This is a genomic window from Aquimarina latercula DSM 2041 (assembly GCF_000430645.1).
GTDB lineage: Bacteria > Bacteroidota > Bacteroidia > Flavobacteriales > Flavobacteriaceae > Aquimarina > Aquimarina latercula.
The window spans coordinates 1-80,801 of sequence record NZ_AUMK01000019.1; the positions used below are offsets into that span (position 1 = coordinate 1).

65 protein-coding genes are annotated in these 80,801 nt (G+C 34.1%); 46 read left to right on the forward strand and 19 right to left on the reverse strand.

All coding sequences use genetic code 11. The features are described from left to right. The 20 genes from H526_RS0116570 to H526_RS0116665 all read left to right on the forward strand — a co-directional run. On the forward strand, window positions 1–839 hold an 839-nt coding region (locus tag H526_RS0116570), incomplete at its 5' end, for a hypothetical protein (protein WP_027391785.1). A 25-nt stretch (window positions 840–864) separates the two neighbouring features. After that, window positions 865–1,278 carry a hypothetical protein gene (locus H526_RS0116575; protein WP_027391784.1) on the forward strand — a complete coding sequence of 138 codons (414 nt, stop codon included), beginning with the start codon at window positions 865–867 and terminating at the stop codon, window positions 1,276–1,278. Window positions 1,279–1,281: 3 nt separating this feature from the next. Next, on the forward strand, window positions 1,282–2,562 hold the full coding sequence (locus H526_RS0116580; RefSeq protein WP_027391783.1) for a DUF2586 family protein: 1,281 nt from the start codon (window positions 1,282–1,284) through the stop codon (window positions 2,560–2,562). After that, a complete protein-coding gene (locus H526_RS0116585; protein ID WP_027391782.1) occupies window positions 2,562–2,987 on the forward strand; it encodes a hypothetical protein in 426 nt (141 codons plus the stop codon). Before H526_RS0116580 ends, H526_RS0116585 begins: the two co-directional genes overlap by 1 nt. After that, window positions 2,987–3,307 (forward strand): hypothetical protein, encoded by a 321-nt coding sequence (locus H526_RS29380; protein ID WP_035084256.1) that lies wholly within the window; start codon window positions 2,987–2,989, stop codon window positions 3,305–3,307. The genes H526_RS0116585 and H526_RS29380 overlap by 1 nt, the downstream gene beginning before the upstream one ends. 187 nt (window positions 3,308–3,494) lie before the next feature. Then, complete coding sequence (locus H526_RS0116595; protein ID WP_162144474.1) at window positions 3,495–4,085, forward strand: DUF6046 domain-containing protein; 591 nt, start codon at window positions 3,495–3,497, stop codon at window positions 4,083–4,085. After that, window positions 4,082–5,068, forward strand: a complete 987-nt coding sequence (locus H526_RS0116600) for a hypothetical protein (protein ID WP_027391780.1) — start codon at window positions 4,082–4,084, stop codon at window positions 5,066–5,068. The genes H526_RS0116595 and H526_RS0116600 overlap by 4 nt, the downstream gene beginning before the upstream one ends. Beyond that, window positions 5,065–5,601 (forward strand): N-acetylmuramoyl-L-alanine amidase, encoded by a 537-nt coding sequence (locus H526_RS30985; RefSeq protein WP_051335959.1) that lies wholly within the window; start codon window positions 5,065–5,067, stop codon window positions 5,599–5,601. The genes H526_RS0116600 and H526_RS30985 overlap by 4 nt, the downstream gene beginning before the upstream one ends. Continuing rightward, window positions 5,591–5,965: a hypothetical protein gene (locus tag H526_RS0116610; RefSeq protein WP_027391779.1), complete on the forward strand. Its 375-nt coding sequence runs from the start codon at window positions 5,591–5,593 to the stop codon at window positions 5,963–5,965. The genes H526_RS30985 and H526_RS0116610 overlap by 11 nt, the downstream gene beginning before the upstream one ends. Next, window positions 5,871–6,269, forward strand: coding sequence for a hypothetical protein (locus H526_RS0116615; protein ID WP_155839711.1), 399 nt, complete (start codon window positions 5,871–5,873; stop codon window positions 6,267–6,269). Before H526_RS0116610 ends, H526_RS0116615 begins: the two co-directional genes overlap by 95 nt. Window positions 6,270–6,301: 32 nt before the next feature. After that, a complete protein-coding gene (locus tag H526_RS0116620; protein WP_155839607.1) occupies window positions 6,302–6,751 on the forward strand; it encodes a hypothetical protein in 450 nt (149 codons plus the stop codon). A 1-nt stretch (window position 6,752) separates the two neighbouring features. Next, window positions 6,753–6,962, forward strand: a complete 210-nt coding sequence (locus tag H526_RS0116625; protein WP_027391776.1) for a hypothetical protein — start codon at window positions 6,753–6,755, stop codon at window positions 6,960–6,962. 5 nt (window positions 6,963–6,967) lie between these two features. Further along, window positions 6,968–7,261 carry a hypothetical protein gene (locus H526_RS30990; protein ID WP_051335958.1) on the forward strand — a complete coding sequence of 98 codons (294 nt, stop codon included), beginning with the start codon at window positions 6,968–6,970 and terminating at the stop codon, window positions 7,259–7,261. Next, window positions 7,258–7,791, forward strand: coding sequence for a phage holin family protein (locus H526_RS0116635; RefSeq protein WP_027391775.1), 534 nt, complete (start codon window positions 7,258–7,260; stop codon window positions 7,789–7,791). Before H526_RS30990 ends, H526_RS0116635 begins: the two co-directional genes overlap by 4 nt. Further along, window positions 7,772–8,071 carry a hypothetical protein gene (locus tag H526_RS29395; protein WP_035084254.1) on the forward strand — a complete coding sequence of 100 codons (300 nt, stop codon included), beginning with the start codon at window positions 7,772–7,774 and terminating at the stop codon, window positions 8,069–8,071. The genes H526_RS0116635 and H526_RS29395 overlap by 20 nt, the downstream gene beginning before the upstream one ends. Next, the gene (locus tag H526_RS0116645) at window positions 8,068–8,979 is read left to right on the forward strand and encodes a hypothetical protein (protein WP_027391774.1); all 912 of its coding nucleotides are present in this window, start codon (window positions 8,068–8,070) and stop codon (window positions 8,977–8,979) included. Before H526_RS29395 ends, H526_RS0116645 begins: the two co-directional genes overlap by 4 nt. Window positions 8,980–8,994: 15 nt before the next feature. Then, window positions 8,995–9,879: a hypothetical protein gene (locus H526_RS0116650; RefSeq protein ID WP_027391773.1), complete on the forward strand. Its 885-nt coding sequence runs from the start codon at window positions 8,995–8,997 to the stop codon at window positions 9,877–9,879. Then, complete coding sequence (locus H526_RS0116655) at window positions 9,869–10,369, forward strand: hypothetical protein (protein WP_051335957.1); 501 nt, start codon at window positions 9,869–9,871, stop codon at window positions 10,367–10,369. Before H526_RS0116650 ends, H526_RS0116655 begins: the two co-directional genes overlap by 11 nt. After that, the gene (locus H526_RS30995; RefSeq protein ID WP_051335956.1) at window positions 10,357–11,256 is read left to right on the forward strand and encodes a tail fiber protein; all 900 of its coding nucleotides are present in this window, start codon (window positions 10,357–10,359) and stop codon (window positions 11,254–11,256) included. Before H526_RS0116655 ends, H526_RS30995 begins: the two co-directional genes overlap by 13 nt. A 27-nt stretch (window positions 11,257–11,283) precedes the next feature. Continuing rightward, entirely contained in the window at window positions 11,284–12,114 is an 831-nt protein-coding gene (locus H526_RS0116665; protein WP_035084251.1) for a DNA adenine methylase, read from the forward strand. Window positions 12,115–12,173: 59 nt separating this feature from the next. Here the strand turns inward: H526_RS0116665 and H526_RS0116670 are convergent, their stop codons facing one another. Continuing rightward, window positions 12,174–12,497 carry a hypothetical protein gene (locus H526_RS0116670; protein WP_027391770.1) on the reverse strand — a complete coding sequence of 108 codons (324 nt, stop codon included), beginning with the start codon at window positions 12,495–12,497 and terminating at the stop codon, window positions 12,174–12,176. Window positions 12,498–12,769: 272 nt separating this feature from the next. Between H526_RS0116670 and H526_RS0116675 the strand changes: the two genes are divergently transcribed. The 3 genes from H526_RS0116675 to H526_RS31000 all read left to right on the forward strand — a co-directional run bounded on the left by H526_RS0116675 (window position 12,770) and on the right by H526_RS31000 (window position 18,758). Then, window positions 12,770–14,671 (forward strand): CocE/NonD family hydrolase, encoded by a 1,902-nt coding sequence (locus H526_RS0116675; RefSeq protein ID WP_027394048.1) that lies wholly within the window; start codon window positions 12,770–12,772, stop codon window positions 14,669–14,671. Window positions 14,672–14,704: 33 nt separating this feature from the next. Then, window positions 14,705–16,573: a DUF885 domain-containing protein gene (locus H526_RS0116680; protein WP_051336199.1), complete on the forward strand. Its 1,869-nt coding sequence runs from the start codon at window positions 14,705–14,707 to the stop codon at window positions 16,571–16,573. 208 nt (window positions 16,574–16,781) lie between these two features. Continuing rightward, window positions 16,782–18,758 (forward strand): tetratricopeptide repeat-containing sensor histidine kinase, encoded by a 1,977-nt coding sequence (locus H526_RS31000; protein ID WP_051336200.1) that lies wholly within the window; start codon window positions 16,782–16,784, stop codon window positions 18,756–18,758. 8 nt (window positions 18,759–18,766) lie between these two features. On the opposite strand, the gene H526_RS0116690 is transcribed toward H526_RS31000, so the two are convergent. The 8 genes from H526_RS0116690 to H526_RS0116725 all read right to left on the reverse strand — a co-directional run bounded on the left by H526_RS0116690 (window position 18,767) and on the right by H526_RS0116725 (window position 33,135). Then, window positions 18,767–20,062: an HlyD family secretion protein gene (locus H526_RS0116690; RefSeq protein WP_027394051.1), complete on the reverse strand. Its 1,296-nt coding sequence runs from the start codon at window positions 20,060–20,062 to the stop codon at window positions 18,767–18,769. 1 nt (window position 20,063) lies between these two features. Further along, window positions 20,064–22,268, reverse strand: coding sequence for a peptidase domain-containing ABC transporter (locus H526_RS0116695; RefSeq protein ID WP_027394052.1), 2,205 nt, complete (start codon window positions 22,266–22,268; stop codon window positions 20,064–20,066). A gap of 161 nt (window positions 22,269–22,429) precedes the next feature. Next, window positions 22,430–23,728 carry a DUF6734 family protein gene (locus H526_RS31005; protein ID WP_027394053.1) on the reverse strand — a complete coding sequence of 433 codons (1,299 nt, stop codon included), beginning with the start codon at window positions 23,726–23,728 and terminating at the stop codon, window positions 22,430–22,432. 64 nt (window positions 23,729–23,792) lie between these two features. Continuing rightward, window positions 23,793–23,996 (reverse strand): hypothetical protein, encoded by a 204-nt coding sequence (locus tag H526_RS0116705; RefSeq protein ID WP_027394054.1) that lies wholly within the window; start codon window positions 23,994–23,996, stop codon window positions 23,793–23,795. Between the two features lie 356 nt (window positions 23,997–24,352). Next, a complete protein-coding gene (locus tag H526_RS0116710; protein WP_035085854.1) occupies window positions 24,353–27,136 on the reverse strand; it encodes an alpha-amylase family glycosyl hydrolase in 2,784 nt (927 codons plus the stop codon). A 66-nt stretch (window positions 27,137–27,202) separates the two neighbouring features. Further along, window positions 27,203–28,294 (reverse strand): SusE domain-containing protein, encoded by a 1,092-nt coding sequence (locus H526_RS0116715; protein WP_027394056.1) that lies wholly within the window; start codon window positions 28,292–28,294, stop codon window positions 27,203–27,205. A 13-nt stretch (window positions 28,295–28,307) separates the two neighbouring features. Further along, window positions 28,308–30,155 carry a RagB/SusD family nutrient uptake outer membrane protein gene (locus H526_RS32365; protein WP_027394057.1) on the reverse strand — a complete coding sequence of 616 codons (1,848 nt, stop codon included), beginning with the start codon at window positions 30,153–30,155 and terminating at the stop codon, window positions 28,308–28,310. Between the two features lie 13 nt (window positions 30,156–30,168). Beyond that, entirely contained in the window at window positions 30,169–33,135 is a 2,967-nt protein-coding gene (locus H526_RS0116725) for a SusC/RagA family TonB-linked outer membrane protein (RefSeq protein WP_027394058.1), read from the reverse strand. A gap of 226 nt (window positions 33,136–33,361) precedes the next feature. Between H526_RS0116725 and H526_RS0116730 the strand changes: the two genes are divergently transcribed. The 7 genes from H526_RS0116730 (at window position 33,362) to H526_RS0116760 (ending at window position 43,381) form a co-directional block, all read left to right on the forward strand. Continuing rightward, complete coding sequence (locus tag H526_RS0116730) at window positions 33,362–34,384, forward strand: LacI family DNA-binding transcriptional regulator (protein WP_027394059.1); 1,023 nt, start codon at window positions 33,362–33,364, stop codon at window positions 34,382–34,384. Window positions 34,385–34,516: 132 nt separating this feature from the next. Then, window positions 34,517–35,887: an MFS transporter gene (locus tag H526_RS0116735; RefSeq protein WP_027394060.1), complete on the forward strand. Its 1,371-nt coding sequence runs from the start codon at window positions 34,517–34,519 to the stop codon at window positions 35,885–35,887. A 7-nt stretch (window positions 35,888–35,894) separates the two neighbouring features. After that, the gene (gene pgmB, locus H526_RS0116740; RefSeq protein WP_035085855.1) at window positions 35,895–36,560 is read left to right on the forward strand and encodes a beta-phosphoglucomutase; all 666 of its coding nucleotides are present in this window, start codon (window positions 35,895–35,897) and stop codon (window positions 36,558–36,560) included. A gap of 83 nt (window positions 36,561–36,643) precedes the next feature. Then, window positions 36,644–38,950, forward strand: a complete 2,307-nt coding sequence (locus H526_RS0116745) for a glycoside hydrolase family 65 protein (protein WP_027394062.1) — start codon at window positions 36,644–36,646, stop codon at window positions 38,948–38,950. Between the two features lie 109 nt (window positions 38,951–39,059). After that, entirely contained in the window at window positions 39,060–40,922 is a 1,863-nt protein-coding gene (locus tag H526_RS0116750) for a glycoside hydrolase family 13 protein (RefSeq protein WP_027394063.1), read from the forward strand. A 24-nt stretch (window positions 40,923–40,946) separates the two neighbouring features. Then, complete coding sequence (locus H526_RS0116755) at window positions 40,947–42,332, forward strand: alpha-amylase family glycosyl hydrolase (RefSeq protein WP_027394064.1); 1,386 nt, start codon at window positions 40,947–40,949, stop codon at window positions 42,330–42,332. Window positions 42,333–42,643: 311 nt separating this feature from the next. Continuing rightward, entirely contained in the window at window positions 42,644–43,381 is a 738-nt protein-coding gene (locus H526_RS0116760; RefSeq protein WP_027394065.1) for a T9SS type A sorting domain-containing protein, read from the forward strand. A 118-nt stretch (window positions 43,382–43,499) separates the two neighbouring features. On the opposite strand, the gene H526_RS31010 is transcribed toward H526_RS0116760, so the two are convergent. Beyond that, window positions 43,500–46,016, reverse strand: a complete 2,517-nt coding sequence (locus H526_RS31010; protein WP_051336202.1) for an Ig-like domain-containing protein — start codon at window positions 46,014–46,016, stop codon at window positions 43,500–43,502. A gap of 301 nt (window positions 46,017–46,317) precedes the next feature. Between H526_RS31010 and pfkA the strand changes: the two genes are divergently transcribed. The 3 genes from pfkA to H526_RS0116780 all read left to right on the forward strand — a co-directional run bounded on the left by pfkA (window position 46,318) and on the right by H526_RS0116780 (window position 49,307). Next, entirely contained in the window at window positions 46,318–47,304 is a 987-nt protein-coding gene (pfkA, locus tag H526_RS0116770; protein ID WP_027394066.1) for a 6-phosphofructokinase, read from the forward strand. Between the two features lie 42 nt (window positions 47,305–47,346). Then, entirely contained in the window at window positions 47,347–48,348 is a 1,002-nt protein-coding gene (gene gap, locus H526_RS0116775; protein WP_027394067.1) for a type I glyceraldehyde-3-phosphate dehydrogenase, read from the forward strand. Between the two features lie 86 nt (window positions 48,349–48,434). Next, window positions 48,435–49,307, forward strand: coding sequence for a BadF/BadG/BcrA/BcrD ATPase family protein (locus tag H526_RS0116780; RefSeq protein ID WP_027394068.1), 873 nt, complete (start codon window positions 48,435–48,437; stop codon window positions 49,305–49,307). A 22-nt stretch (window positions 49,308–49,329) separates the two neighbouring features. Here the strand turns inward: H526_RS0116780 and H526_RS0116785 are convergent, their stop codons facing one another. The 6 genes from H526_RS0116785 to H526_RS0116810 form a co-directional block, all read right to left on the reverse strand. Continuing rightward, on the reverse strand, window positions 49,330–49,704 hold the full coding sequence (locus H526_RS0116785) for a hypothetical protein (RefSeq protein ID WP_027394069.1): 375 nt from the start codon (window positions 49,702–49,704) through the stop codon (window positions 49,330–49,332). Between the two features lie 43 nt (window positions 49,705–49,747). After that, window positions 49,748–51,565 carry a sensor histidine kinase gene (locus H526_RS0116790; RefSeq protein ID WP_027394070.1) on the reverse strand — a complete coding sequence of 606 codons (1,818 nt, stop codon included), beginning with the start codon at window positions 51,563–51,565 and terminating at the stop codon, window positions 49,748–49,750. A 10-nt stretch (window positions 51,566–51,575) separates the two neighbouring features. Further along, window positions 51,576–52,160, reverse strand: coding sequence for a DUF4202 domain-containing protein (locus tag H526_RS0116795; RefSeq protein WP_027394071.1), 585 nt, complete (start codon window positions 52,158–52,160; stop codon window positions 51,576–51,578). Between the two features lie 56 nt (window positions 52,161–52,216). Beyond that, window positions 52,217–52,594 (reverse strand): nitrite reductase small subunit NirD, encoded by a 378-nt coding sequence (gene nirD, locus H526_RS0116800; RefSeq protein ID WP_027394072.1) that lies wholly within the window; start codon window positions 52,592–52,594, stop codon window positions 52,217–52,219. A 24-nt stretch (window positions 52,595–52,618) separates the two neighbouring features. Then, the gene (gene nirB, locus H526_RS0116805) at window positions 52,619–55,138 is read right to left on the reverse strand and encodes a nitrite reductase large subunit NirB (RefSeq protein ID WP_027394073.1); all 2,520 of its coding nucleotides are present in this window, start codon (window positions 55,136–55,138) and stop codon (window positions 52,619–52,621) included. Window positions 55,139–55,298: 160 nt separating this feature from the next. Further along, complete coding sequence (locus H526_RS0116810) at window positions 55,299–56,606, reverse strand: alginate export family protein (RefSeq protein WP_027394074.1); 1,308 nt, start codon at window positions 56,604–56,606, stop codon at window positions 55,299–55,301. Window positions 56,607–56,860: 254 nt separating this feature from the next. On the opposite strand from H526_RS0116810, the gene H526_RS0116815 reads away from it, so the two are divergent. Then, window positions 56,861–57,544, forward strand: coding sequence for a response regulator (locus tag H526_RS0116815; RefSeq protein WP_027394075.1), 684 nt, complete (start codon window positions 56,861–56,863; stop codon window positions 57,542–57,544). A 12-nt stretch (window positions 57,545–57,556) separates the two neighbouring features. On the opposite strand, the gene H526_RS0116820 is transcribed toward H526_RS0116815, so the two are convergent. Beyond that, entirely contained in the window at window positions 57,557–58,390 is an 834-nt protein-coding gene (locus H526_RS0116820) for a type IV pili methyl-accepting chemotaxis transducer N-terminal domain-containing protein (protein WP_027394076.1), read from the reverse strand. A 463-nt stretch (window positions 58,391–58,853) separates the two neighbouring features. On the opposite strand from H526_RS0116820, the gene H526_RS0116825 reads away from it, so the two are divergent. The 9 genes from H526_RS0116825 (at window position 58,854) to H526_RS0116865 (ending at window position 71,452) form a co-directional block, all read left to right on the forward strand. Next, window positions 58,854–60,254: an MFS transporter gene (locus H526_RS0116825; RefSeq protein WP_027394077.1), complete on the forward strand. Its 1,401-nt coding sequence runs from the start codon at window positions 58,854–58,856 to the stop codon at window positions 60,252–60,254. Window positions 60,255–60,578: 324 nt separating this feature from the next. After that, the gene (locus H526_RS0116830; RefSeq protein WP_027394078.1) at window positions 60,579–61,985 is read left to right on the forward strand and encodes a CmpA/NrtA family ABC transporter substrate-binding protein; all 1,407 of its coding nucleotides are present in this window, start codon (window positions 60,579–60,581) and stop codon (window positions 61,983–61,985) included. 114 nt (window positions 61,986–62,099) lie between these two features. After that, window positions 62,100–63,197 (forward strand): ABC transporter permease, encoded by a 1,098-nt coding sequence (locus H526_RS0116835; RefSeq protein WP_027394079.1) that lies wholly within the window; start codon window positions 62,100–62,102, stop codon window positions 63,195–63,197. Window positions 63,198–63,207: 10 nt separating this feature from the next. Continuing rightward, window positions 63,208–64,071, forward strand: a complete 864-nt coding sequence (locus tag H526_RS0116840) for an ABC transporter ATP-binding protein (RefSeq protein ID WP_027394080.1) — start codon at window positions 63,208–63,210, stop codon at window positions 64,069–64,071. A gap of 11 nt (window positions 64,072–64,082) precedes the next feature. Beyond that, the gene (locus tag H526_RS0116845) at window positions 64,083–64,907 is read left to right on the forward strand and encodes an ABC transporter ATP-binding protein (protein ID WP_027394081.1); all 825 of its coding nucleotides are present in this window, start codon (window positions 64,083–64,085) and stop codon (window positions 64,905–64,907) included. A 372-nt stretch (window positions 64,908–65,279) separates the two neighbouring features. Further along, on the forward strand, window positions 65,280–65,609 hold the full coding sequence (locus H526_RS0116850; protein ID WP_027394082.1) for a hypothetical protein: 330 nt from the start codon (window positions 65,280–65,282) through the stop codon (window positions 65,607–65,609). Window positions 65,610–65,701: 92 nt separating this feature from the next. Continuing rightward, window positions 65,702–66,025 carry a hypothetical protein gene (locus H526_RS0116855; RefSeq protein WP_027394083.1) on the forward strand — a complete coding sequence of 108 codons (324 nt, stop codon included), beginning with the start codon at window positions 65,702–65,704 and terminating at the stop codon, window positions 66,023–66,025. 466 nt (window positions 66,026–66,491) lie between these two features. After that, window positions 66,492–70,013 carry a nitrate reductase gene (locus H526_RS0116860; RefSeq protein ID WP_027394084.1) on the forward strand — a complete coding sequence of 1,174 codons (3,522 nt, stop codon included), beginning with the start codon at window positions 66,492–66,494 and terminating at the stop codon, window positions 70,011–70,013. Window positions 70,014–70,015: 2 nt separating this feature from the next. After that, on the forward strand, window positions 70,016–71,452 hold the full coding sequence (locus tag H526_RS0116865) for a rubredoxin (RefSeq protein WP_027394085.1): 1,437 nt from the start codon (window positions 70,016–70,018) through the stop codon (window positions 71,450–71,452). Between the two features lie 16 nt (window positions 71,453–71,468). Here the strand turns inward: H526_RS0116865 and H526_RS0116870 are convergent, their stop codons facing one another. After that, window positions 71,469–71,987, reverse strand: coding sequence for a lipocalin family protein (locus tag H526_RS0116870; protein WP_027394086.1), 519 nt, complete (start codon window positions 71,985–71,987; stop codon window positions 71,469–71,471). A gap of 332 nt (window positions 71,988–72,319) precedes the next feature. Here H526_RS0116870 and H526_RS0116880 point away from each other — a divergent pair, with 332 nt between their 5' ends. The 3 genes from H526_RS0116880 to H526_RS0116890 are packed head-to-tail and all read left to right on the forward strand — an operon-like array spanning window position 72,320 to window position 80,435. Beyond that, window positions 72,320–75,898, forward strand: coding sequence for an RHS repeat protein (locus H526_RS0116880; protein WP_027394087.1), 3,579 nt, complete (start codon window positions 72,320–72,322; stop codon window positions 75,896–75,898). 13 nt (window positions 75,899–75,911) lie between these two features. Next, the gene (locus tag H526_RS0116885) at window positions 75,912–80,072 is read left to right on the forward strand and encodes a DUF6443 domain-containing protein (protein ID WP_162144500.1); all 4,161 of its coding nucleotides are present in this window, start codon (window positions 75,912–75,914) and stop codon (window positions 80,070–80,072) included. A gap of 15 nt (window positions 80,073–80,087) precedes the next feature. Next, window positions 80,088–80,435, forward strand: coding sequence for a hypothetical protein (locus tag H526_RS0116890; RefSeq protein WP_027394089.1), 348 nt, complete (start codon window positions 80,088–80,090; stop codon window positions 80,433–80,435). A 74-nt stretch (window positions 80,436–80,509) separates the two neighbouring features. Here the strand turns inward: H526_RS0116890 and H526_RS0116895 are convergent. Next, a partial coding sequence (locus H526_RS0116895; protein ID WP_027394090.1) for an integrase core domain-containing protein occupies window positions 80,510–80,801 on the reverse strand: 292 nt, incomplete at its 5' end.

Sequence of the window (80,801 nt, forward strand, 5' to 3'; positions counted from 1 at the left end):
TTTTAAATGAAATCCCCGACGAATCAAGACACGTGGCAGCAACCCGTGGCGAAAACGAAGTAATACATCTGGTGGATGTAGGCGCGGACCCGGAAGTGATCATCAATAATACCACTTATCCGATTGGCTTTTCAGAGCAGGAAGATAAGGACATCGCAATTACCCTGGATAATTACACTACCAAGGCAACCCGTGTGACGGATCAGGAGATACAATACATTGCCTATGATAAAATTAGGCTGGTACAGGAAAAGCATGCGCTTAGGATCATGGAAACCAAACATCATAAGGCAGTACATGCCTTGGGTGCCAGTCAACAAACAACCAACACACCTATACTCGTAACCACTGGTGAGGATGATGGTACGGGTAGAAGACGTTGTACGAATAAGGACATTATCAACCATGCAGCTCAGTATAACGGGTTAAAAATTCCTTTCGCGGGGCGTAATCTGGTACTAAATGCGCAGCATTATGCAGACTTGTTGTACGAATGTGAACTATTAAAAAAATCAGACGGGCATCTTTCCTATAGTGAGACTGGGATGTTAAAAGAACGTTTACACGGCTTTAAAACCTGGTTGTACTTGGATATGCCATACTACAACCTAAGCAGCCTACAAAAAAAGCCGTTCGGTTCCGTGGTAGAAGCTGGGGATATGATGGGGACGGTGTCTTTTTATGCGCGTGATATGTTCCGTGCTTCGGGAATGACTAAGAACTATGCGGATGAGCCGACCACTCAGAACCACGCCTGGTTGTACAATGCAAAACACAATTATGTGGTATTACCAAGAAAAGAGCGCGCACACGGAGCGGTGATCTCCGCAGACGTATAAGTATCATCTTTAAAAATTAACACCTATGAAAGATAACAAAGTGAAACTAACAAAGGATTTAAAGGAACGTGCTAGAAAGGTATTCAAACAGCTAAAAGAACCTAAAATTTGGGTGAATGTCAACGGGGCGTTTTTTACCTCTGAAAACTTGGCGATGCTCAGTGTAAAAAATGACCGCACGAGCATTTTAGCATTGACCCCTGAATTTGTCTTTGAGCCTCCAAAACCTAGCGACAAAAAACTGGTCATTACCACCACCGATAATAAGAAAATTGTTTTCTCAGAACTTGTGGAAGGTGACGCTCCCAAGGAAGGTGATAACGCCAAGATTGGAAATAAAAACGCGCAAGGCACTTTTAAAGTGGACCCACAAACCTCTTTTGTTTTCGATAAAGGAGCGTTAAAAGAAATTATCCACCACGAACCTAAAGACCAATAAATTATGGCAGATTTAGACGGAGTTAAAATCCGCAAAGGCAAAATCGGCGCGAATACCATCAACAACGGGGATGGTATTTCGGGCTTGATTGTCGCCTGTGTAAAACCCGAGGGACTGGAATTTGGAGAAGTGGTTACCTTTTTTAATACCATTGATGCGGAAAGCAAAGGGATTACCCAGAGTTTTGACGATGCTAATGGAGTGAATTTGTACCGTCATATATCGGAGTTTTTCCGTATGGCGGGGGAAGGTAAAAAACTCTATTGTATGGTAGTAGCTGCTGATACGCCCATGTCACGTATTTGTGAAGATGTAGACGCGCAGTACGCTAAAAAACTATTAATTGAAGCCGATGGCGAAGTAAAACAAATTGCCGTGGCGATAAATCCCCCTAACCTGGCGATCGATCCTGATGATCCGAACCCGCCTATTGGAGTCATACACCTTAACGGCTTGCCGATAGATGTATATAACAGTATTGCGCCTGCTCAGGCATTGGCATTGTGGGCATATGATCACCATTTCCCGTGTCAAATCTTTTTAGAAGGCTACCATTTTAAAGGTCCTGCATTATCCGCAGCAGACCTGAGAGCTTTGACGGTAAAGGCGACCAAGGTCTCCCTTGTGATTGGGCAGGATTGGCAGTACGCTGAGACGCGCGTTGGAAATGCCCAACTATTTGCCGAAGTAGGAACCGCGCTAGGGACCCTATCCGCTGCGAGTATCAACCAGAACATGGGAGAAAACGAATCCTTTAACCTAACCAATGCCCCCCGTAAGATATGGTTAGTACCTGGGCTTTCTAGTCACCAGAAAAATAAGGACGTGTTTAACCAGCTGCAAACTCTGGAAGATAAAGGCTTCATTTTCGGGCTTTCCTATACAGGACTGGACGGGGTGAGATGGAACAACGACCATACCTGTACCGAGATTGTGCGGGATAGTGAGGGGAATGTAAACGAACATACCATCGCTTTTGGTCGTACCCTGGATAAAGCAAAACGTCTACTCAGAACCGCTTTACTTCCAAAGGTGAAATCCACCCACCCAGTAGACCCAACCACCGGAAAGCTTCCTGTTGGAGTGATTAAAAACTTTGAGGGAATAGGCAATACCGAATTGGGAAGAATGGTCGCAGCCAAGGAGATCACCGCAGGGGTGACCATTGTAGATCCGAATAGTGATTTGATTGTAGAAAAAACCTTAAAGGTGGACTTTAGAATCGTGCCTTACGGGTCCATTGGTGAAATATTTGGAACGATTAACCTTAAAACTAATATCTAATGGCAAACGTAATTAAGAACAACAAAGCCTATGATTCGGGAGATGTGGATGTGTTTATCGGCACCGAAGCGATTGACGTTGTCGAGATATCCTACGACTCCGAGCAAGAACACCAGTTAAACCATACCCTAAAGAATGATGCTAGTTCCTGGAGCAGGGGTAAGAAAACCCACACCGCATCCATAACGCTAATGATGCATGATGCGGTGTTATTGGAGCGTGCAGCGGACGGAGACTTACTGAAGGTAAAACCTTTTGATATCAGTATCACCTTTGCCAATGAGTACAACGAAGTGGTAAACGATACCATTACTTGCAAATTTATGAAGCAAGGACGCGAGGTAACCGGAGATATGGGACTGAACAAACAATACGATTTATTCGTATTGGGTATACAATATAATAATTCAAACACAGCAAGCTAATGGCAAAATTAACCAAAGAACAGAAAGACGCTTTTATCAAAGAATACGGAAAGCACAACCTAAAAGTTGTGGAATTACCTAAGGATGATTTACACAATGAATATATGGAAGTTGTGGTGCGTGTACCAAATCGCGCAACAGTATCTCAGTATATGAAATATATTGATGTAAACCCTAAAAAAGCACAGGAGATTATTATCAAGCAGTGTTTACTTACTGATAAGGAAGTAGTCATGAATGACGATGCATTGTTTTTAACTGCGGTTTCGTCTATTGCAGAACTCATCCCGATAAGAGAAGGAAGGATAAAAAACTTCTAGGGCAGGATTGTTCAGGACTGCACCACTCAGACCATAAAGACATCGTATTAAAAATTGATGCCTACATCAGTCATTTTTTACACATACCGCACCCCGAACACCTGGACGATATCACCTGGGCGCAAAAATGGGCGCAGGTGCGGTTTTTAGCAGATCAGGGAATACTAGGACTAAAGAAAAAAGAATTATGAGAGTCAATATAGATTTAAGTAAGCGTTACGCATCGGCATTCGGCTTGTTATCGCAGGACAATGCGCCGGGTGGTGCTACTGTACAACGTTCCGGTGGTAACTATAACCTGGAATTTTACGACCGTGGACCTGCTGATTTTGAAGATGTGACTTTTACCTATCCCGATAGGACGATAAAATTTGGCGCGATGCCTTTTGATACAGAGGTAGCGGGGATACTAGCCCCGCCACCTTTGATCAGTTTTAGCCGACAAAAACAACTCATTGAAACCCCTATTAATGATAGTGACAACATAGTGATTGAACGTTGGGGAACACGTCCTCATGACATTCGTATCAGGGGATTGTTAATCGATGTAGAAAACAGGCACTATCCTTCTTCAAAAGTGGAACAATTATACCGCCTTTTTGAATACAACGGGGTCATTGATGTGTCCGGTACGCAGTTCTTTGAAAAAAATATAGCCAGTATCTATTACAAGGATATTGAAGTAAATGGCGTTCCTGGGTTTCAGGATACCGTACAATTTACAATGCTAGCCAGAAGTATCAGCCCGGTAGGGTTCACCTTAACAAATCCGATATGAAACATTTATATAAAAATATGGAATGTCGTATTCAGATAGGCTCCGTAGCATTTGACAGAGTCCATAGTGTTGTGATTGATAGCACCATCAAAAAAATTAGTGATACGGCGGTGATCACCTTGCCCCGTGCTTTTCCACGTACACAGATCAACGGCAAAAGAACCTCTATCAAAGAGCGCAACATTACCGATTATATAAAAGTTGGTGATCCGGTAGTCATTCGGTTAGGGTATGATCAAAACCTTCAGGAAGAGTTCCGCGGATATGTAGATAAAATCGGCGCGGATCATCCCTTGCGCATTAGCTGCATGGATGCCATGTACCTATTAAAAAAGCAAAGCTTTTCAGTGGCTTTTGAAAGTATTAACCTGAAAAGTTTATTGCAATATATCGCCCCGGAATATGAGCATAATATTATCGATACGATTGATTTAGGAAAATTCACCATTGACAATAAAACCGCCTTTCAGGTTTTGGAGCAATTACGAAAAGATTATGGCTTGCATTCCTTTTTTAAAGAAGATGTTTTGCACGTGGCTTTTCCCATTAGTATGACCCCAAAGGTAACACACTCCTTTGTGATGAATAAAAATGTACGGGCGGTCTCCAATAGTTTGGAATTTGTCAAAAAAGACGATGTAAAGCTTTTACTAAAAGCGATTAGTATTAATGATGACGGGAAACGAATTTTTCAGGAATTCGGAGACAAAGGGGGCGTACAACGCACCTTACATTTTGCGAACAGAACCAAAGAGGAACTTAAAAAACTGGCGCAAAAGAATTACCAGTCTTTGAGTTTTGACGGATACCAGGGCACGCTTCCAGGATGGGGAGAGCCACGAACTAAAAGCGGGGATGCATTACAAGTAACCGACCCTGCATATAGCGAACGAAATGGAACATATTTAATTGAAGGCGTCACCATAAAATTTAATAGTAGTGACGGCTTTTTACGCGAAAATAAACTAGGTCTTACATTATGAAAACAGCAATAGTTATCGGACATACCACGCTGGCACAAGGCGCGTATAGTCCTTTTTTAAAGATACGAGAATGGGCATTTAACAAATGTATCGCGGAAGAATTGCAAGATGTAGCGGATATTTACCACTACAACCCATACAATCCAAGTTACACCTCCAGAGTACAGCAGCTTTCTAAGAAGATCAACCAAGGGAACTATTCCCTAGTGTTGGAACTTCATTTTAACGCATCCAAAAAACCACATGCCAATGGTTGTGAAGCCTTGTACTATTTTGAAAATAAAAGTGCGAAGGATTGGGCGAAATATTTTTGTGAGTTGATACACCAGGGAACAGGAATCAAAAACAGAGGAGCAAAACCATTGTATAAAAAAAGTCAACGAGGATTTGCAGCCGTGTACTACCCTGAACCTACCACCTTGATTTTAGAGCCGTTTTTCGGAACTAATAAAAAGGATTGTGAACTTTTCAATGAGGATATGTATATCCTTGCGATTCGTGAACTCATAAAATCGTATAATCATGATCGCTAAAATCAAACTATTTACAGCAGTCATCGCCGTATTGGTACTGGTAATCATCATACAAATGATATCCAGTCAAATCAGAGAGCGAAAACACCAGCGTGTCTTAGAAGAGCTTCACCAGATGCAAGTCCTGGAGATTGAAAAAGCAACCCAGCAGTATACAAAGCAGATCGATAGCATGCAAAATGTCATTGCGATCAAACAAGAACATATTAGCGCATTAGAAATTTCATTACAAAACAACTTACATACAGCAACAAAAATTAATACACAATATGAAGTCTATAAAAAACATGCTCAGCATATTAATCATGCTGATAGCCTTTACTGGATACTCTCAAAACGATACCAAAACACCAGACACCGTTAAGGTATCTTTTGAAGTTGCCAAAAAAATCAATTTGGATTTATTGGACTACGACCGATTGATCAAGGGCAAGGTAGAACAAAACCTGTCCCAATGCTTACGGATCAAACAGGAAAAGGATAGCCTTATTGAATACCTGCGTTTCAAAGAGTTTTTAGCGGATCAGGAGCGGGCATTGTACCAGGAGCAAACCACGCTTTTAAAAACACAGCTTAAAACCTCGCGAAAAAGAAACGGTAATGGCTGGATTTGGGCAGTAACAGGAATAGCAGTCGGCATTACCACGGGAGTATTAGTAACCAATTAGTTATGGGATTTGAAGAAGTCTTTGGGCAACTGATGAACGTCCACCAAAAACAAAACGAAAAGATGATCCTAACAGCTGGCATTGCCAAAAATGTGGGAGATACTTTTTGCGATGTTACAAGAGAAGGACAACCCGATTTGTTAGGAGTGCGCTACCATGCCAGTATGCAAGGTCCTGACAGTTTTTTACGGGTGATGCCCAAAGAAGGAAGCCCCGTATTATGCGGAATTATTGAAAACAATATCAGTCAGGCGGTGCTCATTACCTGTAGTGAAGTGGATAGTATACAGTTCATCAAAGAACAAACGGAATTGTTTGTCGATGAGCAAGGATTTGAGATAAAAAGACAGGGCGAAAGTCTTAAACAGGTGCTCAATGACTTTATAGACGAAGTAAATAAAATACTAGTGATCAACGGGACCTCTATTAATGTAGGAGCAACCACAATAATTAAACAACGGTTAAACAAAATTTTAAAATAGTATGGCTATTACCACCCAGCAGCTTTCCGATTTGATAGAGAAAGCTTTCAATGATGAGAGTGATGTAAGAGTAGATCCAGTACAGGCTAGAAAAAGGCAAGCGCAAAGAATCGCTAATGCTATTGAGCAGTATGTGGTGGGAAGAAATACAATGGTAACAGGAACCAGTGCCACGGGTGGAGCTGTCACCGGAACCGGAATAATTCAATAACACAGATGGAAAGAAAAGATATTATCCTGAATGAGCAAAACGATTTAAAAATTGTCAACGGCGATTTTGTGATCGGCGATAGTGACCAGCAAAATGTAAAGGCAATTGTAGGGATGCACAAAGGAGAATTTAAGGAGCATCCCTTAGTGGGTTTTGGAGCGGACACCTACCTGAAGCAAACCGCCTTGAATTCCGCACGCTTTTTACGGGACTTAAAAGTACAATTAGCAAACGACGGGTATAACAACGCCCAAATAAACATAAATGAAAACCTTAAAAACCTCGAAATTGACCTATGAAAACACTAAACTACATCCTACAAGGCTTCGGCTTTATCAACTATGCCGATTTTAAAACCAGTTCTTTTGGTTTTATGAGTGACAAAATTATTAACCTGGCTGCCATTGGAGCGGTCATTACCTCAATTACTACAGAGATATTCGGAATTACTCCGTTTTTCTCCATCGCTTATGTGGTGCTGATCATTTTTGAATGGCAAACAGGCTTGCGTGCTTCCTTAAAACGCGGTGAAAAACACGAGTCCCGAAAACTGGGAAGGATGATTCTTAAAGTAGCCACCTATACGATTCCGGTATATGTGCTGAATACCTTTCAAAAAGAAGTGGTATTTCCTTCCGTATTGGGCTATGAAATAGACCCGTTTGTATGGTTGTACTGGACGGTATTGTTAGTTATTATTTGGCAATTGTTGGTATCGCTTTTAGAAAACCTGGACGCCCTAGGATATCGCTACGCAAGCACCTTACTTAAAATCATTAACAAGCAGTTTTACAAACATTTTGATATCCATGAAGATCAACGTAATTGATAAACAAAATGTATTTGACATCACCTTGCAGGGCTACGGAACAATTACGGAAGTATTTCAGGTAGCCCTGCAAAATGGGATGGGTATTACCGATACCATACCCGCGGGCACTACCATCGAGATACCAGAGAACCAGCAAGCAACCGACCCTGAAGTATTGGAATATTACAACACCTATAAAGTACGTCCAGTAACAGAGGTAAGTCAGATAGTACAAACCATTGAACCATCAAAAGGAATTGGTTCTATGATTATTAAAGAAACTTTTATAGTAGGATGAAAACCGCAGCACACGTATTAAAAACATATTTCGAAACTGGAGACGTACCGACGCAAAACCAGTTTGAAAACTTAATCGATTCTTTTCACCATAAAGACGATGGAGCGATCATTACAAAAATATCGGTAAGCACTACCGGAACCGTGCAATTTGATTTTACCGATGGCAGCACTGTAGTAATTGAGAAATACAACCCGCCCAGTGAACGCCCCATAAGTTTTATTACCGACTTACAATCTCTTTTGGATCAAATGAACCAGAAACTCAACTTAAAGGTAGATCAGGAAGAAGGCAAAGGATTGTCGCAGGCAAATTTTACACAGGCGGAAAAAGAAAAATTAGCAAGCCTAGAGAACTACATCCCGCCAAGTGAACGCCCGATTAGCTTTATTGCTGGTTTAGTTTCCATCTTAGATCAAATGGCACAGGATATTACCTTAAAAGTAGCTAAGGAAGACGGTAAAGGATTATCAGAGGCTAATTTCACTCAGGAAGAAAAAGAGAAGTTAGCAGGATTAGAGCAACAACCACCCCAAAGCGTTGAAAGCTATGACCGCTTTAGATACATCAATACGATCGATGATGATTTTACCAACGCTGAGGAAGTACTGGATGCGCTAAGCGTTATTGTTCAGTATTACCTGGTCAGAACGCCTAACGGTTCAGTGTATTTTATCTGTAAGCTTGGGAGTCTCTCCATTGATGATCTTGATAAGTGCCGTGTAGAACTGATACGCGATATTGGAAGAATTACCAATATACCACGAGAGCGCAACTGGCAACTATCCGATGCAAAATACGAGGTATGGAATTTTCCAGCGACTGGAATAAGTGAAAACACCTTTGAACATAATGCACTATATCATTTCAATTTTTGGAGACTCAAAAACCCGTCTTTTGAATCCTAATATAAATCTTTTGCCATGCCCAGAACTATAGAAGAAATACAGCAAACCATTCTTACAAAAAAAATCGATGCCCAGAACTTACAGGATTTGGAGGTATTAACCACCAATGAAGAAAATACTATCGATGCCTTAACCAGTGATTCAAAGGTAAGTGTTTGGCGTGTATGGGTGTACATTGTTGCCTTTGTCATCTTTACCTTAGAAATGTTATGGGACATCTTCAGGAAGGAAGTAGATACCCTAATTGAAGAAAATGAACTTCACAACTTCCCCTGGTACAAAAAAAAGGCGTTAAGCTTTCAGTACGGACAGGCATTAGTACCTGAAACAGACTACTACGATAATACAGGACTTACCGTGCAGCAAATACAAAACCGTAAGATTGTAAAACACGTATCAGTGATTCGTAAAATATCAGGAGGAAAAGGATTTTTAGAGTTGAAACTTGCAAAAGAAATCAATGGAGAACTCATCCCTTTAAACGCCCCGGAAATGGAAGCATTCCAAGGATATATGTTTTTAGTGGCAGACGCAGGGACCTTTATAGAATATATTTCCTTGCCTAATGACAGTTTACGCCTTGTCTTAGATATCTATTATGATCCGCTGGTCCTCTATAGTGACGGACAACGAAAAGACGGAACCGACAACCAGCCCGTGCAGAAAGCTATCAATGACTTTTTGTACAATTTAGAATTTAACGGGGAACTCATACTCGATAGACTCTTAGAGCATTTACGCACCGTAGAAGGCGTGAAAATACCTGTGATTCGTGAAGCTTTTACAAAGTTTGGAGCATTCGACTATGAGCCTTTAGATGTGAGCTATATCGCAAGAGCCGGATATATGAGATTAGACACCGAAAACACACTAATAAATTATATTCCGCGTGAACTTTAGTTTTATATACAATATCAATTTTGCAAAACTTGTTGCCGATTTGTTGCCTATCGATTGGAGACAACCCGCCATGTTGCAATGGTTGGAAATGTTAACCGCTCCCTTGGTAGTATTACACGAGGATTTTTTAAAATACCGCAAAGCAAAAATTTATAGGTTAACGCATAACTCGCAGGTGTGTTATTTACAGGCGGTTCTTAATGATGCCTTTGATAATACGTTAAGACGTATACGCATACAAAATGGGCGATTATTACAACCTGTGTATTTCTACACACCTCCTGAAGAGAGACCCGTGTATTTTGAAACACAATATTTTTATGATCCCGTCGACATCGCATCAGACTCCACCGATTTTGTGGTGTGTATTCCCATTGACTTACAACCTAACAACAGCATTGCTTTGGAAAGTTACCTCAGTGATGCAAGGGCACTTATTAACAGCTATAAACTAGCATCAAAAACCTACAGTATAAAATGGATAAACTAAGATTATTTACAGGAGGATTCCCAGGTACTACAAAAACGTTTGATTTTTTACAATCAGCATATACTAACGCTATTGGCGCACTTACCGCGTTAGGCGGTGATTCATATATCATTAAAGGACTCCAAAGAAATGGAACAAACATCGCAGCGGGAGCGATTGTATATAATGGCGAATATTTACCCTTTGTAACGGGTCCGTTTTCTCAAACCGTTAGTATATACGAAGATGTAGAAGAAGTACCTTACAATGAGGATAGTGATAACGATGGGAATCTCGACCTAAAACCCGCCTATGTGACCAGGTATGCCAAGTGTGGGGACGATGGTATAGAAACCTTTGACTTTTCAGAACTAAAAACCTTAACACCGCTTAGCCAACAATCGACACCCATAGGTGGGATTATCATGTGGAGCGGTACCACCATTCCCCAAGGATGGCATCTTTGTGATGGTAGCAACGGAACCCCAAACCTAACCAATAAATTTATCGTAGGAGCTGGCGATAACTACACCATCGGACAACGTGGAGGAAGGGACACGGTCACATTAACCACTGATCAAATGCCCTCGCATTCCCACCAAGGGGTAACCGATAATAAAGGGGAGCACAGACATACAGGATCAACCAATACAACAGGATCGCATACTCATTCAGTGCCAAACGAAACGGGACCCGATGGAGGTAATGGAGTGCATTTTACAATTCAAGGAAATAATAGAACAAGACAACAAGGGAGAGCAGCTGGGTCACACAGTCACACCGTCAGCACAAATAATGCGGGTATGCATAATCATAATTTTGTTACATCATTTGTGGGGAATAACAAAGATCATGAGAACAGACCTCCGTATTATGCGCTTGCTTTCATACAATATCAGGGACAATAACAAAAATTAATAGGGAAAACTAAAATTATGCAAACAACAAAGCAGTACATGGCAGCACCGCTGCCATTTCAGGGACAAAAGAGAAATTTAGCTAAACAATTCAAAGCAGCATTAAACAAACGTACACCACCCAAAGTGTACGTCGATTTGTTTGGTGGTTCTGGACTATTAAGCAGAATTGCAAAAGACGTGCATCCACAAGCAACAGTGGTATACAACGATTATGACAATTATAGACAGAGAATACAGCATATACCGGCTACAAATCGCGTGCTAAATGATATTAGGAAAATGGTAGTGGACCTACCAGCAAAAACACGTATTCCTCAAATCATTAAAAACAAAATTATAGAGCGCATAGAGCAAGAAACGGGGTATCTGGATTATATTACCTTATCCACGTATTTGCTGTTCTCTATGAACTTTGTAAACTCTTTAGAAGAGTTAAAAAAGCAAACATTCTACAATAGAGTACGACACACAGAAATACCAGAAGCAAAAGACTATCTAAAAGGGTTGGAAGTAGTATTCTATGACTACCGCGAATTATTTGAACGATATAACGGTAGTGATCAGGTTGTGTTTATTGTAGACCCGCCATACTTATCAACTGATTGCGGATCCTATAAAAACTATTGGAAACTTAAAGAACATTTAGACGTTCTAAAGGTCCTAAAAGGCGGGCGGTATATCTATTTTACTTCTAATAAGAGTAATGTAGTAGAACTTTGCGAATGGATTGAAACGAATACCGGTGGTGTAAATCCATTTTATAATGCCGAGACGATCTCCAGAACCAATATTGTGAACTATCAGTCATCATACAGCGATATTATGCTGATAGACTGGGAAATTTAAAAACTATTTAAACACCATTTAAAAACACTTTAAAATGAAAGGACAAACAGTAATTAAAATCAACTCTCTAGTTTCTGAATTGAAGATTGAAGTTCATGAATGCGATCACTGTAAGAGTTTAGATCAATCCCACAAATTGAAAGAGACATTGACGAATCTTGTGGCGGAATCGCTCCTAGAAGCAATTTCAATTGTGAAAGATAAGAGCTAAGAAATTTTTTATGAAGAACATTAGCATAATATCTTTCAAAAGGAATATCATTAATAGTAGAGCTTTCAAACTGCTTTTGTGTAGCTATTAAAGCTTTTTCATAAAAATCATTTTCATAGCAATCAAAGTCAAATTCAGATTCAAGACACTCAGCAAATTTTTTAATATTCATGTAAATTTAGGTATTAATATTGAAGGCTAAAGATAGACAAATTCCCGCTCAGATTTAAGTATCTCAGCGGGGTCATTTTTTTGTAAAAAATTCGAGCTCAAAAATTTGCGTACATTAAAAGAAAAAGTTGCACATTTGGAATCGCCGATTACGAGTGAACACTACAGGCTCCTCTATTTGTTAATATTTCTGATGATTGTTAAAATCTCCTTAAAATAGAGTTTGCCAGCATTCCATTTTTTTATCTTCAGCGTTCAACTAAACTCGAGCATATGCGATCAACTAGAATACTACTATTATCTTTTCTGAGTCTTTTTATTTTTATAACATCCTGTAATAAAAAAACAGAAACTATTGATAATACAGAAACTAAAGAAGAAGTCACAACTAGTGAAGAAAAAGATACGTATGATGTAAAAGAATTTTACTCTAAAAAGGAAGTAGATATTGTAATGAGGGATGGGACCAAATTGCATACTACAATTTATTCACCAAAAGATACAAGTAAAAAGTATCCAATATTAATGCAAAGAACACCTTATAGTTCTAGACCCTATGGAGAGGATCAGTTTCGTTCTAAAATAGGTCCGAATGAATTTTTGATGAAGGAAGGTAATATTGTTGTATATCAAGATGTTCGAGGTAGATGGATGAGTGAAGGAGTATATGACAATATGAGAGCATACATTCCTAATAAAAAAGATAAACAATTTGATGAAGCAAGTGATACATACGATACTATTGAATGGTTAGTAAATAATGTTGAAAATAATAATGGTAATGTAGGTGTTTGGGGAATTTCGTACCCTGGTTTTTATGCAACATATTCCTTATTAGACTCTCATCCAGCGCTAAAGGCTGTGTCTCCTCAGGCATGTATTGGTGATTTCTTTTTTGATGATTTCCACCATAATGGAGCGTATTTATTGAGTTATTGGAGAGCAACGGCGGTATTTGGTTATGAAAAAACAGAGCCGATAAAAGAAAGTTGGTATACATTTCCAGAGCTAAAGGCCAAGGATCAATATCAGTTTTTTCTAGATGCTGGACCACTAAGTACTTTAGATCAATATTATAAAGAAGATAATGTCTTCTGGACCCAACTCAAAGAACACCCTAATTATGATGAGTTTTGGCAAAAAAGAGGAATTATTCAGCATCTTAAGGATATCAAACCTGCAGTAATGGTTGTTGGTGGTTTGTTTGATGCGGAAGATTTATACGGTCCGTTTGAGACGTATGAAAAAATAGAAAAAAACAGTGACAACTATAATATCATGGTTTTTGGCCCTTGGAGTCATGGAGATTGGGCAAGAAATAAAAAGCGTCAGGCAATAGGAAATGTGTATTTTGGAGATGATATTTCTCTTAATTTTCAACAAAACATAGAAACAAAATTCTTTAATCATTTTCTTAAAGGAGAAGGAGATAATGAAAGTGGATTAACAGAAATTCAGATTTTCGATACAGGAAAAAAGGAATGGAATACATTTGATAGTTGGCCTCCAAAAAATGCAGAAAAGAAAACAGTGTATCTATCTGGTGATGATTTAACAGAAACTTTTGGCAATGGATTTTCAGAATTTGTTAGTGATCCAAAAAAACCTGTACCGTACACAGAAGATATAAAAATGGTATTTACACCTAGAAAATATATGACAGATGATCAGCGTTTTGCAGCGAGACGACCGGATGTACTGGTATATGAAACTCCTGTGCTTACAGAAGATATGACACTTTCGGGAGAGATTTTGGCAAAGTTAAAAGTGGCAACTACAGGAACTGCTGCTGATTGGGTAGTTAAATTAATAGACGTGTATCCAGCTGATGCAGAAGATACAGAAGAAACACAGAAGTATCTTAAAATGTCTAACTATCATATGATGGTCCGAAGTGAAGTGCTTAGAGGAAGATTTAGAAATAGCTTTAGTAAGCCCGAGCCGTTTATACCAAATCAAAAAACAGATGTTAATATAAAGCTTCAGGATGTACATCATACATTTCTAAAAGGTCATAAAATTCAGATTCAGGTACAGAGTACTTGGTTTCCTTTTATAGACCTAAATCCACAGACTTTTGTACCTAATATTTTCAAAGCAAAAGCATCAGATTTTAAGAAACAAACGCATAAAGTTTTTGAGGATTCGTCAGTCGAGTTCTCCGTGTTAAAATAGACTAAACTAACTAAATTTAATACCCCTTTAGAAATGATTAAAGCAAAATTTACTTTGTTATCTTTTTGCTTCTTACTATTTATTTCTGCCTGTAAGAATACTAGTGAGGAGATTAAACCTTTAGTGTCTGCTGAAGAACAAATCGAGATACACTCCAAAAAACTTAATGATTGGTTTGAGACTCAGTTTCAAGAAGAAGTAGCTGAATCTCCTATGATGCAAACGTATTTAGGTGTAAAAACAGAAGATTATGGTAAATGGGATGATGTTTCTTCTAAAAAAGAAGTAAAAGACTTGGATAAAGCTAAAAAAAGATTGAGGTATTTAAATGATTCAATTGATATTACTAAACTAAATAAAGCTACTGCTTTGAGTTATCGATTGATGAAAGAAGATTTAAGAAATGAAATAGATGATTTTCAATATCGTTTTTATGATTATCCAATAAATCAAATGCATGGAATGCAGGCAGAAATCCCAGCTTTTTTGATCAATATGCATAAAATAGAAAATAAGAATGATGCAGATGCTTATATTTCAAGACTGGAAGGAATGGATGAGCTATTTGCGCAGCAATCAGAAAATATTAAGATCAGGGAAAAGAATGGAATTGTTCCTCCTAAGTTCGTTTTTGCTAAGGTTCTTAATGATTGCCGTAATCTAGTAACAGGTAAACCATTTGATGATTCGAACAATGAAAGCACATTATTATCTGATTTCAAATCTAAAATAGAGAAATTAGAGATTTCAGAAGAAGAAAAAGATAGTTTGGTTTTTAAAGCTGAGTTGGCTTTAAAAGGAGATGTGAAAACTGCCTATGATCAACTAATTACTTTCTTAGAAGATCAACAACAAAGAGCTACAACAGAAGATGGAGCTTGGAAATTTCCAAAAGGTAATGCGTTTTATAATAATGCTTTAAGACGAACTACTACTACCAATATGACTGCAGAACAAATTCATCAACTTGGTTTGGATGAGGTAGCTAGAATTCATAAGGAAATGAAAGATATTATGACGGAGCTTAAGTACGAAGGCACGTTACAAGACTTTTTTAAGTTCATGAAGGAAGATGAGAGGTTTTATTATAGTAATGACCAAGTTGGTAGAGAAGAATATCTTAAAAGAGCCGTGGGGTTGATTGATAACATGAAATCTAGAATGGATGAGTTATTTATCACTAAACCCAAAGCTGATATTGTAGTAAAAGCAGTAGAACCATTTAGAGAAAAAAGTGCCGGAAAAGCATTTTATCAAAGAGGAACTCCAGATGGATCACGGCCAGGAACTTATTATGCAAATCTATATGATATGGAGGCAATGCCAAAATATCAGATGGAAGCTCTTGCCTATCATGAGGGAATACCTGGACATCATATGCAAATTTCAATTGCTCAAGAATTAGAAGATGTTCCTAAGTTTAGAAAATTTGGGGGATATCAAGCTTATGTAGAAGGGTGGGGATTGTACAATGAATTTTTACCAAAGGAAATTGGACTTTACAATGATCCATATTCTAATTTTGGAAGATTAGCAATGGAGTTATGGAGAGCCTGTAGATTAGTAGTAGATACTGGTATACATGCTAAGAAATGGACCAGAGAAGAAGGAATTAAATATTATACGGATAATACTCCAAATGCCGAGAGTGATGCAATAAAAATGGTAGAAAGACATATCGTAATGCCAGGTCAAGCTACTGCTTATAAAATAGGAATGAATAAAATTCTAGAATTAAGAGAAGGTGCTAGGTCTAAATTAGGTAATGAGTTATTCGATATAAGAGAGTTTCATGATGTAGTTTTGACAAATGGAGCGGTACCGCTTACTATACTTGAAGAATTAGTGAATGAATGGATAGCATCAAAGCGTAAAACATTGGAAACTAAAGAAACGAGTTGATATTCGGTTTAATATTAATCTGGCATACGTAATTTATAGCCTTTCACTCGCTGAAAGGCTATTTTTTTGATCTAAATGGATCTAAATTATGGTTAATCTGTAAATTTAAGTAAGAATAATACTACAATATAACATTTTTTAAGATATTTTTGTGTACTTTACTGGTGTAATTGGTGTTTAATCTGATTCTAGCCCCAAAATAGATCATATGAATAAAGCAATTTTAACCTTTGTGATTTTCTGCGCAATGAACCTACTTGGTTTTACGCAAAGTCAATTTTCAGCCGTTGATTTCTCTAAAATAGAAAACGTAAAAGACTCTTTGTTATTTAACAGTGCGGTAAATGATTTACAGCATTATGTCAATGAAGATCAATTAGACCGAGCAGATGATATCGCTAACAAGCTTATTGAGCTTGGCCATGATATTAAGTATTTTAAAGGATTAGGTTTAGTATACAGGCTGAAAGGCGTTATTAATAACGAATTGAATAAGAGCATCGATTCTAACGAAAGTTTTGAAAAAGCCGTACTCAATTTTCAGAAAATTGATGATAAAAACGGCTTAGCAATGGTAAGTAATGATAGATACAATATCGAAAGAAATAAAGGTAATATAGAGCAAGCTGCTAACTACTTATTAGACGCCAAACTACATCGAGAACAATTAAATGATAGTGTAGGTCTTTCTGCCGTATACAATAATTTAGCAATCATTTATAAGGAACTTAATGATGTCCCAAATGCAGAAAAATATTACTTGAAGTCAATGAATTTGGGTAAGAAATTGAAGACCGATGGTGTAGGGTTGGTTATCAATAATTTAGCTTTATTATATACAGAAGGAGGAAAGCTTAAAGAGGCGCAGAAGCTTTTAGAAGAAGCATTAGTAATTAATAAAGCAGAAGATGATCTAAGGCATATGGCTCAATCATATAGTATTATGGCTAAAGTAGCGATGTATGGAAAGGAATATGAAAAAGCTAAAAAATTCTATGACACAACACAATGTGTTGGTACCCAAGCCAATTTCAAAATAATAGTGATAAATGCAAAACAACAATTAGGGATTATAGCACTTGAACAACAAGAATATGATAAAGCAGAGAAATATTTAGAAATAGCAAGAGAGGATTTGGTTAAATCAAATGTTACATCACTAGTTTTGAAAAACTATAAACATTCATTTAAACTAGATTCGGCTAGAGGTAATTTATTAAACGCTATAGCTTGGCAAAAAAAATATCAGGAACTTTCTGATAAGAGAATGAACGATATTACCACAAAAAAAGTAGAAAACACAAAATCTAGATACGAAGCCGAGTTAGAACAACTTAAATTGATAGATGAAAAAGAGAAGCGAGAACAAAAAACAAAAGAAGAATTGTTCAGATATAGGTTATTAGCATTTATTAGTTTGGCAGTCATTGCAGTAATCTTAGTCTTTATGGTGCTTATTATCAAAACAAGGAAAGAAAGAAAAAGATATATTAAGGAACTCAATGAATCTAATCAGGTAAAAAACAAACTGTTTTCTATTATTTCTCATGATCTTAAAAATGAAATACATGGGTTAGAAAGTAGTCTTAATTTAATGAAAGAGGATGTAATATCAACTGATGAGTTTAGAGAAATAGTACCATTATTAGCTAATAGAACACATCAAACATCCATTTTACTTAATAATTTATTGAATTGGTCAAAATCACAAATGAAAGAGCTTAATGCACAACCTACCAATTTTGATATTACAGAGGTGATTAGTAATAAGTTCACTTTTTTTAAGCCAAAAGCTGAGAAAAAGGATATTAAACTGATTAATAAATTAGATCCTACCCTCATCTTCGCTGATAAAGATATGTTCGGGATCGTGGCTCAGAATCTGATTGCTAATGCGATAAAATTTTGTAATCCTGGTGATTCTATAGCTCTAGTATCTAAGGAAAAAGAAGATTATTATGAAATTTGTTTTGAGGATACTGGTGTAGGTATAGATCCTAGTAATATTAATAAATTATTTGCAGAAGATACGTTTACTACTACAGGTACAGAAAACGAAACCGGAACAGGTCTTGGACTTAGAATATGTAAAGAATTGATTGAACTTAATCAAGGTAAGATACAAGTAGAAAGTACACCAGGAAAAGGAAGTGTTTTTTCAGTTTCTTTGCCAAAAGCCGCTTGAATTTAAGTTTACTTATCCATCAAGCTTCTAAATTGATAAAAGAACCGTTCTATAAGTCTTAAATCTTCTGTTATGATTTCTACAGAACCACGCATTTCTTGTTGGAAAGGTATTTCTTTATTATAAGTAGTGATGAGGTTTTTAGGAAGTTTTACATCGATAAGATATAATCCGTCCTTATCTGGTAACATAGATATATAATCCACAGTTCCCTGTAGCATTCCGAATTCATCATCCGGAAAATTTTCTAATTTAATATTCGCTTTTTGCCCTAATTTTATTTTTCCAGAATTCTGAGTAGGAGCTTTTATTTTAGCCACATAAGAAGAAGATTCTTGAATCGGAATTACAATAAAAACAATGTCTCCGGCAGTTACATTTTGATTTACAAAACGATAATTAGAAAATGAAACACGTCCTTCGATATCCGATTGCAGCAAATACCTTAGTTCCCAGTCTTTAATGCTTTTCTTAAGTCTATTAAAGGACTGTAGTACTTTTAGTCTAAGATTATTTTCTTCTTTTGTTTTGTTTATTTCTGTATTTACAGATGTTTTATTTGCATTACCTATTGATTCAGTAATTTGCGAAATTTGGGCATCAATTGCTTTATAATTTCTCTCTACTCCGTAGTACTCAGATTCGCTTTGTTCATATTCTTGCTGAGAAATTCTACCTTTTTCAAATAACACTTTTTGTCTATTGAAATCTCTTTTCTTATTATCTAATTCTCTTTTGGAAAACTTCTTCTGATCAATTAAATTTTGCTTTCTTAAACGAAGTTCTGATAAAGAGTTCTTATTCGCTATAGCTTCATTAGAGAAAGGATTTAATCGCTTATTAAGTAAGTAATCTAAATAACTATTTTCGAATGTAGCGAAATCAGTTAAGATATCTCCAAGAATTAATGTTGGTAGTTCATCCAAAGGGAAACTAAATGATTTATTGCTTACAGTAATTGTATCAACAATCGCTTTAAGTTTAAATACATCTTCATAATTAGCGGTGTTTCTTAAAATTGCGAGGGGAGTACCCTCAGGAACTGTATCTCCTTCTTTTACCAAAATAGCCTCTATTTTTTCACTAACATTTGCTTGTTCTTTTTGTAAAGGAGCTTCTGTAGTAATAATAGCTTGTGCAGGAATAGTATCAGGATATTTAAGCATCCACGACAGAAATAATAATAATAGAATTAATACTAATATCAACAAATTTCCCCATCGTATCATCCAATGTGGTACTCGAGTTAAAATCTCTTGGACTTCTTCACTTCTTAATTGTATGTCTTCTAAATTATCTGGCATGTTACTTTCCTAATTCTAATTGATTTTTAACCAAATTATAATAGCTTCCTTTTTCTTTGATCAATGATTCATGATTTCCAACTTCTATAATCTCTCCTTTATCAAGTACTACAATCTGGTCCGCATTTTTAACCGTACTTAACCTGTGTGCTATTACCATAACCGTTTTATCTTTGAAAAAGGTGTCTAACTTTTCCATAATTACCTTTTCATTATTAGCGTCCAGAGCAGAAGTTGCTTCGTCAAAGAATAAAAATTTAGGGTTTTTATAGACCGCTCTAGCAATAAATAATCGTTGTTTTTGACCAGTACTTAACCCAACACCTTCCATTCCTATTTTGGTGTTATAAGATAGAGGTAGAGATTCTACAAACTCCTTGATATTAGCAACATCTACTGCGTGAGCTAATTTTTTCTTATCCACATAATCTTCTCCAACAGCAATGTTGTTAGCAATTGTATCATTAAATATATACCCCTCTTGCATGACAACTCCAAATTGATCTCTCCAAGATTTCTGAGATACGTTCTGTAAATCATGAGAACCAATAAATATTTGCCCTTCATCAGGTTCATAAAACTTTAGTAGAATTTTCATAAGAGTAGTCTTTCCACTACCACTCACACCCACTACTGCTGTTATTTTATTAGCAGGAATAGAGAGTTTTAAATTTTGTAAGACAGGTTTGTCAGACCCAACATATCTAAAGCTAAGATTTTTAATTTCAAAACCAGAGTTATCAGGAATTTCTCGAATCTTTTCTTCACCGGATTTTTCTTCGTCTTCCTTATTATGAATTTCTCCAAGACGTTCTAATGAAATCTGAGCATCTTGTAATTCTCGTAAGAAATTAATCAATTGAGTAATAGGAGCATTTAATTGGCCAACAATAGATGTAATTGCTAGCATCATACCCAAAGTGATTTCTCCATCAATCACTAACACTGCAGAAAGTACAGTAATTAATATGTTTTTTAATTCGTTTATAAAAGCCGAACCAACACTTTGATATTGCTCTAAGGCAAGGTTTTCTATAGATATTTTAAAAAGCTTTGCTTGTACAAACTCCCAATTCCATCTTTTTCTTTTTTCAGCATTGTGGAGTTTAATTTCCTGCATACCATTTACCAACTCAATTACTTTACTCTGTTCTTCACTGATTTGAGAAAAACGTTTATAATCTAGTTTCTTACGTTTTTTAAAGAATATTAATATCCAAGCAAAATAAAAGGCACTACCAATTGCAAAAACTGAAAAAATGGAGAAACTATAATAAATAAGAACGATACTAAAAACGATTAAATTCACCATCGAAAACAATACGTTTAATGACGACATGGTAAGTATCTGTTCAATCCTTTTGTGATCATTAATTCTCTGTAATAAATCTCCGGTCATTTTTACATCAAAATAGGAGATGGGTAGATTCATTAATTTGATGAAGAAATCTGAGATCAGAGAGATATTTATTCTCGTGCTTAAATGCAATAAAATCCAACTTCTTAGAACATCAATTAAAGTTCTTCCGATAAACAAAGATAATTGGGCGATTAATACTAGGTAAACAAAGTTGATATCTTCGTTTTTTATACCAACATCAACAATACTTTGTGTAAGAAACGGAGTGATTAATTGTAATAAACTCCCCGCAGTTAATCCAAGAATAAGTTGAAAAATGAATTTTTTGTATTGAAAAACATATTTAGATATAAATTTAAATCCAAACTCTTCATCTTTCTCATCGATATTATCATTATAGAATTTTGGTGTAGGTTCTACTAATAAGGCAACACCTTCTTCGGTAGTTTGATCGGCATTATTACCAATCCAAGCTTTAATGAATTCTTCTTTGGTATATGTAATTAAACCATGAGCAGGGTCTGATACATAAATTGTCATACCTCCCTTTTTGGTAGTTTTTACCTTGTAAACCACTACGTAATGCACTTTATTCCAATGTACTATGCATGGTAGAGGGACTTCTAATAATTGATCTAAGGATAGTTTTACTCCTAAGGATCTAAATCCTATACTTTCTACTGCTTCGCTTAAACCGAGTAAAGAACTTCCTTCTCTTGTTGTTTCACTAAGTGATCTAAGTTTCTGAGTGTTTAGTACTTTTCCGTAATGTTTAGCTATGATTTTAATACAAGTAGGTCCACAATCTTTTGATTCGGCTTGTTTGTAAAAAGGAAATTTAGGCATTAAAAGTTTTAATTTTGAGTGATGAGTTGTTCTACAAAGAAAAGTAATTCTTTTTGATTATACTATCAAACTTGATTAGATACTAAATTGTTTACATGAATTAGTTTAACTAATTAGCAATTTGTTACCCATGAAAGATCAATTATTTTTAACTATTATTTTTATGTTGGTTGCGGAACTTTAATTTCTTCTGGTTGTAGAATTTCTAGTAATAACGTTTTTTCTAGTACAAAAGAAATCATCTTAGTTTTAAAATTCGCAATATTTTCTCCAAATTGTTTTAGGAAATCCTCATCTTCTGATAATTCATCATATAGCTCCTGTACAGAAACAGGTTCCATAAAATAGAGTAAAATACTATGCCAACCTACTAGATCTTTTTTATCCACTTTACCGTTATACGGAATGGTAAATTGTATAGTTATTGGATCTGTATTAAAATCAATGATACACTCTTTTTTTAAAACAAACTTTGTTGTTAATAGTTTTTCAATAGTTATATTTTCTACAAAATCATAAAAATCAAATATGTTTTGTAATCTAGAAGGTTTAATCTCAATGTCAAAACCTTGATCAGGAAATAATTTATGAAGTTTAGCCTTTATATTTTTATAGTACTCAGGGAAATGATACTGAAGTCTAGCTTCAATCTGTTCGCATGCAAAGATTGATTTTTTTGCAAACCCAATACAATGAATAAATTTAGAGATAAGAGGAACTGTACTTAAGTCAATGATCTCGGCAAAATTTGGTTGTACATTTTCAAATAGATATTGAACTTTTAACTTATCTTTTTCTGTAATTGCATATCCTAATTGCTGTTCGAAAATGGTATTAAAAATCCCAACATCTATTTGAGGAAAATGATGTTGGTTTTTTTCAATCAAACTTTTGGCCGTAGTATACAATTGTTTAAAATAATCATTGTTTTTTCCACCAATAAAACCAGCATTATGAGCTAAAATCTTTCCGTTTTTGTAGTAATTACTAATGAGCTCATTAGGAATAAAATCAAAATTGGCAAGCATATATTTAAATGTTTTTGCATACCCAGGAAAGTTGGTCTCAATATTTTGCGCAATGATATCATAGTGATTGATGTCGTAAGGGATTTTGTCCCAAATAAAAATATCATTATCCAAGTGTATAAAAGGTTCACTTTGTTCTGCACAGGTAACGAGTTTTCCGAAAGCCCATAGTTTTGGATGGTAATTGTTGATTTTTTCCAAACTAGTATAGATGTCAGAATAAGGTAATTCTAACATTTCGTCAAATAGTTCTTTACCTCTCTTGTCAGTAAATAGTTCATTTGACCTGTAAAATCTATTGATAGTTAGTGCGCTTAACGCGAAGCTGTAAAATGCATACTTTTGATTTGGCCAGCCACCATTAAATCGAGCATTTGCATCATCTGAATTGTGATATGTAGGTTTTGTCCAAAAGCTTTGAATTATTTTCATGATACTGTGTGTTTAAAAAAGAGGATGTTGTTAAACATCCTCTATAAATTAAGATGAATAAATCTTAGTAGTTAGGCTTACACCAAGTGTGCAGTTCAGTATCATAGTATAAGTACTGACCATTAATCCAAGACCCATGAGGAGGATACATTTTACCAGATGGACAATTTGGGTAAGACCCATATTCGTAACCACCAGTAATCTGCTTAGCTTCTTTTCTGTCTAAGATTTCACCTTTGATTTTTTTTAAAATTTCTGATTTTTTCATTTTACATGATTTTAAATTAATAATGATTTGATAGTATACTATTACTATATAATACGATGAAAAGGAGAAATGTTACTAGGGAGAAAATCACTTAAACGTTGTAGTGTTGATAAGTTGCTATAATTATCCGTTTTTTAACATAATACCAATACAGGTGTTAGTTAAAATGTTATTTTTTTATCAAAACATAATTTGATGGTATATGGTTTTAGAAGAAGGTTAATTGATTTTTAAAAAGGGGTATTTAAAAAAAGATTTTGGTAGCGATAAATAGTACTATTGAAGCTTCTAAAATGAAAAAGGAGTGTTTCCATAAAAAAACACTCCTTTTTAAAGTACAATTAAAAGTTTAGCGTTTAGCGTAAACTCAACTTGGTGGTGGCTATTCCTTTTTCATTTTGGATTTGTACTAAGTACAGTCCTCTGGCTAATTCTCCTATTTCAAAATTAGTTCCTGGTTCAAAATCGCCTTCAAATTTTTTTGCTAAAGACCCAGTAATCGTGTAGACGAAAACTTTTTGTACGGATTCATTAATACTAAATACCGTTTTAGCAGGGTTAGGGTATGCGTTAAAACTATTCCCTTTAATAAAATCCTGAGTACTTAAACTGCGTTGTTGATTCGCATATATTTTAAATTCACCAGGTTGTAATGAAATAACGGCGTTTACATCAGTCACTTCTATAGAAGATCCTGCTTCATCTAATAAATCATACCAAGTTCCAGTTTCTTGAAAAGTAGGATTGATAGAAATGGTACTAACTCCAAAATTTCCAATAATGGTTACATATCTTATCTCATCACCAGTTGCAGAATCATCTGTAAGTTGAATTTTCTTTGATGTGGCAGATGATAATGATAATGTAAAATCATCTGTTTTAAAGATGCTTTCATTTAACTTCAAATTAATAAGTTTAGCGTAGAGATCATAAACATCTGTTCTGTCTGTTACATTTAGATAATCCCAACGAATTGGTTTTGCATCTGTTCTACAATTATCACTATTACTTCCATCCTGACAACGATTGATACTAAATTCGTATCCTAGCTCTCCGAATTGCCAAATCATTTTAGGTCCTGGTATTGTAAAATAGAACGCACCTGCGAGTTCTACTCTGTCCAATCCAGTAGATAGTTCGGTTATATCATATGTTGGAGAATTAGTGTCATTTCCGAATTGAATGTTTTTATACATTAAACGTTCTTCGTCGTGACTCTCCATATAACTAATATTTGATGGAGTAGTCCAACCACGTGCTAGATAAGAAACGGATTGAAAATTAGAATCTCCATAGCCCATAGTGGCTTGATTATAGTTGAAATTACTATTTCCCCAAACAAGCATACCTTCATTAATTAAGATAGTTTCTTCAGAATTTGGAGCGAAATGTTCAAGAATAACATATGCATTGGCGTCAACAGCTTGAATCGCTGTATTCATTCTGGTAAGTATATCAATTCGGCTTTGATCAAATGACCCTCCATCACCAATAGTGTTAGTAAACCCTTTGGTGAAGTCAAATCTAAAACCATCAATATTGTATTCTGTTAACCAATATTCGTTTAATCGATCAATATAATCTTCTGTAGCTTGTGATTCGTGATCTATATCATTAAAGAATGAAAAAGTCGGATTAGAATCAGTTTCTCTAAATATTGGGTTCTCCGCGGTCGCCTGACCATTATAGCAACCATTACAATCATTCCACATTCTATAATAAGGATTTTGACCAGTAGCATGATTGTAAACAACATCTAATATAACCGCAATTCCTCTGGCATGACATTCATCTATAAATTGTTTAAATGCAGTAGGAGTTCCATAATACTTATCCAATGCCATGTGAAATGAAGGGTTGTATCCCCAACTAATGTTTCCATCAAATTCTGAAACAGGCATTAATTCGATTGCATTGATGCCTAAATCCTCTAAGTAATCAAGTCTTGCTTTTACAGCATCAAACGAATGTAAAGCATCAAAATCTCTTATTAATAATTCATAAATAACTAAATCAGTTACTTCAGGTCTTTGGAAATTTGTAGTCTGCCAAATATAATCAGCTTCTCCAGTTTTAAACCAAGATACTGCATCATTAGTTTTTCCGGTAGGATAGCTTGGCAAATCAGGAAAAGTTACGTTATCAATAAATACATCATTAAATTCAGATAATATTAAGGTAGAGTAGGGGTCTGCTACCGAAATAGAAGCGTCCACTACATATTGATATAATATATCAGCATTATCAGTTAAATTATCTAAAGTAATCCAAAACCTGTCTTGTGTACTATCTTTATTTAATAGATATGTGTTATCAAGAGTCCAATCATTATTGTTGAAATTTCCTTTTAAGTGAACATAGTTTTTTGCAGGAGCATATAATACAAAGGTAGCAGAAGTTCCATTTAGATTTAATCCATCTTTCATACCAGCAGGTACAGGAGCTTCGGTAACTACAGGGGTAGTAATAGCAGAAAAAGTTTCTGATAAAGAGTTTGTTGTTCCAGTTTCTGTAGCCACTAACTCAAAATCTACTCCTTCTGTGATTGTATAATTAGTAGTGTAATTTGTAATATTTGCTTGAGTGTTTACTGATGTTCCGTTAGCAAAAAGTTCAAAATCTGCATTTACAGTAGAAGTAGCAGTAATAGTAAGATCATTTCCATTATCAATGATGCTTACGGATTCGGTAGGAGCATCCAAAGTAAGTTGAAAGATACCTACGTTAACCACATTGTCTTGAGTTTTATTGTCACCAGTACCATCCTGAGCTTTCGCTAACATACCTATACGATCAATCCCAGTAGCACCATAAAAAGTAGTTGGTGTTAATGTAATGGAATACGTTCCATTTCCATTATCATTAAAGACCTGAGGTTGAGCACTATTTGATGAATCTGTCCAATCACCATTATTCGGAGAGTTGATGGCAGCTGTTGCAGTTGGGCTATCAAAATACCATGCCCATAAATATAAGTCTGTTGTCCCCCATGCACTAAGATCTACTCCAGATACAGTAATTGTGATTTCATCATCTTCGTTAAAAGCTGAAGGAGTAATTGTAAAAGTTGCATTTTGTTGTTGGGCATTAGACATAATGAGTCCTAGAAAGAACATAAATAATAAAGTAAACTTTTTCATGACGCTATATGTTTAAAGCAAAAAGGCTGTTAATTTAATAACAGCCTTTTCTATGTTTATATTTAACTATTGTGGTGTTAAAGTATATGTATAATTGTTAGGATTACTTAAGTCCAAAGTAACCATGTAAGTTCCAGCGGTATCCACACTAAGGTTTCCTCCATTAAATCCTAGTTGACCATCTTCTGCACCTGTACCTAGATTATCCTGTGGATCATCCCAGTTATCATTAGCTCTAAACTTGAATTCATCAACAGTTAAATCAATTACAATACTCCAAGTTTGAGAAGCAGCATCATAGGTTAGATCTGTATCACTATCCCATCCAGTTGGCGTAGCAGCTCCAATAATACCCCACACTTGTTTTCTTGATGTCCAAGTAATGTTTTCTGGATCGGTGAAATCCGCATCTATTTTATAGTACCCAGCTTCAGAAACTCTCATGTTCGATTCTCCTTCTTGTACTAAAATTCCTGAAGATCCACTTCCGTCAGCATCTCCATAATCTCCTTCAAAACTAGTATTGGTAGGTAATACTTTAAACTCCGGACTAGCATTGTTTAAGAAAATATATCCTTGAAAAGCAGTTGCTCCAAACTCAGCAGCTTCAATAGTTGGTAAAGTAGCCGCAGGTGTCCAATCGTCACCATACCCACCAGCACTTAGGAAGTTACCGATTATAAAAAACTTAGGCGCTTCTGTAGTAAACGGAGTTACAACAACAATTCTTGATTCAGAATATTGAGGTTCTCCAGCTCCAACATTCGCAGCTATTCTAACTTCTACATTAGAAGGTTCTCCAGGAGTCAAACCTAATGCCAAAGCTGCATTATTAAAAGAATCTACGGATACAGGAATTTGTAATGAACTACCGCTCCCTAGTTCTTGAGCAGATGCGAATTCATTTCCTTCAGTGTCAACTTGAATAATATAGTTTGTAGCAGAATCAAAATTGAAATCTGCATCTGTAAATGTAAACCTCTCTGCGAGCAGGTCTTTAGTTTCAAAAGTAAATACATAAGAAGTTCCAGCTTCTGGAGCAGTTAATACAGGAGCTTCGGCTAATTCAAAAATTGGTCTATCTTCTATGTTGTCATCACTTGTACATCCAATAAATAATGTACTTAGTATAGCTAATGTTAAAAATATTTTTTTCATTTTATATAATTTTTTAATAACCTGAGTTTTGATTAATGTTTGGATTTGCTACTAATTCAGTAGACGGGATTGGGAAAAGGCTTATGTGTGGAGGTAGTGGAGAACCATTGGTTGCACCATTTTTAAATGGCCATAAATAGGTTCCTCCGGTAAATTGTTCGAATCTTATTAGATCCGTTCTTCGTTGGCCTTCCCAGTATAATTCTCTTCCTCTTTCGTCGAGTAAGAAGTCTAATGTTAGATCTCCAGCATTTATATTTCCGCTAGAGTCACCATAAGCACGTTCTCTTAATTGATTAACATACCCTACAGCATCATTAGGGGTACCTCCTGTACCGCCTCTTACTACAGCTTCGGCATAGTTTAAGAAAACTTCTCCAAGTCTAAACATGTGAAAATCAGCATCTACGTGAGTGCCTGTTCCATCTGATCCTGGTGCTAAATCAACCCCAACATTTCTCCATTTTTGTATTGCATACCCATCAGAATAATTAGAAAGCGTTGCAATTTCAAGAGTTTGACCGCTAGAATAAAATTTTCCTCTTGAGTCATTCCAAAGTGGTTGAGAGGCAATCGAAACTGCCATCGCTGGTGCTGGTACTTCAGTACCATTATTTGTGATAACACCAGTCAAAAAGTCATAGTTATATACCTCGTTTGAGTCAAAGTTAGGATTAATGTTATTTTCATCAGATCCTAGGTATTCGAAATCACCGTCGGCATCAAATGCTTTTAATGTACCAGCATCTTCAGCTAATAACCTTAAATCATTATCATATTCATAGATTTCAAAAGATCCATTACTACTGCCAAATAAATCGACAAAAGCTTCTGTAGTTCGTACTCCAAACCATCCACCATCTATACCAAATGCTCTAGGTCGAATATTTCCACCAATTGGTGCATGTGTTAAGAAAGTAGTTCCTCCAAAAGATTGCGTATTAATTCCATCAAAAGCAATACTAAAAATACTTTCGCTTTGAGAACCATTGAAATTATTGTCTGCTAAGAAAAGTTTCTGATAATCATCAACTAAAGAAAAACCTGCGTTCAATATTTTATTAGTGTATTCTAAACTTTCTGTATACATTTCTACACCGGTATATACTTCTGCATTTAAATAAAGTTTTGACAATAGCATCCATACAGCAGCTTGGTCAGCTCTGGGATACGAATTTGTTCGTGGTGCTGGCATTTCATCTTCGATAGCTAATAATTCAGATACCACAAAATCAAATGCTTCTTTTCTAGAGATTTGTGGAGGAATAAAACCAACTACTGGATTATCTTCTGTGAAGAAAGCAATATTTCCAAACATATCGACTAGATGAAAATGACTTAATGCTCTTAAGAAACGGGCTTCTGCTCTAAATCCTTGAATTTCTGATCTTAGAGCAGCGGAAACTCCCCTTGAATCTAATTTCCCATCAGTCGTTTGACGTAAAAATTCGTTTACTGATGAAACCTGAAAGTTAGCTCTATCATAGAATGCTCTTACAAAAGCATTACTAGAGGTCCATTGTCCAAAATTCAGTACAGGTAAATCAGGATCTCCCCAAGCAATTACGGCTTCATCTGTTGGTAATTCTTGTAGTTGCCAAAACCCTCTTAAGTATTGACCGAAACCTGCATCAATACCAGAAATATCACTGTTACCTGGCCCTAATTGTCCACTTACTGCTAGTCCAGAGTATAATTTACCAAGAGCTTGCAAATATGCTTGATCAGAACTAAAGAATTCGTCTGTAGTTTGATTCTGATCATCATTAACTTCAACATCTAAATCATCAGTACATGATCCCATAGATAATAGGAAGGCACATATACCAATGTTTACTAAGTTTTTAAATTTTATCTTCATTGCATTAATTTTTTTAAAAGTCCAAATTAACTCCAAATTGGTATGTTCTCGGTCTAGGATATATAGTACTATCAAAACCACTACTGATTTCTGGATCTATACCGGTATAATCAGTAATAATTAAAACATTATTCACTGTTCCGTACAATTTCATATCAATATTCTTATAGTTTAAGAAATTCTTAAAAGTGTATCCTAAAGAGATGTTATCTAATTTTAGGAATGAAGCATCTTGGATATAATAATCAGAAGAAAACCTATCAACTCCACCATCAAAAAAGTTAGACTGTAATAAGTCTGTAGTAGTGTTAGAAAGTGTATTCTGGAAATTCAAAATTCTTCTTCCATTACTTCCTGCATCTACAAAATTATAGTTATAGTTCCCTACACTACCTCTCCAGAACATACTAAAGTTCCAATTCTTATAATCTAAGATGGTATTAAAACCGTAAAAGAAATCTGCTGCAGGTTTTCTGTAGATGTATTTATCTTTTTCATTGATGATATTGTCATTGTTCCTATCAACATAAGCTCCTTCTACAGGCACACCATTCGCATCATATATTTGTTCAAATACCCAATAAGAATTAGGAGCAAAACCTACGGTTTGGATGTTGATATTACTTCCAACAAAACCTGTGTTAAAGAAACCTTCGAAATTAGGATTGTCTACAGCAAATAATTCTGTAACTTCTCCTTTTTGAAAAGTTATATTACCTCCAATTTGCCACCTTAAGTTTTCCGTTTGTATAGGAGTAACATTTAAAGAAAGTTCAAGACCTTCATTTGTAAGGTTACCTAGGTTAACATCATCTTCGTTTGATAAACTACCACTAGGAAGAGCAGCTAAGAATAAAAGATCTTCAGTTTCTTTTCTATAGAGATCTACAGAACCCGATACTCTACCGTCAAAAAGTCCATAATCTAAACCTATATTGTACTGAGTAGTAGTTTCCCAAGTTAAATCTGGATTATAAGGAAGTGCTAGACCTGTAGAGATAAAGATTGGGGTTCCATCTGGTTCTTGACCAATCTGATATTGAGATTGTGGGTCACTAGTCAATATTCTAGCAAGAGATGGCGTAGCATCACCGATACTCTGTTGTGGTGTAACACCATAACTTACTCTAAACTTTAATTGAGAAATTAAATTAGAATCTTTTAAGAAATTCTCGTTGTGTGCATTCCAAGAAAATGCTCCAGATGGACTATTTGTCCATTGATTTTCAAGACCAGAAAATCTTGAAGTCGCATCTCTTCTAAAACTTCCTGTAAAAATGTATTTGTCAGCAATAGAAATCGTAGCTCTTCCGAAAAAACCTAATAATACTTCTCTTGGATTATTAAATGGGTTATCTATTTCTACAAGATCAAATCCTCTACTAAAATTGTTTCCGCTATCCAGAAATTTCTGGTAAGAATATCCTGCGGTTACATCAAAAACAGTGTTTAAGTTTTCGACATCTTTTCTGTAATTCAAATAGAAATCAAAAAGTAAGTTTTCTCTTTTTTGATCAGATCTACTAAAACTATCATTTTGTAAACCTGTTGTATTTCCCACTGATTGAGCGGAAATAATATCTTCAGTCTTAGCGCTTGCTATTTCATACCCTACATTTAAGTTAGCTCTTAACTCTGGTAAGAAATGAAATTTATAATCTACTTCTAGATTTCCAAGACTTCTAAATACCAAACCGGTTAAATCGCTTTGTTCTAATAAAGCAACGGGATTTTGTCCAGCTAATGCAATTGGATTTCCACTGCCATCTAACCATTGAAAGTAATTCCCGAAATTATTATCCTGGAAAACTGGTTGTGTTGGATCAAAGCCTAATGCAGCTCCAATACTTGTTCCATTTGAATCACGACCTGCATAGGTGTAGTCTTCAATAGCAGTTTTTATATTTGTATTAATTCTTAAATGATTATCAAAAAATTTCGTTCGGATATTAGCCGATAAGGAAGTTCTATCCAAATGATCTTTTTTAATAAGTCCTTCCTCACTAAGTAAACCAAGTGATACTCTATAATTAATCCAATCCCAACCACTGGAAAGACTAATGTTATGATTTGTAGATACAGCATTTTGAAGAATCTCATCTTGCCAATCCGTATTTTCTGTTCCTAATAAATCAATTTGTGCTTGAGATCCATTAGCAGTAACATATTCTCTAAATTGATTCCCATCAAGAGCTTCAATTTTGTCAACTATTTCGGAAAATGTAACATTTCCGTTATAATTAAATTTTAGCTTACCATCTGTGTTTAGCCCCTTTTTTGTTGTTATAATAATTACCCCATTAGAAGCTCTAAAACCATAAATTGCTGTTGCCGATGCATCTTTAAGTACGGTAAAGGATTCGATATCGTTTGGATTAATCGAATTTAGATTATTTCTTGTTCCTCCAGGTCCTGGATCTAATGGAACACCATCTACAATAATTAATGGATTGTTAGATGCGTTAAGAGATGACCCTCCTCTAATTCTAATGGTAGACCCTTCACCAGGAGCACCACCATTATCGATTACAGTAACACCTGCTGTACGTCCTTTGATCAATTGATCAGGAGAAGCATTTACACCTTGATTAAAATCATCCGCAGTAACGGTAGTAACAGAACCTGTTAAGTCCTTCTTTCTTACGGATCCATAACCAATGACCACTACTTGTTCTAGTTCTGCAGCATCTTCTTGTAATGCAACATCAATTCTACTTGTCCCAGAGTATGTAAATTCCTGTGCAATAAAGCCAACATAAGAGAACTCAATAATGTCCCCATTGTTAACCCCATTTAATACATAATTTCCATCAAAATCTGATGAAGTTCCGTTTGTTGTTCCCTTTATGATGATGTTTACACCCGGAATAGGTTGACCATTTCCAGCATCGGTAACAGTACCACTGACCGACGACTGTGCAAAAAAGCTCATTGGTATCAACCACAATAAAAACAATGCGCTTTTAGTAAATGTTTTCATAAAAATTTAAATTAGTTTTTAATTGTTTTTAGCCTTATATTTTCACTTTCTGGAGTCCAAAGTATGTAAAATCTATGTTAAATTTCAGCTACGGTGTAGCCGTAACCTTACTCAAACGTTTGCGTGTGGATAACTTTTAAAATTCTGTTAAAATTTTAAGGGTAATTGTGATCATATCGCATATTTTCGCACTAAACTTTAACTTTTAATAAAAAATTCGAGGGAAATGAAGCAAAAAGTTACGTTAAAACAAATAGCAAAAGAATTAGATGTATCTATTTCAACCGTGTCAAAAGCACTAAAAGATAGTGTAGAGATTAGTTTAGATACTCGACAAAAGGTAAAAGCCTTCGCTAAGTTGTATAATTATAAGCCTAACAACATTGCGCTTAGCCTAAAAAACAGAAAAACAAAGACAATTGGTGTTATTATTCCAGAGATAGTTCATCACTTTTTTACCACTGTCATTGGTGGTGTTGAGAAGGTTGCTAATGAAAAAGGATATAACGTAATTATCTGTTCTTCAAATAATTCTTTTGATAAAGAAGTGATAAATCTGGAGATGTTGGCTAGTGGTAGTGCTGATGGTTTCATCTTATCAGTAGCAAAAGAAACACAGCAAAAAAAAGATTACCATCATATAGAAGAAACGATGAGTCAGGGAATGCCAGTCGTTCTTTTTGATAGAATTATTGATGAATTAGTATGTGATAAAGTTATTATTGATGATGGAAAAGGAGCACAGACAGCTACAAATCATCTGTTATCGTTAGGGTGTAAAAAGATTGCAATTCTTACTACAGTTGATTATATCAGTGTAGGTAAGTTAAGAACTAATGGATATCTTAGAGCATTAAGAGCGTATGATATTACGGCTAGAGAAGATTATATCTTAAAAATTGAGGATATTGATAACTGTGAAGCCGAAATATCTAATTTTCTTCAAAATAAAGATGTGGATGCGATATTCGCAGTAAATGAACTTTTTGCTGTTACAGCGGCCAGAGTTCTTAATGATCAAGGGAAAAAAGTACCAGATGATGTTTCAATAGTTGGTTTTACGGATGGTATTTTATCAAAACATTTTATTCCTAGTTTAACAACAATTAGCCAACATGGAGAAGAGATGGGTGTTAGAGCTGCAAAACTACTTATAGATAAGCTTGAGGGAGAAGAAGATGTTCCTGAAGAATATAAAACAGTGATCATAGATACAAGCTTGATCCAAAGACAATCCACAAAAAAATAACATACTAAAATTATTTTATTTAAAATATTATAATATATTTGACGCCTATCAGAACTTATATTTTCACTTTCTACTAACATAAGTTTTGATAAGTGTACGCGCTTATCATAGTAATTATTAAAGATTTACTTAATGAACAAGCGTAAGCTAAGTTTCTGGGAAATTTGGAACATGAGTTTCGGTTTTTTGGGAATACAATTCGGATTTGCATTGCAAGGCGGATTCATGTCTAGAATTTTTCAGACGTTAGGAGCAGAAATCCATGATATTCCAATCATGTGGATTGCAGCACCATTAACCGGTTTATTAGTGCAACCCGTTATAGGATATTTAAGTGATAGAACTTGGAACCCTAGATGGGGAAGAAGAAGACCTTATTTTCTAATCGGAGCTATTTTTAGTTCTATAGCCCTATTTTTTGTACCGCACTCTCCAGCTTTGTGGGTAGCAGCTGGTTTTCTATGGATTTTAGATGCTTCTATTAATATTTCAATGGAACCTTTTAGAGCTTTAGTTGCGGATAAATTGCCAGAATCACAAAGATCTTATGGATTTGTAATTCAAACATTAATTATTGGTATAGGTACGTGGATAGCTAGTAATCTTCCTTGGATGGTTTCTCAGTTAGGTGTTAGTGATTCTGCAGCTAATGGAGTTGTTCCGATGTCAGTTAAGGTTGCTTTTGCAATTGGAGCTTTTGTTTTTCTCATAAGTATTTTATACACTGTTTTTACAACTACAGAATATCCTCCAGAGGATATGGAAGAGTTTAAAAGGGAAAAAGAAAAGAAAAATCAATTTATTCCTGATATTTTAAATAACATAGGGAGTATGCCATTAACAATGAAAAAACTCGGACTAGTTCAGTTTTTTAGTTGGTTTGCTTTTTTTACTATGTGGAGTTTAACTAATCCTGCATTAACAGAACATGTTTTTAAAACACCTGCACCAGTAGAAGCTAATTATAATATGGATTCAGAAGAATCTGTAAATGAATTTCAGATAGCTAATACTGCATTTCAAAAATCATCAAATGAAGTGGGTAAATATATGGGGGTTTATGGATTATCATCAATGGCTTTTGCTTTGATCTTGGCTTTTTATACTTCTAGAAGGAGAATTAATAGAAAGCTAGTACATCTTTTTTCATTGGTATTAGGAGGAGTAGGTTTTATATCTATGTATTTTATACCATCCCCATCTTGGTTGATCCTTTCTTTTACGCTAATAGGTTTTTCTTGGGGTAGTATTTTATCAATGCCATATGCAATGTTATCCAGTTCTGTTGATCCTAAAAAAATGGGAGTTATTATGGGAATTTTTAATATGTTTATTGTTATACCGCAGGTGATAGCCGCTTTGGGAGGAATAAATTACACATATAAACTTATAGGAGAAGAAACAATTAACGCAATGATAGTAGCAGGAATTAGTTTAATTATAGCTGGTTTTTGTAACTTGTTGATTACTAACAAAGATGCTATCACATATAACCCAAAATAAATTTAGAATGACAAAAAAAGCATTCATATTTGATCTTGATGGTGTCATAGTGGACACTGCAAAATATCATTTTCTAGCATGGCAAAATTTAGCCAATGGTCTTGATATTTCTTTTTCTGAAGAACAAAATGAACAACTAAAAGGAGTTAGCCGAGTACGATCTTTAGAAAAAATTTTAGAATGGGGTAATAAAACCATTTCAGAAGAAGAATTTACTGCCTTGATGGCTAAAAAGAACGAGGAGTATTTAAATTACATAGAAACCATGGACACTTCAGAAGTTCTTCCAGATGTGCCAAGAGTTTTAGATTATCTTTTAACCGAAGATCAAGCTGTTGCTCTTGGATCTGCTAGTAAAAATGCAAGAATCATTCTTGATAAAGTATTGCTTAGAGATAAGTTTCATGCTATCGTTGATGGAACAGATGTTTCTAAAGCGAAGCCGGATCCAGAAGTGTTTTTAATTGGTGCTCAAAAATTAGGAGTAGACCCTAAAGATTGTGTTGTTTTTGAAGACTCAGTTGCAGGCATTCAAGCTGCTAATGTTGCTAATATGGTGAGTATTGGTATTGGGGATCCAAAAGTACTTCACGAAGCAGATTATGTATTTAAAAATTTTACAGAAATAAAAGAAGAGTTCATTAACCAATTAGTTACAACCAGAAAAAATTAAGAATAATTCGGAATATCAAGCAAAATATTCTACTGGATGTTTTGCATGGTGTTTCAATCAACTAAAAATAAAAAAGAGAACCGATGAATCAGGATTATATTAAACCAGATAACTGGTCTATAATTGAAGAAGGATTTGATGTTGAACGAGTTAAATCCTCAGAGAGTCTTTTTAGTATAGGTAACGGAGCCATGGGGCAACGTGCAAATTTTGAAGAGACATATACAGGCCCTACTTTTCAGGGAAGTTATATCGCAGGAGTATATTATCCTGATAAAACCAGAGTTGGTTGGTGGAAAAATGGATATCCAGAATATTTTGCAAAAGTGTTAAATGCACCTAATTGGATTGGAATTGATGTAGAGATTAATGGAGAAAAACTAAACCTTCATAAATGTAAAACTGTATCAGATTTTCGTAGAGAACTTAATATGAAAGAAGGTTGGTATCAACGTTCTTTTAAAGCAGTTTTAGGAAATAATACGGAGATATTAGTAAAATCTACAAGGTTCTTAAGTTTGGATTTAGATGAGGTTGGTGCTATTAAATATGAAGTTACTCCTCTTAATAAAGAAGCTACAGTTCTTTTTACCCCTTATTTAGATGCTGGAATCACAAATGAAGATACCAATTGGGACGATAAATTTTGGGATACATATGAAGTATCGCATAAAGGAAACGCAGCGTACATATCTTCAAAAACAATGAAAACAGAGTTCCATGTGTGCTCTGGAATGCTTAATCAGTTGTTTTTAAATGGTAAAAAACAAGATGTTTATCCTACTGTGGAAACAAACAAAACATATGCAAGTCTTAAGTATGAAGTAAGAGTAGAAAAAGGCCAAACTACCGAATTACATAAGTTTGGTGGTTATACTGTTTCCTTAAATCATAAGCAAGAGGACATAGCATCTGCTAGTGCTGCAGTTTTAAAACAAGCTTCTGATTCTGGATTTGATGCTTTGTTGGATTTACAGAAGAAAGCTTGGTCTAAAATTTGGGAAATGGCTGATATTGTTATTGAAGGAGACGTAAAAGCTCAACAAGGAATTCGTTTCAATATTTTTCAATTAAATCAGACGTATTTAGGTAAAGATGCACGATTAAATATAGGACCTAAAGGATTCACAGGAGAAAAATATGGAGGAAGTACCTATTGGGATACAGAAGCGTATTGTATACCTTTTTATATGGCTACCAAAAATCAGAACGTAGCTAGAAGCTTATTACAATATCGATACAATCATTTAGATAAGGCGATCGAAAATGCGGAGAAACTTGGATTTACTAATGGAGCTGCATTATATCCAATGGTAACCATGAATGGAGAAGAATGTCATAACGAATGGGAAATTACTTTCGAAGAAATCCATCGAAACGGTGCGATGACATTTGCTATCTTTAACTATCTAAGATATACAGGTGATTATAGTTATATTCCAGAAATGGGATTAGAAGTAATGATAGCAATTGCACGTTTTTGGCATCAGAGAGCTACTTTTTCTACAGATAAAGAAAAATATGTGATACTAGGTGTAACTGGACCGAACGAGTATGAGAACAACATCAATAATAACTGGTATACTAATTATTTAGCAAAATGGTGTATTGAGTATTGTGTTGAAAATATTGAAAAGGTTAAGTCAGAATATGAGATTGATTATAATAGAATTATAGAAAAGACAAAACTTGGCCAAGAAGAAATAAAAGCAATGTTGGAAGTAGCGGAGAAAATGTATTTTCCATATTCCGAAAAACACCAAGTATACTTGCAACAAGATGGATTCTTAGATAAGGAACTTATTACTGTTGATAATCTGGATAAATCGCAAAGGCCTATTAATCAAAAGTGGAGTTGGGATAGAATTCTAAGATCTCCTTATATAAAGCAAGCAGATACCTTGCAAGGTTTCTATATGTTCGAAGATCAATTTACTAAAGAAGAATTGAAACGTCATTTTGATTTTTATGAGCCATTTACAGTTCACGAATCTTCACTTTCACCTTGTGTACATAGTATACAAGCTGCTACTCTTGATAGAATGGATCAGGCATATACGTTCTATTTAAGAACTTCTAGGTTAGATTTAGATGACTATAATAAAGAAGTAGAAGAAGGACTGCATATTACAAGTATGGCAGGAACTTGGATGAGTATTGTAGAAGGTTTTGGAGGGTTAAGAGTAAAGAATGATAGATTGTCATTTACACCTAAAATACCTAAAGAATGGAAAGGCTATGCATTTAATGTGAACTTTAGGAACAGTATATTAAAAGTAAATGTTTCTCAAGATGGTACTACTTTTAACTTAGAAGGAGAACATGAATTATTGATATATGTAGACGGAAAAGAATTTACAATATCTCCGAATAGTTTAATGAGCGTATAATTCATTTATATAAGTGAAATGTAAATACCCCAAAAACCAAAGTTTTTGGGGTATTTAATTCAATTCTGGTTTTACAACTAAACAAAATATACAAATCAAAATTAAATCAATGAAGAATATATTAACCATGCTTTTTGGGTTAATCGTTTCATTAACCTTTGGGCAGATAGAAAAAATAGAGCCTCCGTTTTGGTGGAGTGGTATGCATTCTAATCAATTACAATTAATGTGTTATGGTAAAGAAATATCTAAATATAATATAGAAATAGAAGGCATAACAATTAATGAAGTCACCAAAACAGAAAACCCTAATTATGTTTTTGTAACTGTTGATACTAAAGATGTACCATCTGGTGAAATAGTCATTAATTTTAAAGAGAATAATAAAATTGCTTTTTCAGAATCTTATGAATTTAAGAATAGAAGAAAAGGTTCGGCAGATCGAAAAGGGTTTGATAGCAGTGATGTAATGTATCTAATTATGCCAGATCGTTTTGCCAATGGTAATCCAGATAATGATTCTCAGAAGGATACTGCAGAAAAAGCAGATCGTTCTAATCCAGGAGGACGTCATGGGGGGGATATACAAGGAGTGATAGATCATTTAGATTATTTATATGATTTAGGAGCAACTGCACTTTGGAGTACTCCTTTATTAGAAGATAATGAACCTGTTTATTCCTATCATACGTATGCACAGAGTGATCTTTATAAAATAGATCCAAGATATGGAACTAATGAAGATTATAAAAGGTTAGCTGATGAAATGCATAAGTTGGATATGAAGTTAATTATGGATTATGTAACAAATCATTGGGGTTCAAAACATTGGATGATTCAAGATTTGCCAACGAAAGATTGGATTCATCAGTGGCCTGAGGGTTTTAGAAGAAGTAATTACAGAATGACAACTCAGTTTGATACCAATGCTTCTGCAATTGATGCAAAAGGATGTATGGATGGATGGTTTGATACTACAATGCCTGATATGAATCAAAGCAATCCATTACTTCTTAATTATATAACTCAAAATGCAATTTGGTGGATAGAATATGCAGATTTGGATGGTTTTAGGGTGGATACATATTCCTATAATGATAAAGTAGGAATTGCAAAATGGACCAAAGCGATTATGGATGAGTATCCTAAATTTAATATAGTAGGAGAAGTTTGGATGCATGATCAAGCGCAGATGGCGTATTGGCAAAAAGACAGTAAAATAGGAGCAATTGATAACTACAATTCATATTTACCTTCGGTTATGGATTTTACGCTTCATGATGCGGTAACCGTTATGTTTGATGAAGATGGTAACTCTTGGGATAAAGGGATGATTAGAGCCTATGAAAACTTTACTAATGATTTTTTATACCCTGATATTGATAATATATTATTGTTTGTTGGTAACCACGATACTAATAGAATTAATGAGATATACCAAAGTGATATTAGTAAGTATAAGATGGCTATGACCCTAATTTTTACGACAAGAGGTATTCCCCAGATTTATTATGGTGATGAAATAGGAATGTTAGGTAATAAAGATAAAAAAGGAGATGGTGATATTCGTAGAGATTTCCCTGGCGGATGGCCTGATGATACAAGAAGTGCATTTGTTTCAGAAACCACTAAAGGTAAAACAAAAGGGAGAACGCAAGATGAAGAAGCATTTCATTTATTTACAAAAAAGGTGTTAAACTGGAGAAAAACAAGCAATGCTATTCATAATGGAGAATTATTGCAATACATACCCTTTAATAATGTATATGTGTATTTCAGGTATACTGAAAAAGAAAGGGTAATGGTTATTATTAATAATAATTCTGAGAGTCAAGAGCTTGATATGAATCGCTTTAAAGAAGGGTTGAGCAGTTTCAAGACGGGGAAAGATATCATTACTGATAATATAATAGATGTTAGCGAAAATATAATTGTTGCTGCTAAAACATCAATGATCATAACATTACAATAAACTTAAAAAATAAAATTATAAATAATGAGAAAAGTAACTTTCTGTCTTGTCCTTGCAGGTATGATAATTTCCTGTGGTAAGCAAAAAAAAGAAGAAACAGTTGCAAAAGCAGAAACTGTTGTAGAAGAAGTAAGTAAAGGATTAGCTGCTGTTAGTGGCGCTATGATGGAAAATGCGGTGATATATGAAGCAAATATTCGTCAATATTCTGAAGAAGGATCTTTCAAAGCTTTTACTAAGGATATCCCTACTTTAAAAAACCTTGGTGTAAAAATACTTTGGGTTATGCCTATTTATCCAATATCTACTACCAAAAGTAAGGGATCACTAGGTAGTTATTATGCGATTTCTGATTACACCAAAGTAAATCCAGAATTTGGAACCTTAGAAGATTTTAGAGAACTTGTGAAAACAGCACATGATAATGGAATTTATGTTGTGTTAGATTGGGTAGCAAATCATACCGGATGGGATCATGTTTGGTTAAAAGAACACCCTGAATTTTATACTAAAAATGATAAAGGAGAAATTACGCATACTGTAGGTACTGATTGGACGGATGTTGCAGACCTTGATTATGATAATGAAGAGATGAGAAAAGGAATGTTAGATGCAATGAAGTATTGGGTAGAGCAAGAAGGAGTAGATGGTTTTCGTTGTGACGTAGCTGGGATGGTACCTGTTGATTTTTGGAATAACACAGTTACAGAACTTAAGAAAATTAAACCAGTATTTATGTTAGCAGAAGGCTGGGAACCAGAATTAATGGAAAAAGCATTCGATATGGGGTATGGATGGGATACGCATCACGTAATGAATCATATCGCTAAAGGAGAAAATACTGTAGAAGCTTGGGATAAAAGAATGGTACAAGTGGATTCTATGTATGCTAAAGACGATATCTTAATGAACTTTACCTCCAATCACGATGAGAATTCTTGGAATGGGACTGTGCAAGAAAGAATGGGTGATTCTAAAGAATTATTTGCTGCATTATCATATTTAGCTCCTGGAATGCCGTTAATTTATTCTGGACAAGAATATGATATGGATAAGCGTTTATTGTTTTTTGAAAAGGATACCATTATCAAAAAGAAAGGAGTGTTCTACCCATTATATGAAAAATTAGGAAAGCTTAAAAATGAAAACTCAGCATTACATGGAGGTAAAAATGCAGCTTCATACAATAGAATTAAAACTTCAGCAGATACTAAAGTGTTGGCTTTTGAAAGGGAAAAAAATGGAGATAAAGTTGTTTTCGTTGCAAATATGACAAAAAAACCGGTAACGTTTACAGCAGAATATGAGGGCAAATTTAAAGATTATCTTACGGGAGAATATATAGATAGTGTTAAAGGAAAAGAATATGAGTTAAATTCTTGGCAGTATTTGATATTGATTCAGGAATAGAGTTTTTTAAAACTTTTAATTTCAAAAGGCAACATATAGTATTATATGTTGCCTTTTACTTTTTACAAAATAGTTGCTAAAAGGTTGCTTAATTAATTTGGGGTATGAAAAGGTTGTTAAATTTTAATAGAAGGTTATAAAATGATATAATTTATCATTTCATGTTATTATTGAATTAATTAAGGGAAAATTCCCTTAATTTAATGGTGCTTCCGTAAATAAGTATGTGTCGATTTAAGTAATTTTAAAGAATAAAGATTTAGTTAAATCTATGTTCTATTAATTAAAATTCATTTTAAAACCACACAATTATGAAAACTTTTTTATTCTCTTTTTTGTTGATTTTTGGTTATTCGATTTCTAATGCCCAAATAAAAATTGGTCAAGGGGTTACTTCACCAGCTGATTGGGTAGATTATAATACCACAGGTATATATGTTGATGTCGATACAAAATCTTGTGAGTTTACAACGACCCCTCATTATTTGGTAACATTAGAATCTATTAGTAATAAAGGATTTCATTGGTATATATCGGGTGTGCCTTCTGTTTATAACGCTACTTCTACGGGTTTCAGGGTGTATTTAAGATGGACCGATGCTCCTAGTGATTTACCAACAGTTGGGTCTTTAAATTTTCCAAATCCTCTTAGAGCAAGTACTGCTGCAGATCGAGATTGGGTAATCCGTTGGACGGCAATTGAAATGCAAGATTGCAGCTCATCTAGATTAGAAAATAATGAATTGAGCAAAGTCTTTTCAGGTGCTTTCGGACCTGAGGGTGATATGTTATCTTCTGATAAGAAAGAAAATGGAATAGGTAATCATTTTGAAAATGATTTAAAAGTATTTCCAATTCCAGGTAATAAAGTAATTAAAGTACAATCAAAGGGAGAGGTAAACAAGTATGAAATTTATGATCTAAACTCCAGATTGTTGGGAACATACTATAATAATACTATTAATATTGAAAAATTTCCAAAAGGAAATTACATATTAAAGACATTTATGAAGAGTGGCGAAGTGATTACTAAGCAGTTTATAAAATAGTCCTATAATTATATATATAATTTTAGTGCTTAAATTTAAAAAACGACCTATGAGAATAGGTCGTTTTTTGTTTTTCTTTAAGTTTGAAGAGTAGAATAGTATCGTTCAGATATTATTTTTATAATTTTATTATTCGTCTCGTTATCTGTTTTTCATTGGTCTGTATATTGAATATATAGATACCAGATTCTAATACTGATAGATCAAATGTGTTTTTAGTTGTTTCTAGTACTTTTTTACCACTGTAATCAAAGACAGTAACTAGTTCTATAGGAATACTTATATATACTTTGCCTTTAGTTGGATTTGGATATATGATAAATGTATCCTCTTCAAATTCTTCTGTACTGAGTAGCTCGTCATAGGTAATACTAAATTCTACAGCAGATAGATTCCCATCGCCAGAAACACTATTGGCTATATTAGCACCAATGTTTAACGTGATAACTCCGGTTGTAGTGGAAATAACCTGAACATTATATATTGCATCAGAACCAGAAAAATTAGTAAGTGATCCATTAGTAATAGTGATATCGTTAATATCGAAATTTAATACATTCTCAGAAAATGTTATGCTAATAGGAATAGGATTAGTTGCCGTTGGAGAACTTTCGGTAGAAGTAATAATTACTGTTGGTTCGTCATTGGCACTAGTAACAGTAATCATAAATGTTTGATCCGCAGAAGTATCAACTCCTCCGTTAGCACTTCCTCCATCATCAGATAGGTTTACTGTAACAGTTGCACTTCCAAAAGCATTTGCAGCTGGAGTATAGGTTAAATTTCCAGTTGCATCTATTGTAGGTTGACTGCTGAATAACGTATTGTTATCATTAGTTACATTAAAACTAAGTGTTTGTGTATTTCCATCCCCATCGTCAATAGCAGAAGCAAATCCATTTACGGTTTGTGCACCAGAATCTTCTACAACTGTTTGATCAGGGCTAGCAAGTAAAGAAAAGCTAGGAACATCATTTACTGCATTAATAGTAATCATAAATGTTTGATCCGCAGAAGTATCAACTCCTCCGTTAGCAGTTCCTCCATCATCAGATAGGTTTACAGTAACGGTTGTACTTCCAAAAGCATTTGCAGCTGGGGTATAAGTTAGATTTCCAGTTACATCTATTGTAGGTTGACTGCTGAATAACGTATTATTATCATTAGTTACATTAAAACTAAGTGTTTGTGTATTTCCATCTCCATCATCAATACTAGAAGCAAATCCATTTACAGTTTGCGCACCAGAATCTTCTACAATTGTTTGATCTGGGCTAGCAAGTAAGGAAAAACTAGGAGCATCATTTACTGCATTAATAGTAATCATAAATGTTTGATCCGCAGAAGTATCAACTCCTCCGTTAGCAGTTCCTCCATCATCAGATAGGTTTACAGTAACGGTTGTACTTCCAAAAGCATTTGCAGCTGGAGTATAGGTTAGATTTCCAGTTACATCTATTGTAGGTTGACTGCTGAATAACGTATTATTGTCATTAGTTACATTAAAAGTAAGTGTTTGCGTATTTCCATCTCCATCATCAATACTAGAAGCAAATCCATTTACGGTTTGCGCACCAGAATCTTCTAGAATTGTTTGATCGGGACTAGTAGGGAGTGAAAAACTTGGAGCCGAATTAGAAGGAATAGTGTTTATAGTGTAGTTGTCTGATTCTGAAGCAACTCCTGTATTTCCTGCAGCATCTGTGTATCCCGTTCCGACACTAATAATATTTGTGGCATCTTGTATGTTTGGTGTAGGGGTAAATAATCCAGTATATATAGCTAGGTTGGCTGTTACCATAAAGCCTGATAAAACACCATTTTGTACTGTAACATCAGCTGATGTAAACCCTACTGGAACTTCACTAAAAGTAAAGGTTATAGTCGAGGTTTCTCCCATTGTGAGAGCAACATCTGAAAGAGAAATATTAACTGTTGGAGGTGTTAAATCTCCTAAAAAAGCACTTCCTGTAAAATTACCAATCACATCATCTGGATGTGTATAGTTTCCAAAACTCCAATTATTTACAGAATCATATATTTGAATTAAACAATCCCCTATTGTGCTATTACAAGTGGTGGGACCCGTGTAAATACCTTGATCAGAAATTAATAAAATCTGAGCGCTAGATAAGCCTGTGTTTGTTGTAACAAAAGGAAAACCATTATCACCATCTATAGCGGATAGAAAAACACCAGGAGTTGCTCTTGTTCCTGTTACTGCTACAATATCTTCTGCTGCAGCCAAATCAAATCCAGCATTGATTTCATCAACAATACCTATGGAAGCCATTTCGGTATTTCCATCTGCATCTGTAATATTGATAACTGTTCCAGCATCAATAGTGCTACCAGTATTGTTAGTCCAGATTAAATCTCCTTCATTTATGGGACTCGAAAATTGAGTTCCATCCCATTCTTCATCTATAAATGTTATCGTAGTTCCGTTGATGGCATCGTCTAATAAAATAAAAGAAAATCCATCTTCTTGATCTGCACCTCCATTATCTGTGTGAAAAGCTACAAAGGCAATATCACCTGGGGCATCTATTAAATTGTTTTGGTTTTGTGAGAAAGCTTTGAATGAAATAAGTATTACTATTGACAAAGCTAGTATAAGTGGCTTTTTTTCCATGTCAAAATGAAATTAATTTGGGTGAATTATGACTTTTTGTACCTGTAAAGATACTAAATATGAATGAGGCAAGTATGCTTATTACGGTATCTCGACTTTAATTGTTAGTTTATATAAGTTTTGTGAATACCAAAATCAGGGATAAATTATTTTGCCATAATACTTTTTTCTTAACTTATTTCATGAAAATGTGTTAAAACCATACATTTTTTGTCAGTAATTACTGAATTTATTAACCGAAAACGTTTTAGATTTTTGGTAAATTAGGTTATTGTGGTCAATAACAATAGATTTGACTTCAATGACAAAGAAAGTAAAAAATATCGCTGTACTTACTTCTGGAGGAGATGCTCCAGGAATGAATGCTGCCATAAGGGCGGTAGTTCGTGCGTGTAGTTATTATCAGGTAGATTGTTTCGGCGTTTATAAGGGGTATGAAGGCCTTATTCACAATGAAATGGAAAAACTGAACGCACGTTCGGTAAGGAATATTATAAATAAAGGAGGAACTTTTCTTAAATCAGCTCGTTCTAAAGATTTTCGTACAGAAGAAGGAAGAAAAAAAGCGTACGATAATTTGGTGAAGAATAATATTGATGCTCTTATTGTAATTGGAGGAGATGGTAGCTTTACAGGTGCGTTAAAGCTTTCTGAAGAGTTTAGCTTTCCAGTAGTGGGAATTCCTGGAACCATTGATAATGATATCAATGGAACTGATTACACTATAGGGTATGATACTGCTTTAAATACTGTGGTAGAAGCTATAGATAAAATAAGGGATACTGCGAGTTCGCATAATAGACTATTCTTGATTGAGGTAATGGGAAGAGATGCAGGAGATATTGCACTTAATGCAGGAATTGGAGCAGGTGCAGAAGAGATCTTGATTCCAGAAGAAGATATGGGAGTTGACAGACTTATAGAATCTTTGAAGAAAAGTAAAAAAACAGGTAAAACTTCTAGTATTATAGTTGTAGCAGAAGGAGATAAATCTGGAAAGAATATTTTTGAGTTAGGAGAATATGTAGAGGAAAACCTAGCAGATTATGAGGTTAGAGTTTCTGTATTAGGTCATATACAAAGAGGTGGATCACCAAGTTGTTATGACCGAGTTCTAGCAAGTAAGTTGGGAGTGGGGGCTGTAGAGACTTTATTAGAAGGGAAAAGTGAGGTAATGATAGGAATCGTTCATAAAAAAGTACAAATAGTTCCTTTAACAACCGCTTTAGGAAAAAGAACACACAAACACGATAGATTAATTAAAGTTGCTGATATTACTTCAGTATAAATATAACCACGTTTTAAATCAAAAACAACTAAATTATTAAGTATGAGTACGTTAAAAATTGGAATTAACGGTTTCGGTAGAATTGGAAGAATCGCATTTAGAATTGCTTCTAAGCGCGAGAATGTAGAAATAGTAGCTATTAACGATTTGTTAGATGTAAATCATTTAGCTTATTTATTGGAGTACGATTCTGTACACGGAAAATATGATGGTACTATTGCTGTAGAAAATGGAAACCTTGTAGTAAATGGTAAAGCTATTCGTGTTACTGCAGAAAGAAATCCTGAAGAATTAAAATGGGATGCAGCTGGAGTTGATGTGGTGATGGATTGTACAGGTATCTTTACAACATTAGATAAAGCCGGCGCTCATTTAAAGGCAGGTGCTAAAAAAGTTGTTATTTCTGCACCTTCTGCAGATGCACCAATGTTTGTTATGGGTGTAAACCATACAGAAGCTAAAGCAACAGATACAATTGTTTCTAATGCTTCTTGTACTACAAATTGTTTAGCTCCTTTAGCTAAAGTAATTAATGATAATTTTGGAATAGAAGAAGGCTTAATGACTACAGTTCATGCTGCAACTGCAACACAAGCAGTGGTTGATGCTCCTTCTAAAAAGAATTTTAGACTAGGACGTTCTTCATTGAATAATATTATACCATCTTCTACTGGAGCTGCGAAAGCCGTTGGTAAAGTTATACCAGAATTAAATGGTAAACTTACTGGTATGGCATTTAGAGTTCCTACAGCGGATGTTTCTGTTGTAGATCTTACGGTAAAAACAAAGAAATCTGTATCTTATGAAGACCTGAAAGCTGTTGTTAAAAAAGCTTCAGAAAATGAATTAAAGGGTGTTTTAGCATATACAGATGAGGATGTGGTATCTCAAGATTTTGTAGGAGAAGACCATACATCTACTTTTGATGCTGGAGCTGGAATTGCTTTAAATGACAATTTCTTTAAGTTAGTATCTTGGTACGATAATGAATATGGATATTCTTCTAAATTGGTAGACCTTTCATCTTATGTAGGTAATCTATAGGGAGTAATATAGTATATTGCCTCGATTTTAAACGTAATCGAGGTTTTTTAGCTGACTGCAACACACACAACAAACATATTTTTAAAATGATTTTATTAGCTGACGGTGGTTCCACTAAATGTGATTGGATTCTTCTTGATGAAGAAGGAGAAATTGTGTTTAAAACTCGTACAGAGGGTTTAAACCCTGCTGTATTTAGTAAATCTTTATTAGAAGAGAGACTTAAGGACAATGAACAACTTGCCTCTTATCGAAATAAGATAGATCGGGTACATTTTTATGGCGCTGGTTGTGGGACTAATAAGCCAACTCAGATGTTGGCAAAGATTTTTGAGGATTACTTTTCTAATGCAAATGATATTCTCGTTAAAGAAGATATGGTTGCAGCTGTCTATGCTGCTACTACAGAACCTGGGATTGTTTGTATTTTAGGTACCGGATCTAATAGTTGTTATTTTGATGGTGATGAAATAAAAATGACGGTAGATTCTTTGGGGTATATTTTGATGGATGAAGCCAGTGGAAATTACTTTGGAAAACGATTAATTAGAGATTACTATTATAAAAGAATGCCACCAGAAGTAGCAGGAGAATTTGAAAAACGTTTTGATCTTTCTTCTGATAGTATAAAAGAAAATTTATACAAAAAGGAAAATCCAAATACGTATTTAGCTTCTTTTGCAGAATTCATTTTTACAAGTGAGCGTAATGGATATTTTTATAAAATTATTACAGAAGGGATACAAGAATTTGTAGAAACAAGAGTATTATGTTTTCCTGAAGCTCAGAATGTTCCAGTACATTTTATTGGATCTATAGCGCACTTTAGTGAAGATATTATTAGAGCAGCAGTTTGGCCATATCATTTAACAGTAGGTAATATCGTTAGAAGACCTATCGATGGTATTATAGATTATTACAGAAATGATGTAATAAAAAAGAAACCAAATAATGTTTAGATAAAAAAATGAGAGGGAGAAATCAATGATAATGTTCTAATATTATCAAGTTTTCTCCTTTTTCTATTTTCCATAAACTGGCAACAAAAAAGTATCCATCCTTAAAGTCTTCGTAGTCACAACCTACAAAATAATCATCATCATCTTTTATGATCTTTTCGCAGATGTGTTGTTCCATTTTGTCTTCCCAGAAATTTTGATTTTCTTTTTTTTCAATCCAATTAATAATATCTCTTTCTGAGATAATACCTAGTTGAGTATTTTTATCTTTAATCAGTTCGTAAACCTCTTTCTCCTTAAGATATTTAATGAACTCTTTACTAATGATTTCTTCTTTCCAAATTTTTTTGGAATCCCAATTCATTAGATATTTCGTGTTTTCCTTACTTACTTTCACTCTTTTCGTTTGGGGGATAAATACAAAGTAAAAGTATATAATTTTATTTATTAAAATTATAATTTAGACTAATTCTTGTTCCTTTTCCTGGTGCGGAACTTATAAAAATTCTACCATCTATATAATTCATTCTTTCTTTCATAAAAAATAGGCCCATTCCACCTTCTGCATTATTCTTTGGTTTGTTAGGAATTTTAGTTAAATCAAACCCTTTTCCGTTATCGTTTATGGTAATACTTAATATGGATTCTGAACTATTAATAGATATTAGTATGTAGTCTGATTTAGCGTATTTGATAGCGTTGTTAACAGCCTCTTGCGTAACTCGATATAGATTAGTTTCAACTAAAGAATCAAAACGAAGTTCAGTATTCGATTTATCTTCTAAAATGATGTTCTTACTAGTTAGTTTTGTGAGTTCTTTTGCCATTTTTTGTAAAGCAATACTAATTCCATAGTCTTTTAATTCAGGAGGAGTAAGGTTAAATGTTGCTGTTCTAATTCCAAGAATTAAATCTTTAGATAGTTGTTTAAGGCCTTCTATTTTTTGATTTGTTTTTTCAATATTATTTGTGTTTATTGATTCTATATTAAATTTTAAAGCAGTAAGCATTTGCCCAATACTATCATGTATTTCTTTTGCAATTCGCTTTCTCTCTTCTTCTTGGGCTTCTACAATTAAACTAGCATTAGATTTTTGTAATTCCTCCTTTTGCTGATATTCTAAATCATTTAATCTTTCTATTTCTAGTTGTGCTTCTTTTCTCTTAGAGATATCAGAACAAAGAACTAATCTTTCTGCAGTTCCAGACTCTTTAAAAACATTTAATATTGAAACATCTAGCCACATTTTTTTATCTTCACCAGAAACAAATTCAAACTCTTCATTAAAAACACCTCCCTTATTCTGCGATATGAGTTGAAGCAGTCTATTGGATTGAAGTTCACTTAGTTTCATAAGTTCCGAAAGATTTTTTTGATAGAATTTTTGATCTACATTTAAAACTTTAGCAAAACGTTCTCCTAAGTTTTTTACAATTCCTTGCTCATTAACTCTAGCATATAAAAGGGTTTGATCTAATGCTTTAGTAAGTGATATAAGTTCTTGTACATTTTCATTTTGAATTTTTCTTAGCTTTTCGGCATTAGCAGCCATGTTAGTAGCGTCCTTTTGCGATATTAATAGATTTGAGATTGTTTTTTTAATACTTAAAGCTACCGGTCTAAATAGTAAGAAAAATTCAAAAATTAAAACCAAAATGATGAGGCCGAAAATTATATATTCAATTTTTTTAAGGCTTGATATTTTTTCCTGAGCATCTCTTTCATATCTATAAACAATAGCATCCATTTGTTTAAGAAAAAGAGGCTCGTTAAAAGTTACATTGTCCAGATGTGGTTTTAGTATTTGTTGGTTGACAGAGTCATTTTTAACTAAACTAAGTATCTCCGTGCTATTCTCGTAGATGGTTTCAAAATAAGGCTGTAAAACCAAAAACATTTTTTTTATCTCCGTGCTATCATTTTTTCCTTTAGGTATAGAATCATTATATCTTCTTAATCGCTCGTGAGATGTTTTCCAAAGTTGTATAGTAGCTTCTAATTCTTCAATATACCTTTTTTTAGATATGTTATCCGTCGTATAGCTAAGTAATAGAATTTCTTTAGTTAGTTTCTGACTAAGCATTCGCTGTCTACCAGAAATATTAATAATTTTAGAATCATCTATTTGAGAGTTAAGGTACCGTTGGATAAAAAACTGTCCGCCAATGGTAAATAAAGCAATCGCCCCTAATGCAATAATGTAAATCTTACTTAGGCGATTAAATGTTTGATGATCTAATGATTCCAGTTTGTTCAATATGATAAAATTATGCGATGGCTTGCTTAATCAAATCTAATCCTTTTTCTGAATATGATATTTTTAGTGCGGCTTGATGTCCTTTTTCAGACATTTTTCTCCAGGTCTTTTGCAAAATGTCTATGACTTTTTCTGAAGCATGTTTTTTATAAAAATCTGAGTAATAAAATTCTAGAAAAACAAGACATATAACATCTTCTAATATTTGAGTGTCTTGATCTTTTTTTAGTTTCTTTTTTTGAATTAAAAATGAAACTCGATCTATGACCTCTTGATTATAGCCTACTTTTTCAAGTATTTCTGAAGCCTTTTTTGCGTGGAATTTTTTAAGCTCTTCACGCCATTTTAAATACCCCACACGATCCATTGGGTAACTGTTTCTAGGGATTTCCCATCTACAGATATGTTGAGCCCTAGCTGCTAACTGAAGTGTTTCTGATGCTTCTGGAGTAAAATTATCCAGTGTTTGACTCATTCGTTGTCCATAGACTAATTCTTTTGCAATAGATATTCCATGAACGATTTCTTTATTAGGATCATTTGCATTTGATGCATCAATGATAGAGAATGCTTCGGTTATTTTTAAGGTTGGCATAAAAGTAATATTATTAGAATACTTGCTAAAGTAATGTTTTTTAGCAATAAAATTCTTTATTCTTCGAAGCCAATAAAAACGTTGTCATTTTCTACTTTTATTGGATAGATTGCAATGGGAGGTAAATCACCATTTAGATTTTCTCCAGTTTCTAAAGAAAAAGTTTTTTTATGAAGAGGACAAGCAACTTTAGGTATCCCGTTATGGTCTCCAATCATTCCTCTGCTTAAAACCATCTCGTTTTTTTCAGGTGATAAGTTTTGGCATGCATACCAGTTGTTTAATCTCTCAAAATTAAATACTGCAATTTGTAAATCTTTATATTTAATACAAGCCCCTCCATCTTTTGGAAAAGCATGAATTGACGCCGCTTTAAACCAAATTTTTACATCTTCTAATTTGATGGTTTTGTATTTGTTTAGAATTTCTTCCATTTAATTTTAATTATAAGTTGTTTATTATTTCCAAGGTTCAGGCATTTTTTGTTCTCTTAAGGGAACAAAAACAACATTATCGTCTTCTTCTTTGCTATTTACAAAGTGATTAAAGCGTTTCATTATTTCAGGGTCATTGACAGCTTGGGTCCACTCACATTTATACTTGTTGACCAAGGTTTTCATTTCGTTTTCTAAATCTTCAGCAATACCAAGTTTATCATCAATAATAACTTCTTTTAAATAATCTAATCCTCCTTCTAGACGTTCCTGCCATGCAGCGGTTCTTTGTAATGGTTTTGCTGTACGCATGTAAAACATTAAGTATCTATCTAGATATTTTATTACGGTTTCATTATCAATTTGTTCGGCAAATAATTCTGCATGTCTTGGTGTAGCTCCGCCATTTCCACCTACATATAAATTCCAGCCACCTTCTACAGCAATTAATCCGAAGTCTTTTCCACGTGCTTCCGCACATTCACGAATACATCCAGAAACTCCACCTTTAATTTTGTGCGGAGCTCTAATTCCTCTGTAACGATTCTCTAGTTCAATACCAAAACTTACACTTTCGTCCATTCCATAACGACACCAGGTTGAACCAACACAGGTTTTTACTGTTCTTAATGACTTCCCGTAGGCGTGACCACTTTCAAAACCATGGTCAATTAGATCTTTCCATATTAAAGGCAATTGGTTTACAGTAGCACCGAATAAGTCGATACGCACCCCACCAGTTACCTTAGTATATAAATCATATTTTTTAGCGATTTCTCCAAGTGCGATAAGTTTTTCTGGAGTAATTTCTCCTCCGGGTACTCTAGGAACTACAGAATATGTTCCATTTCGCTGTATATTGGCTAAGAAGCGATCATTAGAATCTTGAATAGCGTATTCTTCATTCGCGGTATCAGCATGAATAGTGGCCATTAAAGAAGCGACGAGTGGTTTGCATAATTCACAACCGTGACCACCATTTCCGTGATTATCTAATACCTCATTAAATGTAGTGTATCCTTTTACTTGGATTATTTTATATAAATCTTGTCTACTTAGATCAAAATGCTCACAAACCCCTTCTTTAACCTCTATACCTAATGATTTTAAGGTAGCATTGGTTAAGTCAGTTACCATAGGTTTGCAACCACCACAACCAGTTCCTGCTTTAGTACAACTAATTACTCCTGCAACATCTGTAGCTTCTCCATTTTCTATAGCGCTACAAATCTGTCCTTTAGTAACACTTTCGCAAGAACAAATTTGAGCTGCATCAGGTAAATCCATTACATCACCTAATAAGCCTCCTTCATCACCTCCACGACTACCTAATATTAGATCTTCTGGTTCTTCAGGAAGTTTCATTCCATTGATATAAATTTGGAATAGAGAATTATAATCAGAGGAATCACCTATTAAAATTCCACCTAAAAGCCTTTTTCCATCTTTAGAAATGTTTATTTTTTTATAAATACCATTTCGTTTATTTTCATATATAATTTCATCAATATCTTCTTTAGACAGATTAAGAGCATCTCCAAAACTTGCAACCTCAGTACCAATTAATTTTAATTGGGTAGACATATCAATGGACTCTGGCATTTCTGAATCACCACCTGTAATTTGTTGTACGGCAACTTCCGCCATATCGTATCCAGGAGCTACTAAACCATAAATCATACTATTTAGTAATGCGCACTCCCCAATAGCAAATATATTTTTATCAGAAGTTTCCATTTTTTGGTTGACAACAATTCCGCCACGAGTTCCAACTTCAAGGCCACATTCTCTAGCAACTTCATCTCGTGGTCGTATACCTGCAGAAACAACAAGCATGTCAACTTTTAATTCTGTATCATCAACATATTGTAAGCCTTCGATTGCTTTTTCACCTTGAAGAAATTGTGTTTGTTTCGAGAGGTGTACTTTTAAGCCCATGCTTTCAATTTTAGACTGAAGCATATCACTAGCACCTTTATCAAGTTGTCTCGGCATAAGACGAGGAGCAAACTCAACGACATGGGCATTAAGTCCTAAATTTTTAACTGCATTTGCAGCTTCAAGTCCTAATAGACCTCCACCAAGAACAGCAGCTTCAGTTTTTCCTTGAGCTTTTAATTTTTTGGCATATGCTTCTGTTGCTTCAAGATCTTCAATAGTTCTGTAAACAAAAACACCTTCTTTATCAATACCTTCAATTGGCGGAACGAAGGCTGAAGATCCAGTTGCTAATACTAAATAATCATAGGGATAGATATCTCCTCTATGATTCGCTACCGTTTTATCTTCTCGATTAATTTCAGTAATCATTTCCGAGGTATGAAGATCAATATTATTATCTTCATACCAATTAGCAGTAGACATGCTTAAATCTTCGGAAGTTTTACCATCGTAAAATTCGCTAAGATGGACTCTGTCATACGCTCGCCTTGGTTCTTCACCAAAAACTATAAGTTTGTAATCTGTAAATTTTTCTGATGCTGCAAACTTCTCACAGAACTTATAACTTACCATTCCGTTACCTATTACTACTACCTTCTTCATTAGTTACGTATTTATATATCAAAATTAAGTATTAATACGTATTTAAGTAATAAGAATTACGTAATTATCAGTATTGTAAATTAAGAATTTCAAAATAATACATTAAAAAACCTGCGAAACTGATTTCGCAGGTTTTGAATTATGGTATTGTTATTATATGCTATTGTTTTGGTTTTGGACTCCATTTTAAGAAGTTTGGTTTTACAACTAGCATTGCCCATCCCCAGTTTTGTAATCCGCTAGGATCAGCAACTCCTTTTAGAATTTCCATACTATCACCAGCAAACATCTGAGAGTATCCTATTTTTAAGGTAGCATATGGTAGTATTTTTTGAGTAAAAACTAAATCTAGTTCTGTACCTAAGTATGTATCATCAGTTCCAGCAATATCTTCTGCAGCAGAGAAATAGTGAAGTTTTGCTAATAAACTACTGCTTTTACCAGTTTTGATAACAGCTTTAGCATATATATCTTGTAATCCTACACTATTGGCATGATTCCCTACATAAAAGTAATCCATATATCCATTAAATTTATGATTCGTTCCAAAGATTGGGAAGAAAGAAGTGATCTCTCCATCTGTTCCTCCATTATCATCACCACTAAGCAGTTCTCCACCTATTCCGAATAAAGTTTTTCCTGGTTTATAGGTAACCTCTAGACCGGCGTTATATGCTGATAAATCAACTGTTTCTGTGAATTTTCCAGTTTGTGCATATAAGTTTAAAGCTATTTTTAATCCTTTAGCAGGTTTTGCAACTAAATGTGTACCAAAGGTTTGTCTATTTACAGTTCCATCGATTGGAGTTTGACCATCGGTATCTAAATTCTGATAAGAATTATTTACAAAAAGAAAACTCCCAGAAAATTTAGCCCAGTCTTTATGCAACCAAGCATAAGCCATTCCTTTGTAATCAAATACGGCTCTTGCATTTCCATCATTATTAGGATCGAATAAAGTATTTATTCTACTTACTCCGTTTTGATTAAAAGAAAAACCAAGATCTAGTTTTAAACCATTCTCATTTTTATACTTGATTAATGCAGCATCATGAAATCTTCCTTGCATTGCCCAATCCAATCCACCAAGTATTCTCTGATCGTCATAAACAAGAGCTTGTCTACCTAATTTAGTGGACCATCCACTACCAAACTTAAAATTAATCCAAGCTTGGGCTAGTGAGAAACTATTATTGTTATCAGCTGCAGCTATCTGGGGTGTATCTCCCCAAACACTTACATCCTGTACACTAAGATATGTAGAAAACTTGTCTGCAGTATATCCAAATTTTAATCGAGAACGTTGTTGTACAAATATAGCTGCATCTACTCCAGCTGGAGTTAAATTACCAAAACCGTGTAAATACTCTAATCGTGGTCTTATATCTGCATCAATACTTAATTCCTGTGCATTCCCCTTAAATACCAGTACTAGTAATAGTATGGTAAAGTATAACTTATTTTTCATTTCTTAAATTTGTTTGGTGTGAGTATAAGTATTTCTCACAGTTGCTATGTTCTTTTCAATTAATCCTATTAGCTGACGTATCAATTGAGTAACAAATCTAAGTATTAATACTTATTTTTAATGTTTTTATTAGATAAAAATACGTAGTTTTTCTTTCTGGATTATTAATTTATTGATTGTATTTTTGAATTATTCTTATCTTTGGATAGTAAGTAGTTTTTTTATAAAGAGTAGGTAATTAAGTATTATAAAGTATGGTAAGTATTGTATTGGTAGATGATCATTTTTTAGTTAGAGATGGAATTCGTTCACTTCTGGAGGATGAAAAGCAATATGAGGTTATTGGAGAGGCTTCTGATGGGAGAGAAGCTATTGAATTAGTGCAGTCGTTGTGCCCAGATATCGTAATATGTGATATAAGAATGCCAGAAATGTCCGGAATAGATACTGTAAAAGAACTTACGGCGCTATCTGTTTCTTCTAAAACAATCATGTTATCAATGCATGATTCCGATGAGTATATTTTACAATCTATTAATGCGGGGGCAGATGGATATCTGCTTAAGGATGCGGGTAAAGAGGAATTTTTGAAAGCACTGTCTACCGTAAGCAAAGGGAATAAATATTTTAGTGGAGATGTTTCTTCTATATTGGTCAAAAATTTACTTAAAAATAGTGATGAAAAGGTAGAAGAAAAAGCCTTAAAACCAACTATTGAAGGTAAGAAGGAGAAGAGTAACCCTTTTGACCTTACGAAAAGAGAAAATCAAATACTTAAGTTGGCAGTGTCCGGGATGACTAATAAAGATATTGCGGCTGAACTTGATATAAGTAAAAGAACTACAGAAGTTCATCGCTTTAACTTAATGAAAAAGATGGCGGTTAAAAATGTATTAGAATTAAGTAAAAAAGCCAGAGAATATGAGATGATTCCCTGACTTTTAGTTTTTTTAATTATTAGCTACATCTTCGTATAAATTAGTAATTTTATTAAAAGATTTTGTTAGCTGGTTTGTAGTAGCAAACATGTCTTGCAAAGTAAAGTCACCATTTAATAAACCATTTTTATTGGTTTGAAATTTTTCCCAATACGACATAACAACACCTAGTTCTTCCTCTATATCAGTGCTGTTGTAACTACTTATTAGTAATTCTCCAATCGTATTGTCAAATTTTTCATAAGTTTCATTCAATATTTTTTTATACTCAGGACTATCTCCTTTGAACATAGTAGTTGCAGTGTAGTATAGACATAATCGCTGTGATAGCATTCGCTGTCTTCCTGATATATTTATTGTTTTTGCTAAATCTTTGTTTTTATTCTGAAAAAATTGATTGTTGTAGTTATAACTGTTTTCTATACTAATAACTACATCGTTACAAGTTTTTAATAAATTGGTATTAGCTTTTACAATCCTTAAGGAGTTTTGAGCGTCTGGAGTACTTGCAATGATAGCTTTAAAATCGTCCCATAATGTTCTAACTTTTTTTAAGGATAACTTTGTTGAGCTGCTAGAGGCATTTTTAGTAAGTATTTGTAATTGCTTTTCAAATATAAACTTACTAGAGTTTAATTCCTTTTTTATCGATTGATCATTAATTCCTTTAGCGGTTAATAAATATGCTTTAGAAATCTTCTGTGATAGCATTCGTTGTTTTCCTGAGATATTTATAGCCTTCGCGTAACTAATAGCTCCGTATTTGTTCGATTGAGCTGTTAAATAAGTATTTGATATAAGAGTAATAAGGATTGTCAATAAAATTGTAGTGCTCTTCTTTTTCATAAGTAAGTTTTTACATTGTTATTAAATTATCATTGGGGTTAACCATTTTATAGGGGTTTATGGCGGTTTGGTTTGTAAAAAAAGTATTTACGCTGTAGAGATATATTTGCCAAAATACTTATTTTTTTTCGAGAAAACCAAATATTTAATACGTAGTCCTGGAGAATGCGTTTTATTGAATTGCTTAGGTTATGGGATAGCCATATTTATGATATTGTGAAACAGTTAAGTATTTGTTTATCAGATGTTTGTTTTTTTGGTACTATGTTAATGATGTCGTTTTAGATTTTTGATAGTCGAAACTGTTGATTCTATAATTATTAAGTTCTGAAATTATTAAATACGTAATTTTACAGATAAATACTTAATAATTTAGCTTAAGTGTTGTTTTTGATAAGTATTAGTACGTAGTTTGTTTCATGTTTTATAACATATAGAATTTAAACTTTAAAAATACATTAATATGGATGCCTTAGGGAAATCTACTACGCTAAATCTTTTAAACTTCAAGAATCTCTCAATTAGAACTTTTTGGATAACTTCAATTGCCTTTTTCTTATGCTTTTTTTCCTGGTTTGGTATTGTTCCCTTTATGCCTGATGTTGTTAGGGATTTGGGATTAACTCCTGATCAAAAATGGAATTCAATTATTGTTGCAGTCACAGGAACTGTATTTGCAAGACTTTTTATAGGTAAAATGTGTGATAAATATGGTCCTCGGATTTGTTACACTTGGTTATTGATGTTAGGTGCGATTCCTGTAATAATATTAGGATTGGTGCAAACTCCTATGCAGTTTATAATTTGTAGGCTTTTTATTGGTTTTATAGGAGCTTCTTTTGTGATAACGCAGTTTCATACTTCGATTATGTTTGCTCCTAATATAGTAGGTACAGCGAATGCAACTTCTGCTGGATGGGGTAATCTAGGTGGCGGTGCAAATCGTCTAGGGATGCCATTGATAGCCGCAGCAGTAGTAAGTTTTGGTATTGCAGAAACAGAAGCTTGGAGGTATTGTATGGTAATAGCGGGAGTTGTTTGTTTTTTAATGGGGATTGTGTATTACTTTTTTACGCAAGATACACCTAATGGAAATTATAAAGAACTAAAAGTTAAGGGAGAGTTACCACAATCAAAGAAAGATGAGGTGAGTTTTTTGTCAGCGATTAAGGATTATCGCGTTTGGATACTTTTTGTCATATATGCAGCTTGTTTCGGAATGGAACTTACGGTTTATGGAACAATGGATGATTATCTTCAAAATACATTTCAGTTAGAACGTGTTACAGCTGGAAATCTAGTATTGTCTTTTGCATTGATGAATATTTTTGCTAGAACGTTAGGAGGTTTTTTTGGAGATCGTTTTGGTAGGTTAAAAGGGTTGCGAGGTCGTGTGTTGTTTCTTGCGGTAATACTTGCGATAGAGGGAGTAATGCTTTCTTTGTTTTCTGGAATGAATGGATTGACTTTTGGAGTTGTTTTTTTGGTAGGCTTTAGTCTTTCGGTTCAGATGGCAGAAGGAGCAACCTTTTCTGTAGTTCCATTTATAAATAAAAAAGCAATTGGTTCTATCTCAGGAATTGTAGGAGCTGGTGGTAATGTAGGTGCCTTTGTTGCTGCTATGGTATTGAAATCAAAATCGGCAATTGCCGAGAAGACTGCAATTTTGGATAGTCAAGGTATGGGAGAAGAAGCTGTAAATGCTGCGCAAGCAGCTGCGTCTTCACAAGCGGTATCAGAGGGGTATTTTTTAATTGGTGTTTTTGTAGTGATAACTGCAATTATTTCATTAGCTATAAAATTCTCTACAGAAGATGAAAAAGCTGTTCAGAAAGAAATGAAAGCTATTCCTGTGCCGAACTAACTTATCTTAAATAATAATCAAGAAAGGCTTTTATCTGGGTAGAATACTACTTAGTTAAAAGCTTTTTCTAGTTATAAGTGAACAATTGCTACGTTATTGTTTGGTATAGCTTGTTGATTTTAAGTGTTTTGATAGGTTGTCTTTTGTTGGCATTGCGATTCTGTTAAAAATATGTCGTTAATTTTTTATATAAAATAATATTCCCCTTGTAATTTTTGTAAAATAAAAATACTTAGTTAAATACGTAATTTTAACATTCTTTATTAAGTATTTATACGTAGTTTTGATGTGTTCTATTAGCTGAATAACAAAAAAATACAAATTATGACAAAACTTAATTTTAAAATAGGGATTTTCTTAACCGCAATGACTCTTTTGTCTTGTGGTGGTGAAAAGAAGAAAGAAATAGCGTCTAGTACCACGGAATCTAAAGAGGAGGTGTCTAAACTAACTATAGAAAAACCTCAATTGACTTTTGGTTTTATAAAGTTAACGGATATGGCTCCTTTAGCTATAGCTAAGGAAAAAGGTTTTTTCGAAGATGAAGGATTGTTTGTTTCTGTAGAAGCACAATCAAATTGGAAAAATGTATTGGACCGTGTAATAGATGGTCAGTTGGATGGTTCTCATATGCTAGCGGGTCAACCTATAGCGGCTGGAGCAGGTTTTGGTAGACAAGCAGAATTAGTGACACCGTTTTCTATGGATTTAAATGGTAATGGTATTACGGTTTCTAATGATGTTTGGTCTAAAATGAAACCTAATGTCCCAAAAGGAGAGGATGGAAAACCAATTCATCCAATTACTGCAGAATCTCTTAAGCCTGTAATAGATTCTTATAAGAATGAAGGGAAGGCTTTTAAAATGGGAATGGTATTTCCAGTTTCTACACATAATTATGAAATAAGATATTGGTTAGCCGCTGCAGGTATTAATCCTGGGATGTATTCTAAGGATAATATTCAAGGTCAGATAGATGCAGATGTATTGCTATCTGTAACTCCGCCACCACAGATGCCTGCTACGCTCGAAGCTGGAACAATATACGGATACTGTGTAGGAGAACCTTGGAATCAACAAGCGGTTTTTAAAGGAATAGGTGTTCCGGTTACTACAAATTATGATATCTGGAAAAATAATCCAGAGAAGGTATTTGTGATGACAAAGAAATTTGTGGAGCAATACCCAAATACTGCTACAGCTGTTACTAAAGCATTGATTAGAGCAGGTAAGTGGTTAGATACTCCAGGAAATCGTCCAGAAGCTGTAAAAATATTATCAATGCCAGAATATGTTGGTGCTGATGAGGTAGTTTTAGCAAATTCTATGACAGGAACTTTTGAGTTTGAAAAAGGAGATAAAAGAGAAATGCCTGACTTTAATGTGTTTTATAGATACGATGCAACATATCCTTTTTATTCAGATGGTATATGGTTTTTAACTCAAATGAGAAGATGGGGGCAGATTCCAGAAAGTAAATCAGCAGAGTGGTATGATACTACTATTAAAGATATTTACCGTCCTGATATCTGGACTAAGGCAGCTAAACTATTAGTGGAAGAAGGTCATTTAGAAGCTTCAGAATTACCAAAAACAGATGGTTACAAGCCAGTAACCACAGATTTCATTGATGGCAACAAATATGATGCTAAAGATCCAATAGGGTACATCAATAGTTTTGGTATTGGTAATAAAGAAAATGTGGAAGGTGTTTCAAGCATTGAGAAATAAAAAGAGATTTTCTCTTTTTATTTCTCTTTCCATAACAAAATTAAATAATCTCTAATGCCTTGCTAGGTATTGTGTTATGGTGGTTAAAGAGAAATAAGTTTTAAAAGAAATAAAATGAAAGATAGGTCAATACATATTCTGAACTTTGTAGGATTAGGTTTTTTTGAGCCGGCTATACGATTAGCTACAGGAGAAGAAACAAAGAAGAATTTAATCGCATTACTTAAAAAGGTATTATTACCAATATTGTCAGTGGGGTTGTTTTTGTTGTTATGGCATTCTGGTGCTACATATCTTTATAATGTTGAAAAAGATGCTAGAATAGAAAAAGCGTTAGCAGATCAAGGAGAGTCGGCAGCATTAGAAATGCGAACTTGTATAGAATCTGGAGACATTAGCTGTCAACCAAATACATTACCGTCACCTGCTCAAGTTTGGACTGCTTACAAATCACTATTAGCAGATCATGCAGCAATATCTAAGAAAAAAAGTTCTTTTGCTGATAAAGTTGCAGCAACTAATGCTAAAAGAAAAGAACAGGGTTTAGCTGCTATCACTTACACAGGAAGACCGTCGTTTGTAGATCAGATTTTTACAAGTCTTAAAACAGTTTTTGCTGGTTTTTTATTGGCTTTGTTTATTGCAGTTCCAATAGGTATTATGTTGGGATTGAGTAAGACTTTAAGATCCTCTGTTAACTGGTTGATTCAAATATTTAAGCCTGTTTCTCCAGTTGTTTGGTTGTTGTTGGTTTTTATGATTGTAAAAACACTGACTAGAGGTTCTGATTCTGATAGTTCGTTTATTATTTCATTTATAAGTGTTGGTTTATGTTCCATGTGGGCAACATTGGTGAATACTAGTATGGGAGTTTCTTCTGTTGATAAGGATTATATCAATGTGGCTAAGGTGCTTCAATTGAGTGTTGCTCAAAAAGTATTTAAGATTATTTTACCATCATCATTTCCTTTGATTTTCACAGGTTTGCGCATAACATTGTCTGTGGCTTGGATGGTGCTTATTGCAATTGAGTTGTTAGCACAGAGTCCTGGATTAGGTTCTTTTGTGTGGGAAGAGTTCCAAAATGGCGCAAATGATTCTAATTCTAAGATTATTGTAGCCATGTTTGTTATCGGAATCATCGGGTTCTTATTAGATCGGGTAATGTTAACAATACAGAAGTTTGTCACTTTTACAGAAGAAACTGCTTAAAATATAAGGTATGGCATATATAGAATTAAGAAATGTATCCAAATCTTTTGGAACAGGAAAAGATCGTACAAAGGTGTTGTCCAATATCAATTTAGAAATTGAAGAAGGAGAGTTTGTAGCTATTGTTGGTTTTACTGGAAGCGGAAAAACGACTTTAATAAATCTTATTTCTGGCTTATTGATGCCGGATGAAGGAGAAGTCCTGTTTAAAGGAGAGCCTGTAACAGGGCCTGATCACGAGAGAGGAGTGATTTTTCAGAATTATTCATTGTTACCTTGGTTAAATGTACGTAATAATGTAGGGATGGCTGTAAAAGAGGCTTTTAAAAAAATGTCTAAAAAAGACAGGAGTAAGCGAGTTGAAGATTACGTAAAGATGGTTAATCTTTCGCCAGCAATAGGTAAACTTCCTAAAGAGCTTTCTGGAGGTATGAGACAGCGAGTTTCTGTAACTAGAGCTTTGTCTATGAGTCCAGAGGTAATATTGATGGATGAACCTTTAAGTGCATTAGATGCATTAACCAGAGGGAATTTACAGCAAGAGATTCTTAAAATTTGGAATAAAGATAAAAAGACTGCTTTGTTGATTACAAACGATGTCGACGAGGGAATTTTAATGGCAGATCGAATTATTCCCCTAAAACCTGGCCCAAAGGCTACACTTGGTCCAGAATATAAAATAAACCTGGAGAGACCAAGGGATAAGACAGCGCTTAATCATAACGAAGAATATAAACAACTTCGAAATAGTATTATGGAATATCTTATACAAATTGGAGAACAGAGAGCTTCAAAAAAAGATACTAATTATGTACTGCCAGATATTAAGCCAAAAATGAAACCAGCACCTTTTAGAAGATTAAGTTTTAGTTAAAAAAGATGGAAATGGAAACGTTAGAAAAAGAAGAAGTAGTAAGAAGATCGGATAATGGGCTGTTTGAGGATAAGTATATGCTAGATATTTCTCAATTAACTAAAATTTATCCTACTCCAAAAGGAGATTATGTAGTTTTGGATGATCTAGATTTAAAAGTAAAACATGAGGAGTTCATATCAATAATTGGCCATTCTGGGTGTGGTAAATCTACTTTACTTACTATGATTGCGGGTCTTAATCCTATATCTAGAGGAACTATTGTTGCGGATAATCAAACGATTAAAGGGCCTGGTCCAGATAGAGGAGTTATATTTCAGTCTCCGAGTTTATTGCCTTGGATGACAGCATATGATAATGTGATGCTTGGGGTTAAGCAAGTTTTTGCACACGGAACTAAAAAAGATAGAGATGATATTGTAAAATATTATTTATCAAAAGTAGGATTAGAAGATGCAATGCATAAGAAAGCAAAAGAACTGTCTCAAGGAATGCAGCAAAGAGTAGGGATAGCTAGAGCATTTGCTCTTAAGCCAAAAGTTTTATTGTTGGATGAGCCTTTTGGAATGTTGGATTCTTTAACAAGAGGAGAGTTGCAGGATGTGCTTATAGAAGTTTGGAATCAAGAAAAAATAACCGCTATAATGATTACACACGATGTGGATGAGTCTATTTTTTTAGCGGATCGAGTTATTATGATGACAAGTGGTCCAAGAGCTAAAGTTGGTGATATCTTAGATATTGATTTTGAAAGGCCTCGTTTAAGAAAAGATGTTTTGGAGCACCCGGATTATTATAAATATAGAGAGCACTTGATAAACTTTTTAGAGCATTAAAGGTATCTAACAAGAACTTTGTAAGCCAAAAACGCCTTATACCATTATCTAATATATATAATGGTATAAGGTGTTTTTTTTGGTTATAAGCTATGATTATAAGTTTATAGCACGTAGAATCTTATTGTTGTAACATGTGATAGATTTTAAAATTTTACTTACTCTAATTGCGGAATAATTAATTTGAATAATTATTTTTTTGTTAAAACATAATTTTTTGATGATAACCCTTAATTTTTTAGGGGTGTTTTGTGTTTTTATATCTTTTATGTATAGATTTGTATCAAAATGTAGGGGTATTTTTTATTAAAAGAAGTTTTTTATCGTATTAACCCTAAAAAAACAGGGGTTTAATTTTTAAAAGTAAAAAGTATGAATATTGAAGAATTGATAACTGTGTCAATTACGGAATTTTTAGATGTTGAGGTACATAGGGATACTGGAAATTTGGATTTCTCTTCTAAAATTGAAATTGTAAAAAAGCGAATAACTAATAAAGTAAAAAATAGTCCAGATGCATATGGTATGGTAAGTGGATCCGAAGGATATGAGTATGAGATGTTTTTTAGCAGTAACCCAAATGATATGATTAAAATTGATGGATGGATTCCAATTGATACTAGTAGGATTGAAAAAGCAGATAAAATTAATGAATATATAGAAATTGGATTGTTAAGAAGAATAGGAAGCTCTTTGAGCTAACAAACATTAGTTATTAAATCTAACGTAATCACGTTGCGTGTGGGTAGATTTTATCATTTAAAAAATTGTATAACCCAAATATAATATGAATTATGAAAGTAAATGAATTAATTACAGAAGCTATTACTGAGTTCTTAGATGTAGAAGTAAATGGAGATACAGGTAATCTCAATTTTGCATCCAAAATTGAGATTGTTAAAAAGAGAATTAGCGACAAAGTAAAGAGTAGTCCTGAATCTTATGGAGTTAATGATCTAGAGGCATATGAGTACGAAATGTTCTTTAGTAGTAATCCAAATGATATGATTAAAATAGACGGATGGCTTCCGATTGATACTAAGAAAATAGAAAAAGCAGATAAGATTAGAGAGTATATCGAAATCGGTTTGTTAAGAAGGATAGAAAAAGCTGCATAAGCTATAACGTAATAGTTCACAATTTTTTGTAAAAAAGAACAAGTTTTAAGCTCTATTTAACTAATATTGGTATATTTAATCTAGTATTTAGTTAAACAGAGCTTATTTTTAGTAGTTACAGATAAACAAGATTGTTTGCTGAAATAAGTGTTTTTTGAGAAATGAAAGATCTTCAAAATATATGGTGGTAATCTCCAATAATAATTTAGTGTTTGAAACCTTAAAGATCTAGTAGCTTTAAGTGTTTCTTGTGTTGCCGGTTATGAGAAGTCATAGCCGGCTTTTTTTGTACAAATAACTTGATAAAAGTTACAGAGGTAATATCGAATAATCATTTTTTAAAGATGTTTTTTTTATCGAATTCGTAATTTTATTAAGTCTTAGATAGAAAAAGGTTCTGAAGTTATGTTTGATACGTATTAATACTTAGTTTTGGTAGTAAACTTAAGTACATTTAAATCGATATATGACTGCATTTAAATCTTATAAAACTACCTGTTCTTATTGTGGTGTTGGTTGTGGAATAATAGCTAAAAAAGATGCTAAAGGGGTGATTACAGTAGAAGGTGATCCAGATCATCCAGTTAACAAAGGGATGTTATGTTCTAAAGGAATGAATTTACATCATGTTGTACAGGATAAAAGCGATCGAATTCTCTATCCAGAGATGAGATGGAGTAAAGGGCACGAGTTACAAAGAGTTTCTTGGGATCAAGCTTTTGATCGTGCGGTTGCAGTATTTAATACTATTATTAATAAATACGGTCCGGATAGTGTTGGTTTTTACGTTTCTGGGCAGTGTCTTACAGAAGAGTATTATTTGGTTAACAAGCTTACAAAAGGATTTATCGGAACTAATAATATAGATACTAATTCTAGATTATGCATGAGTTCTGCAGTTGTAGGCTATAAGCAAGCATTAGGAGAAGATAGTGTTCCTATTGCCTACGAGGATATAGAGCTTGCCGATTGTTTTATGATTGCAGGAGCAAACCCAGCTTGGTGTCACCCAATTTTATTTAGAAGGATAGAAGCTCATAAAGAGAAAAATCCAAATACAAAAATTATTGTAGTAGATCCAAGAAAAACACAATCTTGTGATATTGCAGATTTACATTTACAGATAATTCCAGGCACTGATGTAGTATTGTACAATGCGATTGCTAAAAGATTAATTGATCGAAAAAAAATTGATAAAAGTTTTATAGCGAATCATACTGATAATTTCGAATTATTGAAAGAATCTTTACAATCCACCTCACTAACCGAGGCAGCAAAAATCTGTGGCATAACAGCAGCCGATATAAAGAAAGCAGCTACATATATTAGTAATGCTAAAGGGTTTATAACGCTTTGGGCAATGGGGTTAAATCAAAGCTCGATAGGTGTAAATAAAAATAATGCTCTTTTAAACCTCTCATTACTCACTGGTCATATAGGAAAACCTGGATCAGGTCCTTTTTCATTAACAGGGCAGCCTAATGCTATGGGGGGTAGAGAAGTAGGAGGTATGGCAAATTTATTAGCGGCTCATAAAGATTTAAGCAATAAAGAACACCGAACCGAAGTGGCTAATTTCTGGGGCGGAAAAGAGATTTCTGAAAAACCTGGGTTAACTGCTACGGAAATGTTTGATGCACTAGAAAGTGGAAAACTAAAAGCTGTATGGGTTATATGCACCAATCCTTTGGTCAGTCTTCCTAATGCAAATAAAGTAGAAAAAGCGCTTCAGAAAGCTAAGTTTGTAGTGGTTCAGGATATCTCGCATCGCTCCGAAACTTTAGAATATGCAGATTTGGTGTTGCCCGCTGCAGGTTGGGCAGAGAAAGAAGGAACAATGACTAATAGTGAACGTCGTATTACCTATTTAAATAAAGTAGTGGATCCTCCTGGAGAAGCATTACCAGATGCAGAAATTCTGTGGAAATTTGCGCAACGAATGGGATATAGAGGCTTTGATTATACATCTGTAGAAGAAGTATATAAAGAACATTGTCAATTGACTAAAGGAACCAATATTGATATTACCGGTCTAAATTATGATCGATTAAAGAATGAAGGTAGTTTTCAATGGCCTGTCCCAGAAACAAATCATTCGGGAACAGAACGATTATTTCAAAATAAAAAATTTTATACAGATACAGGTAATGCGAAGTTTGTAGTGCCAAGATTTACTAAACCAACTTCAGAATTACTTACGGATAAACACCCTTTGATTTTAACAACAGGTAGAGTACGTGATCAATGGCATACTAGAACTAAGACAGGTAAAGTAAATAGACTGTTGACACATATTCCGCATCCATTTTTAGAAATAAATCAGGTAGATGCTTTTCTCCGAAAAATTAAAGATGGAGATATTGCAGTGGTAGAAAGTAAAAGAGGAAAGGTACAAGTAAAAGTAAAAGTAAGTGATACAATAGCTAAAGGGGTTGTGTTTTTACCAATGCATTGGGGTAAAGTTTTAGGAAATGATTACGGAAGAGCAAATAACTTAACCACTAGTATTATAGACCCTATTTCTAAAGAACCAGATTTTAAGTTTTCTGCAGTACAGGTTTCAAAGTTTGTAAAAGAAAAGCAAAAAATCTGTATTATTGGAGCAGGTACGGCTGCATACCGTTTTATACAAACATATAGAGAACAAAATACAGAAGATGACATTACCGTGTTCTCTAAAGAACCATATCCTTTTTATAATAGAGTATTGTTACCAGAATATGTAAGTGAAGAACTCACTTGGGAACAATTACAAAAGATGAGGGAAGGCAGTATGGAATCTCTTAATGTTACCTTATCAACCAGTAATCCGGTTACTGAGATCAATAGAGAAGAAAAATATCTTATTGATAGTAAAGGAGAAAAACATGAATATGATATTGTCTTAATGGCTACTGGAAGTAGAGCTTTTGTGCCAAAAGAAGTTCCTATTCATTTGCCAGGTAGATTTACAATGAGAGATCGAGGAGATGCAGATAAGTTGAAAAATTACTTAGAAGAAACTGGTTTGCCAGAAAATCAACAACATGTAACAATTGTTGGAGGTGGACTATTAGGTTTAGAGTTGGCTGCTGCACTACGAAAAAAGAGTGTGAAAATTACGATTATACAAAGAGGTAATCGTTTAATGGAAAGACAATTAGATATTATCGCAAGTCGTTTGTTAGCAGAAGATGTTAGAGAAAAAGGAATACAGATTCATTTTGATAATGAAGTAGATACGGTTTTTAATCAGGATTCTGGTTCCCTATTAGTAAATCTAAAGTCAGGAAAATCATTTAATTGTAATGCTGTAGTTTACTCTATTGGTACCATTCCCAATATTGATTTGGCAAAAACAGTTGGTATTGATTGTCGTCGCGGAATTGTAGTAAATCAATACTTGCAATCCAGTGATCCAGATATTTTTGCTGTTGGTGAGATTGCAGAATTCGAAGGTAATTTATTTGGGATAACAGCAGCGGCTGAACAACAAGCGGATATTGTAGCTAAGTATATTTTAGGAGATTTTAGTGCAATATATAGAGGGTCGGTATTTATGAATATTCTAAAATTCGAAGACTTGGATCTATGTAGTATCGGTAATATTGATATGCCTAAGGATGATCCATCATATGAAGAGGTTATTTTCATGGATGTTGGGAAACGATTTTATAAAAAATGTATCGTTAAAAATGATTGGTTGGTAGGTGCTATTTTGATGGGAGATAAGAGTGAATTTGCAGATTTTAAAAGATTGATCGAAGAAAAGATAGAATTGTCTGAGAAGAGAGAAGAATTACTTAGATCATCCCAACCCGATGAACCTGTGTTGGGTAAATTAATTTGTTCTTGTAGTCAGGTTGGTGAAGGAAACTTGGAAGAAGCTATCAAATCAGGATGCGAAGATTTCTCCGAATTATGTATTAAAACAGGAGCTGGATTAGGTTGCGGTAGCTGTAAACCTGAAGTAAAAGAGGTGTTGAATAATGTAATGCAATTAGCTTAGTTATGGAAGAGTTTATGCATAGAGTAAATATTAAAGGAGGAATTTTATCACCAAGTGAGTTGCAGCGGATTATAGTGTATGCAGAGGAACTAGGGTTAGACACTTTTCATTTTGGATCCAGACAAGATATTATTTTTCCTTCTAGAGATAATAGTAATACTGTAGTGGCGGAACATGAATCTTTTAATATGGATTTTTTTGCTCCAGAAGCCGAACAAAACATTAGTTGTTCTTATGTTTCGATAGATATTTTTAATTCTACGGTTTGGTTACGTGGTACTACGTATTTATATATTTTAGAACAATTTAGGTATAAACCAACATTAAAAATAAATATAACTGATCCGCAGCAACAGATGGTTTCTTTATTTTCTGGAGATCTTAATTTTATTGCATCTAGTCAAGAAGATTATTGGTACTTGTTTTTAAAATTACCAGGCTGGGAAGAAGTTTTTTATCCAGTTTTGATTTTTACTTGGGATATAGCTAAGGTAGCTCAAGAAATTGAAAATATTTACAAAAAAGTAAATAACGTAGATGAACTTTTTCAATTCCTTAATGAAAGTATAGATACTAATAACCGAACTATCGAGAAACCGTTAAGTGTTGGTTTTAAGCCATTTCCATATTATGAAGGAATGAATAAAATGGGAATTAATCAATATTGGTTAGGGTTGTATTGGAGAAACAATAAGTATGATCTAAAATTCTTAAAAGCACTGTGCGAGTTTTGTATAGAATATCGTATTGGTAAAATATGTTTGACACCATGGAAGTCGTTTATTATAAAAGGAATTCCGAAGGAATGTAAATTAGCTTTAGAAAAACTTTTGGGACAGTTTGGTATTAATGTAAGACATTCTGCTTTAGAGCTAAACTGGCATTTACCGGTAGGAAGTCAGAAAGCATTGGATCTTAAAAAGTTTTTGGTCATGAATTTTGATCAAAATGATATCAGTACTTATGGAATGACATTTTCTATTAGTATTAGACGCAAACAAAAAAGGTATTTTACATCTGTTGTTATTGAAGAAAATAAAACACCTGAGGCAGTCAAAGATTTTGTAGTAAGACCTACTTATAATGTTTTATATGCCAAAAATTTTAACCCTAACACTAGGCAATATATAGTATATGCTCAGGATATTGATCAAATGGATTTGCCAGGAATATTATTAGAGTTAACTAAAACTTATTTTCAGAATCTAGGAGAAGGAGATGAGGAGAGTTTTGCTGGGATTACTTCCAAGAAGGAGAAAACGGAGATAGAGGTGTTTCAGTGCCAAGAATGTCAAACCATATATGATCCGTTGGTTGGGGATGCAGTATCCACTATTCCAGCTGGAACGAAATTTTCAGAGCTTCCAGATTCCTATCACTGTGCATTATGTGAAGCTCCAAAAGATAGGTTTGAAAAAATGACTTTAGAGATTGTATAATTGTAGTGTACTGCTATTATTTGTTATGAAAATCCCTGTTAGGGACAAAAATATTTTCTTCTACGTATAAGTCTACAATGGTGCGTACTTGACCCGAAAATTGAGCATGTCTATATCGTAATTCTAAACTGTCTTTATTGAGATAAGTGATCTGAAAGAACTTGTAATCTTTTTCTATGTTCATCAATTCTGGAAGTTGATCACTTTTTAGCTTTATAAAATAGTGACCTTTTTTATTTTGAATGATTTCCCAATTAGCTTTTAATGATGGACCACAATCTCTTTGTTTGTCATTATTGTCTTTAACTGTCCTGTCTGGGAAATAAGTATTTCTGTATGATAAGAAACAACCAGCCATATTCATTCGGGTACCATCATTATGTCGTTTAGCAATTTTCCATGTCTTTCCAGATGTTCCTGCAATAAGATCTACAGCATTATCCGGAATTTGATAAGGTTCTTTATTGGTGTCAGAACAGGAAGACGCTAAGATTAAGATACTAATCAGAAGTAGGATAGGATAGTATTTTTTCATATGGTTAAAATTAGTAAAAATGAGTATCAAAAATTATTCCGGTTTAGTTCTTTTTTTAGTTTTTGTAAAAAAAAGATGTGTTTTTAGATTATAGTGTATTTATTGTTTAAAAGACAAATTTTAATTTTTATCAAATTTAATTAATTGATTTTAAGTGCTTTAGTTTGTGTTCATTTTTTGTTAGGAAATATTTTTTTTAAAAAAGTAAAACTTCAGGGTAACATATTTATTCCTAATGACATAATATATGTAGAAACCTTAAAGTATGAGGATTCAACAACAAAGAATAAAAGTAAAAAGGAATTATTCATTAATTAGTTAGTAATGTTATTATGAGGAAAATTGTTTTGTTATTTATTGTATTTTTTAGAACTATAGTTGTTTTTGGGCAAGATGGGCCTGACTCCTCTTTTAATTATGATCAAGAGTTGGAGAAAAGTGTAAAGGCACCAGTGTCTCCAGAAGCAGAAGCATTTAAAATTTTTGGTGATGTTCCTATAAATACTTACACCGGTCAAATGAATTATTCAGTTCCTTTGGATGTGTATAATGGTTATGAAATGTCTTTGCCAGTAAACTTATCTTATAATCCTGGTATTAAAGTAAGCCAATTAGCTACAGGGGCAGGATTAGGTTGGAACCTTAATGTAGGAGGAAGAATAACAAGAATAGTTAATGGTTTACCAGATAATGGGGTTCCGCAGTCTATATTTGATAGTACTGCCCGAAATAAATTATTGAAATACTATGCGACTGGAAATAACTTTGAAACCATTGATGATGCGTGGGACAATTATTATTTCTTGAGGGATATCAGGGATAATAAAGTGGATGTATTCCCGGATTACTATCAGTTGAATGTCATGGGTATTACTGAAACTATTGTTTTTGATGTAGTTGAGGATATGCAACCTAAAGTTATATCTAACCCAAGAATGAAGGTTTCTGCAGTCACACCCAGTAATGGAAGAGGTGATATTAGTAGCTGGACAGTAACTGCTGAAAACGGTTGTATGTATTTTTTTACTAAAACAGAAAAAACTTATAGAGAAGCTGATGATAGAGTAGATAACAGCCCTGCTCAAAATTATAATAATTCTTGGGTACTTACTAAGGTAGTGTCACCAAATCAATTAGATTCTTTTGATTTTATTTATCAGGCACAAAGCTACAGCAGTGAAATCGGTACAGTAGCAGAATACCAGACTGCCTCTACTACTCTAAAACAATTTCAAACTAATTATGGAGTAGATAATTTGAGTTCATACATTCCGGATATTAGGATTACCCAACAATTCCTGAAAAAAATCATTCACAATGATAAGTTGATATATGATATCGACTTACAGACTCGATATGATCATTGGCAAAAAAATACAGGAAACAGTACATTTAGTAGAGTGAAAAATAAGATCGATGGCATACAAATGTATAGATTTAATGAGATCTCTAAAATAAATGAATTATGGAGAAGTGTGGAGTTAAGTCATACCTATTTTGGGCCTGTAAACTATGCGAATAATCCCACTGTTGTCTCTAGATCCAATCATAAAAAAATTCGACTTAAATTGGATAGGATAGATTTTAAATCACCAGATGGTGAGATTATGAACTCTTATAATTTTGAATATGACAGTCCAGATAAATTACCCTCAAGAACATCTTATGCGAGGGATTATTTAGGATACTACAATGGGGCCTCCAATAGCGTATTGTACCCAAGAGTAGATTTACCGGGTATTTCAATGGGAGGCGCATATAGAGAAGCAAATCCGTTAGTTTCATCATTTGGGTCATTGAAAAAAGTGATCTATCCTACAGGTGGTGCCTCTGAGTTTAAATATGAAAACCATATAATAAGCAAGTCACAATCTTTAGAGCCTGAAATAATTGGTTCTTTATCTGCCAACGGTGGTTTTAGTGATTTTCCTTGTAATGGACTTTGTTTAGATAAATATGTAGAGTCTCCCATAGTAAAATCAAAAATGGTATATGTGCCAGATGGTTTTTACACTATGAAACTTAAAAAAACGGGATCTGATCAAGGAAATGGAACTAGTACAGGATTCGAAGTATGGGCGATCAAAAGAGGAAATAATCAAGAGCAATATGATGGTTTTTTAGGAGGTGGTACTCCACTTAATTCTAGTTTTTATTGGTCTCGTGCCTATGGTAATGAATTTTCTGAAACCAAGCACCTTGCGGCAGGATATTATCAGTTAACCGTAGCCAATAGTATTACAGGTACTAACGTCAGTATACAGATTATAAATGAAAATTTTAACCAAACCGAAATTGTACAAGAACCTGTGCCAGGATTACGTCTACAATCAATAAAAAATTATGATCATACAGGTGATGTTTTATCTGTTAAAGAATATCGATATACAAAAGAGATTAACAGTGTGCTTTCAAGTGCTAGACAATTGTATCGTCCTTCTTTAATAGATTTTGTGACAGCAAAAAGATTTAATGGAAGCACAGGTACTATTACTGATACGGATAGAGTTGTTAGAAGGTCTGGAGCTGCGCAATCACCCCAGGGACATGTAGTCTACGAAAAGGTTTTTGAAATTCAGAAATCAGCAACCGGTGATACATCTATGGCTGATTGTCCTAACAATCCAGATGGTGGACCTATTTTGGTAGAGGAAGGCCTAGAACAAGGGAGCAACCCTTTTATAGCTGTAGATATATCTAATGGATATGTAGAAACTAATTATAATGCGGGTGTTAATGGGATTGTACCAGAATCTTATGCTCCATTTAGCAATAATTATGTTTCAGATTATAAAATGGGAAAGCCAAAAAGTGTGAAGATATTCAATATGTGTAATAAACTTCTACAAAAAACTGAGTATACCTATGATAGTGCTGCTGTTTTCTCTTCTCCAGGTATTTCAGTAAATAATAATGAAAATAACCGATATAATTATCTTATGTATTTGCAGTCTGAGAATGGTTCGGTCTATACAGGTTTGGTAGAAGGGAGACTTAGTTGTCTAGGGAATGGTTGCGAAGATAGAGTGATTTATGAATATGCAGGTGTGCCTTTTATATGTCTTTCGGAAAATGCAATAGGACGTCCGTCGAACTTAATAGAATGTAACGGAGACAAAACAGCGGCTATGATGCAAGCCAGAGGTAAATCTGTTAATGGTAGAATTGGGTTTATGAGTTCAGAAACTCAGGTTCGTTATTTTGACACGGACTCCATAAAATTACACACGTATTATACGTATAACGAGCATTCAAAGTATTTACTCAAAGAAAGGAAAGTCCAACTTCAAGGAGATCAAACTACAAAAGAAGTTTTTTATTACCCGCGAGATTTAACCACAAATAATTTTCCTGATGCTGATATTTTTAATACGGAAGAAACTAATGCTGTAGAAGGACTATTGGATCAAAATAAGCATGTTGTGCCAATACGAGTAGATGTTTTTAATGGTCAACAATTACTTTCATCTAAGATCACATCGTATCAAAGTGTAGGAAATACTTTTTATCCAAAAACCATCAAGTTGGCTAAAGGAACGAATCCATATGAGGCGCGAATGGAATTTTTGGAATATTCTTCTAAAGGAAAACCAACTAAAATAAGTATTGAAAATGAAAAACTGTTTCTATACACCTATGGATATAACGGAAGATATTTAACAGAGGCGATACAGGGCGTACCAATAGATATGGCTGATAGTGTTACTCCTTCTACTTCTATCTTAGATGTATATCCAGAAGCTCATGTAACTTCTTATACATATAATTTATTAGGTAAACCAACGGAAATAGAGGATCCAAGAGGTCTAAAAATACAGTATATCTATGATAAGTTTTATCGATTAATAAAAGTAAAAGATCAAGATGGAAATATTCTATCGGAAAACGAGTACAATTATAAAAATAACTAATACAGTCATAGAGATGAAAAAAATATTTTTAGCGATTGCTGTATTGGTAAGTACAGTAATTAGTGCACAGACACAAACAGAAAATTATATAAAATCTACCACCTACCAAACCGAAGTACAAGATGGGCAACAATCTCAGGTGCTAGAAAGTGATAAAATCATATCGGTAAACTATTTCGATGGATTAGGAAGACCTAAACAATCCGTAGCGGTAAGAGCCGGCGGACAACAACAAAACACTAATATCCTAGACTGGACAGATGATTGGACTGCAGGAGGAGGACACACATCGTTATTTAATATGAACGGTCAATCTTCTGATAACGAAAGAATTTTCGACACCAATCCCTTTGGAGAACAATCCTTATTATGGAAATGTGGTAATGATGCTGCCAGTGACGCAGATGGAGGTTGGAACACAGACTATATAACAGTGGATAAAAATGTAGGATATCGTTATGCTGTTTGGGTAAAACGAACAGGTTCACAGAATGGAAGTACCTATCATGGTACACAGAACGTAAATAATCTTAGCGGCACAGCTAACGGCAATCCTTATTTTGTTGTTGGAGACACACCAAATCTTAACCAATGGTATTTATTGGTAGGAATAGTGCATCCACATACTTATACAGGAAGCAATAGTGGAATTAGTGGGATGTATGATATAAACGGTAATAAAGTTAAAAACGGTACTGATTATAAATGGAGGAACAACACAACAACTGCTCGATTTAGAAACTATCTTTATTACAGTACAGATACCAACACCAAACAGTATTTCTGGAATCCAGTATTGACAAAAATAGATGGAAACGGAACGCCTATTAATCAGTTGATTCAGCAATCTAAACCAAAAGATATCATTACACATTTTGAGTATGATAACTATGGTAGACAAGCGAAGGAATATTTACCTTATGCTTCTGAAGAGACTCAAAATGGAACAATCTATACCAATCCATTGGCAGAACTCAATGCGTTTTACAATACAACTAAATATCAGAATACACCCAATCCGTATTCGGAAACTATTTTTGAGTCCTCTCCGTTAAGCAGGCCTTTAAAACAAGCTGCTCCAGGATTAGACTGGCAGGCAACAGAAGATGGAGATGATCATACTATTAAACTGGATAGAGCCTTAAACAGCGATGCGGATGATGTTGTGTATTTTAGAGTAAAATTTACAAATGGGAATACAGCAGTACCTACCTTAGAAAAAGTAGGCGACTATCCAGCACAAGAACTTTTTGTAAACATCACCAAAGATGAAAACTGGAAGAGCAGTGATGGTAATGATCATACTACAAAAGAATTTACAGATAAGCTAGGGCGTATGATTCTTAAAAGAACATACAATAATAATACTGCCCACGACACCTATTATGTCTATGATGATTTTGGAAATCTTACCTACGTATTATCCCCAAAAGTTACAGTTACCAATGGAGTATCATCAACCGAACTTTCTGAACTCTGTTATCAATACAAATACGATTACAGAAATCGATTGGTAGAAAAGAAAATACCAGGAAAAGGTTGGGAATACATAGTGTACAACAAACTGGATCAACCAGTAATGACCCAGGATGCTAATCAAAGAGCTCGTAATGAATGGTTGTTTACTAAATATGATGCTTATGGAAGGGTTGCTTATACAGGTATATATGGAGATTATGACACAAGAATAGGAATGCAAGCAATGGCATATGATGAAACCGATACTCTTTTTGAAACTAAAACTACCTCTTCAAATAATATTGATGGAACAATTGCTTATTATACTAATAATGCTTTCCCCTTTGAAACAGGTGGTTCGTTAGATATTCTAACCATCAATTACTATGATGATTATACTTTCGATAGAGATGGAATGAATAAACCATCTACTTCGTATGGAATAACTACTACCAATGATACCAAAGGATTAGCAACAGGAGCTAAAGTTCGTGTATTAGGAACCAATAATTGGATCACCACAGTAAATGCCTATGATAGTAAAGGACAGAATATATGGACAGGTAGTAGAAATAGATATTTAAATACTATTGATAAGGTAGAAAGCAAATTAGATTTTACAGGAAAACCAGTAGCGACACGAACTACACATAACAAAGATAGTAATGCCGCTATCGTAACTACTGATACCTATACGTATGATCATATGGGAAGGTTACTAACTCAAAAACAACAAATAGGTAGTTACCCACAAGAACTGATTGTACAGAATAATTACGATGATTTAGGACAGTTAGAAAGTAAAAAGGTCGGAAACGCAGAACAAGCTCCGCTACAAACGGTGGATTACACATACAATGTACGTGGATGGTTAACAGGCATCAATGATGTAGATACTATGGGTGATGATCTTTTTAGTTTTAAGATTAATTACAATACCGTTCAAGGATTTTATGATGTACCAGAACTTTATAATGGTAATATCTCTCAAACGATCTGGAAAACAGCCAATGATAACACTAAAAGATCGTATTCTTATCAGTATGATGATTTAAATAGAATCACTCGAGCAAATAGCTTACGAGGCTCAACATTAATGACTGGAGATTCTTTTAGTATGTGGGGTATTGCATATGATAAAAATGGAAATATAGGACGAATCGCCAGAAACGGCAGACCGAATGGATCCACAACAAGAATAGATGAACTCTACTATACCTATAGTAACAATAAGTTAGAAAAGGTTAGAGAAGCGGTAACCTCGGTTCATAAAAACGAAGGATTTATAGATGGTACCAATACCAATAATGATTACGTATATGATGTTAATGGAAATATGACCATCGATCGTAATAAGGGAATTACCGGTATCACTTATAATCATTTAAATCTGCCAACTGCGGTAGCAATAAATGATCAAGCACGTTCTAATACAGGAAATATTAATTATATTTACACCGCCACCGGTGCGAAACTAAAAAAGATCGTATCAGAAGGAAGTTCTTTAACAACAGAGTACGCAGGTAACTATATCTATGAAAATGGACAGCTTAAGTTCTTTAATACATCAGAAGGGTATGTAGAACCAAGTGGAACTAGTGGATATGATTATGTATACCAACTTAAAGATCACTTAGGAAATATTAGACTTAGCTTTTCTGATAAAGATAAAGATGGAAAAATAGATGTACTGAGAAATAAGGCGGACGTTGATGGTGATGGAGATTATGCCCGTGAGATTATGCAGGAGAAAAATTATTATCCCTTTGGACTACAACATAAAGGATACAATAACACTATTACTGGAAGGGAGCATAACTACGGATATGGAGGTAAGGAATTTTCTGAAGAGCTAAATTTAGACACCTATGATTTTGGTGCTAGAAACTATGATCCTTCGCTAGGTAGATGGTTTGTGGTAGATGCTCTAGCAGAACATCCAAATCAGATCGATAAATCTCCTTACGCTTATGCTTGGAACAATCCGATTTACTATACTGATCCTGATGGAAACTGTCCTAAATGTCCTAAACTACCGGGTTTTTTAAATGATGCATTTTCATATTTAGAAAATACTACTGGACCTGCTATTAGAAAATACGGTAGAAAAGCAGGTGAGTTTTTAGCAAGCTTTAACCCTGTTGTTACTGCTACAAATATTTACAAGGGAGCTACTGAAGGGCAAGATGCTTTTGGAAACGATGTTTCAAAAGGAGAAGTAGGACTAGAAATAGCAGCTTCATTGCCTTTTACTAAATGGTTGAAATTTGGAGATGAAGCTCTAGATGTTGCTCAATTTATTGGAAAAAATGGAGATGAAGTAGGTGAAATCATTTTAGAAAATGGCGCTGAATTTGCAAATGATGGGGAGAAGTTGATGGCAACTTTCTTAGCTCAGGAAGGAAAAGTAGTAAATGTTCTTGCTGAATCTACTGAACAAGGAGTTAAATCCGCAGACTTTCTAGTAGATGGTGTGAAAACTGAATTAAAAACGATATCAAACATAACATCTTCAAATCTATCTAATGCAATTAAGAAAAGAATTTTATCAGGTACTTCACAATCTGGTAATCTAATTATAGATGTGACAGGTCAAAAAGGAGCTAGCCAAGATGTGATTAACCAAGCTTTAAATAGGGCTTTTGGAAGTTCAGATAAAATACAATCTGTTCGTGTACTAGGAAACGGGTTTGATATAACTAGAACTTCTAACTAAAATTCTGTATCAATTATGAGTGAAGTAACAAATTTAATTTTAACCTGTTCTACAGGAGAGAAAGAGAAATTGATATTATCAAAAATAAATCAATTTAAAATGGATAATAAGCTTTTTAAAATAGTCTCTATTAATGACAAAACTTTACCTGATGCTTGGTATGGTGGAACAAAATATATGGAGTGCAATATATTCATAGGAGCTTATAACTATCTTAATTTAGAAAAGCTTATTGATAATTTGAAATCTATTGAATGGGAAGATCCTGAAGATGTTCAGTTAATTATCAAACAACAAAATGATGATCATTTTAGGATCATTAATCTTTTTCAAGCTACTAGTTCTCCTCTGTCGCTAGAGTGATTGTCTCGTCCTAAAAAGAGTTTACATATTTTATATTAATCCTAAAATAGATTTACAACTTATTCTTAATCCTATTATTGGTTTACAATAATAGGATTTTTTATATAATAATTCTTCCATAGTTTTTCAGTTTTTATATTGTTTTGATGTACTTGGTTTGGGGTAAGGTTTCCTATACTCATATGTGGTCTTTCGTTATTATATAACTTCACGACAGTTTCTAATAATTCTGTAGCTTCTTGTATGTTTTCTACTTGATAATCGTTTAGGTATTCTTCCTTTATAATACCATTCACTCTTTCTGCTATTGCATTTTCTAACGGATCTCCATTTTCTGTCATGCTAATCTCAATGTTATTGTTTTTT

Coding starts and splice junctions, on each gene's coding strand:
- H526_RS0116580 (WP_027391783.1), top strand. CDS start 1,282: ATGGCAGATTTAGACGGAGTTAAAATCCGCAAAGGCAAAATCGGCGCG.
- H526_RS0116645 (WP_027391774.1), top strand. CDS start 8,068: ATGAAAACCGCAGCACACGTATTAAAAACATATTTCGAAACTGGAGAC.
- H526_RS0116825 (WP_027394077.1), top strand. CDS start 58,854: ATGGATGCCTTAGGGAAATCTACTACGCTAAATCTTTTAAACTTCAAG.
- pgmB (WP_035085855.1), top strand. CDS start 35,895: ATGACAAAAAAAGCATTCATATTTGATCTTGATGGTGTCATAGTGGAC.
- H526_RS0116885 (WP_162144500.1), top strand. CDS start 75,912: ATGAAAAAAATATTTTTAGCGATTGCTGTATTGGTAAGTACAGTAATT.
- H526_RS0116820 (WP_027394076.1), bottom strand. CDS start 58,390: ATGAAAAAGAAGAGCACTACAATTTTATTGACAATCCTTATTACTCTT.
- H526_RS0116855 (WP_027394083.1), top strand. CDS start 65,702: ATGAAAGTAAATGAATTAATTACAGAAGCTATTACTGAGTTCTTAGAT.
- H526_RS0116745 (WP_027394062.1), top strand. CDS start 36,644: ATGAATCAGGATTATATTAAACCAGATAACTGGTCTATAATTGAAGAA.
- H526_RS0116845 (WP_027394081.1), top strand. CDS start 64,083: ATGGAAACGTTAGAAAAAGAAGAAGTAGTAAGAAGATCGGATAATGGG.
- H526_RS0116850 (WP_027394082.1), top strand. CDS start 65,280: ATGAATATTGAAGAATTGATAACTGTGTCAATTACGGAATTTTTAGAT.
- H526_RS31000 (WP_051336200.1), top strand. CDS start 16,782: ATGAATAAAGCAATTTTAACCTTTGTGATTTTCTGCGCAATGAACCTA.
- H526_RS0116650 (WP_027391773.1), top strand. CDS start 8,995: ATGCCCAGAACTATAGAAGAAATACAGCAAACCATTCTTACAAAAAAA.
- H526_RS0116635 (WP_027391775.1), top strand. CDS start 7,258: ATGAAAACACTAAACTACATCCTACAAGGCTTCGGCTTTATCAACTAT.
- H526_RS0116625 (WP_027391776.1), top strand. CDS start 6,753: ATGGCTATTACCACCCAGCAGCTTTCCGATTTGATAGAGAAAGCTTTC.
- H526_RS0116880 (WP_027394087.1), top strand. CDS start 72,320: ATGAGGAAAATTGTTTTGTTATTTATTGTATTTTTTAGAACTATAGTT.
- H526_RS0116620 (WP_155839607.1), top strand. CDS start 6,302: ATGAACGTCCACCAAAAACAAAACGAAAAGATGATCCTAACAGCTGGC.
- H526_RS29395 (WP_035084254.1), top strand. CDS start 7,772: ATGAAGATCAACGTAATTGATAAACAAAATGTATTTGACATCACCTTG.
- H526_RS0116670 (WP_027391770.1), bottom strand. CDS start 12,497: ATGAATATTAAAAAATTTGCTGAGTGTCTTGAATCTGAATTTGACTTT.
- H526_RS0116710 (WP_035085854.1), bottom strand. CDS start 27,136: ATGAAAAAGTTTACTTTATTATTTATGTTCTTTCTAGGACTCATTATG.
- H526_RS0116695 (WP_027394052.1), bottom strand. CDS start 22,268: ATGCCTAAATTTCCTTTTTACAAACAAGCCGAATCAAAAGATTGTGGA.
- H526_RS0116735 (WP_027394060.1), top strand. CDS start 34,517: ATGAACAAGCGTAAGCTAAGTTTCTGGGAAATTTGGAACATGAGTTTC.
- H526_RS30995 (WP_051335956.1), top strand. CDS start 10,357: ATGGATAAACTAAGATTATTTACAGGAGGATTCCCAGGTACTACAAAA.
- H526_RS0116690 (WP_027394051.1), bottom strand. CDS start 20,062: ATGCCAGATAATTTAGAAGACATACAATTAAGAAGTGAAGAAGTCCAA.
- H526_RS0116780 (WP_027394068.1), top strand. CDS start 48,435: ATGATTTTATTAGCTGACGGTGGTTCCACTAAATGTGATTGGATTCTT.
- H526_RS0116575 (WP_027391784.1), top strand. CDS start 865: ATGAAAGATAACAAAGTGAAACTAACAAAGGATTTAAAGGAACGTGCT.
- H526_RS0116795 (WP_027394071.1), bottom strand. CDS start 52,160: ATGCCAACCTTAAAAATAACCGAAGCATTCTCTATCATTGATGCATCA.
- nirB (WP_027394073.1), bottom strand. CDS start 55,138: ATGAAGAAGGTAGTAGTAATAGGTAACGGAATGGTAAGTTATAAGTTC.
- H526_RS30985 (WP_051335959.1), top strand. CDS start 5,065: ATGAAAACAGCAATAGTTATCGGACATACCACGCTGGCACAAGGCGCG.
- H526_RS31005 (WP_027394053.1), bottom strand. CDS start 23,728: ATGAAAATAATTCAAAGCTTTTGGACAAAACCTACATATCACAATTCA.
- gap (WP_027394067.1), top strand. CDS start 47,347: ATGAGTACGTTAAAAATTGGAATTAACGGTTTCGGTAGAATTGGAAGA.
- H526_RS0116815 (WP_027394075.1), top strand. CDS start 56,861: ATGGTAAGTATTGTATTGGTAGATGATCATTTTTTAGTTAGAGATGGA.
- H526_RS0116610 (WP_027391779.1), top strand. CDS start 5,591: ATGATCGCTAAAATCAAACTATTTACAGCAGTCATCGCCGTATTGGTA.
- H526_RS0116890 (WP_027394089.1), top strand. CDS start 80,088: ATGAGTGAAGTAACAAATTTAATTTTAACCTGTTCTACAGGAGAGAAA.
- H526_RS0116750 (WP_027394063.1), top strand. CDS start 39,060: ATGAAGAATATATTAACCATGCTTTTTGGGTTAATCGTTTCATTAACC.
- H526_RS0116615 (WP_155839711.1), top strand. CDS start 5,871: ATGAAGTCTATAAAAAACATGCTCAGCATATTAATCATGCTGATAGCC.
- H526_RS0116755 (WP_027394064.1), top strand. CDS start 40,947: ATGAGAAAAGTAACTTTCTGTCTTGTCCTTGCAGGTATGATAATTTCC.
- H526_RS0116585 (WP_027391782.1), top strand. CDS start 2,562: ATGGCAAACGTAATTAAGAACAACAAAGCCTATGATTCGGGAGATGTG.
- H526_RS30990 (WP_051335958.1), top strand. CDS start 6,968: ATGGAAAGAAAAGATATTATCCTGAATGAGCAAAACGATTTAAAAATT.
- H526_RS0116865 (WP_027394085.1), top strand. CDS start 70,016: ATGGAAGAGTTTATGCATAGAGTAAATATTAAAGGAGGAATTTTATCA.
- H526_RS0116600 (WP_027391780.1), top strand. CDS start 4,082: ATGAAACATTTATATAAAAATATGGAATGTCGTATTCAGATAGGCTCC.
- H526_RS0116840 (WP_027394080.1), top strand. CDS start 63,208: ATGGCATATATAGAATTAAGAAATGTATCCAAATCTTTTGGAACAGGA.
- pfkA (WP_027394066.1), top strand. CDS start 46,318: ATGACAAAGAAAGTAAAAAATATCGCTGTACTTACTTCTGGAGGAGAT.
- H526_RS0116760 (WP_027394065.1), top strand. CDS start 42,644: ATGAAAACTTTTTTATTCTCTTTTTTGTTGATTTTTGGTTATTCGATT.
- H526_RS0116715 (WP_027394056.1), bottom strand. CDS start 28,294: ATGAAAAAAATATTTTTAACATTAGCTATACTAAGTACATTATTTATT.
- H526_RS0116680 (WP_051336199.1), top strand. CDS start 14,705: ATGATTAAAGCAAAATTTACTTTGTTATCTTTTTGCTTCTTACTATTT.
- H526_RS0116810 (WP_027394074.1), bottom strand. CDS start 56,606: ATGAAAAATAAGTTATACTTTACCATACTATTACTAGTACTGGTATTT.
- H526_RS0116705 (WP_027394054.1), bottom strand. CDS start 23,996: ATGAAAAAATCAGAAATTTTAAAAAAAATCAAAGGTGAAATCTTAGAC.
- nirD (WP_027394072.1), bottom strand. CDS start 52,594: ATGGAAGAAATTCTAAACAAATACAAAACCATCAAATTAGAAGATGTA.
- H526_RS0116730 (WP_027394059.1), top strand. CDS start 33,362: ATGAAGCAAAAAGTTACGTTAAAACAAATAGCAAAAGAATTAGATGTA.
- H526_RS0116595 (WP_162144474.1), top strand. CDS start 3,495: ATGAGAGTCAATATAGATTTAAGTAAGCGTTACGCATCGGCATTCGGC.
- H526_RS0116870 (WP_027394086.1), bottom strand. CDS start 71,987: ATGAAAAAATACTATCCTATCCTACTTCTGATTAGTATCTTAATCTTA.
- H526_RS0116675 (WP_027394048.1), top strand. CDS start 12,770: ATGCGATCAACTAGAATACTACTATTATCTTTTCTGAGTCTTTTTATT.
- H526_RS0116725 (WP_027394058.1), bottom strand. CDS start 33,135: ATGAAAACATTTACTAAAAGCGCATTGTTTTTATTGTGGTTGATACCA.
- H526_RS0116830 (WP_027394078.1), top strand. CDS start 60,579: ATGACAAAACTTAATTTTAAAATAGGGATTTTCTTAACCGCAATGACT.
- H526_RS29380 (WP_035084256.1), top strand. CDS start 2,987: ATGGCAAAATTAACCAAAGAACAGAAAGACGCTTTTATCAAAGAATAC.
- H526_RS32365 (WP_027394057.1), bottom strand. CDS start 30,155: ATGAAGATAAAATTTAAAAACTTAGTAAACATTGGTATATGTGCCTTC.
- H526_RS0116860 (WP_027394084.1), top strand. CDS start 66,492: ATGACTGCATTTAAATCTTATAAAACTACCTGTTCTTATTGTGGTGTT.
- H526_RS0116835 (WP_027394079.1), top strand. CDS start 62,100: ATGAAAGATAGGTCAATACATATTCTGAACTTTGTAGGATTAGGTTTT.
- H526_RS31010 (WP_051336202.1), bottom strand. CDS start 46,016: ATGGAAAAAAAGCCACTTATACTAGCTTTGTCAATAGTAATACTTATT.
- H526_RS0116665 (WP_035084251.1), top strand. CDS start 11,284: ATGCAAACAACAAAGCAGTACATGGCAGCACCGCTGCCATTTCAGGGA.